The organism is Acinetobacter sp. 789_lipA, from assembly GCF_058242845.1.
The window spans coordinates 3,575,422-3,683,951 of record NZ_JBZAYS010000001.1 but is presented as its reverse complement, the minus strand read 5'-3'; the positions used below and the strand labels follow the sequence as shown (position 1 = coordinate 3,683,951).

The window sequence follows — 108,530 nt, the reverse complement described above, 5'->3', positions numbered from 1 at the left end:
CCACCGCGCTGGAACATTTTACTGCAACTATTGCCTCTCAGTTGTTGGTCAATAACCACATTCAAGAGCTGATGAGCGATGAAACCATGAAAACCATGTGGTTATGGCATGCTATTGAAGAAAATGAGCACAAAGCTGTGGCTTATGATGTATTTGAAGGAGTTTTTGGAAAGGGAATCAAATCCTATCTACTACGAACGGGATCACTGGTTGCAGCCATGGCCATTTTATTCTGCGTGCAGTCGTATTTTGTGTTTCGGTTATTAAAGCAAGATAAACAATTGAACAGGGCTGCGCTGAAAGATATTTATACCTATGCATATAGTCCATCGAAAGGAATTATTACAGGGATGGCACGTGAAATGATCATGTACTTTAAACCAGGTTTTCATCCTAATCATCACGACACCGACGCTTTACTTGAGAAGTGGAAGCTAAAATTAGGTTTTTAAGCAGTTTTGGCTCTTTGAGCGATGTAAATCACTCTTTTTTTTGTTCGGTTTTTAGCACAAATTTTTTATACTGTGACCTCCACATTTTAGAAAGATAAACGAAGATGATTCGTTTAATGCAAGCTGCGGACTTAAGCCAAGTTGCGCAGATTGAAAATTTAGTTCAAACCCATCCTTGGAGCCTAAAACAGTTCCAAGAGTCCATGCAGTCTTATCACAGTACCGTGATTGAACAGGCAGGGCAGGTCGTAGGCTTTTGTATCCTCCAACCCGTTCTTGATGAGGCCAATTTATTGTTGATGGCCATTCATCCAAGCCAGCAAGGCAAAGGGTTGGGTTACCAGCTATTAGATGCATCACTGGCACAACTCAAAAACAACCCAATACAAGTGTTCTTAGAAGTCCGTGAGAGCAATCAGGCGGCCATTGCCTTGTATGAAAAGTCCGGTTTTCATCAAATTGATTTGCGTAAAAACTATTATCCTAAACCAGATGGTGGTCGTGAGCATGCCATTATTATGGTGAAATCATGTAGTGATGACTTTTCCGAGTTGTTTAAATGAGAGAACAGTTAAGCTTCTGTATAACGCCATTATTTAATAATGGCGTTATTCCACCCCGAAGGTAGGGTGGTCATTAAGGAGTTTCCCAGTTGCTGCACTTCCTCGCTGCTCAGGCTGTGATTGAGTCTGCGCCACTGACCATCAATCAGTAACTCTAGCGGTAAATACTGCGATTTGTAGTTCATTTTTTCTGAGTGTGGTACCCAATAGCCCAAATACACAAACTGCAAAGCGCGTGCTTTTGCTAGCTCGATTTGTTTTAAAATGGCGAAAGTGCCGAGTGAGCGTTTGTTTTCATCGGGATCAAAAAAAGTATAAACCGCAGATAAGCCATCATCTAAAGGGTCGCAGGTCGAAACACAGATGAGTTGGTCTTCTTTCCACAGCTCTAAGAAAAAGCTCTCGGTACAGCTATGCACGAGGAATTTATCAAATTGATCGCGGCTAGGTGGGAACATGTCTCCATCGGCATGGCGTTTAAAGATATAACGCTCATATAAGTCATAATGTTTTTTGGTGGCATCCGCAGTGCGGGTAATTTTTAAAGTCAGATCTTGATTGCGTTTCCATGCTTTTTTTTGACTGCTGTTCATCTTAAATTCGCGTACAGGTACGCGGCTCGACAAGCACTGTCGACACAGATGACACTCTGGGCGGTAGACAAAATCACCACTCCGGCGAAAACCCACCCGAGAAAGTTCGGACAGCGTGACGACATCAATACGATGTGCTGGATCGAGAAATACCATCCGGGCTGACTTTTTTTCTAGATAGCTGCAGTCATGCGGTGGCGTGATGTAATACTGTAAATCATTCAGTAGGGACTTCGGGTGATACGAATTCATGATAAATCCCTCTATTATTCTTTATTCGGTCAGTCGCGCATTTTGCGCTATTGTTTTACTTGAAAATACACCCTCCTGATACATTTTCCAATCGATAGCGGGTTGATTTACAACATCTTGTAACGATTTTAAATAGGTTTGCCGAGAAAGTGTACAAGCACCGAGGCTTAACAGATGATCATTGACCAATTGGCAGTCGATCCAAGGCAGCTTATTTTCACGTCCAATCAACATCAGCGTATAAAAGGCCATTTTTGAGACATCCGTTTCGGTACTGAACATGGACTCCCCAAAACAGCCGTGTCCAATGCTGATGCCATATAGTCCACCAACCAAGCGTGTTTGATCCCATACTTCAACACTATAGCCATAACCTGCATCAAACATTGCGCAGTAGCCATCTATAATGTCTTCACTGATCCACGTGTCATCAGCGTAGCTGCGTGGTAGTGAGCAGGCACGGATCACCCGTTCAAAAGCTTGATTGATGGTGATGCGATAATCTTGCTTTTTCATGCTCCGAAGGAGAGTTTTACTGGGCTGATAATCCTGCGGACGGATGATGCAACGTGGCTCGGGGCACCACCAGCAAATGGGCTCACCTGTAGAGAACCATGGAAATAAACCATGGGTATAGGCTTCAAACAGGGTAGAAGGGGAGAGGTCTGCACCGATACAAATTAAGCCTTCACCCTCGGGGTCAACTTCAAGCGGATCGGGAAAGATATACTCAGAAGGCGGTAACTGCTGCATAGTGATGTGTATACATGATAAAAAATGACTTTAAGATCATACATAAAAAAACCGCCTATGGAAGGCGATCTTTTTCAAGGCTTAGATTATTCGCCTAAAGCATCCAAATACTTTTCCGCATCTAGCGCAGCCATACAGCCAGACCCCGCTGAAGTGATCGCTTGACGATAAACGCTATCAGCAATGTCGCCTGCTGCGAATACACCAGCGACGGAAGCAGCTGTGGCATTACCAGATGTACCGCTTTGAACTTGGATATAGCCATCACGTAAGTTCAATTGACCATCAAACATTGCGCTGTTTGGTTTGTGGCCAATTGCAACAAACAAACCTTGGACATCAATATCTTGTGTAGATTCGTCTTGAGTTGATTTTAAGCGAACTGCGGTTACACCCGTGTTGTCACCTAAAACTTCATCCACTTGGTGATTCCAAATGATGCTGATTTTGCCTTCTTTTTCTTTCTCAAATAAATGATCTTGAAGAATTTTTTCAGAACGTAATGAGTCACGACGGTGAACCAAAGTCACATGCGATGCAATGTTAGACAAATATAGTGCTTCTTCAACGGCAGTATTACCGCCACCGACAACCATGACTTTTTGGTTTTTATAGAAGAAACCATCACAGGTTGCACATGCGCTCACGCCTTGGCCCATAAAAGCAGCTTCAGACTCAAGACCTAAGTACTGAGCGGTCGCACCTGTGGCAATAATCAGTGCATCACAAGTGAACTCATCCATGTCACCTTTGAGTACAAATGGACGTACAGAAAGATCGACTTCATTGATATGATCGTAGATGATTTCAGTACCAAAGCGTTCAGCATGCGCTTGCATACGTTCCATCAGTGCAGGACCTGTTAAGCCTTCAGGGTCACCCGGCCAGTTATCAACTTCAGTCGTTGTCGTTAGCTGACCACCGAGTTGGATACCCGCAATCAATGTCGGCTTTAAGTTAGCACGCGCGGCATATACCGCAGCGCTGTAACCCGCAGGGCCTGAACCGAGAATAATCAAACGTGAGTGACGAGCGTTCATACGTAGAATCCTTTTTTTATTTAGAAATTTGTGGAATTATACGTGAAACTCTATAACAGTTGTGTGAGTTCAATGTCGATATTATTGATCAATCAAATCGATTTGAGCTATATAGAAGAAATATACGGTGTAGAGCGGGAAAAAGTGGAAAAATCATCTGCTCGCTATACATAAAGCATTTAAGAATAGTGCATCTTTTTATAAAGAAGAGGTGCATAATATGACGTTTATTGTGAAACTTTTGCTTTAGGTTTCGAACAAAAACATTAATGAAGAATTTGTTACAGGACAGTATATGACTGAGGTGTCGGGTGCTTATGCACAGCGCTTATTAATGACATTATTTTTAGTCTCGTTTGGCATTTATTTGTTCCTTGCTACCGTGACCTATACCCCATTTGATCCGGGCTGGATGCATATATCAAGTGATACCTTGCAAGTCTCGAATGCCAGTGGCGTTGCTGGGGCGTGGATTGCTGACTTACTGTTCGGTTTTTTAGGCTGGGCAAGTCTACTTATTCCTGTGTTTTTGTTCATTGAAGCCATTCAAGTCTGGTGGCCGCATAGTTTTTTAAACCGCCCATTTCGTTATGCTGCACAATTCTTTATTTTGCTTGCAACCGCCAGCTTACTGTTCTTGTTTTGGAAAGTTCCAGCGGACACTTTAGACAATGCCTCTGGCGGCATTATTGGTTATGAACTGGGACAAAGTTTGTCGCAGATTTTAACCATTTACGGTGCAACCTTATTTTTGGTCGTGTTTACCGTGGTCTTATTGACCTTGGCTTTCGGTATCAAATGGAACCGTACTTTCGCGACCCTCAAAGCAACTCCTGCATATTTACAAGATTTATTTTACCGCAACGTACCTGAAAGCGAGTCTGCCTTTGATCGTACGACGCCAAGCGTCAAAAAAGAAGTGATTGCAACGGCACCGAAAAAGGGTATTGAAGCAACGGAATTGGTCGAGGCGCCAGTAGCCGTGCAAGAGGCATCAGTTAAAGCACCTCAGCGCGACTATTCAGCAGAGCATTTGTTTAATGACATGGTGGCCAAAGAGCAACGTGTTCAAGAACAACAGGTGGATGTGGATGATGAGGTAGAGCTTGAGCGGACTATAGAAAAAGCGCACCAATTAGAACAAGACAGTCAGCGCGTGGTAGCGACAGGGGAAGTGTGGCGTGCATTAAACTCAGGTGAAGATCAACGTCATAAAAATGATATTGATGCTTTACTTCGTGCTGCCGAAGAAGATCGCCCATTTAGCCCAGAACAACATTTTCAAGCAGGGGTTCAAGATCATACAACCCCAATTGCTGATCCTCATTATTTCCAAGACGATGCCCCTGCACAGAAGAAAAATGTCGATTGGGATGATGATGAAATCTTTGACGAGCTGCTTGCTGCCGTACCCAATGGCAAAACAGCAACGGATGTTCACAGCCCCTTCAATACGCCTGAACTGGTATCTCATTTACATGTGGTTGAAGATCCAATTGCGGTGGCTGAGGTTGCAACCTTAAGTGCTGCGGCAAGTCCCGTTGCGTTACAAGCAGCGCCGAGTGGAATTGCAAAAGCACAGCTTGATGAGTTGGATGATTTAGACGAATTCCTTGCTGAGGATTGGTCGGAGCAGAAAGTTGCTGCTTCAGATGTACGCACCAGCAGTAGTTATGCGCAGTCATCTGCTTTTGTACAAGCACCTATTCAGCATCATAATACCGTAAGCACAAGTACTACAGCGGCTGTAGCCAAAGAAGTTTTGTCCAAAGAAGCGTTTATTGAAGCATGGCAGGACACTGCTGGAAAACCGCAAGAAGAAGACGACTTCGATTTTGATGCGCCATTGACGGATGCATCAGGCCGTCCAATGTCTTTGTCCATGCAAGTAGCAGAGCATCGTCGTGATTTATCACCGCTGCCAGGACTGGATTTACTGGATGAAGTTGACCTCAATAAAAAAGTCAATTTCACTGCTGAACAGTTGGCGCGTTTATCTGAATTGCTTGAAATTAAACTACAAGAGTTCAATGTCAAAGCCAAAGTGGTCGAAGCGCAGCCAGGGCCTGTAGTGACTCGTTTTGAGTTGGATTTAGCACCAGGCGTTAAAGCCTCTAAAGTGACCAATATCTCACGAGATCTGGCACGTTCAATGTCCATGGCATCTGTACGTGTGGTTGAAGTTATTCCGGGTAAACCGTATATCGGGATTGAAGTGCCGAATAGCACACGTGAAATGGTACGTTTAATCGAGTTGTTGACCATTCCTGCTTTTACTGATCCGAATAGCATTCTTTCGATGGCAATGGGCAAAGATATTTCAGGTAATCCTGTCATTGCTGACTTAGGTAAAGCGCCGCATATGCTGGTTGCAGGCACCACAGGTTCAGGTAAATCGGTGGCAGTGAACTCGATGATTTTGTCGATGTTGTTGAAATATACGCCGAATGAGTTGCGTTTAATTTTGATTGACCCGAAACAGTTAGAACTTGCTAACTATAACGATATTCCACATTTGCTTACCCCAGTGGTCACGGACATGAAAGATGCAGTCAGTGCTTTGAACTGGTGTGTGAATGAAATGGAACGTCGCTATAAGCTGATGTCTTTCCTAAAAATTCGTAAGCTTGCGGACTATAACCGTAAAGTGGAAGAAGCGATTGCCAATGGCGAAGAGCTGATTGATCCGACTTGGAAAGCCAGTGATTCGGTTGCTGGTGAGCGCGCACCACGTTTGACCCCATTACCATCGATTGTGATTGTGGCGGATGAGTTTGCCGATATGATTATGCAGGTCGGTAAGAAAGCTGAAGAAATGATTACGCGTTTGGCACAAAAGTCACGTGCCGCAGGCATTCACTTGCTACTTGCAACGCAGCGTCCTTCGGTCGATGTAATTACTGGTCTGATTAAAGCCAATATTCCAACACGTGTGGCTTTACGCGTGAACTCAAAAATTGACTCACGCACGATTTTGGATGCTGGTGGGGCGGAAGACTTACTGGGTCATGGTGATATGTTGTTCTTAGGGCCGGGTAAAATTGAACCTGAACGTGTACATGGTGCCTTTATTGCCGATGATGAAGTGAACCGTATCTGCGATGCGTGGCGTGAACGAGGCTCACCAAATTATGTCGATGAAATCTTAACGCCATTTGATGAAGAGCCAAGCTCTCGTGGCTTTGAAGATGGCGATGGCGATCCAAACCGTGATGCACTTTATGACCAGTGCGTATCCTTTGTATTGGAAACACGCAAGGTTTCGGTGTCCTCGCTACAACGTAAGTTTAGTTTAGGCTATAACCGTGCCGCGCGGATTGTCGACCAAATGGAAGAAAACGGGATCGTGAGTGCGCAAGGTGCGAACGGTAAGCGAGAAATTTTAGTTTAAAAAGAAAGCCTGCGGATTGCAGGCTTTTTCTTAATCATTCAGTTTAGGCATCCAGTCATGCAAATTATTGATGCATTAATTCCATTGGTGGTACTCATTGCCATGGGGTATGTATTAAAGCGGTATCGCTTTTTAACGGTAGAATTTTGGCAAGGTGCTGAAAGACTGAATTATTGGATTTTGTTTCCTGTTTTGCTGTTCAGTAGTCTAGCCACCGTTCATTTTAATGTCGGGCAAGTCCTGCCAGCCCTTGCTGTGGTCTTTACTGTGACCTTGCTGATGAGTGTGGTGCTATGGGTATTAAAAGCGGTGTATGGTACGCCTGTGTCGCAATTTGGCGTTTATTTACAGAGTCATATTCGCTTTAATACTTATATTGGTTTGACCAGTATGGCTTTGATTTTTGGCGCTGCAGGGATGCAAGTCTTTGCCATGATTATTGCCTTTGTTATTCCATTGGTGAATGTACTTTCCGTACTTGGTTTTTCTCAAGGGCAGGGACTGTCTTATAAAAATATTGCGTGGTCGGTTGCGAAAAATCCGCTGATTCTGGCTTGTCTGGTCGGGATTATTTTTAATTTTTCAGGTATGCATTTGCTCGAGAGCATGAGCCAATCTTTAAAGCTAGTAGCAGGGATGAGCCTTCCGCTTGGGCTCTTGTGTGTGGGCGCAGCACTCCAGTTTAATGCGTTAAAATATGCTGGCCGAGCGCTAATTCTAAATACCTTTGGGCGTTTAATCTTCGTGCCTATTTTAGCCTATGTAGGCTGTCTTTTATTTGGTTTAGCAACATTTGAAACCATGATTGTGGTGGTATTCTTCTCGCTCCCAACAGCCTCAGCAGCCTATGTCCTAACCAAATATTTTCAAGGGGATAGTCAACTCATGGCGGCAATCATTAGTTTGCAAACTTTGTGTTTCGGTTTGACTTTTCCACTTTGGATGTGGTTTTTACAGACATAAAAAATGCCAGTTCTACCGTACTGAGCTGGCATTTTAAAATTGCTGTTTTTGAAGAGTTAGGCAAATTTAGCCAAGACTTCTAAAAACGGTGCTGCTTGACGTGGATAAGCGGCAATTACGTCATGGATACGTTGACCTTCTGGATTGGTGGCATTAATGTCGCGACCATCCGTTTTAAATTGGGTGAGCAGACGCTCATAATCACTTGGGCGCATGTGTTTAAAGGCATGGTACAACACATGAAAGTCGCCATTCACACCTTCAGGAGGAAGCTGAGTTAAGTAGGCAAATACACGCTCATCTGACCATTCTTCATTGAACGTTGCTGGCTGAGATAATGCCATAGCAATCTCCTTGCTGGTTTAATCATTAAAAAAGGCAAAATATGGGAGACAAAGAAAATACTTTCTTGTGTCTGCGCATATTCTGCCTTGATTCAATTTACTTGACTAATCAAAAATCAGATTAACGTTCTTCAGGCAAATTGATATTCATTTCAAGCATTTCAATATTCGCTTCAGAACGGACAGCCATTTGAATGTGCTGTTCATCTACACCGCGAACATAGCGATTCACCACTTGCATGATTTCTTTCTTCATTTGGTCGATTTTGTCTTGGCTAAGACGTTTACCTAAACCGCTTTCAGACGCTACGATGACTTTCAAACGATCTTTTGCGGTTTGAGCACTAGACGGTTTTTCATCATTACTAAAAAGCTTACTCCAAAATCCTGCCATGTCTACGCTCCAAATAGTCGTGCTAACCAGCCTTTAGGCTTCACCGTAATATGACGGTAAGGACGTTCTTCACCTAAGAAACGTGCCACAAGGTCATCATAGGCTTGGCCTGCTGCTTCTTCAGTAAAGAGAATCACTGGTTTACCTTCGTTAGATGCTTGTAAAACACTCTTACACTCAGGAATCACTCCCAAAGTTGGCACACGTAAAATATCTTTAGAAATGTCGTCAATGGTTAACATTTCTTGTTTATCCGCACGTTCAGGGTTGAAGCGTGTGATACACAAGTGTTTACGAATACGACCTTCATTCATTTCAACTTTTTTGGTTTTGCTGTCGAGCATACCAATAATACGGTCAGAGTCACGTACAGATGAAATTTCAGGGTTGGTCACAATAATCGCTTCATCGGCATGGTACATTGCTAAAATTGCACCGCGTTCGATACCTGCAGGTGAGTCACAAATAATGTAGTCAAACTCTTGTGACAACTCATCCATGACACGTGCTACGCCTTCATCAGTTAAGGCATCTTTATCACGGGTTTGCGACGCAGGTAAAATATATAAATTCTCGATATCTTTATCGCGGATAAGCGCTTGTTGTAATCGAGCTTCGTTATTTAATACATTGACAAAATCATACACAACGCGGCGTTCACAACCCATGATCAAATCAAGGTTACGTAAACCTACGTCAAAATCGATCACAACAGTTTTGTGACCACGTAGGGCTAAACCTGTTGCAAAAGATGCGCTTGTCGTAGTTTTGCCTACGCCACCTTTGCCTGATGTTACGACAACAATTTTCGCCACCGAATCCACTCCTGTTATGGTTTAAATCCCCTTATTTATCATTTGGGGCTTTTGGTGTTTATTTATACATTAAAATTCAAGCGCTTCAAATACAAGCTCTTGTTGATCATTTAAGTAAATATGTGTTGGGCGTTTTAAATGCTGCGCTGGAATATCATCTGCAACACAATAGGTCCCTGCAATTGAAACCAATTCGGCTTCTAAAGCATGACAGAAGATGCGTGCAGCGCTGTTTCCGCCCGCGCCGGCAATGACTCTACCACGAGCACTACCATAAATATGTATATTTCCTGAAGCAATCACTTCCGAGCCACTGTTAATCCCTGCGGTAATAATGATATCGCCTTGATTTTGCACCAAGCACTGACCCGTACGTAAAATTTCGTCATGGTATGAAGTCGCATGGCGAATAACAGGTGCTACCGCAACTGGCTTATTGGTAGAAGCTGTCGCAGCAGGAGCAGGGGCTTCAACCACTTGCTCTTTGGTTGCTTTGACTTCTTGAAGTTGCGAGCTAATACCATGACCTTGCGCGGGAATCACAGGGAACTGAATGGCACGGGCTTGTTCAGCCAAAATTCCTTCTTGTACTGCCATTGGCTGTACATCCAGATCCAGTAATAATTGAATCAAGGAAATTAACTCTTGCTCAACGCTACTTTCCAGAACAACTAATGCTCCAGCAGTCGATGCATTTTGTAATGTTTTACTTAATTGCTGTCGGATTGCATCATGATCATTGGTGTCAAGGGTAATGCGAATCGCATTGACCATTCTGCCAGTTATCCGGATATCAGCCATAATTTTTCCTTAAGACTTCTCAGATTTATTTTTTACTAAAGAAGTGATGTTGTAAATAGAGCAAATCCTAGAACAAAATGAAGGATTGCACTAGCTGCGTTTGTAATATTTTTACCTTAATGCTTATTCTTTGGCTTGATCATCTTTTTCAAGCTCTTCTAACCACTGTTTCACCTTAACTTGCTTGCGAATGGCATCCAAACTTTCATAGACCACAGACTCAACCAACTGTTCCAAAGACTGATTATCGATTTTTAAATCACTGACTTTTTCAGCTATCAAGCGATAGGTGGCATTGGGCTGTGCAGGATTTCCCACCACCATTGGTTCCAGTAAACCTTGTGTGATGTTTTCACCGAGTCGTTGTCCGATACTTTGAATTTGTTGCTCAATTCTTCCACCCACAATTGGGATTAAACGCAGTAATTGGGTGAGTTCAGGGGTATCTTCAATCGCACGATTCACAATCAGGCCGACATTTTGAGCAATAAAATATTGACGTTGTTTCAGTTCAGTGGCGAGAGATTCTTGTAAAATTTCAGCCAATGCTTGTGCAAATAAAGTCCGATGATGATCGACCAGGTCATGGATAATTTTTTTATGGGTCGAACTGGTATTTAATTCGTGCTTCACCCCATCCAATACAGTAATCACGACGCGGTCAGAGAGCTCTTCCATCACCACGCGGTAGTAAAATTTGGCCTTGGCTTGTACCGACTCAGGAATCACGTTATAGCCCAACTCATGCAGGCGAAAAGCAATCACCCCCGCACGAAATAATCTTAAAAAACGTAAATGAGGAATAATGGCTAAAATTTCGTACCAATGAATGAAGGGAAAGAAAAACCAGCGACGATGGTGTCGATACACGATGGCAATGCCCCAACGCACCAATAATTCAGTAATCAAGAACAGAATAAACCAAGCTTCTGTGGTGATGACCCACGGATGCAAATGCTCACGATAGAAGCTTAAGACACTTTCTAGGTGAATGGCATGGAAAAACCATCCACCGATATTGCTCATGATAAAAAAATTAGCACACAAACAAAACAAGTTAAAAATGATGAGAAACACCATAAAAATGTCATAGATCAAAAACAGTTTGAAATACAAACTTTGTGGATCAACCTGATGATATTTAGACTTTTTGACTTGGTTATTCTGCATCATGCATAGACCCTTACTGGGTTAAATTGGACGTTGAGTATTTGGCTTTCATTTTTTCAATCAATTGGTCTTTTTCAGTCCAAAGTTGATCGACCCACTGTTGGAATTGTTCACGAAAGTCTGCATCGTCTTCATAGTTTCCAGCGAGTACCCATGCAGGAATATCAAGCTTACGCAAATTAACCGCAATCCGTGGGACTTCTCCGAGCCAAAATTCGCTATAGCCAGGTGCGCCGTCGGGATAGACAATGGTCATATCTACCAAGGCATCAATGTTATTACCTAAAATACTTAAGGCCAAGGCTAAGCCACCCGCTTTCGGTTTAAGTAAATTTTGATAAGGCGATTGCTGCTGTGCATGTTTTTCTGGAGTAAAACGCGTGCCTTCCAAATAGTTTAACAGGGTGAATGGTTGGCTAAGCAGTTGTTCACAAGACTTGCGTGCCTCTTCCATATCGCGTGTTTTCAACGCAGGATTTTTTGCAATTTGTTCTTTACTATGCCTCTTCATCATCGGGAAGCCTAGAATTTTAAAAGCTTGGCCGACAAATGGAATAAAAATAAGTTCCCACTTGGTAAAAAAGCGGGTGAGGGGCATACGGGTTAAACCAAAATATTGGTTAACCGTGGTGTCGACCCAACTTTGATGGTTGCAAGTCATCAGGTAACGACCCTGCATACTTAGCTCAAGATCATCATCGACAGAAATGTCCCATTTCGTGTTGGGTAGGACATGATCGATTAAATAATTGTTCACAGCCAACCAGCTGTTGGTGATTTGAATATTGGTCTCATCCACTTTTTTTGATTTTTTAAACAGTTTGGTCAGGCCGAGTGCCAGCACTGGCGGACCATGAAAAAAAGTACTGCCTGTAATGACTGAACCAACAGTTAAACCACGTGTGATTTTTTTTAATAAAGGTTGTTTTTGGTTTGGTGATGACATAAAAATAAACCCTAAAATATAATGCGTTTCGCAACTCGTTCTATTTTCTAAAGGTCAATATAGTACGGGATGATCAAATAGAAAAGCACCAAACATTAACTGTGTAGAAATTGTGACGAAGAAAGCCTTGAAAAGGAAATTTTTTATTACATATTGTAAATAAAAGCTTTATTATTAACAAAAAATCAATGGTCTAGATCATCGTTTTACGACAATATTCGTTCTATAAACAAAACACACAAAGAAGGAGGCATGCGATGCGTGCACTAGCAATTTCCGCAGTCGTTGGGGCAATGGTTCTTACAGGTTGTCAAAGCACTGGTAATAACATTGGTGGTGTAGAATACGATAAAGCTGCTTTAGGAACCTTAATTGGTGCTGCTGCGGGTTATGGTATTTCTAAAGGGAACGCAAATACTAGCCGTCAAAACAACCGTGCTGCAGCGATTGGCGCAGTTGTCGGTGGTGCAACTGGTGTTTACCTTGACAACAAAGAGAAGAAACTTCGTCAACAAATGGCGGGTACTGGTGTAGAAGTTAACCGTAATCCAGATGGTTCTGTAGGCTTAATCATGCCGGGCAACATTACTTTTGATACCAACAAATCAAACATCAAGCCGAACTTCTATTCAACTTTAAACAAAGTTGCGCAAACCTTAACTGAAGATAACAAGAGCGGTATTCTTGTAACAGGTTATACAGACAGTACAGGTAATGATTCAATCAACATTCCTCTGTCTCAAGCGCGTGCGCAATCTGTAGCAAGCTACTTGGCATCTCAAGGTGTTTCTACAACACGTATTAATGCACAAGGTCAAGGTTCAGCAAACCCAATCGCGTCTAACGCGACTGCTGAAGGCCGTGAGCAAAACCGTCGTGTAGAAATCAGCATCTACGCAATTCAATAATTTTTATTGAAGACTGAAAAACCACCTTCGGGTGGTTTTTTTATGACTGTAGGACTTACGCACTATTATTTATAGATTCTCTGTGGTAGCAGATGATTTTTATCGAGAATAAAGTCATCAATGAAGTTTTTGATAACTGGTCTAAATAATTTCTTCTGCCAACGATATACATTTTCAAAGATCCGCTCAAACTGGTTCTTTTGTATCTCGACGTAGGCCATCAAGGCTGAAAAAATATGATTCAAAATCAGTTTAGATCGTCTTACTTGAAACTTTTCAATATGACAAACCTGTTTAATCACCCGGTGATATTGCTCTATTTTCCAATGACTTGAATGTAATTCATGAAAACCCTCAAAGGACAATAAATCATCTTCATCTTGATGCACAATATAAAACCTCTGCTGTTCTTTTAACTGAGTCTTAAATAATTGTACAAAGCCAAAATCTTTGAGCCAGACCACTTGACCCTGATGGAAATTTGGCAATAAACGCAGTTGAAACCATTGTCCTTTTTCTGGGGAAACCTTACGGTTACAGTCGATACCAAACATAAATCGAATACCATATTTTCTTATGGTTTTTAGATTTCCAGTCGATGAATACCAACTATCACCTGTAATAAATTGAATCTTTGCACCCCAACTGAGTACTTCACTTAACATATCCATAAAGTAATCATTCTTGGTTTTACTTTCAGATTTGTCATAAATTCGGAAATTAATTGGAATATTTTGACCATTCTGATCTGTCGCATACAAGGTAATGAGATTAATACCCTTGACGGATCGGTGGTGTTTGCCTGACCAAAAATAGCTAACCAAGTCCATATGTTGACTATAGGGTTTATCTAAAACAGTATCATCAATACTGACTATAAGTTTATTATTATCAATATGTTGAATTGCTTCTTGATATAGGTCGTGAGGTGTGTAGTCTTCACGTTCTAGAAAGCGATTTACACTATCATGCGAGATGTTATAAGTCTCGGCAAGTTGTGTGCAGCTAATAGAGTTCGGTTCTGTCATGAGAAAGCCCATATAAATGGGTAATGTACAAGTTGCTGTAGAAGCATGTTTAATTCGTCTGATCACAGATACTTTATAAAGTATTTTAATACTTTTTTGAATCCGTCAATGCGTAAGTCCTAGACTGTTAAAATATGAATTTGCATTATGCATCTGTAGCGGAGATGACTATAATCGAGCTCGGAATGAAATAGAGGAAAGACTATGTCACTGGCAAGTCAATTAAACGACAAGCAACTTGAAGCCATGAAATACACTCAAGGACCCTTGTTAGTACTTGCAGGGGCTGGTTCAGGTAAAACTTCGGTGATTACCCGTAAGATTGCCTACTTGGTGAAACACTGCGGCATTCCTGCTTATCGTATTACCGCGATGACGTTTACCAACAAAGCAGCACGTGAAATGAAAGAACGTGTCACCAAGCTGCTGTCACGTGAAGAGGCAAAAGGGCTTTCAGTCTCGACCTTCCACACCTTTGGCCTAAACATGTTGCGTTTAGAGCTGAAACACACGCCATTAAAAAATAATTTTTCTATTTTAGATGCAGACGACTGTAAGCGTATTTTGATGGACTTGATGCACCGTGACAATTTATCGGGTGCGGAAAGTAAAGAACTGATTGCCAAAGCCATGAAGATGATTTCAGATTGGAAAAACGATCTGATTCCACCTGAGCAAGCACACACCACCTGTGAAACCGCAGAAGATGTTCAGTTTGCGCACTTGTATCAACTGTATGAGCGTAATTTACGTGCCTATAATGCGGTCGATTTTGATGATCTGATTGTGATGCCGACGCGTCTTTTACAAGAAAATGCTGAAGTACGTGAGCGCTGGCAAAACCGTATTCGCTATTTATTGGTCGATGAGTATCAAGACACCAACACCGCACAGTATATTTTAGTGAAATTGCTGGTTGGGGTGATGGGACAGTTCACTGCGGTGGGGGATGATGACCAATCGATCTACGCATGGCGTGGTGCCAAGCCTGAAAACATGGCTTTGCTCAATGAAGATTTTCACAATTTAAAAGTAATTAAGCTCGAACAGAACTATCGTTCGACCAGTCGTATTTTAAAAGCGGCCAATACTGTGATTGGTAACAACCCGCATATTTTTGATAAAAAACTGTGGTCAGATAAAGGTCATGGTGAAGTAATTCGAGTGATTACGTGTCGCAATGATGACGATGAGTCAGAGCGCGTAGTGAAAGATTTAATTACGCATAAACTGATGAATGGTAAAAATTGGAAAGATTACGCCATTTTGTATCGAGGTAATTTCCAAGCACGTGCACTGGAAACACAACTGCGTCAAATGCAGATTCCGTATAAATTATCGGGTGGTCAGTCGTTCTTCGGACGGGCTGAAATCAAAGATGTGATGAGCTATTTGCGCGTCATTATTAACCCTGAAGATGACAGTGCATTTTTACGGATCATCAATACACCTAAACGTGCTATTGGGCCTGTGACTTTAGAAAAGCTGGGGCTGTTTGCACAAGAAAATCATTTGTCTTTGCTTTCAGCAGCGGGTGATCAGCGTCTCACTATGGTAATTCCTAAAAAAGCCACCACGCAGTTGGCGGAGTTTGCAGACTTCATTACCACCTTTACCCGTGAGTTGCTTGAGGATGATGAACCTGTACCGATTATTCGCAAGATGATGGTTGAAGCGGGTTATATCGACTATGTCAAAGAGTCTGCGGCGACGCCTGCGCAAGAAAAAACCAAGCTAGATAATATTGAAGTGCTGTATAGCAGTATTCAAAGTTTGATTAACCGTGCTGAAGATGTTGATGAGAAAAACATTGAAAGTGTAATTCGTAAAATGGTGTTGCTAGATATGTTAGAGCAGCAGCAAGAAGAAGAAGACACTGACAAAGTAAACTTGTTGACGCTGCATGCATCTAAAGGTCTAGAGTTTCCATATGTCTATCTGATTGGTCTTGAGGAAGAGTTACTGCCGCACAAAAACTCGATTGCTGCAGATACGGTTGAGGAAGAGCGTCGCCTGATGTACGTGGGCATCACCCGTGCGCGTCAGGGTTTAACCATCACGCTTGCAGAACAACGTAAGGCGGGCGGTCAAATGAAGCAAATGACACCAAGTCGCTTCTTGGATGAGTTGCCGCAAGATGAGTTGGAATGGTTGGGGCGTAAAAAGAAACTGGCGGGCAATGTCGATCCGAAATTACAAGCGCAACACTATTTGGACAATTTACGTGCGTTGATTAAGCGCTAAATATTTTTTTGTTTTAGAAATTTATTGTACTAGGAAAAAGAGAATGAAAGTTCAGGTTAAAGTGTTGGATTCACGTTTAGGCAATGAATGGCCAATGCCAACCTATGCGACAACGGGTTCAGCAGGCTTAGACCTTCGTGCATGTGTTGATGCTGCGACCGTCATTGAACCGGGACAAACTGTTTTGGTCAAAACGGGTTTATCTATTTATATTGAAGATCCACACTTTGCAGGTTTAATTTTACCGCGTTCAGGCCTAGGTCATAAGCACGGCATTGTTTTAGGTAACTTGGTGGGATTAATTGATTCGGACTATCAAGGTGAATTGATGGTGTCAGTTTGGAACCGTAGCCAAACAGCTTTCAGTTTAGAACCGGGTGAACGTCTTGCACAGTATGTACTTGTACCTGTGATTCAAGCCCAGTTCGATATTGTGAATGAATTTGAAGCAACAGAACGTGGTGCAGGTGGTTTCGGACATACTGGTCAAAACTAATCTCTCAGTGATAAAGTAAAACAACAAAGCCTCTCCATAAAAGAGGCTTTGTTGTTTTAATGCTGAATGATCATTTTTAGTTCATAAAAAGTTACAACTCTTTTTTGAATCCTTAGTAAAATTAAACCCAGCGTTAAGCATAACAACAAGGACAGCTGAAAGAGCTGTTGATCTGAATAAATTAGAAGTTAGACCTATGGATTTTCAGCCAAAATTTCCTGCACATATATTTCGTGCCTATGACATCCGTGGCAAATTGGATGTTATGAGTGCTGAGCTGATTCGTGCCATTGCACAAGCGCTCGCAACTCAATATTTAAAGACTGGGCAGACACGTTTAGCCATTGGTTATGATGCTAGACAAAGCAGTCCTGCTTTTGCAGAAATTATTTACAAAGAATGTCTTAAACAGGGCTTAGATGCGCAAATCATCGGATGTTGTGCTAGTCCTGTGTTGTATTACACGGCACGTCAGTTTGATGGCAACGGCATTATGGTGACAGCCAGCCACAATCCGAAGTCGGATAATGGGATCAAATGGATTATGCAGGGTGAGCCTCCTTTACCTGAGGCAATCCAGCAGGTGGCACGCGATGCAAATGAATATTTTGACAGCCATGCAGAGATGAACTGGCAAACGTTGCCACATCAGATCGTGCCTGAATATTGTCTGGCTTATCAGGCGGCATTGCTCAATGATATACAGCTCATGCCTCAACCGCGACCCTATAAAGTTGTGGTGGATGGTTTATACGGTTCGGCGGGACGCTGCGCCGTCTTGGTCTTAAAGGAACTCGGCTGTGAGGTACATGCTTTACGCTGTGAGGCCAATGGTGAATTTCCTGAACATGCCCCCGATCCCTCTCAAGCCAAACATCTATATCTGCTACGAAACGCCGTGCAACAGCAGCATGCTGATATCGGTATTGCCTTTGATGGTGATGGTGATCGTGTTGTATTGATTGATGAAATGGGCGTAATCATTTCAGCAGACCGTTTATTGTCCTTGTTTGCGCACATGTGTTTGGCCGATCATCCAGAACATGAAGTGGTTTTTGATGTGAAATGTTCCACCATGGTTCGAAATACAGTACTGGCCCATCAGGGTATTCCAAAAATGATTCGTACAGGCAGTTCTTTTTTGCGGAAATATTTGGCGCAATCTAAAGGACATGCGGTTTTTGGCGGTGAATATGCAGGGCATTATGTGTTTAATGATGGTCGTGGTTTTGGTTATGACGATGGTTTATATGCCGCACTACGTGTGTTGGAATACTTAAGCTTGAAGCAATGCACTTTGTCGGAAGCACTGGCAGACTACCCAGAGCGTGCCAGTACAGAAGATATTTATATCAGCACCCATCAGATTTCACCCGCGCTGGTTTTAGCGAATGTGGAAAAACAAAGTCAGCACTTTCAAGCGGAAATGAGTAAAATTGATGGCGTAAGACTTGATTTTGAGGATGGATTTGGCATTATTCGAGCATCGAATACGGGCGAGTATTTTACTGTGCGTTTCGACGCGGACAGTGATCAGCGGCTCCATCAAATTCGCCATAACTTTGTGCACATGCTGACGGCAGATTATCCGCAGATTGCACAAGACCTATTAGACGCCCATTAAGGAGAGGCACATGCCACATCAACATACTGGCCTCGACAAAGCACAAGTCCTGACTGAAGCTTTGCCGTACATTCAACGTTTTGCTGGAAAAACGCTAGTAGTGAAATATGGTGGCAATGCAATGACCGATCCTGAGCTTGAGAGCTCGTTTGCACGTGACATCGTTTTGTTAAAAACCGTCGGTTTAAACCCAATCGTGGTGCATGGTGGCGGTCCACAAGTGGACTCGTTTTTAAAGCAATTGGGGCGTGAGTCTGACCGTATAGATGGCATGCGTGTGACCGATCCAGCGACCATGGAAGTGGTTGAAATGGTGTTGGGTGGTAGTGTGAATAAATCCATCGTGAACTTGATTAACCAACATGGCGGTCGTGCCATTGGTTTAACGGGGAAAGATGGTAATTTACTGCGTGCACAAAAGTTACTGATGGAAAAAACTGCGGAAGATGGCACGGTACAAAAAATTGATCTTGGCCTAGTCGGTGAAGTGACCAGTGTTAAAACTGATGTATTGGAAATGTTTACCAGTGGTGATTTTATTCCTGTAATTGCACCCTTAGGTGTGGATGAAGAGGGCAATACCTATAACATCAACGCAGATTTAGTGGCTGGAAAAGTGGCTGAAGCTCTCGGTGCTGAAAAGCTGATTTTGTTGACCAATATATCAGGTGTTTTAGATGAAAATAAAAACCTACTCACGGGTCTAACCACCCAAGAAGTTGACCGTCTCATTGAAACGGGCGTGATTTATGGCGGGATGATTCCGAAAGTAGGTTGTGCTCTAGATGCGGTGAAAGGCGGTGTGGTAAGCGCGCATATTGTGGATGGTCGTGTGCCACATGCAACGTTGTTGGAGATTTTCACCGATCATGGTGTCGGTACATTAATTACCAATCGCAGTAATAAACACTAGCATTTTAAAAAAGCCTCTTCGGAGGCTTTTTTTAGGCCGATGCATTTTATAAAAATAGTTTTATGCGTGAATGTGTTCGGGTTATGAAGCATTGTGAATTGCAAGCCAGTCAGGACTCATGCACAATAAAACCATCATAAATAAATATGTTTAAATAAGATCAAGATTATGTGCCAACTGCTCGGAATGAATTGTGCAACACCGACTGATATTACCTTTTCATTTCGAGGCTTTTCACAGCGCGCGGGGATTACTTCAGACCATTGTGACGGTTTCGGGATTGCTTTTTTTGAGGATAAAGCTTGCCGTTTATTCGTTGACAATCAATCTGCAGTTGAGTCACCGATTGCTGAATTAATTCGTAATTATCCAATCAAATCACGCAATGTGATTGCACATATCCGCAAAGCGACGCAGGGAAAAATTAACTTAGAAAACTCACACCCATTTAGTCGTGAGTTATGGGGACGACAGTGGATTTTTGCCCATAATGGCGATTTGCATGACTTTGATCCTGTACTTTCAGGACGCTTTACCCCAGTGGGTAATACCGACAGTGAACGTGCATTTTGCTATTTACTTGATCAGCTGGTGAACAAGTTTGGCTATATCGAGCCAAGTCTAGATCAAGTTTTTGATTTATTAACGGATATTTCTCCACGGATTGCGGAGCATGGCACGTTCAATTTTTGTTTATCGAATGGACAAGCCTTGTTTAGTTATGCCATTACCAAACTGCATTGGTTGGTGCGTGAGTACCCATTTAAACCTGCGCAGCTGATCGACATTGATGTTGAAGTCGATTTTAGTCAAGTGACTACCGCAGAGGATCGCGTGGCCGTGATTACTACCGAACCGTTGACTCAAAATGAAGCGTGGACAGCCTTTGCACCAGGGGAAATGATTTTATTTCAATATGGCAAAGCGATCCGCCACCAAATGACCCATGTGGAACGTTTAATCCGAGAAGCCAAAGATCCGTCTTTAAAACGCGTCACTAAAGCAGATCAATATTAATTTATTTCAAAATGATTAGAATATAAAAGCATGTTGATAATAATATAAAACATGCTTTTATTTTGATACATACTTATAAAATAATAAAATCGATTAAATAATAACTTATTCTTTTGGTCGGATTTAAATTTATTTACCTATTTAAAATATATACTTAAGAGACTTCCTTCATAAATCATTTTTCAATCAATTTAATTGTTTATCTTTCACCCAATCTAAATTGTATATGCCAGCAAGTAAATTAAACCGCAGGTTTAATCTTTTACGACGATTTCTATATACACAAGATAAAATCTTAAAACATTTCATCCTTCCAAATACATGCTCTACTTGAATTCGTCTACGACCAATCTCTCTATTTAACTTTTTTAATTCAGAATCTAATTTTTCAGTTTTCTTTGCTTTAGATGGCATGAGGCATCCAAAACCCAATTTTTTTATCCCTAAATACCCCTTATCAACGATAAAAAAGGGCTTAAATTTTAATTTCCTCATACTTTTTTTAAATATTTTAAAATCATGCATGCTTCCATGACTTCCACATACACTCAGTATTTCACCTGTTGTATAGTGCATAGATAGCTGAAATTTAAAGGTATGTCGCTTTTTTTTACCGCTATACCATTTCTTCTGTTTTTTTTGGACGTTGAACTAATATTTCAGTTGCATCAATCACAACAACTTCCCAATCCACTTCATCTCGATTAGGAAGTTGTTTTGGCAAGTTAAATTTTCCAGAACGGATTAAGGTATCTTCAATAACACGTGTGATACGAATTGCACTCGTTTCAGATACACCGTAACTCATACCAAGATGGAAAAATGTTCGATATTCTCTCCAATATTCTATACATAAGAGCAAACGATCTTCCAACGGTAATTTATGCGGTCGTCCTTTACCAATATGACGAGGTAAATGCTTATTTAGCTCGGCCAACATGAGGTTAAATGTAGCCCAACTAACACCGGTAAGCCTACGAAACTTAACGTCTGATAATTTTTGAATATCTTTGAATTTCATCCAAGGATTATCTCTTGAATTAAATAATTTTGCTGATTAATTTAAGATCAAATAAATTGTACGTTTTTTGATTTATGACGGAAGTCTAAGTTTAATTGTGTGAAAATAGTATAAAACCAACCAATTTGATTCACTTTTATTTTTAATTATAGTCGATATGATTAATTCATGTAATTAATAGAATTCTTGCGTTAGTCAAATTTTAAGCAGCCAAAAGCTATATTTTATGAGGTTTTAGCCAATTCAAAAATTAGATAAACTATACTTTCGCAAGAGGTCTAATCTATTAATTTTTATTGGGTGGTCGGAATGATAATGAAGTGGGTTCCAGAATATAATACTGGTATCGATGTGATTGACGATCAACACCGTCGTATTCTTGATTATATCAATGAAATTGATGCGATTGATGTCAATACTGACCGTGAACGCGTGAAACAGATTTTAGAAAATATTATTGATTACACACAGTCTCACTTCACTTTTGAAGAGTCTCTCCAAGAAGAAGCGGGTTATAAATATCGTGTGCCACACAAACGTGTACATGATTTATTTATAAAAAAAATTGAATCTTATCGTGACCGTTTTGAGCTGGGTCATTCAATCGAAGCTGAGCTGCATGAAGTGTTGTCGAAATGGCTAATTAATCATATCCAGCACGATGATGCAGATTATGTCGGTGCCGTAAAAGAAAATATGATGGGCATTATCAAAGAAAAAGAAAAGAAAAAAGGGAAAAATTGGTTTGCTCGTTTCTTTTCATAAGTGAGCCAAACGAGGGATAAAAACAATAAATTTTAATTATATTTAGCGCAGCAAATCATCAGTTTTGATGGTTTGCTTTTTGTTTTTGATTTTCAGAAGCGAGCAAGGCAAAATAGCGCAAGACTTATTGAAGGAACGCATCATGCAAGACAATGCTCTGTCACGATGGTTATCGCCGCTGATGGCATTTTGTTTATCATTTATTATCATTGCCACACTTGCACCCTTGGTGGGAATTCAGGTTGAACGTCAGCTCGACTTTTGGTTACTTTGGTTAGTGACCATGGTGATCTTGGCTTTACCTGTGTGTTACTTAGAAATTGCCTTAGCCAAGCGTTCAAAAACCACGGCATTGAATGCTTTGTCGAGTTTGACACGTGATGCCGATGCTTCACAGACGTGGCGTCTTGTGGGATGGCTTGCTGTCGTTTTTATTCCTTTTTTAGCGGGCGGCATGTTGTCTAATGCTGCGCAACTATTAAATCAATATGCATTGGCCGATATGACATCGTCCGTGATCTTTATTGCTTTGGCTGTGGTTGCCATCGCGTTGTCTTTTGCCCCACGTCTGTTGACCTTAGCGTTAATGGCGGTCGGTGTGCTGATCTCCTTAGTGCTTGCAAACCTTTTTGGTACAGGAACCGCTGAGTGGCAAGTGACACCGGTTGAATTTTCAGAATGGGGCAGTGCAACGGTATTGGCTTTGGTGGCAAGTGGTTTAGGACTCGGCCTGTACTGGCAAAATAGTTTGGTACAAGTTCAGCAGCAAGATGCTGCAAGCAAGACTGTTTTACCGATTTGGATTGCACAAATTTTGGCGGTAGTTGCTTTTGCATTTTTTGCAGTCCAAGCGGCATTACCTGCGTATGCGATTGCTTTAACTGCGGTTGCAGCGGCAGCCGTGCTGTTACAGATGGCACGTGAGCAGTTGGCACAGCGCCAATTAAATATTGTGATTCAGTGGCTCGTGCTGCTGGCTGCAACGTTGGTGTGGTTGATTCCAGCCACTGGCCCGATTTTTAACATCTTACTGATGCTGTGGGGCTTAGTGATTTGTTTGATTTATGCCATTTTTGCTGGTTGGATTATGAAAATTAGCCATTTACGTAAGTCGATGAACTTTAGTAATGAAGCTTTTTATAATATTTGGCGCATTGCCGTGCGTGTGGTATTAACTGTTTCTATCGTATTGGCAATTGTAGCCGTACTTGGAAAACTGATTTAATGCGCATGCTTCAACAAGTCTGGGTTGCTTATGCAACAGCAGACCAGCAGTTTCATATTAGTGTGCCGTTTTCTGAGGGAATGACGGCACAAGATGCGATTCAACTGAGTGGTATAGGCTCGCAGGTTGAATTGCCTGAGCCTTTACAATTGGGCATCTTTGGTGTCCGATTGAAAGACCTTCAACAGGTTTTACAGGTAGGGGATCGTGTTGAAATTTATCGCCCTTTGAGCATTAATCCTAAAGATATTCGAAGGATACGTGCACAAAATAACCCCGTGGGGCGCTTTGCCAAAGGCAATCGCTTAAAACAATCGAAATGATATGAAAAACCCCTCAGTCGAGGGGTTTCTTTTTTAGAATAAGGCTTTATAGTGGGGGCGCGTTTAGAATCGCTTCTTTCGATGCTGGTAAGCCCGGCTGAGATGCAGGAATGGTTTCTAAGCCTTCAATTTTTTGCACAATACCGTTTGGGTCGAAATAGACTTTCAGGTGTTGACCTTGTGCAGCAGGAATCTTGGCTTTTTTAGCATACGTTCCTGGGGTATAATTGTAGATGTAGTCCCAACGTAGCGGATTCATTGGATCTGAAACTGTCGGGCTGCCAAGCAAAAAGCGAACTTGTTGATGGCTCATGCCAACTTGTATTTTTGACGCTTGTGCTTGAGTTAATGGCGTACCTTGAGGAATATCAACTTTATAAACGCCCAAGGTCGAACAGCCTGCGAGCAGTGAAGTGACGAATAACGCCAACATGATTTTTTGCATTTTGCTACACTATCCCAAATTAATTATGATGCAATTGAGCCACGGATAGATCATACTGCATCTACACTTTGTTGCATATTCTAACTTTAAATTTGTTGAGAGACCTTTTTACATGCCAATTTCAAATCAAGATCTACGCAAAGCTGGACTTAAAGTTACACTTCCACGAATTAAAATATTAGAACTACTAGAAAATTCAAAACAACACCATTTAAGTGCGGAAGATATTTATAAGACTTTACTTGAACAAGGTGAAGATGTCGGTTTAGCAACTGTTTACCGCGTGTTAACGCAGTTTGAAGCAGCGGGCATTATTCAGCGCCATCACTTTGAAAATAACCATTCTGTTTTCGAAATCATGCAAGACGATCATCATGATCATATCGTTTGTCAAAACTGCAACAAAGTGGTTGAGTTTAGCAACGAAGTGATTGAGCATGAGCAGCACGAAGTTGCTGAAAAGCATGGCTTTACTTTAACAGGTCACTCCCTAAACCTATACGGTTACTGTGATGCTGCAGAGTGCCAAGAAGCACTTCGTAAAAAGTAATCACTTAGATCTAAAAAAAGGGCTTCATGAGAAGCCCTTTTTTATTGTTTAAAGGAATACTTAAGCTTGTCCATCAAACGTGATGTTTGCACTGGCATGCAATAGACGATCACCGCCTTCTTCGGACAACTTGATTTGTAAACGTAAGTCGTTTGGAGAGTCGGCGTGTTTCAGCGCATCTTTATAGGTAATCTGCTTGGCTTTGTACAAATCGAATAAGGCTTGGTCAAAGGTTTGCATACCGAGTTCACGAGAACGTTTCATCAGGTCTTTAATTTCGTGGATTTCACCTTTACGGATCAAATCGGAAATTAACGGTGAGTTAATCAAAATCTCAATCGCAGCGCGACGTGAATTACCGTCAGGTGTTGGAATCAACTGCTGTGCAACCATCGCTTTAAGGTTTAAAGACAAGTCCATAAACAATTGGCTATGACGGTCTGCTTCAAAGAAGTGAATAATACGGTCGATGGCTTGGTTGGCATTGTTGGCATGCAGCGTTGCAAATACCAAGTGACCTGTTTCAGCAAAGGCAATCGCATAATCCATGGTTTCACGGGAACGAATCTCACCAATCAGAATTACATCGGGTGCCTGACGTAAGGTGTTTTTCAGTGCGATTTCAAAAGAGTCCGTATCAATGCCCACTTCACGCTGGGTAATGATACAGCCTGCATGCTCATGAATAAATTCAATTGGGTCTTCAATGGTAATGATATGACCTTTTGAGTTTTGGTTACGGTAACCAATGATCGAAGCTAAAGAGGTCGATTTACCCGTACCTGTTGCACCCACAAAGATGATGATGCCACGTTTGGTCATGGCCAACTCTTTGAGTACAGGCGGGAGTTTTAACTCATCCATGGTTGGAATTTGCGTCTCAATTCGACGCAAAACCATACCTGGCATATCACGCTGTTGAAAGGCACTGACACGAAAACGTGCAGTTTTATCCCGATTCATAATCGCGAAGTTGCACTCACGTGTGTCTGCAAATTCTTTACGCTGCTTGTCACTCATAATCGAGTTGAGCAGTTGCCCCGCGACATCACCCGTCAGCTTACCCTTAGCCACAGGCACAATTTGACCATTAATTTTCATGGAGGGCTCAACATCAGCGGTGATAAATAAATCCGACGCTTTTTGTTGAATCATATAATTGAGTAAGTCGTTAAAATCCATATCTATACCCCAAATCCATTGTTTTCTTATAAGAAGGTTTCAGGTTGCTTGGCAGCTGTACGCGCAGTCTGTGGACTGATCACCCCTTTGGTGACCAAGTTTTTCAGACTTTGATCCAGTGTGGTCATACCGTAGTTTGCACCAGTCTGAATAGCAGAATACATCTGTGCCACTTTGTTTTCACGAATTAAGTTACGAATGGCAGGAATACCAATCATGATTTCATGCGCGGCAACACGGCCACCGCCATTTTTCTTAAGTAAGGTTTGAGAAATCACGGCTTGTAGCGATTCAGATAACATGGCACGAACCATGTCTTTTTCTTCAGCAGGGAATACGTCAATCACACGGTCAATGGTTTTTGCCGCAGAGGTGGTATGTAGTGTACCGAAGACCAAGTGACCCGTTTCTGCTGCTGTGAGCGCCAAACGAATAGTTTCAAGGTCACGCATCTCACCCACGAGGATAATATCGGGGTCTTCACGTAGTGCTGAACGCAGTGCTTCGTTAAAACCATGTGTATCACGGTGCACTTCACGTTGGTTGATCAAGCATTTTTTTGACTGGTGTACAAATTCGATTGGGTCTTCAACCGTTAAGATATGGTCATAGCGGTTATCGTTAATATAATCGATCATTGCCGCCAATGTGGTAGATTTACCAGAACCGGTAGGCCCCGTCACTAAAACTAAACCACGTGGCAATTCACATAACTCTTTGAAGGTTTGTCCTAAACCTAAGTCTTCCATGGTCAGGACTTTAGACGGAATGGTACGGAATACTGCACCTGCACCGCGGTTTTGGTTGAATGCGTTCACACGAAAGCGAGCAATGCTTGGAACTTCAAAGGAAAAGTCCGTTTCTAATTTTTCTTCGAAATCACGACGTTGTTTGTCATTCATGATGTCATAGACCAGTTTATGCACTTCTTTGTGTTCTAAAGCTGGTAAATTGATACGACGAACTTCACCATCGACACGAATCATCGGTGGCATACCTGCAGATAAGTGTAAATCTGATGCCCCGTTCTTAGCCGAAAAGGCTAGTAATTCTGTGATATCCATTATTTCCCCGAGTTCATTTAAATGCTAATTATTTTGATAGAATAATAAGGCTTTCAATCAACTTAACCAACAGTTTGTTGAAAGGCAAAGCAAAAAAGATGACCGAAATGAGACCCTCGTCAATGAATATCTTGCAAAATTCACGTCAATACGTGTTATCCCAAATTAAACAGGCCTGCGAAATTTCAGGGCGTGACGTGGAGTCTGTAGAACTTTTGGCGGTTTCTAAAACACATCCGAGCGAAGTGTTACGAGACATGTACGCTTGTGGTCAACGCGCCTTTGGTGAGAACTACCTACAAGAGGCTTTGCAGAAGATAGAGGCGCTACAAGATTTAGAGATCGAATGGCATTTTATTGGGCATGTACAACGCAATAAAACCAAACATTTGGCTGAAAAATTTGCATGGGTGCATGGAGTTGATCGTTTAATTATTGCAGAGCGTTTATCGGCGCAGCGTCTGATAACACAACCACCATTAAATCTTTGTCTACAGGTCAATATCGATGCTCAAGACAGCAAAGATGGCTGCCAACCTGACGAGGTTGCTGAGTTGGTAAAAAGTATCAGTCAGTTGCCTCACATCAAGCTGCGTGGTTTGATGGTGATTCCTGCACCGAACAATACCCAAGCCTTTAAGGCCGCAAAAGCGTTATTTGACCAAGTGAAAGAGCGGCATGTACATCCTGAAGACTGGGATACCTTAAGCATGGGCATGTCAGGCGATATGGTCGATGCGATTGCAGCTGGGTCGACTATGGTTCGCGTTGGAACTGCCTTGTTCGGAGCGAGAGATTATTCACAGCATTAAGTCTAAATAGGGCTTCTTGTGCTTAAAGGCAGTGAGAAGCGCTTAACTTACAATTATATAAAACTAATAGGCTGCTGAAAAAATAGGCTTAATTTAAACTCATGAATTGAACCGTCTATAGATTAGACAGATGAACAATGATTGCCTGACAACGATAAAAATTGCATTTAGGATGAGGCCAAAATGAAAAAACTCTATTTATTTATCTCCCTGCTTTTGAGCTTATTTGTGGCAGCTTGTAGTAGTACAAATACCAAAATGAGTGAGATGAGTGCGGAATCTACGGTTCAGAATGCTCAGGTCGCTAAAAGTGAAAAATTAGGCACCAAGTGGGGTGATGAGATTAGTTCAAACGTCACGGAAGTCAATTTAAAACGCTTATCCAGTAGCCCAATTGCTGAATCACAAGTTCGCTATGCCAGCAAAAAATATGTGGGTAAGGCCGTGAACAGTCTGTCATTGGCCGCTGGAAAGATCAGTTTTTCGATTGTAGATGATGCGCAGCGTCCACTGCCTTTATTCCGAGATGGTCAGCAGTATTATTTATCTGGTAAAGATGGACAAAGTTATCAACTCAAATACCAAAACCATAGCAATAGCACGTTTGAAGTGGTTGCCAGTGTCGATGGTTTAGATGTTATTGATGGACGTGCAGCATCACGTAGCAATTCAGGTTATGTGCTTCGTCCACAGGGGGAGTTGATTGTTGAAGGCTTCCGTAAGAGTGACTCTGCGGTGGCATCTTTTACCTTTAGTCGACCGGAAGATGCCTATGCTGCAAACTCAGATCATGGTTCCATCCAAAATACAGGTGTGATTGGTACTGTGATTTACCCGCTACAGTCTGTGGCGACTACAGACAAAGCAGTAGATGCATCTAAATATGCGCCTCCACCAAAAGCATTCCCAGCGGATTAAAGCATTCGTTTGGATCTCACAGGGAGCACTTACATTAAGTAAGATGCTCCCTTTATTTTTAACTGAGAGATGGTGTCTTAAAACAAATCCAACTTTGACTTTCAAAAATCTAAAATTATCCCACTACCTCAATGGTACTGGCACCTGCGCCCAAAGCTTTGACTTGGATTTGCACAGGAATACGCTCATGCATTTCTTGGATGTGTGAAATCAGCACCACTTTACGACCTTGATTCTGTAATTGGTCGAGAGCATTCATGACCATGTGCAGGGACGATGCATCTAAAGTTCCAAAGCCTTCATCAATAAATAGAGATTCGATTTTCATTGACCCTGAGGCCATATTGGCAATGGCAAGAGATAGGGCAAGGGCAGTCAGGAAAGACTCGCCCCCAGAAAGTGATGCAACGGAGCGGGTCTCTCCATCCATATCATGATCAATAATAGCTAGACTCAGCGAATGCTCTAAACGCTTTAAGGTATAACGCTGTGAGAGTTGGTTGAGCTGTTGGTTGGCATGTTCCAGTAAAATATCGAGATTATATTGCTGCGCATAATCACGGAATTTTTTGCCAGTGGCATCTCCCATGAGGCCTGAAATTTTCCCCCAACGGTGTTCTTCCTGTTGTATGGCTTGAATCTGATCTGCAAATTGCTTTTGTTTTGCGACATTTTGCTGATGCAACTCAAGTTTAAGTTTGAGCTGATCGCGTATTTCAAGTTGTGTTTGCAGTGCTGTTTGATGCTCCTGCATTTGCTGTTGTAACTGTGCTGGGTCAATTTCAGGTTGATGGCCCAGATGTTCACTCAACTGCTCTTGCATGGTTTTCAATGCAGCATGTGCTTCATTTACTAGGCGTTCTGCATGCTGTAATTTCTGACGGATGTGTTGTTCCTGAGCCGAGCTAATTTGAGCCAGTGCATCTAAATCAGGCTTATGGAAATCAGGGTGCGCATTGAGCCAGTGTTGAAGGGTATTTTCTACTTGATTGGCACTGGTCTGATTCTGCTGCAACTGTGCTTTAAGCTGTTCTAGCTGATTTTTTTCCTGTTCGAATTGATGGCGCAATTGCTCAAAATGCTGTTTCAGCTGTTGATAATGGCTTTGCGTCTGCTGGCGATGTTGATCGTGCTGGATGAGCCACTCATTGGCTTTGATTTCAGTTAAGCCTGTCATTTGTTGGATTAATTGATTGGCTATTTCTGTATTTTGCTGTCCTCTTTGTTTGATCTCACTGAGCTGCTTGTTGGTTTCAGCGATGTGCCTACTGGTATTTTCGATATTCAGTTGATTGGTCTTGAACTGTTGCGTGGTTTGTTCGCGTTGCTGACGCCCTTGTTCCAACTGTTCCAGTTGTTGTGAACGGGTATTTAGACGTATCAAGATTTGCTGAGCGGTTTGGGGGGGCTGCTGTTGCCAAGCTGTTTTCTCAGCCTCAGAGAAGCACTGCACGATATGCTGAACTTGGTTGTGCAAACCGTTCGCTGTTTGTAGTAAATGTTCAATTTTTTGAATGTCTTGGATGCATTGTTGCTGGATTTTAATATTGTGTTGGAACTGCTCAGACTGTTGTTTGAGTTGTTGCAAATCCGAGTGATATTGCTCAGCCATTTGCATGAACTGAGTCTTCAACTCCGATGCTGTTAGGGTGAAGTCGAGCGCTATATTTGTCGTTTGACTGTGCTCGATTAACACGTGTTGCAAAGTACTAATTTTTTCAGAAAGTTGCTGAATTAAAGTTTGCCGTTGTTCTATTGCAGTATTCAGTTTAGTCAGCTGCTGCTGGGCGTATTGCCAGCCATCAAAGCAATTTTGTTCTTTCAGTGTTGCCTGTTGCTCCTGCTGTTGTTGAAGCTCAAACAGGGCCTTGGAGAGCGCAGTATCTTCCACTTTATAAGGATGTGAGGTACTGCCACAGACTAAACAGGGTTCGCCGTCTTGGAGTGCCGAGCGTAAATCTTCGATATTTTTAGCATGTAAAAGTCGTTGCTGTTGCAACACCTGTTGTAGCTGGATGCGTTCACTTTTGGCAGATTGAAAGGCTTGTTCTGCTTGTCGGCTATTGTGCTGCACGGCTTGAAGCTGTGTATTGGCATTGTCGAGCAGTACTTGCTGTTCTGTAGATTCAGCTTGTAGGTCAAAAAACTGCTGAATTTTCTGCTGAATCAGCTCGAATTGACTGAGCTGATTAATTTTCAACTCACGTTGTTGTTGTGTCTGCGCAATTTTGACTTCAAGTTGTTCGATCGTCCCGAACTGTTGAATCGACTGCTGTAATTGTTGTTTTTCTGATGCTAGCCGATGTTCCGCTTGAGCACGAGGCCCGAGTTGATGTTCAATTTTTTGATATTGATGAATGAACTGTTCTAGCTGTTGAGTATGGGCGCTGAGACCTTTGTCTAAGTTTACAAACTGTTGTGAGCTTTCCAGTTGCTGCTTACACTCGGTTTGCTGTCGATCAATATGTTGAATCAGCTGTTCAAGCTTTTGTTGTTGCTGAGTTAGGGGCAGCTTAGACTGCTCTAAAGCCTGCAATTTTTCCTGAACTTTCTTAAACTCAGCCCCAATAAAATCACGTTCTTGAATACATTTACGCACCTCATTCAATGCATCATGATGGGTACTTTCAAACTGTTGTAGTTCATTCACTGCTATTTCAGCTTGAGTAAATTGGGCTTTTTCACTTTCAAATTTAAGCTGTAAATGATCGAACAGTTGTTGCTGTTGTTGAATACGGGGCGTCAGTTGCTGCACCGTTTGCTGTAATTGTTGTTGTTGGAATACTACAGCACGAATTTCTGAAAAGATCTCCAAACGAGCCAAGTGTTCACGCTCAGGAGCTAAATCTTGTTGTAACTTGCTTTGTGTATCGAAGAGTTGTTGTTTGCTAATGATTTCACTGTCGAGTTTATGTTTGCGTTCGAACCATTGTTGTTGTTTTTCCAATTGCGACTTTTGAGCTTCAAGCTGTTTATAATCCCTGTCGCACTGCTGAAACTCTGTCGATAATGCAGTGACTTGTTCATCGGTTAACAGTTCAATATGACCCAGTACATTTTCCAGTTCTTTGCGCTGCGTGGCGACAGATTTGGTTTTTTCATATGCCAATTGACCAATTTTCCCAAAAATAGCGGAATTGGTCAGATATTCCAGCAATTCGCCGCGTTCATTGTCCCGTGCTTTTAAAAAAACAGTGACCTCAGATTGGGCCAATAAAACGGCACGAGTAAATTGTTCAAAACTGAGTTGAGTGATGCGTTTAATATTTTCATCGACGGCTTTGGCTTTATCCGCAACCACAACACCATCGGTGACACATTTTAAAGAGCGCTGCACACTTTGCAGTTTTCCGTCTGCTTTTTCCCGTGAACGTTTTAATTCCCAACGCGCGATATAGCGCTTTTGGTCTTGTGCAATAAAGCATAGCTCGGCATAGCCATGTGCAGTGCCACGACGCAGTACGGTCAAGGGGGAGTTGGTAAGTAGCTCTGAGCCATCGACATCTTGAAGTTTGCCATCACTGTCTTTTAGCCGTGGAATACGGTTAAACAATGCCAAGCACATGGCATCTAAAATGGTGGATTTACCTGCACCTGTTTTCCCTACAATGGCAATCAGACCTGCACTGGCTAAGGGATCACTTTCAAAATCAATCAAATGTTCGCCAGAAAGTGAAGCAAGGTTCTTAATTCGAATCGATAAAATATTCATACTAAACCTTTAAGCCTCGTGTTCATCTGCAAGGGATTGTTCTGCTTCACGCATTAAGCTCATAAAATCGTTCAACACTTCTGCATCATTGTGATAACCCTGTTTTTCCCAAATTTGCTGAAACAGTTTTTCTGGTGTAGGCGGTTCTAAACTTACTTTAGCGGGTGCATTGGGGTCTTGCTCAGTCGCTAAATATTGACGTGAAATACGGACTAAACGATAACGGTCTTTGGGTAGAGCCTCTTCGAATTGTTGTCTTAAATTGGGCTGCGGTGGAACAGTAGTATGGTATTCAATATCGACATATTCACGTTGATCAATCTCTGGGATGGCACCTTGAGGCAGTGCTTGCAGCTTTTCCAGTACTTCATTGAGTTCACCGCGTATTTTATGCAGTTGAATACTTCGTGGTATTGCTAAAACATTCAATTGAAAACGGGATGAATCGTTTTGTGTGGGATCAAGTGTCACTTCAACAATTTGATGTTTATAGTTAATTTCACTAAAAGATAGTGGAATCGGGGAGCCACTATAGCGGATATGCTCTTCACCGACTTTTTGGGGTTTATGCAAATGCCCGAGTGCCACATAGTCAATGATTTCATCAAATAATGTCGTGGAGAGTGCTTCTTCATTCCCAATTACTATAGGACGCTCAGAGTCAGAGGTTTCGCCGCCTTGCATATGTGCATGAGACATTAAAATCAGGGCTTGATCTGCTGTTTTGCGGGCTTTGGCCTCAGCAATCAGTTGTTGATGCAAATAGGCAATCGCATTTTGGCTATTGGTGGTGTGTTCATTAAAGCCTGTAATTTCAGCAGGACGTAAAAAGGGCAGGCTCAGACACCATGCCACAGTATTTTGTTGCTCATCTAAAATTGGCACCAATAAATGCTCAAGATCGATCTGCTGTTGGCTATTTTTATGAATCACTCCCACGGCTTTGGCATTGTATTTGGCCAGTAACGGTTCAACTTGTTCAATTCGGTAGCCTGAGTCGTGGTTGCCTGCAATCATCAGGGTTTGCATATGCGGTGCACGTGCATGCGCATCTGCTAAGAACTGATAGAGTTGCTTTTGTGCGGACGATGCAGGGTTGATGACATCGAAAATGTCTCCTGCAATCAAAAGCGCATTTGGCTGTCTTGCACTGATTTGTTCCAGTAACCATGCTAAAAACTGTTCATGTTCATACTGACGGGAATGGTTATAAAAAAACTGTCCCAAATGCCAATCAGATGTATGAAAAAAACGAACAGCCATAGATACCCCAAGCTCAAAGCGCAATAGAGCTATAAGCTAACATAAATCAAAATTATGCGATGGATAATTGTCGCTACGACGACAATCTTTGACCTGATAGTTGAGTGCCTATTTTTAAGTTGAATTGCACAGAAAAACTATTGAGCGATTATGTGAAAAAGAATGTGATGGGTTTATTTGATTAACACCATAGTAAAAAGATAAATTTTGATTAAAAAATGTTCTTTTAATGGGGTATTATGTAATTCTGTGAAATTGTATATCGTGTCGAAGTCGTAAATGAAATGTGAACATCGATCACAGATTCAATTTTGAGACTTTATAAGAATGATTTATGCAGAATGTCTAAAAAATAAGTTATGCCTTGAATAGGACAAGGTATAAGGAGAACATAACTATGTCTGATTCTATTTTCAGTTCGCCCCGTATTGTTAATGATCTGGTGTATAAGACGCTGATTGAATCAACACTTGCTATTCCTTGGAGTATTGATTGGGGTACCAAAAAGTTTAGTTATATTGGCCCACAAATTGAAAAAGTGCTGGGTTGGAAGCAAGACTCGTGGAGAACAGTCGAAGATTGGGCGATGCGAATGCATGAAAATGATCGTGCATGGGTGGTTGATTTTTGTGTGGCGCAGTCGATTTCTGGGGTTGATCATGAGGCGGATTATCGCGCACTGACCATAAATGGAGAATATATTTGGATTCGCGATGTGGTGCATGTAGTGCGCAAACCCAATGGGGAAGTCGATAGTTTGGTTGGATTTATGTTCGATATTTCGGAGCGTAAAAAACAGGAACAAGAGTTAGAAATACTGAAAAAACAACTGGAAGAATATTCGTATCAAGACGGTCTGACGGAGATTGCCAACCGTCGCTTCTTTGAAGATAGCTACCAACGTGAGTGGCTCAATGCCCAGCGTGAACAGCAACCTTTGACCCTCATGTTATTGGATATCGATTATTTTAAACAATACAACGATCATAATGGTCATCTTCTCGGTGATGCTTGTCTGAAACAAATTGCACAAATACTGAAAAAAAGTGTCTCAAGACCACGTGATTTGGTCGCACGTTTTGGCGGGGAAGAGTTTATTTTGATATTGCCTGATACAACACAAGCGTCTGCAATTGAAGTGGTGGAGCGTATTTTACAGAGTATCCGTACCGCTGATATTTGCCATAGTACATCACCATTGGATCAGCGTTTATCGGTCAGTTTAGGGGTGAAGACCATTATCCCAACGCAAAAAAATGACAAAATGGCCTTTTTAAAAGAGGTCGATCAGAATCTTTATTTGGCCAAAGAGCGGGGACGTAATGGTTATGTCATTCAGGATGCAGAAGACGTCCAGCACTTAAACTCATATTAACTTTTAAGGGCTTCTTGATCTATTGAGGTGAGGGAGCACTGAAAAATCAGTCCTCAAAAAAATAAAGACCGACGATTCGAGTGATGATGAAATCGTCGGTCAAAGAAAACTGCTTCACGCTTAAATGTCGGCTGCTGACAACATTTAAATTTGGAGCCAATCTTATTGCTCTAGGAAAGGTCACCGTACGTATTGTGGATGCCGGTACAATGTTGACGGTTGCTGCGACCTTGTACCCTATTTAACGCACATCAACTTCGATTGGTTGACATGAAAATGAAAAAAAACTGAATTTTTTTTATAATGATTTTTTGGCTGGGTTTAAAGTAGCGCTATGATTTCGCTAACACGATATTTTCTCTGGTTTTTTTTCATATGTTTTGTCTTTAGTTGTGTCTGTGGTGTACTCGCTGCTCTACTTCCGACAGGGATGGGAGCGGTATTAACGGCTGTACCTTATTTGGTGGCCATGATTTGGGTTTTACTTAAATTTATTAAGCAACAACGCCGTGCGCCAACCCAAGTAGAACGGAAAAAATTCACTTTAGGTTTTAGTTTGATTTTTTGGAGCTATAACTTTGCCTTTCTCATGTTAGGTTTATTTATCTTTGCGCAGGGAGATGCTGAAGTTTGGCAAAACTTTATGCTCTACGTCCAACAACCGCAATTTATCAGTATGGTGGTGATTCTGATTTTATTGATCGCGATTCCCCTGTATCTGCTGACGTACTGGTTTTATGGCAAACAAGCAGAGCGTATGGCAGCAAAAATAATCGATTAATCGTAAAGCTTTCTTCTAAATGCTATAGTTGATCAAAAGCATCATTTGAGATCACGCTATGCAAAAAGAACGTGTATTGGTGACAGGAGCAAGTGGTTTTATTGGTTCAAACTTGCTCGATTATTTATTAGAAAAAGATTATGAAGTGATCGGCTTAAGTCGACAGAAAAATTTGCCTAAAATTCACCCACATTTAACTTGGATTCGAGCTTTAGAAGAACTCAAGCATGATCGCATTGATTATGTGGTGAATTTGGCTGGGGAAAGTATTGCTCAGGGGCGTTGGACAGATGCCCGCAAACAAAAGCTGATCGCCAGTCGCGTTGAAATGACGACGATGCTCTATCAATATCTCGCTAAAAGAAAGATCAAACCGAAATGTATTATTTCAGGTTCAGCGGTGGGCTATTATGGTATCGATCCGACTGAACAATGGACAGAGTGTTGTAATGAGCAGTCAGCGCCGCAGTCTATTTTTATGTCAGAGTTGTGTCAAAAATGGGAACAATCTGCACGGCAAGACACATCGCAAAATACCAAAATTATCCGTTTAGGTGTGGTCTTTGGACGTGGGGCTGGCATTTTGCCGCAAATGTTGTTTCCGATCAAAATGAACTTATGTGGACGTATTGGTTTGGGGCGGCAACCTGTGGTGTGGGTGCATATTCAAGATGTACTGCGAGCGATTGAGTTTCTAATGTTGCATGAAACCACTGCACAAGTCTTTAATGTCGTCAGTCCAGAAAAAGTTACCCAGTCAGCATTTGCACAAACTGCAGCGCAAATTCTAAAACGTAGACCTGTACTTTCTTTACCCGCTTTTGTGTTGAAATTACTTTTAGGCGAGCAGTCTCAACTGGTGTTGAATGGTCAATTTATTCGCCCCGAAGCATTGAAAGCACAGGGATTTGAGTTTAAGTATCAGACTTTAAAAGAAGGATTGCTTCATCTCATTCAGCCCAAAGCCTGATTGTGGCGAAGCATCATCACGCAAAATGTGCTAAACGTTCTGGAGTATAGGCAGTCGCATCAACCGTTAAGTTTTGGCCTAACATCAATTCTCGTAGCAGTCGTGCAGATGCAGGCCCCATACATAGACCATTTCTATAGTGACCGAAGTTTGCCCAGAGATTGGCTATTTCAGGAAATGCTCCGATATAAGGGACGCCCGTTGGCGAACTTGGGCGTAGACCTGCCCAATGCTTCACAATTGGGAAATCGGCCAGTTCGGGCACCATGTCCAAACAGGCTTTATAAATATTTTGCTGGGTCTGTAGTGAAGGGCGTTGGTCAAAACCGACATCCGCCATGCTTGAACCACAAACGATATGACCGTCCAAACGTGGAATTAAATACATAACTTGATTCATACACATGGTTGGTAGCCAGTTTTCCGGGGTTTTAAACAGTAACATTTGCCCTTGTACGGGGTTCACTGGAATGCTGCACTGGAGTTGTTCGGACCAATGCTGTGACCATGCGCCTGTTGCAATCACCACATGATCTGCATGGTAGCTTTGTCCATCGGCAGTTTTTATCCCTTGAACTTTCTGATTGAGCATGTCAAAGGTATGTACCCACGCTTGCTCATGAAAGGTGACTTGTGGCTGCCGTTTGAGGTATTCCACAATCGACTTGAGCAGTCGAGGATTACGGACATTGGCTAACTGTGGAAAATGGATAGCTTTTTGAAAGCGCGAGGAAATGCGCGGATTGACCTGTTCCAGTTGTTCGTGTTGCAAAAGTTCACAATGCTGCATCGGTTCTTGATGTTGGTCTTTATAATTTAGGCCAATGTCAAAATCAGTTTCGTCAAAAATCAGCATACCTGTTTCGTGGATTTCAAAATCTATCCCGGAAACCGGACTAATTTTTTCATTCCATGCTTGATACATGCTTTTGCCATATTTGGCGAGGTCATTGACACTTTGTGGATAGCGCCATGGGTACATCGGGGAGAGAATCCCTCCGCCTGCCCATGAAGCCGCTTGTCCGGCTTGCTGTTGATCAAAAATATCAACCGAACAACCGTGTTCAATCAGCTCAAGCGCTGTCAGTAAACCACTGATTCCTGCGCCAATGATGGCAATATGCATTGAAATTCAATCCTTTTAAACGTGCTGTTATTTCATGTCTTTTAGTTTCAGTGCCGCTTCTTCTGCAAAATAGGTCCAGATGCCATCTGCACCCGCGCGGCGGCAGCTCATCAGTGATTCAATAATCACGCTGTCCGATAACCAGCCGTTTTGGATGGCCGCTGCGAGCATGGCATATTCGCCACTGACTTGGTAAACGAAAGTTGGCACGCCGAAGTTGTCTTTGACTTCGCGGACAATGTCCAAATACGGCATACCCGGTTTCACAATCACCATGTCAGCCCCTTCTTGAATATCAAGGGCAATTTCATGTAATGCTTCTGCGCGGTTGCCGACATCCATTTGATAGTTGTATTTGTTGCCACCTTTAAGGTTGCTGGATGAACCGACCGCATCACGGAAAGGGCCATAGAAGCTTGACGCGTATTTTGCTGAATAGGCCATGATTGAGGTGTAGATATGACCATTGGCTTCAAAGGCTTGACGAATCGCACCGATACGACCATCCATCATGTCACTTGGCGCAAAAATATCTGCGCCAGCTTCAGCATGGCTTAAGCCTTGTTTGATCAGTGCTTCAACGGTTTCGTCATTGAGTACATAACCTGTTTCATCAATGATGCCGTCTTGACCATGCGTAGTATACGGGTCAAGTGCGCCATCGGTAATCAGCACCATTTCAGGTAATTCTTTTTTGAGCAGACGTAGCGTGTTTTGAACCACACCATCTTCACGCCATGCTGCTTCGGCACTTAAGCTTTTATCTTCTTGGGGAGTAACTGGAAATAGCGCCAGTTTCGATACGCCAAGTTCAAGTAAACGTTCTGCTTTTTTTAAGAGTAAGTCCGCAGATAGGCGTTGCACCTTCGGCATACTGGGGATGTCTTGCGTCTGGTTCTGTCCTGGCAGGACAAATACTGGATAGATAAGATGATCTGTCGTTAAATGGGTCTCGCGAACCATAGAGCGCAGATGTTCATTTTTACGAATACGGCGCATGCGAGTAGCAGGGAAGGCGGGACGATTGAACGTATAGGTCATACAAATCTCGATAATCGGTATTAAACTAGGTCAGTATTGTAGACCTATCTTATGGCTTTGGGCACATATTGACGGGTTTTTATTGTTTTAAGAGTGAAGCAGATTGTTATGAGTAGTGGTGAAAAAAGCTGGACGGGCAGCATACACTTAGGAGCAAAAGTGGATATTGATGTGGTTTTTGAGCAGTTGGTTAAGGCTTTTAATGCGTCGCCATTTTTTAAGCACAACACCATGACTATGCGAGTCGTTGACGGGCAAATTGAAGCCTATATCGATATGCAAGATTACTTAATTGGCAATGTTGCGTTCCAAATTCTACACGGAGGCGTGGCTGCAACGGTTTTGGACAGTATTGGTGGCATTGTGGCGATGGGAGAGCTGTATAAAAAAGCGGAACCTGACACGATTGCGGACACCATTAAAAAAGTATCCCGTTTAGCTACAGTCGATATGCGGGTCGATTATCTCGCGCCGGGACGTGGAAAATACTTTATTGCCCGTGCTGAAACTCTAAGATTGGGGCGTAAAGGCTGCACGATGCGCATGACCATGGTCAATGATGAAGGCAAATCGATTGCAACAGCGATTGCTTCTTATGCTTATTAGTTTTAAATTAATTAAGTAGTTAATATTCAAGTGAAATTTACAGCATCTAATAGGAAGTTGGATGCTGAAAACTAAAATAGACTGAGAAGTTACAATTTATTTTCTCAAAATGTGATTATTTGCTTTTAGAATGCATCAAATTTTATTGTGACTTTCTCATCGACACCAATGCAGACAATACTTGTCTGATGTCCCTTTCGTCGGGATGATGCCGGCTGACCAAGTCTGTTAGATTTAGGAAAAATCAATGACAGATGCCCCAAATACACTGCCAGATACTGATCCAGCCGATCAAATCAATGATCAAGCACTGAAAGCTAAACGTAAGAAAAGCTTAGGTTTCGTAGCTATGATCCTGATCATTGCTGCCATTTTATTCTTGATTTGGAAACTGTTCTTTAACCATTCGGTTTCAACTGATAATGCTTATGTGGGGGCGGAAACGGCCTCGATTACTTCTATGGTGACTGGCCAAGTTGAAAAAGTGTTGGTCAGTGACACGCAAACTGTAAAGCAAGGCGATGTGCTGGTTTTGGTCGATCATCGTGATGCTGAAATTGCTGTAGCCCAAGCTCAGGCCGAATTACTTAAAGCACAGCGCCAGTATAAACAAAGTGCGGCCAACAGCAGCTCTTTAAACTCGCAAGTCTTTGTTAGCGATGACGCCATTCATAGTGCTGAAGCGCAAGTGGCTAAAGCCAAAGCGGAGTTAGATAAAGCGCAAGATGACTTGAACCGTCGTCAGCAGTTGAGTGCGACAGGCGCGATTTCTAAAGAAGAATTAAGCACGGCACAAGCTGCTTTAAATAATGCACAAGCGGGCTATAACTTGGCGCAAGCGGGTTGGGCGCAGGCTAAATCCAGTCAGAAAGCTGCGCAAAGCAATTTGGCTGCAAATGAAGCTTTAATTCAAGGCAGCAATGAAAATTCGACTCCCGATGTTTTGGTTGCTCAAGCAAAACTGAAACAAGCTTTACTTGATTTAGAACGTACTGAAATTAAAGCACCATTTGATGGGGTGGTGACGAGCCGAAAAATTCAAGTTGGACAGCGTGTGGCACCGGGTTCGGTACTCATGGTGGTGGTTCCAATTTCACAGTTATATGTCGACGCTAACTTTAAAGAAAGTCAGCTTAAAAATGTACGCCCAGGCCAAAAAGCAGTTTTAACCTCAGACCTCTATGGTGACTCAGTTGAGTTCCATGGCACGGTCTTGGGCTTTTCCGGTGGAACAGGTTCTGCCTTCGCGCTGATTCCTGCACAAAATGCCACAGGCAACTGGATTAAAGTGGTACAGCGTTTACCTGTGCGTATTCAACTCGACCCGAAAGAGTTGGCTGAACATCCTTTACGTGTTGGCTTGTCGATGGAAGCTCAAATCGATTTGAAATCGAAGTAGTTGCACATGAATAGCTATGTTCCCTATGGTGACTTAAAGGGTGGTCGCCTGATGTTGGCGGCCTTCGTCCTTGCATTGGCCAACTTTATGGTCGTGCTGGACATGACCATTGCCAATGTTTCTGTGCCTCATATTACGGGAAGCCTTGCAGTATCGAGTTCGCAAGGGACATGGGTGATTACCTCTTATGCCGTGGCTGAAGCGATTTGTGTCCCTTTAACAGGCTGGCTCGCAGGTCGTTTTGGTGGCGTGAGGGTTTTTACCTTAAGTCTGATTGGCTTCACCATATTTTCGGTACTGTGTGGTTTATCGACCAGCTTAGAAATGCTGGTTTTCTGCCGAATTGGTCAAGGTTTATTTGGTGGCCCGATCATGCCGCTCAGTCAGATGTTACTGATGCGGATTTTCCCTCCAGAAAAGCAATCCCAAGCGATGGGCATGTGGGCAATGACGACAGTGGTTGGCCCGATTCTTGGTCCAATTTTAGGGGGAACCATCAGTGACAACATGTCTTGGCATTGGATTTTCTTTATTAATATTCCTGTTGGGATCGCATGTGCTTTTGCAGCGATGCGTCTGCTTAAACCTGCGGAAACCGCAACGGCCAAACTCAAAATTGATCGCGGTGGATTGATCCTCCTGATTTTATGGATTGGGGCATTACAGCTCATGCTCGATCTGGGGCATGAACGTGATTGGTTTAATAGCCCTGCGATCGTGGTACTGGCTTTAACGGCTGTGATTGGCTTGGTGATTTTTACCATTTGGGAGCTGACCGAACGGCATCCAGTGGTGAATATCCAAATCTTTAGATACCGTAGTTTCACGATTTCTGTCTTGGCACTGGCCTTTGGCTTTGGCGCATTTTTTGGCAGTATTGTACTGATTCCGCAGTGGTTACAGATCAATTTGGGTTATACCGCAACTTGGGCTGGTTATTTAACCGCAACCATGGGTTTTGGTAGTTTAGCCATGTCACCCATTGTGGCGAAATTGGCAACCAAATATGACCAACGTGCACTGGCCAGTTTTGGTTTGAGCATCTTGGGCGGGGTGACTTTGATGCGTTCGTTCTGGACCACAGATGCTGACTTTTTTGCATTAGCACTTCCGCAAATCTTGCAGGGCTTTGCTGTACCATTTTTCTTTATCCCATTATCAAACATGGCACTGTCATCGGTATTACCACATGAAATGGCATCTGCCGCAGGTTTAATGAACTTCTTAAGAACCATGGCAGGGGCGATAGGCGCATCTATTGCTGTCACTATTTGGGACGACCATACTAAAGTTGCACGTAGTGAAATGGTCGGCAGTTTGCATGCAGATCAAACTCAGTCGGTGTTGATGCAGCAGGGAATGAGCGCGGAAGGTGCATTAGGCTATATTTCTAGTTTGGTGGATAAAGAAGCGTTGACCTTGTCGGCAAACTATATTTTCCTGATCTTGGCTTTGGTGTTTCTATTTGCAGCATCCATTATTTGGCTCTGTCCTAAACCTAAAATAGGGGCAGGCGGTGGCGGACATGCGCATTAGGGTAATAAAAAACCGCTTTTAGAAGCGGTTTTTTATTCTGCATGTTATGCAGTTTTATGATGTTTTGAATATTTCAAAACAATAGAATTAAATAATCAAAGTTCTGACTTTGCGCGTCTTAAAGCGGATTGCCATTGTTGTAAGTGAAATTCACGTTGATCTGTGTTCATTTTGGGTTCAAAAGCACGTTCAAGCTGCCAAGACTGTGCAATTTCATCCAAACTTGAAAATACGCCACACCTTAAGCCTGCCATGGCCGCCGCACCCCATGCAGTCGACTCCTGCATCTTAGGGCGTAGTACAGGCACATTCAAAATATCGGCTTGAAACTGCATCAGCATATCATTTTGACTGGCGCCACCATCGACGCGGAGCTCTTTCAGCGGCTGCTGAATATCGGCTTGCATGGCGGTCAGTACATCAGAGACTTGAAAGGCAATGGATTCTAAGGCTGCACGAGCAATATGGGCTTTGTTGGTTCCACGTGACATTCCACATAAGAGGGCACGCGCTTCACTGTCCCAATGTGGTGCACCGAGTCCAGTAAATGCCGGAACCAGCATGACGCCATCGGTATCTTGAACTGTACAAGCTAATTTTTCAACATCGCTACTTTTTTGAATAATGCCTAAATTATCCCGTAACCACTGAACAATCGCACCTGCCATAAATACACTGCCTTCTAGGGCATAAGTGGTTTGATGTTGCGTTTTCCAACCCAGTGTCGAAAGCAGTTTGTTTTTACTGTATTGAACGGTCTCGCCTGTATTGAACAGCATAAAACAACCTGTGCCATAGGTGTTTTTTGCAGTCCCAATGTCAAAACAGGACTGTCCAAATAGTGCAGACTGCTGGTCGCCTAATATGCCTGTGATCGGAATATTGGCACCGAGCAAGCCTGCCGCGGTATCTGCGACGTAGGTATCTGAGTTGATGATTTTCGGCAGTAATGCAGACGGAATATTAAATAAATCTAATAGCTCTTCATCCCACTGCTGGGTACTTAAGTTCATGAGCATGGTGCGAGAAGCATTGCTGACTTCGATGACATGTTGAGCACCTTGGGTAAGATTCCAAATCAGCCAACTATCAATCGTGCCAAAGGCCACATGCCCCTGTTCAGCCAATCTGCGTAGACCATTGACATGCTCAAGTAACCAGACCAGTTTTCCTGCACTAAAGTAAGGGTCAATTCGGAGTCCAGTTTTGGATTGAATCTTATCTTTTAAGTTTTGCTGTAGGAGCTGATTACACCATTCAAATGCGCGACGGTCTTGCCAGATAATGGCTGGTGCAAGCGGCTGTCCTGTACGTTTATCCCATACGACAGTCGTTTCTCTTTGGTTAGTAAGACCAATTGCTTTGATGTCTTTGGCTAAAATACGAGCAGAAGCCAGAGCCTGCTGTACAACAGCAATTTGTGAGCTCCAAATCTCTTGGGCATCTTGTTCTACCCAGCCTGATTGGGGGGTATGTATACGTGTTTCGCGTTGCGCCGTTGCCTGAACTTGACCTTGTTCATTGAAAATAATGGCACGACTCGAAGTGGTTCCTTGGTCGAGTGCAAGTAAGTAGCTCATAAATTATTTTATTGTTGGACTTGAAAAGCAAAATATTAGCGCAATTATGTAATTAAGCGCATCAATATGTGTGTTTGTTTAGAAAATAGATCGTATTTTCTAGCAACTATGCTATGATTGCCGCTACTTTGGGGGTGTTTCTGGCTTCGACGCTGGTGATGAAACTCATAGATGCATGTCGAGAGCGCATTTTCTCTCGTAAATCAAATTTGCATTTTTTAGTCGCAAACGACGAATCATACGCTCTAGCTGCCTAAGGGCAGCTTGTCCGCCTCTCCGAATACTTGTGGTTAGAGAGTCCGACTGAAGCGCACGCACACAAGTCCGTATAAAACCAAGCCTCGGGGTTTTGTACTAAATTAAGAGGATCGCGATTTGTACCCTGTTCGTCGGGTCACAAAGAGTTAAAACAATAGACGATATCTAAGCATGTAGTATTCTCGAGCGTAGTGCTGGCGGACGCGGGTTCAACTCCCGCCACCTCCACCAAATGTAGTAATCAGGGTCAATCATTACACATCAGAATTGATCAGGATTCAGCAGAAAAGCCTTGAAACTTAACGGTTTCAGGGCTTTTTTGTGTCTATTCATCTGTCACGATAAATCAGATTGAATCATTGAAAATCACGGTCTATCAAACTAGGATGTTATACCAACGTTATACGGGTATAACATTTGAAATGTTGTCAGACTTAAAAGTAAAAAATTTAAAGCCACAAGAAAAACGCTATTCGATTGCAGATGGGGAAGGGCTGATTATTTCTGTATTTCCATCTGGGAAAAAGAAATGGGTACTGTCGTATCGTCACCACGGTAAACAGAATCAAAAAACGTTGGGTGAATATCCTGAAATAGGCTGTAAGGATGCACGAAACCTTGCCCGGGATTTTAAATCACAGCTGAGTGGTAAAAAAATCAATGTGCCGACTTTGGGCGAAGTTATCCAGGAGTGGCTGGCCATTATGGGGCCTCGTTGGACCAGTGATAAATATAAATATACGGTGATTTACCGGTTAAATTACATTGCTGAAGACTTCTCTGACATCAGTGTTGATGAAATTGAACGAAAAGATGTCGTAAAAAAAGTAAAAGAGATTGTGGCCAAAGGAACCATTGAAACTGCCAAGCGATCCTTGCGCCTGTTGAGTGATGTTTTTAACTTTGCGATTGCATCTGATTACACTGAAAAGAACCCATGTATTTTGGTGGGCGATGTAATTCCTAAACAGGACGTTGAAAATCTGGCTGCATTGAAGCCACATCAAATGACAGAGTTCTGGACTAAGGTTCAGCAAAGCTATGTCACTGATGATTTGATGATTGTCCTAAAACTTGCCTGTTATACCGCTGTTCGTATATCTGAGCTGCTTCATGCCAGATGGGATACTGGGGAAATTGATCTGAATAAAAAAGAATGGATCATTCCTGCATCGCGGATGAAAATGCGTCGTGATCATGTGGTACCGCTTACGGATCAGACCGTTGCGTTGTTTAAAATTATGTATGACCGCAAAACTGATAACGGTTTTATCTTTAAACATACGCGGAAACCGAATATGCCGTGCCGATCTGAAAGTATATTGGCGATTATTAAACGTAATGGCTATGCTGGTCGGATGACTACACATGGATTCCGTACCGTTTTTTCAACACATGCCAATGAATCGACCTTATTTCGTGAAGATGTCATTGAATATCAAATTGCTCATGTGCCTAAAAATAAGATCCGGGGCATTTATAACAGGGCAGAATACTGGTCGGAACGGGTGGAATTAATGACCTGGTATGCCAATGAAGTTGATCGATGGATGAAAATTTTTGAAAAAGGTTAGAAAACTGAGATTTTTTAAGTAATTGGTTGAAAAGTAGAGTAAAACAGCTTTTAAATTGAGGCTAGAAACTGGCTAGAAGTCGGTTGAGTATGGGTTAGAAATCAAAAAAGGGGCATAAATTATGCCCCTTTTTCTATGACTGTGTACCAATCGTGGTGTCATTTCGCATTGCTTCGAGTGTTGTTTCTTTCCACTCTTTGCGGTTTCCGAAAACACGCTCCGGAGGATACTTTTTGATGTAATGCTTCTTAAAGGTATTCACACAAATCCCCAATTCTTTGGCCACTTTGACCATTGGATGCCAGGACATAATTAGTTTTCCTCCCTTTAAATAACAGCAATAAAATCAAAATGTTTTAGGTTCATGTGAAATGGTGTGAACCAGGTCTTTACCCACATGGTGCGGTTAAAGGTCAGCAAACGATCCTTGCCGTCTTCCTTGAAGTAGGTCACACGATCAGCTTTGACTGCCACGATGGTTGCACCTTCAGGTTTTTCGGCCTTGAGCTTTTCAAGTTGCTGGTTAGTCATTATCTGTGTCCTGTTGCAGTGCTTCAAACTCTGCAAGCCATTGTTCACGACTTACACCATTTTCAGCTGTTGCTGGAGAAATGCCGGCAATGTAATAGCCTACTTTTGTGTCCGAAATTGGATATTCCTTGGCAATGATATTTACAAATTCACAATTCATTGCTTTGACTGTGTCGTAGGCTTCAGCTGCTTTTTCATGGTCAGGGGTAACTTTGATCATTTATTTGATTCCTTAAACCGGGTTTGCCTGTGGTGCTGAATCCAACATTTGCAATTGATCAGCATGAATTTCTGTGGTGTAACGTTCAATACCGTTCTGATCCGTCCACTGACGTGTTTTTAATTTGCCTTCGATGTAGACTTTTGAACCTTTTTTTAAGTACTGCTGAGCGATTTCACCTAAACGGTTTTTAATCACAATGCGGTGCCATTCGGTTTGTTCAATCCATTCACCGGTCTGTTTGCTTTGCCATTTTTCAGACGTTGCGATTGAAAAATTGCAAAGTGAACCGCCATTTGGAAAGCTTTTGCTTTCAGGATTGGCACCTAGTGTTCCAACTAATACGACTAAATTAACGCCACGCATTTTTATAATTCCCACAATTTATATTGAATAAAGATAGATCCATTGACGAACAGCATGATTTCAACCAGTAGCAGCAATACTTCCATGGTCCACGCCCTCAATTTTGGCAAAGTGACTGAAATGTCCTGTGAAACATTTCTGATTGTTGGTGAATGGAATGTCTGGATTTTCAATGTGGCAGACATATAGCTGGTCAGTGCCAACGATCTGTTTCACTTCAAAACGCTGATGACTGCTGACAATAAATTTGTAGCGTGCAAATTCATCAGGTATCCAAACGGTGTCACCCACTTGGAAGTCGTGAACTGTATTAATTTCAGAATCTGTGAACGGTAGGGCATCATCAAAATTGAGTTCAGCAGTTTCAAGGCCACCTGGCTGTGCTTTGCCTGTGTCGACAATATTTTTCATTTCGTTGATCAAGATGCATGCTTCGGTTGGCATGTGCTGAATGCATGGGTGCTGATTCAAAACAGCATGCAAGCGAAGTGCGCGCGCTGAAATGTCTTGATGTTCAGCGATCATTTTGAAATAGCTTTGATCTTGAGTTTGAGCGTTCATGAGTTTTGCTCCAATGACCGTTTTTGATTCTGAATTTCATTTTTAGTTGCAAGACGTACCATTTCAGGAATGCAACTACGTGAACCATGATTGAAAATTAATTTCCCATCACTTTTTCCTGTAATTACTTCAATTGTTTCAGGCATAAAGTCATCTATATAAGCAACTGACTGACCAATTGAATATTTGCTAAGTTCGAAATTGATTTCGATTTCTTCAACTTCTAGATCGACAGCATTTCTTGAATTGTTATCCATTATTTTTTTGCCCCTAAATTTGGATTTGTGAAGATCCAACACTTCACGTTACGGCTTGGTTTACCTGGTACTTCACGACTTTTATTCACTGCTGCCACGTCATCGGCAGGGAAACGGTCTGAGTACACCTGTTTATTGCTTTCAATGAATTTGTACTTGCGTGAGGTGCGAAGTAATTTCTTCATTTCATTGATTTCAGGCAGCTGCTGATAATTGCGTGCAGCCACTTTGTAAATTTCGTTTAAGTTGATTGCGACGGTTTGAGCATCTGCAGGGTGATGATTCAAGCCCCATTCTGGTGAACGGTTGCCTTGAAGGTATTCGTAAGCGTCCCAGAATTTTTCCACGTCAGGATGATCACCATTCAACTGTTCAACACGTTCACGCGCCATTTGTTCAAGCATTTCTTGTGCTTCAAGCATGTCTTCCAAGTCGATTGGCAAAACGTGTTTGGCCATTGCTTCGATCAGTGCAGCCACTTGTGCATGACATAAGGCAATACGTGTATGGGTAATGCCAATTTCATGATAGTGATCTTCAATTGACTGTAACTTTGATGCGTATGTTTCCAAGATTTTGTCTTCATTACGCAAGCAATGGGTCATGAAGGTGCAAGCATCTTCGAGTTCCATGCGATCCAGTTCATCGACAATACGTTTGGTTTCCAGTGACTGTCCTTTGCGGTCAAAGTACAAGTGCAAAGTACGTGTCAAAATTGCTTCTGAAGCCTGAATTGCCGTGTTTTGAGAAATCAGGATGGCACCACGGAACGGTGGTTCATAGGTTTCATTACCTGCAGTCTTTAAACCTTTAGAACGAATTGCACGACCGTTGAAGGCATCTTTCAATTCATCCCAACTGAATTTAGACTTTTGAACAGCATTACCATTCACGTCATTACGGTCGCCCTCGATGAGTACGACAGGCAAATTGGCAATCTGTGCAAAGTTACGGTACACCGCCACGTTTGTTGATTTGTTTGCATCAAAGCCTTCATAGTCTTTACGGCCTGAAAGTTTCCACATCATTTCAATTAAACGAGATTTACCTGCACCGGCTTCCCCGACGATTTCCATAAATGGATATGAGCTGTGCATGCCGCGAATTTGTTCAGCAAAATATGAACCCATCCACCAAGCCAAAGCCACGATACCTTTTGCACCACGAACCTTGTGAAAGTCATTCCACCATGACGGATCAAACTGTTTTTTAGGGTTCAATGTGATCGCTGGTGAACTTGCCAGTGTTTTAATTTCCTGACGTTTTACTTTGAAAAAGTCATGCTCATTGATGGCAATGATTTGGCCCTTATGCACCGCATATTTTTCAAAGATGTAAGTCTGGTATTCACGGCTATAACCAATGTAGTCAATGGTTTTAACTTCACGTAAACGTTCGGTTTCACGTTTGATGAATGTTTCCAGGTGATTATCTGTACCTGTCCACATTGCACCAGACATCACAGACATGACACGTGGTTTGAACTTTGAACGTGATGACATTTGGTCAGCCGTAAATGTGGTTTTTGCTTCTGACCATGGGCTTTGCAATTTGAAGTAGTACCAAGATTCATCGGTGATTTCATTACGCTGGAAGTACAACGGTTCAATCTGAGCATTGCAAATTTCTTTGGCTGCTGAACAGTTCTTCAATGCACTTGAACGGATTTCTTTATCAGTGAGGATCTGACCACCATTTTCAGCTGCTTCATTGTTGCGGTCTTCCAGGTGCTGAACTGCTTTGTTGTATTTGTCATAGTCGAGTTCCCACCAATACAAACGGAATTTGTGGTTGTAGTAGAAGGTATGACGACGGCCTTCATAGAAGTTGTAAATTAAAAGACCGGCTTCTTCAGCCGTTTCAGCAATCAGCAATTCACCATAGTGTTTGTACTTTGGGAATTGATCATGGTTGAGTTTGTCCCACTGGAACAAGTCATTCCAGTCGAGTTTTTTACCACCATTTGCTGGTGGCTGTGCAGCTGTAGACGACCAACCTTCAGCACGTGAACGTTCATGCCATTTAACTGTGTAGCCTTTACCTGCAGAATCATTGTCGAATGCCCAGCGTAAACGTGGCTTGTCAATTTTGAGTTCATGACAACGGTCTGCAATTTGTTTTAAGAATGCAGAAGGGTAGTTGACACATGACAGGCAAGACATGGCTTTCACACCTGACTGACTCAGTGCAATGGCATCAAAGATTCCTTCGGTGATCCAGATCGCTTGGCCTTTTTCCCCTAGACGGCAAAGTTCATCCAATTCATGCACTGACCATGCTTGGCCAGCATTTTTAAAACCATAACTGAAACGTGCTTTTTTATTGCCGAAGCGTTCTGGTCGGTCAATCAGACGTTCCCAATAGTTTTTGTCATCTAACATAAAGCGAACAGTGGCAGATGATTCTTTACTGTCTTTATCTGTATAGAACTGTTGGGTGTATTTGCCAATCAGATTAGAAATATCAAAACCACGACCTTCAGATAAAAATGCATCTGCTGCAGCATTTGGATTCGCATCAGTTTGTGGATGGTATTCAGACCAGTCTTTGAATAAGTCTTCACAGATATCTTTGACGTGTTCTTCATAACCACATTTGACCAGACGACCACATTTCACGATACGAGGATTGTGGGCATGGGTATAAAGTTCTTTTTTACCGCATTGTGGGCAGACACCTTCACGGAACCATTCGCCACGTGTCTTGAAACTGAACATATTTTCAAGACGGTCAATGATGCGGTGCTTTATCTCTGACATTAATTCACACCCTGATATTTAGTTTCAATGATATGAAGCCAGTCGCATGCATCTGTGTAAGTCATGTGGTTCTGGTCATAAAGGGCTTCTATGTAGCCTTTGAGTTTGATTGCAGCAATCATGCGTTGATTGCCTTGTTCTTTTTGCATTTCTTGTATGCGTTGCAATAAAGCTTCAGTACCATTTCGGTTTTTAAGCTGTGCTTTACGCTTATTTGATAAATCTTGAAGTGTTAACATCATGTTTACTCTTGCGTGAAATTGTAAACTCCTAAGTATTTTCAGATGCTTAGGTGTTATTTTTCGCAATGAAAAAAGGGTTATCAGGGTCTGCAATTTTTGACAATTCATTTGCAACGGCTTGACGAATCACATTAGAAATAGTCGTGCGGTTTTTAGCTGCATGGATCCGCATGTAGTCTTTTTCGGGTTGGGTAAAATGTGCGCCACTCATTTCTGTTCGGTTTTCTTTGACTGTAGACATTTGAGTTACCTTTTTTTAAAGTTTCGATATATCAACAGTGTTAAACTGTTAAAGTGATCATATTACGAAATATCGAAATATTCAATAGTATTAGAGGTAAAAATGTCGATAAATGATAATTTTTTAGAGCGTGGGGCGCGTTTGAAAGCGGAAAGAAACCGTTTGAAGCTGACTCAACCTGAAATGGCTGAAATTATAGGTAAAGCAGTCGGATCTATAGTCCGTTATGAAAAGCATGGTGATGCCTTGAACCAGGATCAGCTGATTGCTTTGAGTAATGCAGGATTTGATGTCTTTTATATTACGTTTGGTTTAAGAGCTGATACTTTAAGTGAGCCTGAGCATGAAATTGTCACGGCATACCGTAGTCTGGGTGATGATGCCAAGGCTGCTTTTGTCAAAATGGTCAAGGCTTATGTGGCACAGTAATTTCAGGGCAAGCCTAAATCATCTACCCCAACCTTAGTTGGGGTTTTTTAGTGCTTTATATTGCTTTGGCGATCTGAACGACTTGGTGGTGTAGGGTGTTGAGGAGAGCGTTTAGTTCTTCGCTTGTGATTTCATGCTGTATTGATAGTTTGGTCAGTACAGAAAGTGTTTGTTCCAAGTTTTGAATTGGAAAGCGTATTTCGTCCAGTATTTCTTCTGCAGTCATGGTGTTATGGCTGTTAATGTCCAGTATTGAGTTCATTGTTCCCCCTGTCTATTTATAGTGGGTTTATTTTGCTGAAAATTGTTTAAATAATACAGTCATGTGCGACAATTTTTGTCGCACATGATGGCTGATTTTGTAACTAATTCAAGAGTGGTGGATTTGTTTGGAACAACCAGCATTTGATATTTTTGCTGTGTAATGCGCTGTAAATCTGTCGGTTATTTTGCATAAACACGGGGTTGGGGCTTTGACTTTGCATAAGTATGGCAAAAAGCTGGGGCTTGAGTGGTAAACCTTCTATGCACTGATAAATCTGAGAAATATTAAGTGCCAAGATATTTGGGTTACGACTGTGATTGAGTCTATGTAAGCCATAGCTATTCACACTTGCCCAGAAGTCATTCAACATTTTATTGTTGATAATATTTTTTGTTTCTAAGGATAAACAAGCCACTGGAAGGATGTCACGGCACAGAGTCGCTTTATTATGCCAAATGACTTCAGCATGATGCATGAAGCCATTCTGGTCATAGTGGATCTGACTCACGGTATAGATAGGACCACCTGACTTGAGTTGCACTACTGCACCAACATGAATACTTTCATTCTGGTCATGCAGGTTGTAAAGCATAGCCGCCATTTGGTTAAAGGTGTTGATGTAGGCTTCTTTAATTTTAGCGGCTGCTGCTCCAGTAAAACCCATAACCAAAAACATAAAACCGTCTTTGGTCATTTCGTACATGGGTAATTTTCGACCCGTACTATCCAGATATTCACTAAGCGTAAAATTGCGCTCAGTGAAATCAGTTGAACAGTCTAAGCTTTCAAGTTTACGTAATACATCCTTGTGCTGTTTGTTGAAAATATCCGCCACTTTGCGACTGGTAGTTTTGACCTGCTGGTCTTGAATAAAAACTGCGTCATCAATATGTGCAATTGCGCTCATGGCTCACACTCCCCAAAACAATAATGAGAAGACGATAGAACATGCTGAAAAGAATATGGTGGTGTCTAAGATGTTTTTAAAAATTTGTTTACGTTTAAGTTTGCGCTGGCGTTGTTCATACGCTTGCAGGTCGTAAATAGGGGAGTGTTCTTTTACGTTATTTTGAGTGCACGAATGTGTAGAAGGGAATGAGTTATTCATGGCTTTTCCTATATATCAAGTTAAAAACCTGACACCAAGCAATTTCCACAAAGATTGGTGACAGACTGAACAGGGGTGGAAATTTACCGTTATATAGGAAACGGCTGCCCCGAAGGGCACCCTGTCCAGCCTGCCATAAAAGGCATAGCCGAATTTTACACAAAAAAATAGCCCATGACGGACTTTTTGCGCCTATATAACTTTTCAGGTTTCCACGCCTGACCACAGATTTTGCTGTGGTAGTCAAACTCTAACAGTGTTAAAGTGTTAAAGTCAATTGTCTTTATAAGAATTATTTTTGAGGGGGGCCTATGGATTTAGATCGACTTAATTACAATGCAAATCAAAGTAAATTAGGCAATCTATTTTTAGGATTTTTTGAAGGTTTGTTTTTAGATGGTCGAGTAAGGATACAAGAAATTGAAGCCTTGATTAAGTGGGTAGAGCAATATCCTGAGGCTGTAAATGTTCCGCATTTTGATAACCTTTACCAAGTTTTAGTAAAAGCTGCTGAAGATCCAGAATTTTTGTTGTCACGTCATCAAGAAGTTCAAGCCAGTTTAGATACATTTAAAAACTCGAAATATTTTAAAGAACATACTGGTGATGTGCAGCGATTACATGGCGTATTGGCAGGTTTATCCTGTGATCAGGATTTTACAGATGATGAATTAATTGCTTTAAATACTTGGCTAAATCAGCATGATTATTTAAAAGATGATCCAATTTATAAAGAGCTGTTAGTTGCTTTAAATCATGTTCGAGTTTTAAACCGAGTAAGTGTAGACAGTAAAGAAGTCTTAAAAATTACCATTGGCAAGTATGTTCAACTGAATAATTTTGGTCTGCCAAATTTAGTCGTGACCAGTACCAGTGATAATCAGAACCCTGATTTTTACCATGGCAATGTAGAAATTATTGGTAAAACCATTTGCTTAACTGGTGCATCGAATAGATATACCAAAGCTGAATGGAAAGATGCCATTGAAGCCAAAGGTGGAATTTTTAAAGATGATTTAACCAAGACTGTTGATTATCTTGTAATTTGTAATAAGGGAAATCCACACTGGGCACACATGAGCTATGGGCGTAAATTTGAACAGGCTTTGAAGTGGCAAAAGGACGGAGCGAATATCCGTATTTTAACTGAAGATGATTTTGTGAATGTATTAGGGGGGTAGTGATGAAACATAAAATTGAGAAGATTATTCAAGATGAATTAACGCAACTTAAATGCACACGATGTGGTACCGAAGATACATTTAAAACATTTGATGATACCGATAAATTTAAAAATCACACATTAGCAGGTGATTGGGAACAAGGCATGACAACTAGCCTGACATGTAAAACCTGTAACCGTACAACTCCTTATTATAATTGGAGTGTGACAGATTATTTTTATGAATAAAAAAGCCCCGAAAGGGGCTTAATTATTGGAGCTGAAAACGTGTCACGCCACGTACAGCATATTGATTATTTTGCTGTCATCCTGTTGTTATTATAACCGTTTTTTTAAAACCAGCCTACTGTGTGAAGAAATAATAATGCACTGCCGATCACACCCAGCATAGCACCGACTAAAAAAGGATAGAGCCACATTATTTTTATCCTTTACGTTTGGTTTGGGTTTGAATAAATGCACAGCTTGGTTTGTTATTTTGCCGAATTAAACTTTCAATGCGTTTGGTATAGCGGTCGAACAAGTACCAGATGATGATTACCACGGCAGCCGATAGGTTTACAAAAATTAAAATCAGAGCAGTTTGTTGGTCCATTTTTTATTTTCCTTTGTTTATTCATCTTGTGATGTGCATTCAGGGCAAGGGCATTCGATAGGATCTGATGGTTCAGCGATAATGACTGGCATGACGTTCTTCCTTGGTCTTGCATTCAATACATAGCGTGACACCCCCCAGCTTCTGTCGTTCTAGGGGGATGTCATTTCCGCATTCTTCACATTCAGTCAGTGATGGTGCGCTGTAATCACGTGGCTTGATGTTGACTTGGTTTAGTTGGTTTTCTTGTGCGCGGTCAATTGGATCAGACACATGCTCCCCCTTTTCCTTGTTTTGCTAATGACTTAGGAAGATGAATTTCAGGGTTTGGCATTGCAGAAGGGGATAGTTCAGCATCCCAAGTTAAAAAACCTTGAGCTGTAAAACCACAATGTAAATTGGTGCATTGCCCGTATAAGCGTTTTAAAAGTGGATCGACTTGTTCGCTTGAACGGATCCAAAGAGATTCGCCGCAATGAGGGCATTTATTACTTATCGTACGTCCTGGTTTAGACATTTTTTTTGCTGCCTCTGCTGAATAAATAATATTCAACAAATATACAACAAAATTACGTTATATCTAAAGTTTCTATTGTAAAAGTTATTAAATATCGTTATTTTGGTTTTACCCATTTCATCCTGACTTCGCCCCAAAGTCAGGATTTTTTTTGTCCTATTTTTTGGCTTTGTCTATTTTTTCTTGTTCACGTTTTATTGCAACCATGGCAGTTTTTTTATTCTTATATTCTTGGGTGAATTTTAATGGTTTTGATTGATCTCCACTTGTTAATGTTTTAGTTTTGCCATTTTCCCTGTAGTAAACAATGACACCGGTATAATCTGCATAATTTTTACCAGTGCGCTTTTTGGTTTTGGACTTTTCTTTTTCTTCTTCAGTCTTTTCTTCTTTGCCTTCAAACAGTGTCGATACATCATCGGCATCGGGCAGCTGCACTTCAAGTTCAACTGATGTGGTGAAGCCATTGTCATTGAGTGAATGGGTGACGGTTGTCCCTAACCAGATAATGTCATCAATTTCAGGTTTTAAGCCAATGAATTCGAATTCTTGTTCAGGGATTAAGGTGGGATCGCCAAATGCCAAGGTATATGTCAGTTTTTGGGCAGTACGTTTACAGCGATTGTATTCCGCATTGGCTGCCAGTTCAGCGGTGGTTTTATCCCGATGCACATAGCGGATCTCTTTCATGTTGTCTTCACTGTCACCGACCACCACATGCAATTTCTTGGCTTTGTTTTCAGTGTAGTAATAGGCTTTGACACCTGTAATATTGTCCGTACCTGTGCCATTGGTGTAGTTGTGCTGATCGCCCTTATTCCTAGTGATTTGCACACGTGGTAGGGCTAAACCTGAAACCGTTTGACTTGCACCACGTGGTAATAAAATCAAATGCCCATTTTTCACGGTGGCAATTGCGTCATTTTCATCGGCAATACGTGTAATGAGATTGGCATCAGATTCATTCTGAGCAATGTATTTAATTTTTTTTGATGCGAATTTTTCATGAACAATGACTTTGAGTTCATATTCAGCACCAACCTTTTCAAATATTTCTTGAATGGTTTTGTCGCTCCAGCTGCGTTCACGCTTTTGTTTTAAACCTTCTGATACGTCATTGGCCATGGCAGAAATACTGAGTACATCTGGTGCGCCACGATGGGATGTGGAATCCACTTTGTATTTGCCTTTGTCAAATAAACCAGTATTGGACCAACCTAACCAGACCTGAATGATGGCACCTTTGGGTGGAATACTGAGCATGCCATCTGCATCATTCAGTTCGATGTCCACTGAATCCACCACAAGCCCACGATTGTCTTTAATACTCAGTGACATTAAACGTGAAGCCATAAGGGATGAAATATCGACACCATCGACTTCAACTCGAAAAATGGGGTAAGGATATTCCGTCATTTTTTCAACAGAATTTAATGCCGTACCAACGACGTTCATGACTTTATTCAGCATTATAGAATCCTATTCAGTGCGCCAATACCCATGCCGATCAGGGTGCCTAATAAGGTCGGTTGCCAGTCGCGTACAATGGTCAGTTTTAAAGTGAATTCAGCTTTTCGCGCTGCCCCATCTTTAAAGAAATAGGTTTTGGTTTCATCTAAATCATTGATGATGACTAAGCCATAAATCTTGCCTGTGCCTTCAATTAAGGTATATGCCTTGCCTGTATCCCCCATTTGTCTGAGGGTGTCTAATGTGACGCGACTTCCTGTCAATTCGTGGTAAATCACGCCTTTAAGTGTAATGACATCTTCACCTTTACCAATAAATTGATAGGCAGGAGAGTCTCCGACACGGCTATTTGAAGGGTGTCGCCAATTGGTGACACGTTGCAGTTCTTGATATGACGCTGTTCGTAATGAGAAGACAAACAAGCCTAGAGCCATCATCATGTGTCTTTACTCCGTGTCTGTTAAAAATTTACGTTTTTTCATCTGCTGTTCTTCAGCCACTCGCTGGAGTTCCTGACGCATTGCTTCAGCCGTTCCTTTGACCACGGATCCATCTTTGACATGAATATGCACTTGAATCGTGTCTTGGCTGATATATGAACGTGGGTTATTGCGACCAACATTGATGGGTTTGACTGGCTTGGTTTGGGCAGCAGTATTGACCACACCTTGTGTGGCGGTGGATGTTGCTGCAATTGGTAACCCATTTGCATTGGCAATACCGTTGGCCATGCCTTGCATGGTATAGCCACCAATGCCCATGAAGACACGTGAGGGTGAATGAATGCCTAGAATGCCCTTGGCTTTATCAATCACGCCACTGACAGCACCTGTGATAGCATCTTTTACGGCATTTACTTTGGATAAAATACCGTTCTTGAGCCCTTCTAAAATCATGGCACCAAAGCCGGTAAACTTCGCTGGAAGATCCACACCGAACCATGACAGTACTTTTGCAAATGCTGAATAGAACAGTCCGATTGGACTCCAATTGATGATCAGTGCTGAAATTCCGGTGATACCACCATTGAATGCGGTCTTAATGGTATTCCAAATGCCAACAAAGAATGCTGAGATCGGGGCCCAGTTTTTATAGATAAGCAAGGCAGCACCAGCAATGGCAAGGACAATCCATGTAATTGGGTTGGTCAGTAACGCCATGCTCATACCTTTGGCGGCTAATGCAACGACACCAAAGCCTTTCGCAACCATCATCATTGGTCCAAAGATTGCGACTAGACCAATTGAAAGGGCAGAAAGACCACCAACGAGTAAGGCTCCACCTGCGACAATTCGTGCAATAGTACTTGCTAGTCCTGGGTTTGCCTGCGCCCACGAAGTCACTTTCTCAGTGATGCTGGTAAAACCTTCAATCATGGTTTTAAATTGGGGTGCAAGTTGTTCACCGAACAATGCAAGTAAGCTGGTAAAAGTACCACCAGCAGCATCTTTTAAATTTTTAAGTGTACTTAACTGGGCATTTACACGAGTTTGTAAGTCTGCTTGCGCCTGCATTTTAGCAACGACTTCATCATATCCAGCCTTACCTTTGTCAATTAAAAGGTTTAAGGCTTGAATTGTTTCTGCATCGTTGCCAAACATATCACCCAAAATTGGCAGCCGTTTTTCGGTACTTAATCCTTTTAACTTTTCAAGCTGTTTATACATATTATCTAGACCACCGAATTCACCTTTACCATCTGTGAAATTCATGGTCAGTCCAGTCTTGCTGTCCTTTAACGCTTTTTTAATTCCATCTGTATCCATCATGGACTTAAAGATTTTACTGAACGCATTACCAGCACTTTCGCCAGCCATCGCTGCCTGATCTGCCATAACAAGTAAAGGTGCCATAGCTTTTGCACCTTCCAATCCTTCTTGTTTTATGGTTTTCATACCAGCAGAAAGCTTTGAAAAACCTTGTAGCATATTGCTCTTATCGACACCTAAATAGTAACCTCTTTGGATTACGTCCATTAGAGAAAGCATGTCTTTTTCTGCTGTTTTGGTTGCATCTTGCATCTTCGCGGCAAATTCAGCAGCTTCTTCGAATGGCATTTTCATTTGAACACCAAGATAACCAGCTGCCACACCTACGCCACCGAGAATTGCTTTGGCAGAAATACCTTGCTGGATAAGTACAGCCATCATGTTTTGGAAGTCAGCTGTTGTACCAGGTAATTTTGTTCCAAGGCTATTCGCCAATTTATTGATTTCGCCATATTCCTTGGCTACTTGCCCATTGGCTTGCATCATAGATACACGTAGCCCCATTGCAGCATCTTCAGCATCTTCGTATTGTTTAAGTGAATATCCCATACCAGCAATAGCAACTGCACTTACAGCCAATCCCTTCTTGGCTAATTCACTGGCTTTATTCATGCGCGTTTGCATTTCTTCATATTTTTTTTGAGCCTTTTCATGACGTGATAGAGCTTCTTTTTGTTTATTTAGTTCCATGGTGGTCAAATGAATCTTATTTTTAAGATCCGATTCTTCTTGATTCAACCGATCCATCTGAATTCCAGCCTTGTTGAACTCCTGAGCCATACCGGTCAATTCTGTACGTTGGTTTTTTTGAACGGCAGTCAGGCGTTTATGTGCAGCTTCAGCACGTGCCAATGCTGTGACATTTTCCTGAACTTCAGGATTGATTTTGAGTGCTGCTTTTAATTCAGAAATGGTCTGTTTGTTTTTGGCCAATGCCTGGGCTGTTTTTTCAGATTGTGCGGTGAGCTGACGGAAACCTGAAATTTTGCGTTGTTGTGACTCTAGTCCCTTCAACTCTGAATTCGTTTTTTTCAAAACATCTGCCATAGTTTTAGAGCCACCAATGATTGTTTTGATGGGTCCAGATACTTTATCAACAGCATTAAATAGGACTTCTAATTTTAGTTTTGACATTGGTGGACTCTTTTATACAGTGGTTTGATGACGCTTGAGCGCATGGTGATGCCATTTACTTAATTCGGTGATGTCCATGTCATCGTATGCGCTGGGTGGCCAATGAAAGATGCAGGCAATGTTGGCAATCGCTTCATCTACGTCATCGACCAGTTTTATTACTGTTCCTCTTTGATCGCTTTCTGTACTGCTTGTGGGTACAAAAAAGTGACCAAGTAACCTCCTAGATTTGCAAAATCGACTGGATCTAGTTCAAGCACTTGCTGTGGTGTTAATGCAGGTGTGGTGACACGTGGTAAAACTTTGATTAATGCGTTTACGTCGTGCTGATAGATGGCTTGTAAACTGACACCGCTTAGTGCTTTGACGTTGGGTTTTCGGATGGTGATTTCAGTAATAGTATTGCCACCAAATTGAATTGGTTGTTCAAGCTGAACGGTTTCTTGGTTTGGGTTTTGAATGAGTTGCTGATTTAATTCTTGATCTTGAGTATTCATGTTGCATTCCTAAAATAGATTTGAATCAAAAAAACCTTGCACAGAACGAGTCCATGCAAGGGCAGGAAAACTTATAATCCGATTGCTTTACGTTGTGCTTCGAGACGGTCTTTGCCATCTACAACTTCTTTGAAGCCAAGCACGTCAATTTCGATTTCAACTTTGCCGTTGACTGTGAGTTTGTAATAAGCACAGTTGGTCACGACTTTATGTTCAGTGTCTTCACCTGGTTCAGAGTCACCGCCATCAATTTCTTCATGACGACCACGAACCACGACTTCCACTGCATCGACTTCGCCTGTGTCATCACGTTGATAAGCACCAGCAAAACGCATATAAACACCGTCAACTTTTTCAAGACCGAATTGACGCAATGTGAGCAGGTCTAAACCACCAAAAGTCGATTCAAGTACAAGACCATCATCGCCCATGCCCATATCAATTTTTAATGGAGCATTCATACCGCCACCGCGATAGTCTTCCATTTTGCGTGTGAGCTTCGGCAATACGACCGTTTTGATTTGCCCTAGATAACTTTCACCTTCGTTAAATAGGTTCATATTTTTGAGTTTACGAGGAAGGCTCATGCATCAACTCCTATGCAGTGATCGTTGAAGCGAAGTCAGCCAAATAGCTGTCTGTAATACGCTGACGGAAGGTGAGGTCTTCAAGCGGTGGCACTGGGGTATAGTCATAGTCGATATACAATTTGCCGGCTTTGAGCGTGTCTTTTGAGTTCAGCTCTGGGTCATACCAAGCATCGCCCCCCATCAGATAACCTAGGCGTGTCCATTCACGTTGTTTAGCTTTGATACCTTCCAACATGTCGTTGACCAATGAACCGTGCATTGGTTTATCAATGGCCCACATGTGTGCTTCTGCAATCGTGTCAGCCATGATCTGTGCTGTACGTGTGTAGTTTTCAAAAGCAAAGAGTGGATCGTCTGAACAGGTACGTGAGCCCCAGAAACGGAAGCCGTCATGCTGAATCAGTGTGGTGATTTCGTTGCTGTTGAGATAGCCAGCATCTGTTGCAGGGTCTTGAAGGTCCCAAGTCACATCGGCATCGATACCGGTTACACCGTTCACTGCCACGTTTGATAGGGTTTTATGCCAACCGATTTCGTTGTCGATCTTGGCACGTAAGCCCATCGCCACTGCAACTGCAGGTACAGTTTCGGTTTGCGCTGTGTCGACATTGAATGCCACGAAGTTTGGCCAAATCACCATGAGTTCACGCGCTGCAAACGCATCACGATAGGCAACCACTTCTTCTTTGGTTTTGCATCCCCAAGCATAGACATAGGCAAAGGCACGAAGTTTTTTTGCAATGGTTGCAAGTTCAGTGGCAACAGCTTGAGTATCTAAACCTGGTGCACCAATGATGCGTGGCTGTACGCCTAGTTTTGCTTTCGCTAATAGCAATGCTTTTGCACCGGTATATTTACCAGTAGCGTCTACGGTACCAATGACGTTTGCTGTTTGTGCTGCTTCATCTTCAGCAGCTGCAACACGTACCACGACGCAAATTGAATTGGCTTGGTTGGCCATTGCTTGCAGTGCTGTTTTTAGTGTGCCGTTGGTACCGGCTTTTGCAACTGCAGCTTGGGTGTTTGTAATGAGCACTGCCGTATTCAATGGGAAAACGGTTGCATCTGCATCTTCTGCAGTGGCAATGAGTCCTTGAACAGCAGTGGCAATGGTTCGGATCGGACGTGTACCTTCGTTGATTTCAACGACACGCAGTCCGTGGTGGTATGAATCTGCCATAAAAAAAGCCTGTTTATTGAGGTTTTATTTCAACAAACAGGCTTGCATGGGTCTTAATAAAGCCCAAGTGTATGGGCTTGTATTAAGTGGGTTTTACAAACTATAAACCTAATATTTTATTTTTCCACATTTCAGGTACAGATATTCCTTTATCGGATCTTGTTAAAATATTTTGATCTATCATTGTCTGTGATGAAATGACGTTGATGATATGTGGACTTGTATTCAAATCATTACGTTGAATTAACTGAGCTGCACTGGTTCCATTGACTACTGATTTGGACATGATCAAAGTTAATTCAGAACAACCATTATAATCTGGATAAATCAAAGCATAACCAAAATTTAGATTCAAAGTGCTTGATACAAGTTCTATTGTATTTTTTCCGTGTTTTGACCAAAATATACCATTTTCATATGCTACATCTGAATTGACATAGTTAATGTCTGGCCTAACAACATTACAATTATTAATCGTTATGTGAGAATTATACAAAACTTGATAAGAGTTAAAAGTTAAAGTAGGTTTATTTGCTGAATTCAATGGCTTAATATAAATATCACAATAGATGTTGTGACCTAAAATCGTATAATCAGAATTATCTAAAATAATAATTTCAAAAGTCTTGTGCTGATTTAATTTCGTGTTTTTGTCTGAAAACAAATATTGACTAGTAATACGATTTAAAGCTTCCTCTACACTACTTAAAGGTGCAGAATTAATCACACCGCTATTATTATTACTCCCAGATGTTGCTGACACATAATATGTATTATCTGAATTTTTATATTGAATGCCACGAATATAGGTATTTAAATTTAGCGGCACATTTAATGTAGAATTCCATTGACTTAGTTTTTTTATCACTTTGTCAGAAGTTACACCTGTTTTATTGTAAGCATCTACTGTTGTATTGCTATTTGCACCAAGTAAATAAACATAATCATCACCATGACCGACATGATTACCTATACGAATTGTTCCTGTGTAACCAACGTAAGAATATTTAGAGTTTCCTTCCGTATATAATGTTTGTAGATCCATAGTACCTGCACAAGATGAGAAACCAACATCATTATGCTCACAAATAATTGATCCACCACTCGCCCCAAAGCTGTAACGTGATACTGCCCCGAAAACTGTTTCAATATTATTTAATGTCGTATCCGTATCCGTATCTGAAGCAAAAAAGTTAATAAAATTGACATCTGGAAGTGGAGACAAAGCACCTTTCTTGTTGAAGTATCCATCTAATTTAATACCATTGCTATCGAAATCTGCTAAAAAACCACACTTGTAATGTAATGTTTTTAAATTAAATTCTGATTGCCAAGATGCATTTGTTAAAACACCATAATCAAATCCATTTGTATACAAACGAATAAATGATTGAGGTGAGTTTTGTAATCGTAGACCTATCAAACACCTTTTTCCAGTTGCTGTTACAATTGAAAAATCACGTAATTTAATTCCATGCGTAGCTGATACTAAGCCGTTGTCATACATTGCACCCGTTGTTTTCTCATTAAACGGAACACGAGTGCCATCTTTTTTCCAGTTAGCAGATGAAATTGCAGGTTTTAATGGATCAGAAAAATCTGCAACAATTCGTGATGCATCGTTTACATTAGCAATGTTAAAACCTAGTTCACCTGTGCCTTTAACAACTGAATAAGCTCCAACCCAAATTGTATCTGAGATAATATATGGACGTGCTTTGAGCTGTAAAATATATGAACCACCAATTTGATTACTCGAATTTACAGATCCTGTCCATTTTGTAGGACTAATAAAATTTAAAGCATTTTGTAAAGCAGTCGTTGCATCTTTACCTTCTCTTGCACCCCACCATTCTGCTTCAACTTTTATTTCATCCCAACTGCGATACCAGCCATCAAAAATTGTACCATCGTCATTTTCAGATATTCGATTTTGATCAAACGTGAAAACCCCACCACCTGAATAAGGTTCTGCTAAAGCAAAATTACCAGAATCACGACTGAGAACTTTGACAGTCATGCCGTGATAAGGTGTAACATCCATTAGATCTGCAATAGTTTCTACCGTTTTCTGATATGCCAATAGGGCATCATTTAATTGCTGAATTGTTGCTAGAACAATATCTGGATTAATAATAAGTTCAAAATTTGCGACGTTATCTATTTGTAAGACGATACGAATCGTCATGATCTTTGCAGTACCATCAGCTGCAGTAGGTTTATATGATGATGGATAATTTGCGTAAGCAACTAAAATATTATTTGCCCAGAGTCCTACTTCACGAATCGTAAAACCACCAATTGCTGATGCAATAACAGCTTCAGCTTGAAGCCAATTTTTATTTTTAGTATCTGGCGCTAATTTATTAAGCTGTGTCCGATAGACTTCATTAACTAAACTATTTCGATCTGCATCTGGAATTGGTTCACTACCATTACCATCTCCAAAGGACATATGTGTTACACCCAATTTTGTGCCATTCTGAATTGCTTCACGAAGTAGCTCCAAACCTTTGGTTGTAAATACTGAATAATATTTTTCATTCGCCATGATTAATTTCTCGGATAGATTGTGGTTTCGTCATGTCCGTAAAATGCAAATATAGGACATAGAATAGGGGTTGCATCTTCAAGCTTTGGATAAATCGTTATGTCTTCACCGCTATATGATGAGCTACCAACATTTGTGTCACTTTGAATAGCGATTACATTAACTTCGACACCTCTTAATTCCCTTGTTAATGGTTTTGCATCATATAAAAGCTCAGTTAGAGTTTTATAAGTACTTTCATTCAGAGAGTTGCCGTTGGTATCAATAGTGATTTGAAACGTTCCGGGCTCATTCGTTGGGATTTCTTGCCACCATTCATGTACAGTTAATGAATAGCCAAAACTTTCAACAATTTTTCTTAATGCGTAATTTGTACCTTTATGCCGATGAACTTTAATTGAGTTTTTAATTTGGGCTCGTTTTACTTCATCCGGCCAATCATCTTGCCAACGATCCACACTAAATTGCCATGCTAGGATTGATAAGTAATCAGAAGGTGCATCATCAATTCGAATTAACGATGATAGGTCGCCATTCATATCGAAGGCTGATGCTGATACTTCAGTAATTTTTTTTTCTAATTGAGTTGTATTTGGCGGTAATAGATTCATTTTTCACCTGCAATTGTTAAATTAATATTTGTGCAAGTTGCAGCCTGAAAATTATTTAAAATAATTTCCTCGCTAGGTGAAATAAGTTCAACTCGGTCAACTCCAGTAACTTTAAGCGCAGAATAAAGATCAGAAAAATAAACGCCTTTACCTAGTCGTTTGGATGTATTGACGTAAGAAGATATGCTGTCCATAGCAGCAGCAAATACGGTGTCAGTTTCTGGGACATTATTAATATGAAGTTTTGCCTGGATTTGAAATTCAATAATTTCAGCTGATTGAACTTGAACACGATCACCAGTCGGTCGCTTAGTTTCACCAGACACATAATTCAAAACAATATTATTTAACTCAGGCGTTGACGAATTATTATCAGTATCACGTTGCAAAATTGTGAGTAATGCATGTGCAGGTGCAGGGGAGCTGCATTTCACATCAGCAACACGGCTATCTGCAGAAAGTGCGTGATATTCATAGGCTGATTCAGGACCAGCAGTACTCAAAGCATCTAATTTTTTTTGAATACGGTATCGGTAATCTCCATCAGATTCGTAGATCGCAGGTGAAGGCGGTGTTGTTGTATTGTCGGCTTCAGAAATAACAAGCCGAGCAACATCATAATTTGCGCCCCAAACATCGAGATCTTCTTTCTTCGCAAATGCCAATTGAGTGGCTAGGGCTTTTTCATTAATTTGATTACGAAGAATCATTTCACGATAGGCGTTCTCCTGTAATAACTTGGTTACAGGTTCACTTTCTCGATTCAGAGTTTTTCGAATATTGTCCTGCTGGTCTTGCGGATATAACGAAATAAAATATTCTTTACGATCATTAAAGATCGACTCAAAGTCGATAACATCAACAAAGTTTGGTTTTGGAAGTGAACTAAAATCGACACTCATGACGTAGATCCAAAGTTAAGTGGAATGCTTAAAGACTGTTGCTGATTGTTGTCGACCACATTGCAGTCAATTTCCAATTCAAATGAGCCGCGACCAACCTGGTTGATCGACACTGAATTCAGGGTGATTCTGTCTTCCCACTGCAGTAATGCTGTGGCGGTGGCTGCATAGAGTTGAAGCAAGGTGATTTCATTGAAAGGGGAGTCAATGAGCTGTGGTAGCAATGAACCATATTCACGACGCATGATTCTGGTGCCGATGGGCGTGGTCAAAATGTCCTGAATGGATTGACGAATTTGATCAATTTCTGTTTCGAGTTCACGACCGCTTTCACGTGACATCATTACTGTGGTCCTCCAGTGGTTCCACCGCTATCACCCGGGTGAGTATGCCCAGTGAGACTGATACCACTTGCAGTGACATCACCATCTGAACTGAATGTTCCTGAAGAATGACTGCTGCCTTGAACTAACTGACTGCCACCAACGGTATTGTTTCCTGTCATAGCCGTACTGCCATTCACTTGTAAATTTCCATTGATGGTCGTATCACCGTTGACAGTGACACCACCATCAGCAGTCAAAACAGCTGTGCCACCTGAAGGTAAAACAGCAGATAAATGATGTGTTGCAACGTCATAGGCAATGACACAGCCATCTGCAAACATACGGATTTTTTTGTTGAGATCATCAGAGGGTGCAGGGTGGTCGTCGTTATAAAATCCATATAAAACGAAGCTTGTTGGACCAATATCGCCACATGGTGAAATGACCACACATTCTTCATTGATCGATGGCATATCCCAAGTTGCATCGTCACCGGAACGAATATTTAGGCAACGGATTTCCGGTGTCTCTATATCGCCTAAATTGACGATGACACGTGGAATAGGTTTAGACGGATTGATGGTCTTGATGGTTCCAAATCGAACAATATTTTCAAGACGACGGTTAGCATCTGCATTCATGCAAACACTTTGCGTCAAGGACTAAGCCATTTCAGCTGATGGGGCTTGTATTAAGTGAGTTTTACAATGTTCAAAACTTAAAGATTGATATGTTTTAAGAATGAATCTTCAATCAGTTTTAAATCCTGATCTGTGAAGCCTAAAAGTTCTCGTTTTGGATAGACCACACTTGGTGCGCCACGTTCAGCACGATCTTTTAAACCTTCCTGGTGTACTTGTGCAATACGTGCAACACGTCCCACAAAGCCAATCGCAATGGCATCCGCATTGCTGAGCAATTTTAAATGAGCAGTATTTTTTAATTTGGTGAACATTTTGCGCTTAATTTTGCCTTTTTGTTCACGTAGGCGTTTGCGCCTTGGGGTGTATGTTGAACCATCAGGGTTTTGTTGTGCAGAAATACGTTTGCCCTGATTTTTTCTTAGATCACGACCGATCTGTTTTGAAAGCTTGGCACGTTCACCCACTGACAACCGTTCCAAATACGGCTGTAAGTAGGTGGCAAGTTCTTCAACATTGTTCGTCATGGGTTTCGACCTGTCGGTGGCATATCTAATGACCAACCTTGTTTTTCAACCGTGGTCCATGAAGCAATGACTTCACCCGATGGATCGATGACTTCAAAATCAGTGGCAGGTTCAAATTCTGTGTACTTCGGTTCTTCAGGATGACTGAGTTCTAATTTGCCGTCTGACAACTTTTTCACGACGACACGTTCAGTCAGTGGAATTTGAAAGTTAATGTCATATTTACTGTTATCAATCAGTTCAGCTTCAAAGCTGATTGCTTGTTTGCCTTTCTCATGGTTGGCCATCAATTCAGGCTGATTTTCTGCAATCCACGTGAACAGCACGACTCCAATGACATCAACATCACCGGCATAGTCAGTGATGACCAGATCCAAGGTGTATGACATTTCAAAACTAAAGCCACTGACCATGGTGCTGCGAAGGGAACCATTGTTGGTGAAGATCAATAAACGATCCTGATCAGGACTCAGATCAGGAATCGCGTTGAGTAAATATTCTCTTAATTGATTGGGCTTTTTCATGCAGCTTTTGCACTCTTATAGTTTGGATCGAGGCGGTTCATCACACGTAAAAACTTAGTGTCATAGCCCAGTTTTTTATAGTTTTTGCCGTTATACAGTGAAAAAACTACATGCCAATTTTCTTGACGTAAAGCATCGATCAACTTCCAATCTTTATCATCGACTTCACCAGACTTGGTTTCACAGTAACGAAGGAATGCTTCAAACTGAAGGCTTTCACTTTGTTTATGCTGTGCTACAAATTCCTGAACAGATGCATAACCTAGTGCTTTCCAATTTTCACCCATGAGCTGGAAACGTCCCCACGATGCCGACTGTAATGCACATGATTCATCAAGCTGCTTGGCTTGACTTAAACGTGTGTACTCAGCAGATCCACCGTGATAACCACCTGTTTTGGTATTCACAATATTCGGATGTTTGGCCATGAGTGCATTGGCTTTGGTTTTACCGAATTTCTGATTCAAATAGAAATACATGCGATGACGTTCAAATAGAATTTTAGGCTTACCATTTGGCAAGTAACCTTCACCCAGCGTTTCAACTTCAGCAATGGCTTTGATTACGATGACAGGCACACCCAAACGTTTGGCACCTTCAACTAAATCACTTTCTTTTAAAAGTTTACTGGTGCATTCACCACGTAGGGCTTTTAGTGTGTAGTCACCGACCAATCCATCGACTTTCAGATTTTTCAGTTTCTGAAATTGAATCACGGCATATTCAGTATTTTCGCCAAAGTCACCATCAGCAATGAGTGGTTTCTTATTTTTACCAGTCATGCCATTTTTAATCAGCAGTTTTTGCAATTCAGTGACGGCTGAACCTTTTGAACCTAATTTTAAAATGCTCATGGTGTGCTCCTTAGCATTGAAACGACATTGCCTTTACTTCGAAAAATAAAGACCACTAAGAACACCGCGAGAATGGCATCCCAAATCGTGACCGGATCTTTAATGAAAATGATATGAATACTTTGCGCAAGGAATGCACCGATCAGAACAACTGCAAATAGTCGAAACGAACATTTTTGCAGGTGCAATCGATCAAAACATAAAATACGGAATGCACATGCCACATAGCACAGCACGGCAACGATGGAAAAAATTGTTTGTGCCAATGGCGACAACATGAGTTGCATCATTTTTTATTCTCCTTTCCAAAAGTGTTGGACAGGGCAGAAAAGAACTTTGAAGTGGTGTTGAAGATCTCAGTCAATGTTGACTTGTTCACCCATTTCATGACCTTCACCAAAACAGGCAAGGCAAACATGCTGGTAAAGCAAGCAATGACAGTGTGGCTGTTCACACCAGTTCGGTTTGAAATTTCAGGGGCTAAGGCATAGCCCAAAGCAACGGACAACATGAGCGAAAAAATACGTTTTCCATAGCTCAGTGACACTTGGGTATATGCTAAAAATGCTGCACCAATTACTGCACCAAACAGTGCATCACCATTCACGAAAGGAAGGAGTGATACCAAGCCGGCAGAAGCGGTAATTGCGACAGTCGTTGATGTGGTTGGTTCAGCCATATTTTTTGTTCTCAATCCCAAAGCTGAATGCTTTGCGTTTTATTTTGTTGTGTTTGAAGTTCTGGTAACTGAACCTTTGTCCCCATCGGGAGAAATGGACCAAATTCAGACAAGTGTGGATTGGCTTCAAGTACTGCTTCGACCACACCAGATGAACGTCCGTAGTTGCGCCAACAAATAGCATCAACAGTGTCATTCTGAATGGCATAAACAGTTTTCATTTAGACCAGCTCCACATTCAAACGACGAATTTTTTTTAAGTCACGAATAGCGAAGCGCAGATCTCGACGGTAATCATCAATTGTTGGTGTCAGATCATCTGCTTTTTGGCCACCATTGTTGTTGGTGTCATAAGCACGATACTTTTCAGTCAATTCAGCACCAACCGCTGCTGCAACGGCACGGAAATACAGAACTTCAGTGATTGGCTTTTCCACCCCTTTGGTGGTGATGGTTTTTAGACTGATTTCAGCAAGTGATGCTGCTTTTGATGTCAAGGATTCGAGCTGATCATTGACTTCAATGATGGCTGATTCAATTGCAGGAATTAAACGCTGATCTGTGATACTTCCATCAAAGCGCAATGCTTCACGAATGGCTTTGCTAGATATGCCAGGGAAAAATGAATCACTGGTGATGACAACTTCTTCATTGTTGCGGTTGCCGTTTGCAATTAGTCCGGTCATTGTCATTCTCAAATAGTTGAGGGGTGGAGAATTGAGTTTGTAATTACGCATAAAAATGTCATTACAGCGTCAATTCTGCCCCTCGGTTGGCGCGGGGCACTCGTTACGTCGGATGAAACATCAAGTTGCCTTGATCATCGACGACCTGTGAACCATCAGCATTTAGCATCGGTTCAGGTGAATTTTTTAATTGTTCTTTGTAAAGCTTTTCAGCCTTTTTCAGATCAGTTTTACCGCCACAGTTTTCATTTTTTGCAATCGCCATTTTGAGGAATGCAACGGCTTCAGATCCACGATCTAACTGCAGGAAAGTACGACCAATACCTAAATATAATTTGGCGCGAATCTGGTCATGCATATCGTAATCAGCAGTTAATTGAGTGGCTTTTTCAAGAACATCAAGTTTAAAGACTTGGCCATCTTGATAAGCTTTGTGTGCAGCATTACCAATTTCTTCAGCAACAATACTTGCAGTACTGCGACTAAATGAATCAGGCATTTTTAAGTTTTGTTCTAAAGCATATTCAGCAAGGCTTAAACCTTGATTGAATAGACCACAGTCAAAGCACCACAGCATGATGGTGGTAATGACTTCATCCTGTTCAACTTTTGCGCCTGACTGAACCACACCCAACACATAAGGCATATGCTTTGGAATCAGTTCTTTTTTCGCTTCAGCACGTTTTTCTTGTGACTGAATTGAACGTAAAACATGAATGTCATTTTTCAGTTCGGTCAGTTGTAATTGGTAGACGCTTGCGTCTGGACGTACACCACCAAATTCATCAGCCTTGGCAGCTTCAATCGCTGCCTTGGCTTTCAGTAGGTGTCGTCGAGCTGGACTCAACATAATTCACCTATTTATAGAATTTCGATGTTTTCCACGAAACCTACTTTTTCGTAGTTTTCGATTACGTATGCATCATTTGAAGATTGGTATTCTTCCACTTGATCCAGTGATGAGTTATCAACAATTTGACGACGCTTGCCAGTTTCTTGGAAGTAAATTGACAAGTTGTCTAGTGATGTCACCAGTAGTGCATCATCTGGGAAGAATGGAACACGAACTGCTGGTAAACCACCAATTTGTTTTTGGCTTACTAATACTTGGCCAGCCAAAGTATCAGTGTTGTCAGATGCATCATTCACCAATGGGAAGTTTTTATCATTCAGTAATTGACGACCACAGATCACCACCAGATCGGTATCATCTTGATGGATCTCACCAATCAAGTTGCTGACAACATCGACAACAAGTGCATCTAAGTTTTTATAATCACCTGCTGCACCGATTTTTACTTTTCCTGATGCTTCAACCACTTCAGGCATATAGCGTTCAGGTGCATTGGTACGGATTTTTTGCAACCAGCCAATATTCACATCTTGAAGCAGTGGATTCGCTTGGCGGTCAGTCTGTGCAGCAGCACTTTTACCATTCCAGCCGATCATGATCATGTCTAGAGCAATCGCACGGTCAACAAATTTTTTCCAGCGTGCATAGAAATCTGGGAATTTTGCCCACGCATCTAATTTTTCGTAACGAATAGCCACGTCAAAATCGGTTTTATGGCATTTGTATGGATTAGACTTTAATCCAGTTGGATCTACTGGTGTACGTTTAGTTCCACCTTTAGTGTTTGAACGACCTGCGATGGTTGAACCTTGAGTCAAGCCAATTGCTTCACCTTCCAGATCATCAACTGGCTGCATATTAATTTGTTGAAGAAAGGCTGAAGACTCTTGAAGTGCATCTACCATCTTCTGAGCAATAGAAGGATCGACATTAAATTTGTCAGACGCAACAGCAACACCGTTGGCAGTTGCGATACTTAGCATAAGTGCTGAGTACTTTAAACGAGTTGTATTTTTCATCTTTAATTTCCAGTTATTTTAAGTATTTGACTTAAAAGTTTTGAATTTTAGTAATCAACTTTTTCAGAGAAGTTGCCAGTGTTTTCAGGTGCAGGTGGTGTACCTGGGTTTTCTTCACCTTCTAATTTGGTTTTCAGTTCATTGAAGTCTTTTTCCAATTTAGAATGCTTGGTTTTAAGTTCCGAAAACTCAGTTTCGACCGTTTGCAATTTGGTCTGACTTTCACCAAAGGTTTTTGCAATCGCTTCTAGCGAGTCAGATACTTCTTTGAATTGGTCATTATTTTTATTTTCTTGTTGTTCTTGTTGTGGCTTTAACCAACCCAAAACTTTAGAAAACAGTCCTTTTGCTTCTGTCTCAGGATCAGAACTGTCTTCAAACTGGATATCCACTTCTTCAGCAGCAGTAAATAAATTGTCTTTATGCTGTTTTTTTGAAGTGAATGGATTTGCTTCAGGATTCTTAGAAGCAAATTCCATAATCTGTGTACCTAAGGACGCAGGCGTATCAGTGAATGCAATACCGACCAAATAAGCTTCATTGGTATCAGCAAAACTTGGATTTACTTCAATAGAATTGAATAATTTTTGTTTTTTACCGTGCAGTTCAATCAGATTGTCGAATGCTTCAAGCTGAGCATATAAACACCATTTTTTTTGACCGTTAATGTCATCTTCTTGTGCTTTTAGTCCAAGTACTTTTGCATAATTTCCAAATTCAGAACTTGGAGAAATTCCACGAATATGCTCGATATTCGCTAAAGCAGTATAAGTATTTGGGTCATAATTCTTGGCCATTTGTTGAATCCAAGAAGCTTCAATGATGCGACCATCAGTCGTGGCACCAGCGACAGCAACTCGGTAAAATTTGGATTTCTTCATTTCTGAATCCTGTGTCTATGTCGATAGATAAAATCTATTTAAAGTAGTTAGCAGAATCGGAAGAACGGCATAAACATTCAATGCAAAGGGCTTGTATTAAGTGGGTTTTACAAAGTAGCCACAATGAATAAATGTTATAGCGTTGGCTTAATGAGCCAATGGATAAAGCACTTGATACACCGAAAAATCTAAACTTCGATAAACGCCTTCTAGCAAAATTTTTGTATTGGATGGGGTGGCGAATCAGCTCGATTGCAGATCACATCGACGAACCTGATAAAAATGTTCATGCGTGGAAAACACGTGACGAATGGGATAAAGATGCACCTGCAGGTCGAGTCGGTGAAGCTTTAACTGCTCAATTGATCAAACTGATTATTCTTGAGAAAAAAACACCTGGTGATTACAAAGAAATTGATTTACTCATGCGCCAGCTGGAGCGTATGGCACGAATCGAAAAATATTCTGACGGTGGTAATGAAACTGATCTGAATCCAAAACTTAAAAATAGAACTGCTGGACCACGTAAGCCAAAACAGCCAAATGCACTGACTGAAGAACAAGTCGAAAAACTTCTTGAAGACTTTGATGACGGTTTATTTGAATATCAAAAGGTGTGGTACCGTGCGCGTGAACAGCGAAATCGTGCCTTATTAAAATCACGTCAGATTGGTGCAACTTTCTATTTTGCACGTGAAGCATTGATCAAAGCTGTCACCACTGGTCGAAATCAGATTTTCTTGTCTGCATCTAAAGCCCAGGCACATGGTTTTAAAACCTACATTAAAAACTTTGTCATGCAGTCCATTGAAGTGGATCTGCAAGGCGATCCGATTTCAATCACGCTTCCATGTGGTAATACTGTTCAGCTGATTTTTTTAGGTACCAATGCCAAGACAGCACAGTCATACCATGGCGACTTATATTTTGACGAATTCTTCTGGGTACATGGCTTTGCCACACTGAAAAAAGTGGCATCGGCAATGGCTGCCCAAAAGCAGTACAAAAAAACTTATTTCTCTACGCCATCCAGTAAAACGCATGAAGCATACGCATTCTGGACAGGTGATGCTTTCAATAAAGGTCGCAGCAAAGAAAATAGAATTGAGATCGACACCAGTCATGCAAATTTAAGAGACGGTGCTTTATGTGGCGACAAAATGTGGCGACATATTGTCAATATTCAGGATGCTGAGCGCCAAGGCTGTGATCTATTTGATATTGATGAACTGATTGCCGAAAACAGTCCTGAAGAATTCGCAAATTTATATATGTGTGAATTTGTTGATGATGGTCACAGTGTTTTTCCGCTGTCCATCATTCAGCCATGTATGGTCGATTCATGGGAAGTATGGTCCAAAGATTTTAAACCGTTGGCATTACGTCCGTTTGGAAATAAACCTGTTTGGATTGGATACGATCCAGCAGAAAGTGGCGACAGTGCAGGGCTTGTGGTCATTGCACCACCTGAACCTGATTATCCTAAGTTCCGATTATTAGAACATCATCAGTTCAAAGGCATGGACTTTTCCAGTCAAGCGCAATACATCAAAAAATTAACAACCAAATATAACGTCAAATATATCGGCTTAGACAAGTCCGGTATGGGTACTGGTGTTGCTCAACTGGTCCTTGAGTTCTTCCCAAATTTAACGACATTCAATTACAGCGTCGATGTCAAAACACAATTGGTCATGAAAGCAATGGATGTGATCAACAAAGGTCGTTTTGAATTTGATGCCGGATCCACTGACGTGGCTATGTCAATTATGGCTATTCGAAAAACACTGACTGCTTCACAAAGACAAATGACATTTGAAGCATCACGTGCAGAAAACATCGGTCATGCAGATTTGGCTTTTGCCATTTTTCATGCGTTCGCAAATGAACCTTTAACCCTTGATGACCAAACAAAATCTAAAAAATCCTCTATGGAGATTTACTAATGGCTGACAGCAAAGTGCAGGCATTTACGTTCGGTGATGCAGAGCCGGTGATGAATGGCCGTGACTTATCACAGTTCTATGAAACATGGCTGTGTGGCAATTACTATGAACCACATATCAGTATGAACGCTTTGGCAAAATCCTTTAAGGCAATGCCATATTTGTCGACTGCAGTGTTTTATAAAAAGAATCAACTGGTGTCGTCATTCACACCAAATAAATTGATCAGTTCATCTGAGTTTGAACGCATTGCTTTTGATTACTTGGTATTTGGTAATGGCTATTTACAGCGGATCGATAATCGATTGAATGAGCCACATCACTATGATGGACTCATGGCCAAGTACACCAGACGCATGAAAAACTCGAACGAGTTTTTGCAGCTGTTGAATGGTTTTGAAGAACACATTTTTAAACCTGGTACCGTCTGTCACATCAAAGGCATTGATGTCGATCAAGAAATTTATGGAACGCCTGAATATATCGCTGCACTTCAATCTGTTTGGCTAAATGAATCAGCGACTTTATTCCGTCGCAAGTACTACAACAATGGATCTCATGCCGGCTTCATCTTATACATGACCGATTCAGGAATTGATGATGATGACGTGGAAGGTTTAAAACAAGCCATGAAAGATTCACGTGGTCCAGGTAACTTCCGCAATTTATTCCTTCATGCACCTGGTGGGAAAAAAGATGGTTTGCAACTGATTCCGATCAGTGAATTGGCTGCAAAAGATGAATTCTTAAATATTAAAAATGTCACACGTGATGACGTTCTTGCATCCCAACGTACACCACCACAATTGCTTGGAATTATTCCATCCAATGCAGGTGGCTTCGGATCTATCAGTGAAGCACGTGAAGCCTATTGGTATTCCGAAATTGTTCCACTGCAAAATTTATTTGCCAACACAGTAAACGAATGGGCAGGTGATCAGATCATCCGCTTCAAAGAGTTTCATCAACTTCAATTCAAACAGGAAAAACAATAATGAATATTGCTTTGGCAATTAAAAATTGGAAATTCATCGTGATGGTTGCATTGGCCATCTCTTTGGCTTTTTCAATCATCAGCTGCACAGGTAAGTCACATCAAATTGATTTACTCACATCACAAAAAGCTTTAGCCGAAACCCAACGTGATCTTGCTAGATCTGAATCTGCTGTATCTTCACTTGAAACGGAAAAAGTATGGGCCCATCAATTATTGGAGTCAGAACAAAATGCAAATAAAAACTTACAAGTTGCGCTGGCTGCTGCCAGTGACAATGCTTTGGCTGTTGACCGGTTGTCAAAGCAGGTCAGTGATACCAACCAACGTCTGTCCTCAGGTACCCATGAAGCCATCGTTGAATATGGAAAGACCTGTAACTTCGTACTCAAAACAATGGCAGAACGTGGTGGAGCAATCGCAGCAGCAGCTGATGGACACGCAATTGATGCAGAACGACTAGATCAGGCATGGCCACAGCAAGTGAAGCCAGATAAACAAAGCTAATCACAGTATTTACACGAAAATAAAAGTCCTCCATGTGTGAGGGCTTTTTTTTGGCCAAAGTTTCTAAAACCACAGAATCCGGTTCAAGCCGTGCGGTTGACCCCCCACCTCACCTGCCCAGTAAATGTGTCGAATATTCAACAGATTTGTGATCCCAACCGATGACCCTCTAAGCCACAGCAGTACTGGTGCATGACACAGCCGAATGCCCAAAATTCAGTTCTACATAATTCAACAGGGATTCTATGAATGCCTACAACTTGCGATTTATCAAAAGTTTCTTCAACTCAATCAATAGTGCTTAAAAAAGGTTAGAAACAGTAAAATGAAAGGTTTTTAACATTTAAGTATCTGATATTTAATAATTAAATTTCTAACTATATAAAGGTTAGAAGTGGTTAGAAAAAAGTTATAAAAGTTAAAATATTTATATAAAACAATAATATAAAAGGTTAGAACTTCTAACCAAAATTAGAGGTTAGAACTAACCATAATCTAACCATTTTCTAACCTTTTTAAAATTGCAATTAATCTATATAAATCATATATTTGAATACTATTTTATAATTTTCTAACTTTTCTAACCTCTTTTTTTTCTCACCTGAAATTTTCAAAAACATCAAAATCGCATTAAAAAAGCCTTTTTCAAACTTTGGCCATTGCTGTCATATATATGTGTGTGATCTCTACATCTGATATATTTTCTGTACTACATACCAGGTGTGATGCTATGAATTTTAGTGTGTCTGTTATTGAAGAATTTGGTGGCTATGAGAAGGTCATGGAAAAATTAAAGAATCCTTTATTCTGTTTCCTACATAATGTTGCTGCACTGGAAAATCATTTAATTGAATACAGAAAAGAAAAAAAGATATTCATATCAGGTGACAAAGTTGTTCTTGATAATGACGACCGTAAAATTTATGAAATTGATTTTGAAGATAAAAGGCACTATGGTTTTTTTATGAAATGTGGAAAAGCAGTTTCATATTCACTCGTATTGAGACACGCACATAGAATAGAAATTGAAGAAGATTTACGAATCTGTATTTGAGTTCAAATCCTGAACCGGAAATAGAACTCATATTTGGCGTGAAACTTTTAATTTGTTATACGGATGTTATACATAAGTGATTTTTTTGAATAATTTACCTTTTAAATTATGTATTTATTTGATTAATTTGGTAGCCGCCACCTCCACCAAAATTCCCCAAATAAAACAAGCGCCTTAATAGGCGCTTGTTTTTTTTGACAGGTTTTTGACAGGTTTAGTCTGTCTTGAGCTTTCCCATCTCTATTTTGTTTTTATCCCCATGCATCCACTTTGCATAGCGCTTCATCATCATCTGTAGGCTATGGCCCATTTGATTGGATACAAAAACTGGGTTTAAGCCATCCATAAGCATCATAGTCGCATAGGTGTGCCGAGCGTTGTAAGCAGGGCGGTGACGAATACCACATGCTTTTAGTGCCGCTACCAACCTATTACGTGGTGGTTTCTCATTAAAAAAAGGTTCACCAGTTTCAGGGCAGAGCATCAAATATTTACTCTGAATATTTCTATCCTTTTTATATTTGATTAACTCTTGTGCTGCTTTCTTAGATCGTGCATTCAAACAAACTTCACGCGCCGTGTGAGTTTTCGTCACGTTTTTTTCAACACCGCGAACCCGACTTTTATTAACTTTGAACATTCCACTAAAAAAATCAAAATCTGACTCTTTTAATGCAATTAGTTCAGAGGGGCGGCATCCAGTCCAAAAAGCTAGTTCGTAATACCAATAATATAAAATTTCATCTCCCTTTAAAGTCGTTTTAAGATTTTCAAGTATTGCGTCCATTTCTGGTCTACTAAAAGGATCTGGAATATCAACTTGTACTTTTTTATTCCTTATGCCGTCTAACGGGTTTTCTGTAATAAATTTATTTTCCATTGCACAATCGAAAACCCCACGTAAAGGAATCAGGCAATTATTTAGAGTTTTCGCTGTTTTAAAATCACGATCAATAATAGCCTCTTTAATGTTCTCAATTGATATTGAGTTGATTGGCATAAGTGCGAAATAACCCATCCAATGAAATTCCAAAATATTTAAATAACCTTTTTTGGTATCGGTATTACTTTCACAGAATTTAAGATATTTCTGAGCGACCTCTTGAAATAGAATACCGCCGTTGACAATGACTGCATCATCATCAACGAGCTGGCCTCTTGCTTCGGCAATATCACTATCAGTTAAAATACCCCATTCAGCCTTTGTTACTAACTGAGCTCTAATTTTAGCGGCCGCCGAGATACCTTCTGCACTTGGGGGGTGAGGTAGCGTGATGTTGTACTCTTTCTTTCTTCTCTCGAAGTAGATTTGGATCGCCCCGTTTCTGATCCGCACGCCTGTTGGCATCGACTTTGTGCTTTTTGAGTCAGCCATTCATTGAAACCTTTAATTGAGTAGTAAATATTTCCATCTTGTTTAGTCCAAACAAGATCTTCTTGCCAATTTTTACGGCGGTGGGTCAGTTTCTCTTCATTAATGCCTGTAAGTGCTGAAAACTGGCTGGCACTAACCCAATCCAATGGGATTAGACCAAAGCGCGAAAGTAGTTCTAAGAGTTCCTCATTCATATCTCATCTCCATTTTCATAAATGTGATCCAGTGAGTATTTGCACGCTTTCCACTGATGTGTCCGAACACAGGCTTTTGATCAGTCAAAGCTAAAATTTCACTGACTTTAATTTGTGTTTCATTCCACTTGAAAATAAGCACACCGCCGTTGGCCAACACGCGAAAACATTCCTCAAATCCTTTTCGAATATCATCCCGCCAACTTGCTTGAAGTTTTCCATACTTCAAAGCAAGCCAGCTTTCTTTTCCTGCTTTAATCAAATGAGGTGGATCAAATACGACTAAATTGAATTGACCATCTTTGAATGGCATTGCTCGAAAGTCCATTTCAATATCGGGCGAGACCTCAAGAGAGCGACCATCACATAAAATGTGCTTTTCAGCACGAATATCTCCGAATACGACATTTGGATTTTGACGATCAAAATGCATCATGCGAGAGCCGCAGCAGGGGTCAAGGATTGGGGCATTCATGACTTTGCTCCTGTGCTTTTGGTGCTTGCGGCAAATGCATCCAGTGTGTGATTTCACAATCATCAAATTCATCTAATGCGACGACTTGATAAACATTGAATTTGGCAAGTTTTGTTGTCGAGATGCCTAAAAGTAAATCTCCTTCACTTGGCAACTCATCATCAACCGAAATCCATTCAGGCACCGCTTGGGCTTTGGCTTGCCATGCTTCCCAACAGGTTTGAGTGTGCTTATCAACATAAAAGTCTAGATCGAGCGCAAACTGCATAAAATGGGCGCCATAGCGTGATTCAAACCACGCCTCAAACGCTTCTTTTTCTTTCTGAATATCCATCAGTCTTCATCCTCCTGAAAATCATCAATATCAAAACGCCATTTATCAATCAGACCGTTTTCATTGATGTTCATGATGATGTAATCGCCATAGCCACGTTCAGCGGGGCATAAGGTTTTAGGCACATAGCCATCATCACTACGGAAGAACTTGAACATGTCATTCAATCGAGTAAATACAAAAGATCCCATATCACCAGTGATAACCAAATAGCCTGGGCGAGTTGTGATGTTGTAATGCATAGAAACGGTGTTTGGACGTGCAATCGTTAAATCACGGAACACACCTTGATCTAGGTTTACTGTAAGTTGGTGACTTGCAATATCCTTTAAAAATTGCTCAAGTGTTGGAGTCTTCATGAAACCTCTCCCAGACTTTGCTGCACAGAATGCGGTAAACGCTCTTTAGCCCACCAAAAAACAGCGCTGTCCAAATGCTCTGTATCAAACGAAGCCATTAAAAAATGTTCTGGTGATGGTGGAGTAGGTACGAAGCCTTTCCACTCACCATTTGCATTAGGATCGATTTCCTCAAGATCAACAGAAGTATCGATTAAAATATCAATATTGCCGTTTGCTTGAAGCTGCTCCCATTCTTCGGGAGTGTAGCCACGTTCTTCGTCACAGGCTGACATTGGATCAATGGAATGAAAATCAGGGTGAAACCACCAGCAAAGGTCTTCAGGCAAATCGACACGCGTTAATTGTTTAATCATGACCTTGCTCCTGATCTTCACTCCGTAATTTCTTTAACTGGATGATTATGTTGGCTGTTGCATGATTTAGAGCTTTCTCGGCATCTTTGGTACTTAAGTTATTTACATACAAGCCCATGGCTAACCACATAGTGCAAAATGAAAATTCTTTTACGGAATCACTGCCTTCTTGTTTAAGAATGCCCATTACTGGTGAAACTGCCTTGTAGAAAATATCTTGAGCTATTGCACTCGGAGCTACACCTACATCAATGTTCTTAATTTTTAATTCTTTACTACTCATGACTTCACCTATTGAGCAAATGTCTGCGCAAAATTCTGATTTATTCTTGAAAGTGCGCAAATAATTGCTCGAAATATTCATTATTTCTTTTCCGTTTTTGGCGTTTAACTGCACCTATTTCCCAGAGCCAAATTGCAATTGGTGTTTAACAGCCATTGCTTTCTGATGTTCAACATCGTCGGCACAGCCTTTCAAAATAACTAAACAAATACTGAAAATACTGATCATTAGTAGGGTGCTTGCTGCAAAGTTCTTTACCAACTCAATAACTGGCTTATGTTGTGGCTTTGTTTCTTCCAAGGTCGGTTCTTGGTAGAGGATTGCAGATGTTTGGCTTTTGGTTGTGCCAAACTCAGGTAATTTGCTATGAGATGCGCGTTGATTCATAATTAGCCCCGTAAGCGTGCAAGTGTTTACAAAGAGCCCTGATCCCGTCGAAAGTGTCAGGGCTTTTTAATGTCTGTGAGGTAAATATAACTATAGTTATTTTTATAGTCAATAGAAAAGCAAATGAAATATATCTAAAGTTATATAAAATTATAGTTGTAAGAATTTTTATGTTTTAATAGACAAAAGAAAACCCACCGCTGGGGTGGGTTGTTTACATCCAATCTATTTCTGCAGTTTATTTTTTTAAAATTAATTAAATAACAATAGTTTATATTTTTTTTAATGCTATTTTGATAGATTTTTTGCTATATTAGTATAAATTATCCTGCAGTAATAACCTTCAATGAACCAATTGTTTCAACACAATAATGATTTAAAAGATATTATTGAAAACGGCCATATAGAAGTGCTCAGAAGCGCTGTTGACTTAGATTCTATTGATTTAGTTCTAAGGGAATGCCTTTCATTGGAGGAAATGAGGGAGGCGGGCAGTTTTTTTACAGGTCAAAATTTAGCAACTAAATTAATTAAGTCATTTAATGAAGCAATTACTTTAGATTCAGTGGTGTTAGATCCTACATGTGGTGCAGGAAATTTGTTAATCGAGTGTTCTCGAATGTTAGGTGTACATAAAAATCTAAGTTGCACTCTGAAGTCATGGGGAAAAGTTTTACAAGGGTATGATTTACATTCTTCTTTTGTAGAAGCTACCAAACTAAGATTGGTTATTGAGGCGCTTAATCGAGGCGTGAAAAAAGACTGCAGTGTTGAGCAAGCATTATTATATTTTACCCATATCCAGGTAAAGGATACACTGCTGGTATGTGCTGAGGAGTTAAAGGGAGTTACTCACGTCGTATTAAATCCACCTTTTTCAAGCTGGATATCCCCTCAGGTACATTATTGGAAAAAAGGAAAAGTTAATGCTGCAGGTTTAATCATGGATCATTATCTAAGAAACCTACCCAAGGGCTGTTTAATCTCTGCTATTTTACCTGATGTCCTTAGATCTGGTAGTCGTTATGACAATTTTAGACAGTATTGTTCATCTCAATATGAGGCACAGTGTAGTATTTGGGGGCGATTTAATAAGAAAACAGATGTTGATGTTTTTCTGTTGATAGGCAAGTTAAAAGCTCAAGTAGATGATATTTCTATCAAGTGGCAAGAAAATAATGATAACCATAAAGGGGTGTTATCAGACTTTTTTGACGTATCAGTAGGCCCGTTAGTTGCATATAGAGACCCTTTAATTGGCAATGAGTATGCCTATTTTCACTCGAAAAATACTATTGCATGGGAAGTATTAAATACTGCAGTAGAGAAGCGAAATTTTAAGGGGCGCGTCATTCAACCACCATGTATATTGGTAAAAAGAACATCTAGTCCAGGTGATAAATATAGAGCGACAGCTACTATTATTGATTTACAGGAGCCTATTGCTGTAGAGAATCACTTGATTGTAATTAAACCTAAGAATGGATCACTACAAGATTGTAAAGCTTTATTTCAAAAGCTTAAATTGGATCAAACGAATGAGTTTCTGAACAAAAGAATTCGTATGCGGCATTTAACTGTTACAGTAGTTAAAGAAATACCATTAGATTGAAGATGGGTTTGCACTTCCTCTAATGGTACAGTTTTAGTTTACTACGTTACTACATAGATAGTCTTTAGTTGTAGTCGCATTTAAAATGAGATTTTGAAATTGAGTTATCATCCCCAGTAGCTCTTTTTCAATTTCATTATAAGTGTCTTCAATATCTGTGTTAGATAAAATTTCTCCATGTGCGATTGAATTTCTACATCTAACTAATGTGGAATCAATAAAGTGCGCTTTCAGTTCATAGCCGTTAGTATCAAAGCCTAATTGTTTTAAGATATTTAATAATATATTAGATTTTAAATTAGAATCTGTATCTATTACTAAATTTTCATCTACTTTAAAATTAATATTAGGGATATTCTCTAAATAACTCTTTAATTCAATTAAGGAGTCAAATTTATTAAAAGAAAATCCTTTTCTAAATTTGTCGGATACTGTTAGTAAATGAAAATTAGGTTTTAACCGATTAAATGGCACACCTTTATTGTTAAGGAAGTTTAAATATGCTAGAGCGCAATGTTTAATATGTCCTTCCCAATGAGAATAGAGCAGCACAATGGCTGCCCTAAGTAAAACTTTCTTCTCATGTGATCGAGGGTGATTACCTTTGATCAGTAAAGAAAGTGTTGAAAACTCTCTTTTTCTCCAAGATAAATCTTTTTGTAAGCTATCCTGTAGTTCTAGAGTTGTGCGAATTTTCATGCAAAAACTCTCGCTCCAATGCTAAACATGTATTTCATGCGGTCAATTGGCCTAGTTCTAGATCTAAGCACTTCTAAAAACTCTTCATCATTTGTGAGTATTTTGGTTTTATTAATAAATATGTTTTTAAGAGCTTCATCATCATGTTCATTATTTGCCACTAATTCTGAAATCGCAAAACTAGCAGCTTCGTAGACAGGTAACGATATAGCACCTTCATATTTGTTCTTAGTATGATTAAATTTTTTAAAAGCATCGTCTTCCAAAGCGTTATAAGCAATTGTAAATGTTTTTTCAAAAATTTGCTTTTCTCTATCATAGTCAAAATTATTATGTGGTCTAAATATCTCTAACATCTCAGCATTTAAATATGGTGCTACATCACTATGTTCACTCATAATATTATTGTGGTGGTGTCTATAGATAAAGAATCTTAAAGCTAGTTCTGCATCATAAGATTCATGCATCGCTTTTTCTGGTATGGGAAGGGAATTAATAAAGCTTTCACATTTTGACAACTCTTTAAGCCATATAAATGCATTTTTGTTGTGCATTAATAACATGCAATTTCGAACTTCTTGATCAGAAAGTCTTGTTCCACCAGTATTTAGTCTTTGGAATAATTCAAATTTAGTATCATTATCACTTTCACGTTTAATGATTTTAATATCGATTTTTTCTCGTTTAAAAATACGTTTTACCTCGATGTCAATTTCATTTTCAGGATTGTGTCTATCTTCCCAAACTTTATCTTGTAATAAAGGCAAATACTTAGTAGCTTGCAATTTTAAAGGAATTTGCACAGCATTATTTTCATCTTTTAGTTTACCTAAAAAAGATAAAATAGTTGAGATGCGTTGTAAGCCATCTACCACATCCCAAATGCCATCTTGTCGTTGCGCTACAAAAATTGATGGTAAAGGTATACCTAATAAGATAGATTCAATTAACTTGCTTTTTTGTTCATCTGTCCAACGATAAATTCTCTGAAATTCAGGGTGAATATCTAATTCTCCATCATCATACAGATTAATTAATTCTCCAATTGACATGGGGTAAGAATCTGTATGTACCTGCATTCTTGCTGTATCAATTTGATTTTGTAAATCTGACATCTTTTGCCTCTAACGGTGTTTACTTTAAATTTTATGGCTTTACTAAAGCTAGCTCTAAACGACCAACAAAATTGATTGTTTATACCCCAGAATACTTTTCTAAAAAGTCATCTATCCATCCTTGTGCCACTTCAATATTGGTTATGTCAGCCAGCTTCAGATTAGTACCTTCCTCTTCATTAAAGCCCTCAATAATCGCCTCAAAGATGTTTACTTCACCAATGACCTCGTGTGCTATTTCCTCAGGGTCGTAGCTTTGTTTAGCTTTTTTAAGCGAGGCTATCTGTTTATCAATTCCTGCGCCAATTTTTTCTAATGCCAATTTGAATTCTTGACGATTAATTGTTAGCGCAGTTTTGGATTTATTAAGTGTTCCGATCATTATGCTTTCCTCTTTTAGAATTATCATTGCCTGGGAAAGCGGTCTTACACTAGCCTAGCCCTAGCGTCTAACTCGCTTTACAACCTGTTTCCACCAGTACTGCCCTAATATAGTTATACCTTCTGATTCTATTTTGCTAGGGGAGTAGTATTCGTCAGGAAATTGATTTTTATCAGGGTTTGCTGAGACAGCCTTAAAGCCACCCTTACCCTCATCACTCCAATTAAACAAGTATTTAATTTTTGTATCATCCCCAACCTGAAAAGCATAAATTTCCCCGTCGTAAATGGTTCTAGCAGACATATCAATTGATATGGCCTGTCCATCTTTTAATTTAGGAAACATACTCTCTCCGCGGACATGGATTACCTTGGTTGCGGATGGTTGAACATTACATTCTTTAATTAGATCAACAGGGAAAAGCATCTTATTGTTGCTTGGCTTTTCTAAATTTAAGTAGCCATTGCCAGCACTCACAAATACATCATCATAATAATCAATAGCTACGTATCCATCTGGAACGGGATCGCCAGATTGATAGATACTAACCTCCATCGCAGATATATCGGCATTGCTTTTTTCTGGAGTTGATTCACTACCAGTTGTTAACCATAAAGGGTCAACATTTAAAAAATTAGCAATCAGTGGAAGGAAAGATGATTTCAGATTTCGGCCAGATTCTAAGGCCTGATATGCAGGCTGAGACATTTTCACAGCTTCCGCTACTTCTGCTTGGGTTTTCCCCGCACGCTTTCTTGACTGCTTAAGCCTGTCTTTTAATTCCATCTTTCAGAACCTCAAAATCTTAATAACAAATATATAACCTTGGTTATATGAGTTCAAATAGTTATAGTTATTGACTAAAAATAACTATAGTTATAATATTGGTTATATCTAGTGAGGATATAACTATGAGTAACAACACAAATAATATTTTCCAGTTGCTCGTAACCCATTTTGGTGGGCAGGAAAATACAGCAAAAGCCCTTGGGGTCAAACAACCAGCAGTGTCTGGCTGGGTGCGAGGCTCAAAAAGAATGTCTGAGATCGTTGCGATGAGAGCCCAGGCGGCGACAGATGGAAAATTCAAAGCGGTTGAGTTATGTCCATCTCTTAATGATTTCAAGCAATTGGCAATATAACCAATTATCACTTTGTCAAACCTTCAAAGAAACGTGAAACAAATAAAGGATTTCACAAATGCAAGAAATAACACTAAGCCGTGAAGCTCAAACGGCAATTTTTAAAATGATTAACCAGACAAAGGGAATTTCACCAAAGGAAATTGCTCAGGTCACTGGTGATTCGCATAACACGATTTGCAACTACGGCAACGTAGGGATGCCAAACCATTTACCGAGCTTAAAGAAGCTTGAAACCATAATGATGTATACGCAGAACCCTGAAATTTTAAAGGTGTGGGCGCATCAGATGGGATACGCATTAGTACCAGTGGATTGTGACTCAAGCAAACATCATGAGCTATCGATCTTTGAAGCAATGATGCAGCACAACATTAAGAGCGGAAAAGCAAACCGAGTTGTGTATGAGGCTTATGAGGATGGGGTGATTACACCAGCGGAATACGAAGAGATCCACCAAATTACCCAAGGCTTAATCGAGTTGATTACCGCCGTGGATCAGGCAGCGCTTAAGCAAATGCAGAAGTACACAGCAAATGCTCAAAAAGAAAAAGCCTGATCGCAGAAATCAGGCTTTTCGATTCATTACCCTAGAGGTGGAAATAATGAACAATTCAAATTTAACACAAGTATTAATCAAAAAAAAGCCTGAGGCTCGACTCTCAGACTTTCTAGTTCAAAAACATTCTAGTGGAATTGAACATGTACTCGAATCTAGCACACCGAACGGGCAAAAAAAAGCCCGAGAGTTGAGATCGGGCTTTAGCATTCAATTCAGAGGGTAAATCTTAATGAATATGCCGATGATAACACAGTTTCAAGAAAATCAAAAAACCATGTCGAGTCGTGAAATTGCGGAGCTATGTGAAAAAGAACACTTTCATGTGAAGCGTGATTGTGAGGTTGTATTTCGTGGCCTCAATTTAGATGCATCCAAATTTGGATGTACCTATTTGGACTCTGTGAATCGTGAGCAAACCGAGTATCTGCTAGACGAAGAGCTAACAATGACTCTGATCACAGGTTATAGCATTTTATTGCGGAACCGAGTCATTAAGCGCTGGAAAGAACTTGAAGACAAAGCATCAAAGCCTGTTGAACTCAGCCGAATGGAACTAATCCAATTGGCCTTAGCTGCTGAACAAGAAAACCAAGCGCTTAAGGACCATGTCGCCGTGTTAGAGCCTAAGGCGCAGGTGATGGATGTGATTGCAGACACGGTAAACACTTATTCAATCCGTGATTCAGCAAAAACCATCGGCATTCAAGAATCAAAGCTCATTGACTTCATGTTGAAGAAGCACTGGGTATACCGAGAAAACAGCCGTCACCGACGGTTATGTGCATACGCGCAACGAGTAGAGCAAAAGGTAATGGTAAACAAGGTTTCACAGGTGATTGCATGTGTAGAGGGTGACAAGGTTTACACCCAAGCACGCATTACAGCCTTTGGATTAACAAGATTAACGGCACTCGTTGCTGCTGCGGGGTTATTAAACAAATGAGTCAATTCACTCCTAACAGCTTTCAGGTGCCTAACGCCTTTGTAGACGACGTTCTTTGTCAAATTGGGGATGTTGCAGCAAAGCTGTATTTGATCATCTGTCGTAAGACACGTGGCTGGTACAAAGAGCATGATTCGATTTCTCTAAGCCAGTTCCAAAAAATGACAGGAAAGAGCCGTCCTACAGTCACAAAAGCAATTGCTGAACTCATTCAAGTGGGTTTGGTAATTGAGTGTGGATCTACCATCCATGGCAATAGTTTTAAGCTGAATGACGAATGCGTTGTTGGTTGGAAAATGTCTTTCCCTAGTAAAAATTCTTTACTACCTGAAAGCACTAGTAAAAAATCTTTACTAGTAAAGAAATTTAACTACGCTAGTAAAGAATCTTTACCACCACTAGTAAAAATTCTTTACACACAAAAGACACTATCAAAAGACACTCTACAAAATAAAAAAATAAATAAAAAAAGTAAGAGTGTTCCTGAACAACCTAAGGCTGAAAAACCAAAAGCTGAAAAGCAAAATCAATTCGATCCAAAATCGGTTGAGTTACCAGCGAATGTAAATCGTGATTTGTGGGTTCAGTTTGTTGACATGCGCAACAGCATCAAAAAACCACTGACTGAAAACGCCGTGAAGTTGCTGATCAACAAATTAATTGGTTTTGGTGCAGGGGCAAATCAATCCTTGGAGTCTTCGATCATCGGTAGCTACCAAAGCGTATACCCACCGAAGAATACACAAGCACCAGTTCAGCAACCTTTGGAGCGCCGTCGTTTTGGCAGCCAAGCAAATCAACCAGCGCCAATGCGTGATGTTCAAGGAGAGTGCGCATGAGCAATATCCAATTATTTGAGCAAGCATTTGCGATTGATTTCCCAGTTGAAGTAGCGGACATGGTTCTTCAGCGCATGAGTGATCTTTACGGATCAGCATTCACGAAAAACTTTGAGGTTTACGCGGATGAAGAACTTCGCCAATTGGCCTGCACAGTCCTAAATGGCCTAACCCCAGCAGATATCGCACGTGGCTTAGCACGCATGAACTCTGAAGAGTGGTGCCCGAAGAATTTACCGACATTCCGCAGCTGGTGTGAACAGGGCGGTGATTGGTGGACTGCTGACATGGCATGGGCAAAAGCAATGCAGTTTGAATCAGATCCACAAACAAAGATCACAACACTGACCAAGCGCGTACTTGATGAAGTTCGCCATGTGTTGACCGCAGAGGGGCAGAAATCAGCTCACTTCGCTTTCAAAGATATTTATGTGGATTACCTACGCCGCGCTAAGGCAAAGGGCATGTCGCAAGAAATGTGGGTGAAGCCTAAAGCTCCAAAACAGCTTGATAACCATGATCGAAATCGTAGTTGTGTTCCTTGCCCACCTGAATTATTGGCGACATTGGGGAAGACTTATAATCGTGTTGGGGGTGAAGTGTGAGCTATAAAGAAGACCATACGATAAATATTGATACTGTGGAAAATGTCATTAAGTTTTCACGCAAGTCTGAACGTGGCACATGCGAACATAAAAACATCCAGATATCAGCAGAAGAAAATGAAGTTTTATGCACTGACTGCAATGTTCGCTTAAACCCGGTCTGGTGGATTAAAAAGCACCTTAAGCACCTCAATCGGGCTACAGAAAGAAATAACAGTGTTTTATCCGAGGCACGGGAAATTTATAAAAAACTGGAAAAGAAAAATTCATTCATGTGCAAACACTGCCATGAAGTGAATCTGATTGACTTCAAGAAATTACCGAGCAAGGCAGCAATCACGCGCGGAATATCTGTGGTTGAGCAGGATCATGCAGGTATGACTGTGGAGATCGATAGATGAAAGACCAAAACGACAATAAAACCACGGATTGTTTCAGCACTCGCCATGCGGTCAAACAAGGTGAGCGACTTGTGATTGTTTTAAGGGGGATTATCGAAAAGAGAGGCAGAACAAGTGTGCTTGAGGTCAAGCAGTGGATTGGGGTCTCAGAGCGAGCAACCTTGACTTTTATTAGGCAGCTCATGGCTGAGGGATATTTAGAATCAAACAGCTCAAAACCATTAAGCCTAAAAGCAACTGACAAAGCTAAACAATTATTTGGGGTGACGGCATGAATGCAAAGCAGTTTATTCAGGACCATGGGTTGGAGCAGGCACGCAATCTACAGACTATGCTTAAAAATCTTGGTTGCTCCGATGACATGAAGTTCGCGGTTATCAATGGAATGTGGCATAGATCAAGTGACGGATTTACCTACGATGACCTTCACGCAGCCATAGCAGACCACGACCGAACCGACCATGTAACCGATATCCGCAATCACATCAGCCCAAATACGAGAGTTTCAGAGGCGCATGTGAATGAAGCATTTAAATTAAATAGATTGGGGTGAAGCCATGAAAGCGAATGAGTTTGTTAAAAAATTTGGTTGGGATGGAGCAAAAGCAAAAGTTGTTGAGTTGGGTATTTTGCAAGAACTTGGAGACTTGATGATTGGTCAAGAGGTTGAATTAAAGCGACTAGTCGATTCGCATGAGTTAATTGAAAAGGATTTTGAGTCTGTAGAAATTGCTGAATATGAACACATGATTTCAGGTTGTTATTCAGATCCATATTGGATTCGAATTAAACAAGCAATTGCTGACGTGGAGTCATGCCAATGAAAAAAGGGGACCGCGTCAAAGTAGATTTTATTGGTGAATCCGCAACAATTTATTCAGGCAAGCGATTCACAGGTTATGGCGTATTGGATCGTGTTGAAGATGGGCGTGTATTTGGACGTTTAGATGATGGAACGCCGTTTAGTTGCTTTACTGGTGATGTGGAGGTTATCCAATTAGTAGATCGTACTGAAGAATTCGAAACATTTTTTACAGCACAACCATTCTTTAAAAACTTGAGATTTATACACGGCGATAAGCTCTTTGATTTTGACAAGGGCATCGGGTACCGCAATTTAACTGTTCAAGTTGGCTATGTGTGTTTTTGCAAAGTTGATGGGGAGTTTGTATTGAATGACTAAGTATCTCATTGGCATCGATACAGGTGTGAACACAGGCTACGCCGTGGCAGAAGACAAAGGCAATGGTGGTGAACTATTTGAAGTTAGATCCTTAACAATTACTCAGGCCATGAGTCGCACGCTTGAGTTTGTTGTGCACTATGGAAAAGAAAACATCTGTTTATTCATTGAAGATGCTCGGCAGCGCACCTGGTTCACTGGTGGTCGTGAGAAAGCACAAGGTGTTGGATCGGTAAAGCGTGATGCACAGATTTGGGAAGATTGGTGTAAGGAGCAAGGGTTGAATTACCTAATGATTCATCCAGCAGCAAATGCAACCAAAACGAAGGCTGATGTTTTTAAAAAGCGCACTGGTTGGATTGAACGTACGAATGAGCATGCGCGTGATGCAGCTATGTTGGTTTTTAAAAGATTTGCGAAGTTTTGAGGGAAATAGGATGAATGCAGTAGTGAAAACGAAACTAATGGATTGGTCGAAGCGTTCAGCCTATCAGTGGCTTGAACAATATGGACTTTGGGTGAGATCCACTAAATCAGATGTTTCAGCGAATCCGTTGGCCATACTCATTGATAAGAACGACAAGCAGCGGATTAGATCAAGCAAAACCTCGATGCCATGTGAAATTAACGATATGGAGGCAGTAGAGGTCAGTCAGCTATTAGCAAAGATGCATAACGACTCTCGTGAATATTTAGCTGAACGCGCATGGTTCTTAATCCTAAAATTTGAGAATGATTGGTCCGATCAAACAATTGCAAATGCGCATAGATGTAGTCGCGCCAAGGTCAGAGCGGAAGTGGAAAAGGGTTTAGCGTATTTGGATGGAAAAATCGAAGTGCTAAGCGATTGACTTGGCAGCCATGTTTGTGTAGATTTGGTGTATGGTGGCAAGTTGTTATGTACTCACCAATAATTTAAAAGCTCATTCAAACATGGGCTTTTTTAATGCCTTGAGAAATGTTCCGTGAAAGCAATATCAAGGCACCCAATGGCGGCTTAACTTTATTCGTAGTGGTTTAAATTTTAATGCCGCCACCCAGATTTTACATACATTAAAGCTCGGTCTAATGACTGGGCTTTTTATTGTCTGAAATTTATAAAGGTGCTTGTGACATGCACAAGTTATTTAGTTGGAGAGTAGCCATGCCAGCATATGCATAAGGGTAGTGCGCCACCCTAAGGGCGATTTTGATTTGTGACGCTGTGCATTGTTCAGCTATAAGCACAAACGGTGAGATGCGGAAACCAGCCGTATAAATTGGTTTGAATCCAATGTGATTTCGTCACATATTGAGTTAGCCTTAGAGCCATAAATTGTGGGTGACACCCCGACTAATCAAGATGAAAGACGCAAAGCGGATCAATAGCTAACTTTGAGAAGTTTATTGTGTCGAGTAGCGCTAGATCAGTTGCCGAGCTGGTCAATATCGTAATCTAAGGCAAGGGTGTGGTAATTTGCCACATCCTTTTTTAAGCGCCATTAGCTCAGTTGGATAGAGCATCCGCCTTCTAAGCGGATGGTCGCAGGTTCGAGCCCTGCATGGCGCGCCAAAATTCAGGAGAATAAAGTGCTCCGATTGTTAATGTGTTTATTCGGCCTACATGGTGCGACAGAGATCGATTACACGGTTGATAATGAAGAAATCAAAGTGTGTCGTGACTGTTTGAAAGAAGTTAAGTAAATTAGATTCAAAAACATAAGCCTGATCATTAATTTGATCGGGCTTTTTTATTACCAAAATAAAGCAGGTGTGGAAAATGAATAAGTTTCAGAAAGGTAGTGCAGACAATATCTTGATTGGATTGATTGCAGTCTTCGTTATAGCAATCATACTGATCTTCTTGTTTGCGTGGCCACAATACAAAGTTTGGCAGCAAGGTATGGCAGGACAGGCTCAATTATCAAAAGCACAGCAATCCAAACAAATTGCAATTGAGACAGCCAAGGCTGAGCTTGAGAGTGCGAAATTGCGTGCAGAAGCAATCAAGGTAATGGGTAAAGCAGCACAAGAGTTCCCTGAGTACAGGCAGCAAGAGTTTATTGGTGCATTTGGTGAAGCTTTACGCGAGGGCAATATTAGTCAAATTGTATATGTGCCAACTGAAGCCAATATTCCTGTCTTGGAAGCAGGCAAGCGACCATCTTCTAATTAATCTTTTCCACTTAGCCGAACGTATTACGGCACATAAAACCCCGCTCAATATGCATATTGAGCGGGGTTTTTCTTTTCTTATTGGATGGTCTTATGACAGATAAGGTACAAGCGAAAAAAGACTTAGAATTTTGCACTGCTGAGCTGTCTAAGTACCAAAATTTAAGTCGTTCTGGTTTGACTCGGGATGAGATGCTGGCGATAGATGGCATAATGATTAAGTTGAAAGAGCGGGTTAAGAATCTAAGAACAAGCCTGTACGATTAATTAACAAATAAACCGCTCTTGTATAATTTCTTACATATCTATCCCTATTAATTGTGAGAAATGTATTCTTTTGGTATTGATAATATTTTTAATTATGAGAGTATAAAAAAAGAACAATAAAGAGGGATAAGTATGACTTCACAAGATGTGCTTGTAATCTCGGTTTCGGCTTTAGTCCTTACATTAATCATTTATGAGTTCGGGCAAATGTCGATGTTGTTTTAAGCGAACCACCTTCGGGTGGTTTTTTTATGTCAGGAGAAAAGAGATGTCGTGTAAATCATGTGAAGAACGTCGACAGAAGCTAAAGGCAATGTATGAACAGTCAAAACAGTCAATTTCAAATGCAATTGCTTTCCTTGGTGGGCGAGCTGGTAAAGCAGAACAGCCAAGTGTTGATACAGAACAATCAACTGATTCAGCACCTGACACAGCAGAGCAACCAGATCAACGAATTATTGTTAATACTCGAGGATCAGGAAGAGGAAAACGCTCCTAGATATATGGATGAATAACTATGTTCCACAGTATGAATGATGGGAAAGGCATTCGATATGTATATGTGAATGGCAATCGCATTAAGTGTGTGAAGTGGGCGAATGTAGATCAGGGATTAGTTTGTTTTATACCTCATCGTCGCTTTACCAAGAAAGATAGACGCAAGGGTGAAATATACACACGATTATTGCGTGGCACTGTGACAGTGGAGTTCATTAAGCATGAAGCTAAAACGATTGCAGAGCAGGCTTGATACCATCACACCCAAGCAACCTAGACCGCCAAAGAACTGGGGATCAGGCCGCGGTGGTAGACCTTGGCGCAGACTCAAAGAAAAGATTCATCTACGTGATAACTGGACATGCCAGCATTGCCGCCGTGTTACTACGCAATTAGAACTGGACCATATAGTTAATGTAGCCCAAGGTGGTACCGATGATGAATCTAACCTGCAATCGTTGTGTCCGCCGTGTCACAAAGATAAAACCTTAAAGGAGAGTCGGCAGTGAGCGAAAAATTAGTACAAGTATATGACCGAAGCAAAGACCGCAACATCTTCTTTAATCCCTCTAAAGTCGAAGCATGCGTCATTGAATGGACTGGCAAGAAGGATTACACCCAAGACATTCACACCTTCCATGTTTACTTAGAGTCTGGTCACACGCTGAACGGTGAAGTGAATGATGATGGGAAGAACAAAATTCTAAACGCAATAAACAGTGTGTAAGGGAGGGGGGAGGTCAAAAGTTCAAAACCTTTTGCCCTCGGACACCACCCACCATCTCACTTATAAAAAAATTTCCCATTTCAGCAAAAGTTAAAGCGAAAAGTTAAAGGTTAACCAATGGCACTAAGCGAAAAAATGAAAAAGTTTGCTCAGGCCGTTGTTGACGGCTTAAGCAACAAAGAGGCTGCAATTTCAGCAGGTTATGCAGAAAAGACAGCATCACAGGCAGGGTCAAAACTAAGAAAAGACCCTGAAATTATTGTTCATATCGAAAAGTTGAAGGCTGACAAAGAAGGCCGAAGTTTAACTTCTGAAAAACCGAAAGTTAAACCGATAGAAGCTTCAAGTTATGAAGATGAAGACCCAATCGAAGACCAGTACAGCACTGACGATCCTCTCGACTTCCTGATTAACGTCATGAAGAATGGCGGCAATGAGATGATGCTTCGAGTGAATGCTGCCAGAGCTGCTTTACCTTATGTACATGGCAAAGTTGCTGAAAAAGGCAAGAAAGAAACTAAAGAAGATGCGGCCAAGGCTGCAACAAAGTCAGGCAAGTTTGGCACTTTGAATAACCAATTGCTTAGTTGAGGTGGTTATGATTACAAAACCAAAAGGTGCAACGCATCTTGCAAAAACAATGTTTGGTTGGGCGTATGCTAAGAGTAAAAGTAGGAAGTGGTACGTTCACGTAAATGGCGTATGGAAAGAAGCTTATAGCCAAAATATCAAAGTAAAGCCAATTTAAGCCGCCCGCTTCGGGAGGTTTTTTAATGAGTTAAATTTATGTCAGCAATGCTCCCAGAATGGACAACATCCTGCCCAGACTGGGAGGAACGTATTGTCGCTAAAAAGTCACTCATGCCATGTGAACCGCTTTTCCCAGAAGTGGCTGATGTAGCAGAGCGGATTTTTAAAGAATTAATCTTGGTCGATGTGATGGGTAGCCCGAAAATGGGTGAAGTCACACTGCCATGGGTGATTGAGTTTGTCCGGGCGATCTTTGGTGCTTACGATCCGGTGCAGAAAAAGCGTTTAATTCGCGAATTCTTCTTGCTGATCTCTAAGAAAAATACTAAGTCCACGATCGCAGCCGGCATCATGATGGTGGCCTTGATCTTAAATGATCGTATGTCGGCTGAGCTTATTCTGTTGGCGCCCACAAAAGAGGTCGCGGACAATAGTTTTAATCCAATTCGAGACTTTATTCGAGCAGATCCTGAGCTTCAGGAAATGTTCAATGTGTCCGAGCACACCAAAACAGTCACTCACTTGGGCACTAATGCGACCTTGAAAGTGATTGCTGCTGAAAGTAATGCTGCTGCAGGTAAAAAGGCCTCAATCATTCTGATTGATGAGGTCTGGCTCTTTGGTAAAAGATCAAACGCTGAATCGATGTTTCGTGAAGCAAAAGGTGGTTTGGCATCACGGCCTGAAGGTTGTGTTATCTACCTGTCTACCATGTCAGATGAAACACCATGCGGTGTATTTAAGCAGCTGCTGGACTATGCCCGGGATATTCGGGATGGTGTAAAGGTCAATCCACAATTCTTACCGCTGATTTACGAGTTTCCTGAGTGGATGCTTGAGGCAGGTGAGCACTTAAAACCTGAAAACTTCTATGTCACCAATCCAAACTTGGGTGCATCGGTTGACCTAGATTACCTGATTAATGAATTTGAGAAAGTTAAGGATGCTGGCGAAGAATCGCTGCGTGACTTCCTTGCAAAACATTTAAACGTACCAATTGGCTTAAATCTTCGCGCCAACCGCTGGGCTGGTGCTGAATATTGGTTACAGCAATCTAAAAAATTCACCTTAGATAAGTTGATTGAGCAATCAGACGTTATTACCTGCGGGATTGATGGTGGTGGCCTGGATGATTTGCTTGGGTTCGCTGTACTGGGTCGGCATAACAAAAGCCGTAAATGGTGGCTCTGGAATCATGCTTGGTGCAATAAAACGGCAGTCGAGAGACGCAAAGAGAATGCGCCAAAATATGCGGACTATGAAAAAGAAGGCAGCCTGACCATTGTTGAGCGTATTGGTGATGACATTGACCAGTTAGCAGCGATTGCAAAGAAATGCTTTGACTCGGGCAAGCTCGACAAGATTGGACTCGATCCGCTTGGTCTAGGCGGGCTTTTGGATGGTTTGCTCGATGCTGGTATTCCTGAAGATAAGCTTATTGCAGTAGCTCAGGGTTTTAAATTAATGGGATATATCCTCACCACAGAGCGAAAATTAGCTGAAGGTAATCTTTACCACGCAGGGCAAGGCTTAATGACTTGGTGTGTTGGTAATGCGCGTGCAGTTATCAAGGGTAACGGCATGATGATCAGTAAACAGGAGTCTGGTGTTGGGAAGATCGACCCCGTCATCGCCATGTTTAACGCCGTGGCATTAATGAGTTTGAACCCTGAGCCCACAAATAAAGATTACGAAATACATTTCATATAACCGCCTTAATTGGCGGTTTTTACATTTTGGAGGGGCTATGTCTGCTCTACATAAGTCATTTGGCTCTTTTGAGATTAAAAGCGTCGATGAGGAAAAGCGAACATTTACCGGCACGGCAAGCACGCCGAATCAAGATCGATCGAAAGACATCATGGTTCCAAAGGGCGCGAAGTTCAAATTACCAATGCCATTACTATTTCATCACGACATGCGAAGTCCGATTGGTCATGTGACCAGCGCGAAAGTAACGGATAAAGGAATTGAAGTAGAAATTCATATTCCTGAGATCAAGGAAGAAGGAAAGCTGAAGGATCGCGTAGATGAGGCCTACCAATCTTTGAAGTACGACCTTGTGAAAGGATTATCTGTTGGCTTCCTGCCGAACTGGGATACCGCCGAGATGATTAAAGGCGGCGGTATTAAGTTTGAAGATTGGGAATGGTATGAGCTTTCACTTGTCACGATTCCAGATAACCGTGATAGCGGAACAGATTTTAAAAAAGCTTTTGAGGAACACAAAGCCGCGTTGGGCAAAAAACCTCAGACCGTTACAGATGGCGTTTCATCTGAACAAAAACACGTTGTTGTCAAATTAAATAGCCCAACAAAGGGTGGAGTGAAATTGGTATGAACAAATATTTAAAACAGTTGCTTGATGCTTTAGCTGCAAAAAATTTAGAGCTACAAGGGCATATTACAAAGTCATTAGATGGTGGCTCTACACCAGACGATGAAACTGAAGCGGCTATTCAAACTGTTGAAGCAGAAATTGCCGCGATCGAAAAGAATATTGAACGCGTCAAAAAACAAATCGCAGCTGCTAAACATGCCGCTGAAACGGGGACACCAGTTGCTGGTGAAAATGGTGAAGAAGCTATAGCCTCTGCCGAAGGTGATCCAGATCCAACTAAAAAGAAAACAGTAGTTACAACTGAATCCAATTTGCCAAAGGGTATTGGTTTTACTCAATTTGTTCGTGCAAAAATGTTGGCATGCCATGTTCAAAAGCAAGGTAACTTATTGACGGTAGTGGATGCAGCAAAGCAACTTGGGTTTGGTCAGGATACGGTTCAGTATATTGAAAAAGCTGTGCTTGGAACTACGACTGATGCTGGCTTTGCAGCACCATTGGTTCAGCAAGATACATATAAAGGTGATTTTTTAGAGCTGCTTCGTAACGCAACCATTTTTGATAAGTTGCAAGGTTATCGTACGGTGCCTTTTAATATCAAAATCAATGGTCAGGCTACTGGTGGGAAGGCTTCATGGGTTGGTGAAGGAGCTAAAAAACCTTTAACAAATCCAACGTTTGACAGCGTAGAAATTAAAGAACATAAGCTTGCAGCTATTACAGTGTATACCCAAGAGTTGCTGCGTCGTTCTGATCCGGCAGTTGATCAGTTAGTGTTAAACGATTTGATTGCTGCATCTAAAACGCTTATTGATGAAACATTCCTTGGTACACAAGAACAAACCGATGCAACACCAGCGGGCATTCTCAATGGTGTTGTTGCAGTTGCAGCAAGCGGTGAAACTGCAGAAGCAATTGAAGCTGATTTGTTGAAATTGATTGAGACGTTTGTTGAGGCGAATTTAAGTACAGATGGTGCGTACTTCTTAATGAGCGAAACACGTGCAATGCGTATCGCGTTGCTTCGTGATGCGTTAGGTAATACTTACTTTAATGGGATGAATTTCGCAGGCGCTGCCCGCTCATTATTGGCTATTCCTGTCATTACCTCTCAATCTGTTGGGGACCGAATTGAACTTGTGAAAATGAGTGAAATTCTTGTTGCTCAAGATGGTGGTGTGGATGTTGCCTACAGTGACCAAGCGACATTGACTGATGGTGAAACGACACATAACTTATGGCAAGAAAATAAGTTTGCAATTCGTGTTGAGAAATTCATCACATGGGCAAAACGCCGCCCGATTGCTGCAGCTTATATTCAGTACACCTAATCTTTATTCATTAGGTCAAAAACAGCTCCTTTATTGGGGCTGTTTTTATATCTAAGCATCAAAGTTGTTTAGCTATGAGAACAGTCTATGAAAATTAAATATTTAAGAAGGGCACCGCAAGGAATGCCTGGTGATGTTGCTGAAGTTCCAGATCTTCAAGCCAAAATCTTAATTAAGTTGAAATTTGCAGAACCTTTAGATGGTGAACCTTCAATTGAGTTCTTGAAGAACTTAAATGGAACCCTAGTTGTTGATGATTTTGGCAGTTTGGTTGAATTGCCTTTGATGGTTGAGCATCAATTAGAGAATATTCAACAAGCGGTGCAAGAAGATAAGCCAGTCAAACCCAAACAAAAACGTGTAAGTAAAGCAAAATAAGGCGGTAAATAATGGGCATTTTTGGCAATTTATTTAAGAAAAAATCGCTTCAAGGTGTTCATTCAGGCGGTGGATGGCACTCGATGTTTATCCATGAGCCTTATTCGGGTGCATGGCAAAAAAATGATGAATTAACCCGTGAAGATGTTACTGCACATCATGCTGTTTTTTCTTGTGTCTCATTAATTTCACAAGATATTGGTAAGATGCCGATTCAATTGAAGCGCCATGAAAAAGGTGTTTTGGTTAATGCAGATATACCAAGCAAATTCCGTGTTTTAAAAAAGCCAAACCGTTTTCAAATTTGGCAGCAATTTAGTGAACACTGGACAACGTCATTGTTGTTACGTGGCAATACTTATGTGCTGAAGCGCAGAGATATCTTTGGTGAAGTGACGGAGCTTGTTGTGCTCAATCCTGATCTTTGTAAACCACTGATTGATGACAACGGAAATGTCTTTTACCAATTGGGCAATGACAGACTTACACAGACTGATTCGGTAGTAATACCAGCATCCGAAATCATTCATGACCGTATTAACTGTTTTTATCATCCACTTGTGGGGCTAACCCCAATTATGGCGTGCTCATTGGCTGCGGGACAGGGTATTGAGATTCAGAAAAACTCTCGTAACCTTTTTCGTAATAACAGTCGTCCTTCAGGTGTTTTGACTACACCAGGATCTATCACTAATGAGAAGGCTGCGGAACTTCGTAAGCAGTGGAATGCAAATTATTCAGGTGCAAATCTTGGGGGTACTGCAGTACTTGGTGATGGGGTGACTTTCCAAACCATTACAGTAAGTGCGGCAGATTCTCAACTTATTGAGCAGTTAAAAATGACAGCTGAGATTATTTGCTCTGTCTTTCATGTTCCATTGTTTAAGGTCGGCTTAGGACCCACACCTACGGTTAAAATTTCAGATCTGAATGAAATTTACTATTCAGACTGTTTACAAAGCCCGATAGAAGCACGTGAAAACTTACTTGATGACGGACTAGGGCTTAAAGATAGTGGTTTGGAAGCATTTTTAGATATTAATGTGCTTATCCGTATGGACTCAACATCACAAATGGCACGCTTAAAAGAAGGTGTAGGTGCTGCAATCCTGACACCTAATGAGGCGCGTGTGGAGGTTGGGCTATTGCCGATTGTTGGTGGTGACACGGTTTACATGCAACAGCAAAACTTTTCACTGGAAGCACTTTCTAAGCGTGATCAGCGGGAGGATCCTTTTAATACAAGTTCAACCACTAAGACTGATCAGAAACCACCTGATTTACCTGAAAATAGTAGCGAGAAATCCCTATATAAAGGGATTTTTAGGACTGAAAATAAGTATGAGAATGGGTGTTATGTGACTTACAAGGGCTCATTATGGCACTGTGAAAAAGATCATTCGGGTGAATTTAGCCATGAAAACTTCAAATTAGCGCAGAAAAAATGGGGTGAAGAATGAGTATTGTAAGTATTGAGACCCTAAAGGAACATTTGCGCTATGACGATGATTCAAATGATTTAATGCTTCAGGGTTATTTGGATGCAGCAGATTCAGTGGTGCTGAATTACATCACTGATGAGTTTGAATCCAATTACCCCAAAGCAATTCATCAGGCAATTTTATTGCTGTGTGGATATTGGGATCAGTACCGCAATGCTGAGCAGGAAATGCCGGTAAATGGCAACTTCCTGCCAATGCCGGTACAAAGCCTGCTTTATCCATATCGTAAGCCTACAGCGATTTGAGGTGATCTATGGCCCAACGTGCCGGCGAGCTATGCCACCGTGTAACGATTCAGCATAAAACCACAACCTATGATGAATACAACTATGAAATCGAAGCTTGGGCTGAGTTTAAAAAGCTCTGGGGGAAGATTGACTTCCTTTCAGTGAAAGACTCTCTAACAGCCAAAGCCGCAGGATCAGAAACCACCGCTCGGTTAAAACTGCGCAAGCGTGATGATATTGACTCAAGTATGCGTGTCTTATTTGATGGTCAGACATTCCAGATCGTTTCACCACCCAAACTCGACAATGAAAATGGTCGAATTTATATGACGTTGGAGTTGTCATTAGTGGAGTAAGCCATGTCAGTAGAATTCAATATTGAAGGCTTGGATGAAGTTCAGGAAAAGCTGAAAAGACTTAGCAATCCTCGTTTGATGAAGAATGCTGCAAGGCGTTCCATGCGTAAAGCGATGGTGATTGTACGCGATGCAGCTCGGGCCAATGCAAAAGGTCTGGATGACCCGCAAACAAGCGAAAAGATTTGGAAAAATATTGCAATTGCCGCAGGGAAAACACGAAACCAGAATGAAGTGGTGATGCGTGTTGGTGTGCGTGGTGGTGCGTCATTCTCTAATCCAAACCCGCCTAATACGAGCGGTGGGGATACGCGGCACTGGCGCTGGTTGGAATTTGGCTCTGTGCACAATCCACCAACTCCATTTTTACGCCCAGCACTGCAAAACAATATCCAAGCCGTGACCAATAGCTTTGCTGAAAACTTTAATAAAGAAATCGACAAGGAACTCGCGAAATTATGAACATTTTACCCGTAGTTCCGACACTGAAAGCCAGTCCTGAAGTCACAGCATTGCTTGGTACCAGCCCTTTAAAAGTCTGGGAAGATAGTTCACCCAATAAAGCATATCCGTATGCAGTCTGGTCGGTGGTCACAGCAAACCCTGAAAATCATTTAGATTGTCCGGCCAACACTGATCATGTGTCATTCCAAATTGTGGTTTATGACACTTGTGCGCGTAGGGCTTCAAATATCCGTGCAGCAATACGAAAGGCTTTAGAGCTGCATTGCTATATCACAAGCATTCACCCAAATCACTTTGAACGCGATGGAGACACCAATATCTTCGGTCGTGGCTTTGATGCGAATTGGTTTTTGGATAGATAAAACTATTCTAGGATTGCTATATTGATAATATTAATCGCTACTTCGGCTCTTATTTGCTTCATCATATATGCGATCTGGCAAGAATCTACAAGTCCAAAAATAGAGATAAATAAATCTGAATGGGAATGTGTGAAGACTGAAACACGCATGATCCCAATGCTCGTTGGCAAGGTGGTAGTCCCACAGCCAAGACGAGAATGCGTCGAATATAAACGCAACTAAATTTTAACTCTTAATTAAACCGTCCTTATTGGGCGGTTTTTTTATGCCTGTTTTCAGGCAAACCACTGGCTAGAACGACGGTTCGAAAAGCACGTTTCCATGTTCAACGTGCCTGCCAGTTTCTTTTTTTGAGCATGATCAGGAGAATGCTATGAAGATGGTAGCGCAACCGCAGACTGTATTTTTTCACAATACTCAATTATCAATTGTTGAATACAACAACCAGCCTTACGTGCCAATGAAATTGGTTGTCGAAGGTATGGGTTTGGATTGGAAGAGCCAGCACAGAAAGCTTGCTTCAAATCCGAGATGGGGTATGGTCAAAATGACCATCCCTTCAAGCGGTGGTATTCAGGAGATGCTTTGTATTCCACTGCGAAAACTATTTGGATGGTTTAATTCAATCAGTGCAAACAAAGTGAAGCCTGAATGCAAAGAGGCTGTCATCAAATACCAAGAAGAATGTGATGATGTGCTCTGTAACCACTGGACAGGTAAATTGAATGCCAGACACAAAGCTTTTGATGAGCTGAATGCAATTGATATGGATGACAAGATATCAAAAGCAAAAGGAACTCTTTTTAGTCTTGGTATGCACCAGCGTAAACGCGAAAAGAAAACCAATAAGCAGAAGCGTCAAGACTGGATTAATAAGAATACCTTATTGCTTAATTTTGGTGCTGACCTATGAGTGATGATTTAGATGAATACATCGAAATGCGCCAAGAGCTTGAGGTAATGACGCATGCAGAACTTGTTGAAGAAGTCATCAATCGAATGAAATTTCAACAGCAAATTGTTATTGATAACTGGAATGAAAATAAAGAGCTTCGGAAAGAAGTTCAGGATAGTCGTAGATTTCTCGAATCCACTTCTGAAAATCTCAAAAAATGAAATGAAGACCTAGATGAGATTGTGGCAAAAGGCTTGTACTGGAAAAGATCCTTTTATGTCCTTTTGGTGCTCATGATCATTGTTCTTATTCATTCATTTATACAGACATAAACCCTGCCAAGTGCGGGGTTAATTATTTCCAAACCAATGCCACCACTCGGTGGCTTTTTTTATGCCTAAAATTGAGGAGTAGCTACTCATGGCGAAGAAAGGTGTTTTATCTCAGGGTACGCAAGTATGGATTTTACATGGCGATACTCCAACACTCACAAAGATGGACTGCGTTAAAGCCTTTGTAATGGGCGATGATAGCACCACAGAAATCAATACAACCTGTCTGGAAGAGCCAAAAACAGCAACATCAGACTGGGGCTTAACCACACCTGGTGAAGGTTCGATTCAAATCGATACAGACCCTAAAAACCTTTCACACATGAAATTGCTTGAGCTTGCAGCAGATCGTGCGGAAGTTGGTGTGTATGTGGGCTGGTCTGATGGTGATGCACCACCAACCGTTAGTAGTAGCGATGTCACATTGCCGACTACTCGCACATGGTCATCTTTCCGTGCAATTCTGCGTAAAGGCTCACCGGTATTTGATGCTGATGCTTTGGTAAACCATACAGTGCCGATGAAGCGCCAGACTGAAGTAACTGATGAATTTAAGGTGGTGACAGGTGGCTAAAACAAAGGCTAAAAAATTTGATATTAAATCTATTGGATCAGGCGCTCTTGTTGGTGAAGTCCGTAATGCAGTCGTAAAGTTTTATCATAATGGGCAGATAGAATCTGTAGAGGTTCGTATTAAGCAACTTCCCTTTGCTAAAACAGAAGACTTGCATCGTCGATTGAATAGCCGCGATAAGGGAGTTATTGCTGATTGGATATCTCTTGCACTGGTTGATGAAAAGGATGAATTGATTTTTACGCCAGAACAGATTGAGGAAAACTTTACGCAGTCTCTTGCGAATGAAATCTTTGCCGAGGTTTCTGGGCTTAAAGCATTGCAAGAGTATGCAGAAAAACTGGGAAAGGAATCAGCCATGAAGAAGAGCTCTGGGCAGAACTCGTCCTTAATGGGGTCGGCGGAAGAACAATAGCTGAAGCTAAAAGAAATATGACTTACAAGGAGTTTATGTTTTGGAGTCACTATCGCAATAAATACGGCTCATTTAATTTGGGTCGTCGCATAGAGCAGGGTGTGGGTAATCTATATGCGCTTTATTTCAATGGCAAGGTTGAAGAAGACAAGCGTGTTGATGCTCGCATCTTTATGCCGCATGAAACAATTCCAGGGCTGACTTTTGAAGAGCAGCGCATGCAAGCCATTAAGAAGAAATCAGGTTAGCTTGGTTTCTTTTTTAATTAGAAAGTATTGTTTCAGGGATTTAATAACTGATTATAATTTGTTATCTTTCGTTATGAAAAATGATCTATTGGAAATTATAATTGAAAACAGTTTTATTTGATGAGAGTACTCTGAGGGATACTTCTAGATACTGGGTTGAGGGTGGAATTAAACTTGGTCTTGATGATGAGCTAATTGAGTTAAATGAGCAATTTTTTGAGCATATACAAGCCAGTAGGAACTATGGGGATTTCTTAAAAAGGGAAAGTCTTACAACTTACATTGGGGTTTGTGAGGATGATTGCGAGCATCCAAATGTGGTTGCTTCGGTAGGATTTCATCGTCGTGGGCGCGAAGTAACGCTTAAAATTTTCGATATATACCTTAGTCCACAGCTTGATAGTTTGGTCGGTTCGAATTATGATGCCAAACATGCAGAATATTTGATCTTCATTGTTCAAACATTCTTGCAACATGCAGAAAGCTCTGGTAGTGCTACTAAAATTTATGCTCGCACTGATCATAGTCAGGCTTTTTTGCAAGTTTTACATGAAGCGTCAAAAATTATCCAACAGGAGTTGGATGAGGCAGGACTAAAAGTCGAATTCGAGGGTAAGCGCTGGCTTGCCTTTCGGCGTAAATAATCAAGCAGACAGGTGATCAAATTATGAACGTTATTTCATTGCACAATCATGTTCAAATTTCTCAAAAACAAAAAAAAGAAGTGAATGATCTTGTTGCAAAATGCTTTGAAATCGCAGCTCAACGTATGGGTTCTATGCGCGGTGTATTGCAGGGTGATATGAGTACTGTTTCGGTATCTAAATCAAGCAAAGCCGCGTAAATATCTGCCCTTCGCAAAACAAGACCACTCTTCGGAGTGGTTTTTTTGTGCTGGAATTAGTATCTTGTCCTAAACAGAAAGGGATTGGATATGAAAAAAATTATTTTATTGGCTTTGATTGTAATGGGAACTTTTGCCCATGGGCAGGATGCAAGCTTTCAGCACGAAATAATTCTTGCGGATGGTTCTTTTACAAGCATTCAAAAGCAAGCAAAGCTAAAAAAACAAATAGACCCTTCTGTTGAACAAGAGTTTTGCGAAGCTGCATCTCGATTTGCAAAAAGCACATTTAATGCTCGACAGCGTGGGGCTCCTGCCGCACAAATGTACAAAACAATCGATGCTAAAGACGAGAATGTTAGAAAAGCAATGCAGCATATTATAAATGATGCATTTCAATACCCTATGGGATTGAATGGCAAAGATTTAGATAAGGCATCCGTGGAATATGCTAATAAGTACTTTTTAGCATGCATGGCCTCTTAAGAGTATAGTTACAAACATAACCGCCTTCTGGCGGTTTTTTATTGCCTGAGGAAAAGTTATGGCAGCAGCATCCCTTGGTCGATTGACCCTTGATTTATTGGTAAAGCTTGGCTCCTTTGAGCAAGGTATGACCAAAGCTGAGCGCAAAACCAAACAAACCACCGACAATATGAATAAGGCCTTTGCAGGGTTTAAGCAACAGGTTGTGGATGCACTGGGCGGCACCCAAATTGGTTCAGTAATAGATAATTTTACCGGGAAGCTAGGGTCGGTGAGGGGCGGAGTCTTATTGGCAGGAGCTGCGCTTGCAGGGATGGCTGTTGGTGGTACTGTTATCGCTATGGGTGCTCTTTCTAAAATGGCAATAGAAATAGCCAAGACAGACGCTCAACTTCAAATATTGGCTAATCGTGCAAATACAAGTGTTAGGAGCTTTCAAACCCTTGAACATGCAGCATTACAGTTTGGTGTGTCTCAAGATCAGTTAGCCTCTATACTTGCGGATACACAAGAAAAACTAGGAGAATTCTCTGCAACGGAAGGCGGGGGTGCTGCTGATTTTTTTGATGCATTAAAAAACAACACCAAAATGACTGAAGACCAAATACGGTCTTTTGCTAAAACGCTACAGGGCAAAGATGGTATTGAGGCGATTCAAGCCATTAGTGACAAACTAGATACTTTGGATGTATCAAAACAAGAGCGAAGATTTGTCTTTGAAAGCCTGGCTAGTGATTTGGGTAATCTTGCTCCAGTTTTTGCTGAAAGTGGTCAGTTGCTCAAAGAGTATGATGAAGCCTTGGAGCAGGCCGGCGTATTGAGATCTAAAGAGGCTATGGAGCAATCTAGGGTGCTTGCTGCGCAAACCCAATCACTACAAACACGTTTTGAAGGATTTAAATCCCAGCTAGCAACCCAAGTGATGCCAGTGCTAAGCATTTTGCTTTCCCACTTTCTAGAAGGTAGTAAAAATGGCGCTCAATTCAATACCACACTAGCTGCGGTAGGCACAATTGCAAAAGGTGTTGGTGCTGTGGTTATTGGGGTGGCTGGTGCAATTGAAATCATCATTAATCAAATTAAAACCTTTTTGGCTCAATCAAAAAATATTGGTAGAACCGCCATGGCTGTCTGGAATGCAGACGGTTTTATTGGGAAGAGTATGGCGCTTGTGGGTGGTATTACGGGTTCTGTAGGTATTGCTCAGCAGAGCATCACAAGTTCTTTTGCTGTCCTAGATAAAACAGTTCGCGGTGCAGCGAGTATGTTTGATTCAGCAGCCCCTAAGATGGATAATCTGGCCGAGGTTTATTATAAGGCCGGAGCGGCGGCTAATGAAGCTTCTAGTGGTTTAAAAACTAACACCAAGCAGGCTGAAGAAAATGCCAAGGCATCTGAAAAGGCGGCAAGTGCAGCGGAAGAGCATGCAAAAGAGTTGGAGCGAGTTAGGCAGCAGCAAGCGCGCGAACGAGATCAAATTACCACAACCTACTCGACTGAATTTGAAAATATAAACTCGACAGAGAATGATGAGTTACTGCGTATTCTAAATGCCGGTTTTACGTCTGCGGATCAATCTAAGTTTACCAATTTAGCAAAAATGCGATTTGATGCTGAACGTGCAGAATACTTTAAATCCCTTAGTCTTGAATTAAACGAATATAAGTGGAGCGAACTGAAAAAGCTCGAATATGCGTACCAGCAAGACCGTGAGATTGCAGAAAACAGTACAAAATTTAGCGGTGTGGTTAAGGAGGCAAAGCTTAAATTTCTCGATGAACAGTATGCTTATCAGAAAAAACAGCTTGAAATTAATCAGGCCAAAGAGTTGCTTCAAACAAAACAACTTTGGATGTCTGCATCTGAATACGCTGAACAGTATTACGCATTAGTGCGGGAGGAAATTCTCAATACTGCAAGCTATTCCCCTGAAACTAAAGACGCAATGATCAAGCAGGCAAACATGCAGCAAGGCATGGAGCAAAATGCGGAGCGTGAAAATGTTTGGGCGGATTATCAATATCGTTTTGAGCCCGAGTCTCAGTACCAGCGAGATATTGATCTTTTAAAAGAGGCTCGTGATCAAATGTTGATAACTGAGGAAGAATATCAGCGTGATCGTATTGCCCTACAAGCTGGCTATGGTGGTGAATATCTTAATTCTTTAAGTGGTTTTTTTGGCTCAATGCTGGGTAAATCGTCTAGTGCGTATCAGGCATTATTCTTTGCTCAGAAGTCTTTTTATCTTGCTCAAGCGGGCATGAATGTCTGGAAGTCTGCCTCTGATGCATATGCCAATGAGCCAGGTACTGTATGGCAAAAGATGGGAGCTGCTGCACTCGCAACTCTTGAGTCGGGATCTTTCTTATCACTAATCGAAGCTGCAACACCTATGGGTATGGCCCACGACGGTATCGACAACATCCCGAA

136 protein-coding genes, 1 tRNA gene, 1 other RNA gene and 2 pseudogenes (2 of these 140 only partly in view) are annotated in these 108,530 nt (G+C 41.2%); 71 read left to right on the top strand and 69 right to left on the bottom strand.

Annotation, left to right across the window (positions count from 1 at the left end; translation table 11 throughout):
- Together AC4CUZ_RS18330 and rimI are read left to right on the top strand one after the other, a co-directional pair.
- Positions 1–452, top strand: partial view of a metal-dependent hydrolase gene (locus AC4CUZ_RS18330; RefSeq protein ID WP_087014336.1) — the 3' portion only. It extends 430 nt beyond the left edge of the window; 452 of the gene's 882 nt are visible here — the last part of the coding sequence; the start codon falls outside the window, past its left edge; the stop codon is at positions 450–452.
- 104 nt (positions 453–556) lie between these two features.
- Entirely contained in the window at positions 557–1,015 is a 459-nt protein-coding gene (gene rimI / locus AC4CUZ_RS18325; protein ID WP_279042840.1) for a ribosomal protein S18-alanine N-acetyltransferase, read from the top strand.
- A gap of 29 nt (positions 1,016–1,044) precedes the next feature.
- Here the strand turns inward: rimI and AC4CUZ_RS18320 are convergent, their stop codons facing one another.
- The 3 genes from AC4CUZ_RS18320 to trxB all read right to left on the bottom strand — a co-directional run bounded on the left by AC4CUZ_RS18320 (position 1,045) and on the right by trxB (position 3,653).
- Positions 1,045–1,860 carry an arginyltransferase gene (locus tag AC4CUZ_RS18320; RefSeq protein ID WP_004694916.1) on the bottom strand — a complete coding sequence of 272 codons (816 nt, stop codon included), beginning with the start codon at positions 1,858–1,860 and terminating at the stop codon, positions 1,045–1,047.
- 21 nt (positions 1,861–1,881) lie between these two features.
- On the bottom strand, positions 1,882–2,613 hold the full coding sequence (gene aat, locus AC4CUZ_RS18315; RefSeq protein WP_062034249.1) for a leucyl/phenylalanyl-tRNA--protein transferase: 732 nt from the start codon (positions 2,611–2,613) through the stop codon (positions 1,882–1,884).
- 86 nt (positions 2,614–2,699) lie between these two features.
- Positions 2,700–3,653, bottom strand: a complete 954-nt coding sequence (gene trxB, locus AC4CUZ_RS18310; RefSeq protein ID WP_279042837.1) for a thioredoxin-disulfide reductase — start codon at positions 3,651–3,653, stop codon at positions 2,700–2,702.
- Between the two features lie 295 nt (positions 3,654–3,948).
- Here trxB and AC4CUZ_RS18305 point away from each other — a divergent pair, with 295 nt between their 5' ends.
- Both AC4CUZ_RS18305 and AC4CUZ_RS18300 read left to right on the top strand, forming a co-directional pair.
- Complete coding sequence (locus AC4CUZ_RS18305) at positions 3,949–7,044, top strand: DNA translocase FtsK (protein WP_279042835.1); 3,096 nt, start codon at positions 3,949–3,951, stop codon at positions 7,042–7,044.
- A 57-nt stretch (positions 7,045–7,101) separates the two neighbouring features.
- Positions 7,102–8,007 carry an AEC family transporter gene (locus AC4CUZ_RS18300; RefSeq protein ID WP_114837468.1) on the top strand — a complete coding sequence of 302 codons (906 nt, stop codon included), beginning with the start codon at positions 7,102–7,104 and terminating at the stop codon, positions 8,005–8,007.
- A 56-nt stretch (positions 8,008–8,063) separates the two neighbouring features.
- Here AC4CUZ_RS18300 and AC4CUZ_RS18295 read toward each other — a convergent pair whose 3' ends face one another.
- The 6 genes from AC4CUZ_RS18295 to yihG form a co-directional block, all read right to left on the bottom strand.
- Positions 8,064–8,351: a PA4642 family protein gene (locus AC4CUZ_RS18295; protein WP_004694907.1), complete on the bottom strand. Its 288-nt coding sequence runs from the start codon at positions 8,349–8,351 to the stop codon at positions 8,064–8,066.
- A 121-nt stretch (positions 8,352–8,472) separates the two neighbouring features.
- Positions 8,473–8,745, bottom strand: coding sequence for a cell division topological specificity factor MinE (gene minE / locus AC4CUZ_RS18290; RefSeq protein ID WP_004694905.1), 273 nt, complete (start codon positions 8,743–8,745; stop codon positions 8,473–8,475).
- 2 nt (positions 8,746–8,747) lie between these two features.
- Positions 8,748–9,560, bottom strand: coding sequence for a septum site-determining protein MinD (gene minD / locus AC4CUZ_RS18285; RefSeq protein WP_010326008.1), 813 nt, complete (start codon positions 9,558–9,560; stop codon positions 8,748–8,750).
- A gap of 69 nt (positions 9,561–9,629) precedes the next feature.
- Positions 9,630–10,361: a septum site-determining protein MinC gene (gene minC / locus AC4CUZ_RS18280; protein ID WP_490748032.1), complete on the bottom strand. Its 732-nt coding sequence runs from the start codon at positions 10,359–10,361 to the stop codon at positions 9,630–9,632.
- A gap of 123 nt (positions 10,362–10,484) precedes the next feature.
- Positions 10,485–11,534: a hypothetical protein gene (locus AC4CUZ_RS18275; RefSeq protein ID WP_039889842.1), complete on the bottom strand. Its 1,050-nt coding sequence runs from the start codon at positions 11,532–11,534 to the stop codon at positions 10,485–10,487.
- A gap of 10 nt (positions 11,535–11,544) precedes the next feature.
- Positions 11,545–12,477 carry a 1-acylglycerol-3-phosphate O-acyltransferase, YihG family gene (yihG, locus tag AC4CUZ_RS18270; protein ID WP_005400165.1) on the bottom strand — a complete coding sequence of 311 codons (933 nt, stop codon included), beginning with the start codon at positions 12,475–12,477 and terminating at the stop codon, positions 11,545–11,547.
- 257 nt (positions 12,478–12,734) lie between these two features.
- Here yihG and AC4CUZ_RS18265 point away from each other — a divergent pair, with 257 nt between their 5' ends.
- Positions 12,735–13,385, top strand: coding sequence for a YiaD family glycine zipper/OmpA-like lipoprotein (locus AC4CUZ_RS18265; protein ID WP_005400164.1), 651 nt, complete (start codon positions 12,735–12,737; stop codon positions 13,383–13,385).
- A gap of 65 nt (positions 13,386–13,450) precedes the next feature.
- On the opposite strand, the gene AC4CUZ_RS18260 is transcribed toward AC4CUZ_RS18265, so the two are convergent.
- The gene (locus AC4CUZ_RS18260; protein ID WP_007116247.1) at positions 13,451–14,479 is read right to left on the bottom strand and encodes an IS701 family transposase; all 1,029 of its coding nucleotides are present in this window, start codon (positions 14,477–14,479) and stop codon (positions 13,451–13,453) included.
- 138 nt (positions 14,480–14,617) lie between these two features.
- Between AC4CUZ_RS18260 and AC4CUZ_RS18255 the strand changes: the two genes are divergently transcribed.
- From AC4CUZ_RS18255 to AC4CUZ_RS18235, 5 genes are all read left to right on the top strand, one after another.
- Positions 14,618–16,657: a UvrD-helicase domain-containing protein gene (locus AC4CUZ_RS18255; protein ID WP_004694892.1), complete on the top strand. Its 2,040-nt coding sequence runs from the start codon at positions 14,618–14,620 to the stop codon at positions 16,655–16,657.
- A gap of 43 nt (positions 16,658–16,700) precedes the next feature.
- Complete coding sequence (gene dut / locus AC4CUZ_RS18250; RefSeq protein WP_004694889.1) at positions 16,701–17,153, top strand: dUTP diphosphatase; 453 nt, start codon at positions 16,701–16,703, stop codon at positions 17,151–17,153.
- 196 nt (positions 17,154–17,349) lie between these two features.
- Positions 17,350–18,777, top strand: coding sequence for a phosphomannomutase/phosphoglucomutase (locus AC4CUZ_RS18245; RefSeq protein ID WP_279042824.1), 1,428 nt, complete (start codon positions 17,350–17,352; stop codon positions 18,775–18,777).
- Positions 18,778–18,787: 10 nt separating this feature from the next.
- Positions 18,788–19,690 (top strand): acetylglutamate kinase, encoded by a 903-nt coding sequence (gene argB / locus AC4CUZ_RS18240; protein WP_004984290.1) that lies wholly within the window; start codon positions 18,788–18,790, stop codon positions 19,688–19,690.
- Between the two features lie 168 nt (positions 19,691–19,858).
- Positions 19,859–20,707, top strand: a complete 849-nt coding sequence (locus AC4CUZ_RS18235; protein WP_010326014.1) for a class II glutamine amidotransferase — start codon at positions 19,859–19,861, stop codon at positions 20,705–20,707.
- 186 nt (positions 20,708–20,893) lie between these two features.
- On the opposite strand, the pseudogene AC4CUZ_RS18230 reads toward AC4CUZ_RS18235, so the two are convergent.
- Positions 20,894–21,286 (bottom strand): annotated as a pseudogene (locus AC4CUZ_RS18230) (transposase family protein); the annotation flags it as partial.
- A gap of 37 nt (positions 21,287–21,323) precedes the next feature.
- Positions 21,324–21,728 carry a transposase family protein gene (locus tag AC4CUZ_RS18225; RefSeq protein ID WP_008942454.1) on the bottom strand — a complete coding sequence of 135 codons (405 nt, stop codon included), beginning with the start codon at positions 21,726–21,728 and terminating at the stop codon, positions 21,324–21,326.
- A gap of 309 nt (positions 21,729–22,037) precedes the next feature.
- Here AC4CUZ_RS18225 and AC4CUZ_RS18220 point away from each other — a divergent pair, with 309 nt between their 5' ends.
- From AC4CUZ_RS18220 to AC4CUZ_RS18210, 3 genes are all read left to right on the top strand, one after another.
- Positions 22,038–22,493 carry a bacteriohemerythrin gene (locus tag AC4CUZ_RS18220; RefSeq protein WP_005400160.1) on the top strand — a complete coding sequence of 152 codons (456 nt, stop codon included), beginning with the start codon at positions 22,038–22,040 and terminating at the stop codon, positions 22,491–22,493.
- A 142-nt stretch (positions 22,494–22,635) separates the two neighbouring features.
- Complete coding sequence (locus AC4CUZ_RS18215; protein WP_279691571.1) at positions 22,636–23,718, top strand: hypothetical protein; 1,083 nt, start codon at positions 22,636–22,638, stop codon at positions 23,716–23,718.
- The gene (locus tag AC4CUZ_RS18210; RefSeq protein WP_104222298.1) at positions 23,718–24,041 is read left to right on the top strand and encodes an RnfH family protein; all 324 of its coding nucleotides are present in this window, start codon (positions 23,718–23,720) and stop codon (positions 24,039–24,041) included. The genes AC4CUZ_RS18215 and AC4CUZ_RS18210 overlap by 1 nt, the downstream gene beginning before the upstream one ends.
- A 46-nt stretch (positions 24,042–24,087) precedes the next feature.
- Here the strand turns inward: AC4CUZ_RS18210 and AC4CUZ_RS18205 are convergent, their stop codons facing one another.
- On the bottom strand, positions 24,088–24,486 hold the full coding sequence (locus AC4CUZ_RS18205) for an outer membrane protein assembly factor BamE (RefSeq protein ID WP_004694868.1): 399 nt from the start codon (positions 24,484–24,486) through the stop codon (positions 24,088–24,090).
- 112 nt (positions 24,487–24,598) lie between these two features.
- On the opposite strand from AC4CUZ_RS18205, the gene fur reads away from it, so the two are divergent.
- Positions 24,599–25,036 (top strand): ferric iron uptake transcriptional regulator, encoded by a 438-nt coding sequence (fur, locus tag AC4CUZ_RS18200; RefSeq protein ID WP_004694866.1) that lies wholly within the window; start codon positions 24,599–24,601, stop codon positions 25,034–25,036.
- A gap of 60 nt (positions 25,037–25,096) precedes the next feature.
- Here the strand turns inward: fur and AC4CUZ_RS18195 are convergent, their stop codons facing one another.
- Both AC4CUZ_RS18195 and AC4CUZ_RS18190 read right to left on the bottom strand, forming a co-directional pair.
- Positions 25,097–26,218, bottom strand: coding sequence for a PilT/PilU family type 4a pilus ATPase (locus tag AC4CUZ_RS18195; protein ID WP_004984301.1), 1,122 nt, complete (start codon positions 26,216–26,218; stop codon positions 25,097–25,099).
- A gap of 26 nt (positions 26,219–26,244) precedes the next feature.
- Complete coding sequence (locus AC4CUZ_RS18190; RefSeq protein ID WP_004694862.1) at positions 26,245–27,282, bottom strand: type IV pilus twitching motility protein PilT; 1,038 nt, start codon at positions 27,280–27,282, stop codon at positions 26,245–26,247.
- A gap of 122 nt (positions 27,283–27,404) precedes the next feature.
- Here AC4CUZ_RS18190 and AC4CUZ_RS18185 point away from each other — a divergent pair, with 122 nt between their 5' ends.
- The gene (locus tag AC4CUZ_RS18185) at positions 27,405–28,094 is read left to right on the top strand and encodes a YggS family pyridoxal phosphate-dependent enzyme (protein WP_279691568.1); all 690 of its coding nucleotides are present in this window, start codon (positions 27,405–27,407) and stop codon (positions 28,092–28,094) included.
- A gap of 183 nt (positions 28,095–28,277) precedes the next feature.
- A complete protein-coding gene (locus tag AC4CUZ_RS18180; RefSeq protein WP_279691566.1) occupies positions 28,278–29,012 on the top strand; it encodes a hypothetical protein in 735 nt (244 codons plus the stop codon).
- A gap of 115 nt (positions 29,013–29,127) precedes the next feature.
- Here the strand turns inward: AC4CUZ_RS18180 and AC4CUZ_RS18175 are convergent, their stop codons facing one another.
- The gene (locus tag AC4CUZ_RS18175; RefSeq protein WP_279691564.1) at positions 29,128–32,724 is read right to left on the bottom strand and encodes an AAA family ATPase; all 3,597 of its coding nucleotides are present in this window, start codon (positions 32,722–32,724) and stop codon (positions 29,128–29,130) included.
- A gap of 9 nt (positions 32,725–32,733) precedes the next feature.
- Positions 32,734–33,987, bottom strand: coding sequence for an exonuclease SbcCD subunit D (locus AC4CUZ_RS18170; protein WP_279691562.1), 1,254 nt, complete (start codon positions 33,985–33,987; stop codon positions 32,734–32,736).
- A gap of 397 nt (positions 33,988–34,384) precedes the next feature.
- Here AC4CUZ_RS18170 and AC4CUZ_RS18165 point away from each other — a divergent pair, with 397 nt between their 5' ends.
- The 3 genes from AC4CUZ_RS18165 (at position 34,385) to AC4CUZ_RS18155 (ending at position 37,113) form a co-directional block, all read left to right on the top strand.
- The gene (locus tag AC4CUZ_RS18165; RefSeq protein ID WP_279670588.1) at positions 34,385–35,362 is read left to right on the top strand and encodes a GGDEF domain-containing protein; all 978 of its coding nucleotides are present in this window, start codon (positions 34,385–34,387) and stop codon (positions 35,360–35,362) included.
- 334 nt (positions 35,363–35,696) lie between these two features.
- Positions 35,697–36,143, top strand: coding sequence for an ABZJ_00895 family protein (locus tag AC4CUZ_RS18160; protein ID WP_279691560.1), 447 nt, complete (start codon positions 35,697–35,699; stop codon positions 36,141–36,143).
- Positions 36,144–36,201: 58 nt separating this feature from the next.
- Positions 36,202–37,113: a TIGR01777 family oxidoreductase gene (locus AC4CUZ_RS18155; RefSeq protein WP_279691558.1), complete on the top strand. Its 912-nt coding sequence runs from the start codon at positions 36,202–36,204 to the stop codon at positions 37,111–37,113.
- A 16-nt stretch (positions 37,114–37,129) separates the two neighbouring features.
- On the opposite strand, the gene thiO is transcribed toward AC4CUZ_RS18155, so the two are convergent.
- Both thiO and hemB read right to left on the bottom strand, forming a co-directional pair.
- Positions 37,130–38,239, bottom strand: coding sequence for a glycine oxidase ThiO (gene thiO, locus AC4CUZ_RS18150; protein WP_279691556.1), 1,110 nt, complete (start codon positions 38,237–38,239; stop codon positions 37,130–37,132).
- 27 nt (positions 38,240–38,266) lie between these two features.
- Complete coding sequence (gene hemB, locus AC4CUZ_RS18145) at positions 38,267–39,280, bottom strand: porphobilinogen synthase (protein WP_005400146.1); 1,014 nt, start codon at positions 39,278–39,280, stop codon at positions 38,267–38,269.
- 108 nt (positions 39,281–39,388) lie between these two features.
- On the opposite strand from hemB, the gene AC4CUZ_RS18140 reads away from it, so the two are divergent.
- The 3 genes from AC4CUZ_RS18140 (at position 39,389) to AC4CUZ_RS18130 (ending at position 42,821) form a co-directional block, all read left to right on the top strand.
- Positions 39,389–39,886, top strand: a complete 498-nt coding sequence (locus AC4CUZ_RS18140; protein WP_004694841.1) for a thioesterase family protein — start codon at positions 39,389–39,391, stop codon at positions 39,884–39,886.
- Between the two features lie 247 nt (positions 39,887–40,133).
- Complete coding sequence (locus AC4CUZ_RS18135) at positions 40,134–41,285, top strand: HlyD family secretion protein (protein ID WP_279691553.1); 1,152 nt, start codon at positions 40,134–40,136, stop codon at positions 41,283–41,285.
- A 6-nt stretch (positions 41,286–41,291) separates the two neighbouring features.
- Entirely contained in the window at positions 41,292–42,821 is a 1,530-nt protein-coding gene (locus AC4CUZ_RS18130; RefSeq protein ID WP_279691551.1) for a DHA2 family efflux MFS transporter permease subunit, read from the top strand.
- A 95-nt stretch (positions 42,822–42,916) separates the two neighbouring features.
- On the opposite strand, the gene glpK is transcribed toward AC4CUZ_RS18130, so the two are convergent.
- A complete protein-coding gene (gene glpK / locus AC4CUZ_RS18125) occupies positions 42,917–44,401 on the bottom strand; it encodes a glycerol kinase GlpK (protein ID WP_078426398.1) in 1,485 nt (494 codons plus the stop codon).
- A gap of 130 nt (positions 44,402–44,531) precedes the next feature.
- Here glpK and ssrA point away from each other — a divergent pair.
- Positions 44,532–44,890, top strand: a transfer-messenger RNA (tmRNA) gene (ssrA, locus tag AC4CUZ_RS18120).
- A gap of 191 nt (positions 44,891–45,081) precedes the next feature.
- A complete protein-coding gene (locus AC4CUZ_RS18115) occupies positions 45,082–46,233 on the top strand; it encodes a tyrosine-type recombinase/integrase (protein WP_284885352.1) in 1,152 nt (383 codons plus the stop codon).
- A gap of 133 nt (positions 46,234–46,366) precedes the next feature.
- Here the strand turns inward: AC4CUZ_RS18115 and AC4CUZ_RS18110 are convergent, their stop codons facing one another.
- The 9 genes and pseudogenes from AC4CUZ_RS18110 to AC4CUZ_RS18070 all read right to left on the bottom strand — a co-directional run bounded on the left by AC4CUZ_RS18110 (position 46,367) and on the right by AC4CUZ_RS18070 (position 51,410).
- On the bottom strand, positions 46,367–46,543 hold the full coding sequence (locus AC4CUZ_RS18110; RefSeq protein ID WP_004670187.1) for a hypothetical protein: 177 nt from the start codon (positions 46,541–46,543) through the stop codon (positions 46,367–46,369).
- Positions 46,544–46,560: 17 nt separating this feature from the next.
- Positions 46,561–46,764, bottom strand: coding sequence for a hypothetical protein (locus tag AC4CUZ_RS18105; RefSeq protein ID WP_004670190.1), 204 nt, complete (start codon positions 46,762–46,764; stop codon positions 46,561–46,563).
- A complete protein-coding gene (locus tag AC4CUZ_RS18100) occupies positions 46,757–46,984 on the bottom strand; it encodes a hypothetical protein (protein ID WP_284885322.1) in 228 nt (75 codons plus the stop codon). Before AC4CUZ_RS18100 ends, AC4CUZ_RS18105 begins: the two co-directional genes overlap by 8 nt.
- Before the next feature lie 27 nt (positions 46,985–47,011).
- Positions 47,012–47,350, bottom strand: a pseudogene (gene ssb / locus AC4CUZ_RS18095) (single-stranded DNA-binding protein); the annotation flags it as partial.
- 60 nt (positions 47,351–47,410) lie between these two features.
- Positions 47,411–47,911 (bottom strand): hypothetical protein, encoded by a 501-nt coding sequence (locus AC4CUZ_RS18090; protein WP_490748031.1) that lies wholly within the window; start codon positions 47,909–47,911, stop codon positions 47,411–47,413.
- Complete coding sequence (locus AC4CUZ_RS18085) at positions 47,908–48,168, bottom strand: hypothetical protein (RefSeq protein ID WP_490748030.1); 261 nt, start codon at positions 48,166–48,168, stop codon at positions 47,908–47,910. Before AC4CUZ_RS18085 ends, AC4CUZ_RS18090 begins: the two co-directional genes overlap by 4 nt.
- Positions 48,168–50,927, bottom strand: a complete 2,760-nt coding sequence (locus AC4CUZ_RS18080) for a toprim domain-containing protein (RefSeq protein WP_490748029.1) — start codon at positions 50,925–50,927, stop codon at positions 48,168–48,170. The genes AC4CUZ_RS18085 and AC4CUZ_RS18080 overlap by 1 nt, the downstream gene beginning before the upstream one ends.
- Positions 50,927–51,169, bottom strand: a complete 243-nt coding sequence (locus AC4CUZ_RS18075) for a hypothetical protein (protein ID WP_490748028.1) — start codon at positions 51,167–51,169, stop codon at positions 50,927–50,929. Before AC4CUZ_RS18075 ends, AC4CUZ_RS18080 begins: the two co-directional genes overlap by 1 nt.
- 46 nt (positions 51,170–51,215) lie before the next feature.
- Complete coding sequence (locus tag AC4CUZ_RS18070; protein ID WP_171529612.1) at positions 51,216–51,410, bottom strand: hypothetical protein; 195 nt, start codon at positions 51,408–51,410, stop codon at positions 51,216–51,218.
- Positions 51,411–51,512: 102 nt separating this feature from the next.
- Here AC4CUZ_RS18070 and AC4CUZ_RS18065 point away from each other — a divergent pair, with 102 nt between their 5' ends.
- Entirely contained in the window at positions 51,513–51,839 is a 327-nt protein-coding gene (locus AC4CUZ_RS18065) for a helix-turn-helix domain-containing protein (protein ID WP_171529613.1), read from the top strand.
- A 55-nt stretch (positions 51,840–51,894) separates the two neighbouring features.
- On the opposite strand, the gene AC4CUZ_RS18060 is transcribed toward AC4CUZ_RS18065, so the two are convergent.
- From AC4CUZ_RS18060 to AC4CUZ_RS18050, 3 genes are all read right to left on the bottom strand, one after another.
- Complete coding sequence (locus tag AC4CUZ_RS18060; RefSeq protein ID WP_171529614.1) at positions 51,895–52,101, bottom strand: hypothetical protein; 207 nt, start codon at positions 52,099–52,101, stop codon at positions 51,895–51,897.
- 103 nt (positions 52,102–52,204) lie between these two features.
- Positions 52,205–53,011, bottom strand: coding sequence for a Rha family transcriptional regulator (locus tag AC4CUZ_RS18055; RefSeq protein WP_490748027.1), 807 nt, complete (start codon positions 53,009–53,011; stop codon positions 52,205–52,207).
- A 3-nt stretch (positions 53,012–53,014) separates the two neighbouring features.
- A complete protein-coding gene (locus AC4CUZ_RS18050; RefSeq protein WP_490748026.1) occupies positions 53,015–53,212 on the bottom strand; it encodes a hypothetical protein in 198 nt (65 codons plus the stop codon).
- Positions 53,213–53,523: 311 nt separating this feature from the next.
- Here AC4CUZ_RS18050 and AC4CUZ_RS18045 point away from each other — a divergent pair, with 311 nt between their 5' ends.
- A complete protein-coding gene (locus AC4CUZ_RS18045; RefSeq protein ID WP_490748025.1) occupies positions 53,524–54,393 on the top strand; it encodes a BRCT domain-containing protein in 870 nt (289 codons plus the stop codon).
- Between the two features lie 2 nt (positions 54,394–54,395).
- A complete protein-coding gene (locus AC4CUZ_RS18040) occupies positions 54,396–54,623 on the top strand; it encodes a hypothetical protein (RefSeq protein WP_439036068.1) in 228 nt (75 codons plus the stop codon).
- Positions 54,624–54,819: 196 nt separating this feature from the next.
- Here the strand turns inward: AC4CUZ_RS18040 and AC4CUZ_RS18035 are convergent, their stop codons facing one another.
- From AC4CUZ_RS18035 to AC4CUZ_RS17915, 25 genes are all read right to left on the bottom strand, one after another.
- Complete coding sequence (locus tag AC4CUZ_RS18035) at positions 54,820–54,990, bottom strand: hypothetical protein (protein WP_490748023.1); 171 nt, start codon at positions 54,988–54,990, stop codon at positions 54,820–54,822.
- A gap of 72 nt (positions 54,991–55,062) precedes the next feature.
- The gene (locus AC4CUZ_RS18030) at positions 55,063–55,263 is read right to left on the bottom strand and encodes a TraR/DksA C4-type zinc finger protein (protein ID WP_490748022.1); all 201 of its coding nucleotides are present in this window, start codon (positions 55,261–55,263) and stop codon (positions 55,063–55,065) included.
- Complete coding sequence (locus AC4CUZ_RS18025) at positions 55,256–55,507, bottom strand: Ogr/Delta-like zinc finger protein (protein WP_004670219.1); 252 nt, start codon at positions 55,505–55,507, stop codon at positions 55,256–55,258. The genes AC4CUZ_RS18030 and AC4CUZ_RS18025 overlap by 8 nt, the downstream gene beginning before the upstream one ends.
- 156 nt (positions 55,508–55,663) lie before the next feature.
- Positions 55,664–56,977, bottom strand: coding sequence for a contractile injection system protein, VgrG/Pvc8 family (locus AC4CUZ_RS18020; RefSeq protein WP_490748021.1), 1,314 nt, complete (start codon positions 56,975–56,977; stop codon positions 55,664–55,666).
- Positions 56,977–57,417: a phage tail protein gene (locus AC4CUZ_RS18015; RefSeq protein WP_490748020.1), complete on the bottom strand. Its 441-nt coding sequence runs from the start codon at positions 57,415–57,417 to the stop codon at positions 56,977–56,979. The genes AC4CUZ_RS18020 and AC4CUZ_RS18015 overlap by 1 nt, the downstream gene beginning before the upstream one ends.
- Positions 57,418–57,423: 6 nt before the next feature.
- The gene (locus tag AC4CUZ_RS18010) at positions 57,424–59,880 is read right to left on the bottom strand and encodes a phage tail tape measure protein (RefSeq protein WP_490748019.1); all 2,457 of its coding nucleotides are present in this window, start codon (positions 59,878–59,880) and stop codon (positions 57,424–57,426) included.
- 12 nt (positions 59,881–59,892) lie between these two features.
- Positions 59,893–60,000 carry a GpE family phage tail protein gene (locus tag AC4CUZ_RS18005; protein WP_228198849.1) on the bottom strand — a complete coding sequence of 36 codons (108 nt, stop codon included), beginning with the start codon at positions 59,998–60,000 and terminating at the stop codon, positions 59,893–59,895.
- Between the two features lie 38 nt (positions 60,001–60,038).
- Positions 60,039–60,377 (bottom strand): phage tail assembly protein, encoded by a 339-nt coding sequence (locus AC4CUZ_RS18000; protein WP_490748018.1) that lies wholly within the window; start codon positions 60,375–60,377, stop codon positions 60,039–60,041.
- A 71-nt stretch (positions 60,378–60,448) separates the two neighbouring features.
- Entirely contained in the window at positions 60,449–60,964 is a 516-nt protein-coding gene (locus AC4CUZ_RS17995; RefSeq protein ID WP_099336587.1) for a phage major tail tube protein, read from the bottom strand.
- A 10-nt stretch (positions 60,965–60,974) separates the two neighbouring features.
- Positions 60,975–62,147 carry a phage tail sheath protein gene (locus tag AC4CUZ_RS17990; protein WP_004670224.1) on the bottom strand — a complete coding sequence of 391 codons (1,173 nt, stop codon included), beginning with the start codon at positions 62,145–62,147 and terminating at the stop codon, positions 60,975–60,977.
- Between the two features lie 100 nt (positions 62,148–62,247).
- On the bottom strand, positions 62,248–64,698 hold the full coding sequence (locus AC4CUZ_RS17985; RefSeq protein WP_490748017.1) for a phage tail protein: 2,451 nt from the start codon (positions 64,696–64,698) through the stop codon (positions 62,248–62,250).
- Positions 64,699–64,700: 2 nt separating this feature from the next.
- Positions 64,701–65,309, bottom strand: coding sequence for a phage tail protein I (locus AC4CUZ_RS17980; RefSeq protein WP_490748016.1), 609 nt, complete (start codon positions 65,307–65,309; stop codon positions 64,701–64,703).
- A complete protein-coding gene (locus tag AC4CUZ_RS17975) occupies positions 65,306–66,211 on the bottom strand; it encodes a baseplate assembly protein (RefSeq protein WP_490748015.1) in 906 nt (301 codons plus the stop codon). Before AC4CUZ_RS17975 ends, AC4CUZ_RS17980 begins: the two co-directional genes overlap by 4 nt.
- Positions 66,208–66,555, bottom strand: a complete 348-nt coding sequence (locus AC4CUZ_RS17970; RefSeq protein WP_253173490.1) for a GPW/gp25 family protein — start codon at positions 66,553–66,555, stop codon at positions 66,208–66,210. Before AC4CUZ_RS17970 ends, AC4CUZ_RS17975 begins: the two co-directional genes overlap by 4 nt.
- Positions 66,555–67,178 carry a phage baseplate assembly protein V gene (locus AC4CUZ_RS17965; protein WP_490748014.1) on the bottom strand — a complete coding sequence of 208 codons (624 nt, stop codon included), beginning with the start codon at positions 67,176–67,178 and terminating at the stop codon, positions 66,555–66,557. Before AC4CUZ_RS17965 ends, AC4CUZ_RS17970 begins: the two co-directional genes overlap by 1 nt.
- 77 nt (positions 67,179–67,255) lie before the next feature.
- Positions 67,256–67,705, bottom strand: coding sequence for a phage virion morphogenesis protein (locus AC4CUZ_RS17960; protein WP_002060551.1), 450 nt, complete (start codon positions 67,703–67,705; stop codon positions 67,256–67,258).
- Positions 67,702–68,229, bottom strand: coding sequence for a phage tail protein (locus AC4CUZ_RS17955; RefSeq protein WP_490748012.1), 528 nt, complete (start codon positions 68,227–68,229; stop codon positions 67,702–67,704). The genes AC4CUZ_RS17960 and AC4CUZ_RS17955 overlap by 4 nt, the downstream gene beginning before the upstream one ends.
- Positions 68,226–69,083 (bottom strand): N-acetylmuramidase domain-containing protein, encoded by an 858-nt coding sequence (locus tag AC4CUZ_RS17950; protein WP_490748011.1) that lies wholly within the window; start codon positions 69,081–69,083, stop codon positions 68,226–68,228. The genes AC4CUZ_RS17955 and AC4CUZ_RS17950 overlap by 4 nt, the downstream gene beginning before the upstream one ends.
- On the bottom strand, positions 69,080–69,373 hold the full coding sequence (locus tag AC4CUZ_RS17945; protein ID WP_002060568.1) for a phage holin family protein: 294 nt from the start codon (positions 69,371–69,373) through the stop codon (positions 69,080–69,082). Before AC4CUZ_RS17945 ends, AC4CUZ_RS17950 begins: the two co-directional genes overlap by 4 nt.
- Entirely contained in the window at positions 69,370–69,762 is a 393-nt protein-coding gene (locus AC4CUZ_RS17940; RefSeq protein WP_002060577.1) for a putative holin, read from the bottom strand. Before AC4CUZ_RS17940 ends, AC4CUZ_RS17945 begins: the two co-directional genes overlap by 4 nt.
- 11 nt (positions 69,763–69,773) lie before the next feature.
- The gene (locus AC4CUZ_RS17935; RefSeq protein WP_004670236.1) at positions 69,774–69,983 is read right to left on the bottom strand and encodes a tail protein X; all 210 of its coding nucleotides are present in this window, start codon (positions 69,981–69,983) and stop codon (positions 69,774–69,776) included.
- On the bottom strand, positions 69,984–70,448 hold the full coding sequence (locus AC4CUZ_RS17930; RefSeq protein ID WP_490748010.1) for a head completion/stabilization protein: 465 nt from the start codon (positions 70,446–70,448) through the stop codon (positions 69,984–69,986).
- A gap of 103 nt (positions 70,449–70,551) precedes the next feature.
- Entirely contained in the window at positions 70,552–71,298 is a 747-nt protein-coding gene (gene gpM, locus AC4CUZ_RS17925) for a phage terminase small subunit (protein WP_490748009.1), read from the bottom strand.
- 11 nt (positions 71,299–71,309) lie between these two features.
- The gene (locus tag AC4CUZ_RS17920; RefSeq protein ID WP_490748008.1) at positions 71,310–72,320 is read right to left on the bottom strand and encodes a phage major capsid protein, P2 family; all 1,011 of its coding nucleotides are present in this window, start codon (positions 72,318–72,320) and stop codon (positions 71,310–71,312) included.
- Between the two features lie 47 nt (positions 72,321–72,367).
- Positions 72,368–73,201: a GPO family capsid scaffolding protein gene (locus AC4CUZ_RS17915; RefSeq protein WP_490748007.1), complete on the bottom strand. Its 834-nt coding sequence runs from the start codon at positions 73,199–73,201 to the stop codon at positions 72,368–72,370.
- A gap of 158 nt (positions 73,202–73,359) precedes the next feature.
- Here AC4CUZ_RS17915 and AC4CUZ_RS17910 point away from each other — a divergent pair, with 158 nt between their 5' ends.
- From AC4CUZ_RS17910 to AC4CUZ_RS17895, 4 genes are all read left to right on the top strand, one after another.
- Entirely contained in the window at positions 73,360–75,147 is a 1,788-nt protein-coding gene (locus AC4CUZ_RS17910; RefSeq protein WP_490748006.1) for a terminase large subunit domain-containing protein, read from the top strand.
- The gene (locus tag AC4CUZ_RS17905; protein ID WP_490748005.1) at positions 75,147–76,142 is read left to right on the top strand and encodes a phage portal protein; all 996 of its coding nucleotides are present in this window, start codon (positions 75,147–75,149) and stop codon (positions 76,140–76,142) included. The genes AC4CUZ_RS17910 and AC4CUZ_RS17905 overlap by 1 nt, the downstream gene beginning before the upstream one ends.
- Positions 76,142–76,648 (top strand): hypothetical protein, encoded by a 507-nt coding sequence (locus AC4CUZ_RS17900; protein WP_490748004.1) that lies wholly within the window; start codon positions 76,142–76,144, stop codon positions 76,646–76,648. Before AC4CUZ_RS17905 ends, AC4CUZ_RS17900 begins: the two co-directional genes overlap by 1 nt.
- A 730-nt stretch (positions 76,649–77,378) precedes the next feature.
- On the top strand, positions 77,379–77,702 hold the full coding sequence (locus AC4CUZ_RS17895; RefSeq protein WP_490748003.1) for a hypothetical protein: 324 nt from the start codon (positions 77,379–77,381) through the stop codon (positions 77,700–77,702).
- Between the two features lie 214 nt (positions 77,703–77,916).
- Here AC4CUZ_RS17895 and AC4CUZ_RS17890 read toward each other — a convergent pair whose 3' ends face one another.
- The 8 genes from AC4CUZ_RS17890 to AC4CUZ_RS17855 form a co-directional block, all read right to left on the bottom strand.
- Positions 77,917–78,831, bottom strand: a complete 915-nt coding sequence (locus AC4CUZ_RS17890; RefSeq protein ID WP_490748083.1) for a tyrosine-type recombinase/integrase — start codon at positions 78,829–78,831, stop codon at positions 77,917–77,919.
- Positions 78,832–78,911: 80 nt separating this feature from the next.
- Positions 78,912–79,271: an excisionase family protein gene (xisR, locus tag AC4CUZ_RS17885; protein ID WP_490738037.1), complete on the bottom strand. Its 360-nt coding sequence runs from the start codon at positions 79,269–79,271 to the stop codon at positions 78,912–78,914.
- Positions 79,264–79,746 (bottom strand): TRM11 family methyltransferase, encoded by a 483-nt coding sequence (locus tag AC4CUZ_RS17880; protein WP_490748002.1) that lies wholly within the window; start codon positions 79,744–79,746, stop codon positions 79,264–79,266. The genes xisR and AC4CUZ_RS17880 overlap by 8 nt, the downstream gene beginning before the upstream one ends.
- Positions 79,727–80,080: a DUF551 domain-containing protein gene (locus AC4CUZ_RS17875; RefSeq protein ID WP_078388978.1), complete on the bottom strand. Its 354-nt coding sequence runs from the start codon at positions 80,078–80,080 to the stop codon at positions 79,727–79,729. The genes AC4CUZ_RS17880 and AC4CUZ_RS17875 overlap by 20 nt, the downstream gene beginning before the upstream one ends.
- Complete coding sequence (locus tag AC4CUZ_RS17870) at positions 80,080–80,439, bottom strand: hypothetical protein (RefSeq protein ID WP_490748001.1); 360 nt, start codon at positions 80,437–80,439, stop codon at positions 80,080–80,082. The genes AC4CUZ_RS17875 and AC4CUZ_RS17870 overlap by 1 nt, the downstream gene beginning before the upstream one ends.
- A complete protein-coding gene (locus AC4CUZ_RS17865) occupies positions 80,436–80,795 on the bottom strand; it encodes a hypothetical protein (RefSeq protein ID WP_131229970.1) in 360 nt (119 codons plus the stop codon). The genes AC4CUZ_RS17870 and AC4CUZ_RS17865 overlap by 4 nt, the downstream gene beginning before the upstream one ends.
- Positions 80,788–81,078, bottom strand: coding sequence for a hypothetical protein (locus AC4CUZ_RS17860; protein ID WP_131229973.1), 291 nt, complete (start codon positions 81,076–81,078; stop codon positions 80,788–80,790). Before AC4CUZ_RS17860 ends, AC4CUZ_RS17865 begins: the two co-directional genes overlap by 8 nt.
- A gap of 114 nt (positions 81,079–81,192) precedes the next feature.
- Complete coding sequence (locus AC4CUZ_RS17855; protein WP_490748000.1) at positions 81,193–81,465, bottom strand: hypothetical protein; 273 nt, start codon at positions 81,463–81,465, stop codon at positions 81,193–81,195.
- A gap of 346 nt (positions 81,466–81,811) precedes the next feature.
- Between AC4CUZ_RS17855 and AC4CUZ_RS17850 the strand changes: the two genes are divergently transcribed.
- Entirely contained in the window at positions 81,812–83,077 is a 1,266-nt protein-coding gene (locus AC4CUZ_RS17850; RefSeq protein ID WP_180039349.1) for an N-6 DNA methylase, read from the top strand.
- Positions 83,078–83,110: 33 nt separating this feature from the next.
- On the opposite strand, the gene AC4CUZ_RS17845 is transcribed toward AC4CUZ_RS17850, so the two are convergent.
- The 4 genes from AC4CUZ_RS17845 to AC4CUZ_RS17830 form a co-directional block, all read right to left on the bottom strand.
- Positions 83,111–83,776 carry an MAE_28990/MAE_18760 family HEPN-like nuclease gene (locus AC4CUZ_RS17845; RefSeq protein ID WP_180039348.1) on the bottom strand — a complete coding sequence of 222 codons (666 nt, stop codon included), beginning with the start codon at positions 83,774–83,776 and terminating at the stop codon, positions 83,111–83,113.
- Complete coding sequence (locus AC4CUZ_RS17840) at positions 83,773–84,891, bottom strand: DUF262 domain-containing protein (protein WP_180039347.1); 1,119 nt, start codon at positions 84,889–84,891, stop codon at positions 83,773–83,775. The genes AC4CUZ_RS17845 and AC4CUZ_RS17840 overlap by 4 nt, the downstream gene beginning before the upstream one ends.
- A 79-nt stretch (positions 84,892–84,970) precedes the next feature.
- The gene (locus AC4CUZ_RS17835; protein WP_490747999.1) at positions 84,971–85,273 is read right to left on the bottom strand and encodes a hypothetical protein; all 303 of its coding nucleotides are present in this window, start codon (positions 85,271–85,273) and stop codon (positions 84,971–84,973) included.
- A gap of 60 nt (positions 85,274–85,333) precedes the next feature.
- On the bottom strand, positions 85,334–86,059 hold the full coding sequence (locus AC4CUZ_RS17830; RefSeq protein ID WP_004980515.1) for an XRE family transcriptional regulator: 726 nt from the start codon (positions 86,057–86,059) through the stop codon (positions 85,334–85,336).
- Positions 86,060–86,184: 125 nt separating this feature from the next.
- On the opposite strand from AC4CUZ_RS17830, the gene AC4CUZ_RS17825 reads away from it, so the two are divergent.
- From AC4CUZ_RS17825 to AC4CUZ_RS17635, 39 genes are all read left to right on the top strand, one after another.
- Complete coding sequence (locus tag AC4CUZ_RS17825) at positions 86,185–86,415, top strand: Cro/CI family transcriptional regulator (RefSeq protein WP_004980513.1); 231 nt, start codon at positions 86,185–86,187, stop codon at positions 86,413–86,415.
- Positions 86,416–86,473: 58 nt separating this feature from the next.
- On the top strand, positions 86,474–86,974 hold the full coding sequence (locus AC4CUZ_RS17820) for a phage regulatory CII family protein (protein ID WP_159151754.1): 501 nt from the start codon (positions 86,474–86,476) through the stop codon (positions 86,972–86,974).
- Between the two features lie 232 nt (positions 86,975–87,206).
- Positions 87,207–87,920: a Rha family transcriptional regulator gene (locus tag AC4CUZ_RS17815; protein ID WP_490747998.1), complete on the top strand. Its 714-nt coding sequence runs from the start codon at positions 87,207–87,209 to the stop codon at positions 87,918–87,920.
- Positions 87,917–88,759 carry a phage replication initiator YdaU family protein gene (locus AC4CUZ_RS17810; protein WP_490747997.1) on the top strand — a complete coding sequence of 281 codons (843 nt, stop codon included), beginning with the start codon at positions 87,917–87,919 and terminating at the stop codon, positions 88,757–88,759. The genes AC4CUZ_RS17815 and AC4CUZ_RS17810 overlap by 4 nt, the downstream gene beginning before the upstream one ends.
- Entirely contained in the window at positions 88,756–89,364 is a 609-nt protein-coding gene (locus tag AC4CUZ_RS17805) for a restriction endonuclease (protein ID WP_490747996.1), read from the top strand. Before AC4CUZ_RS17810 ends, AC4CUZ_RS17805 begins: the two co-directional genes overlap by 4 nt.
- On the top strand, positions 89,361–89,765 hold the full coding sequence (locus tag AC4CUZ_RS17800) for a hypothetical protein (RefSeq protein ID WP_490747995.1): 405 nt from the start codon (positions 89,361–89,363) through the stop codon (positions 89,763–89,765). The genes AC4CUZ_RS17805 and AC4CUZ_RS17800 overlap by 4 nt, the downstream gene beginning before the upstream one ends.
- Entirely contained in the window at positions 89,762–90,040 is a 279-nt protein-coding gene (locus AC4CUZ_RS17795) for a hypothetical protein (RefSeq protein WP_490747994.1), read from the top strand. The genes AC4CUZ_RS17800 and AC4CUZ_RS17795 overlap by 4 nt, the downstream gene beginning before the upstream one ends.
- A complete protein-coding gene (locus AC4CUZ_RS17790) occupies positions 90,037–90,318 on the top strand; it encodes a hypothetical protein (protein ID WP_279691994.1) in 282 nt (93 codons plus the stop codon). Before AC4CUZ_RS17795 ends, AC4CUZ_RS17790 begins: the two co-directional genes overlap by 4 nt.
- A gap of 4 nt (positions 90,319–90,322) precedes the next feature.
- Positions 90,323–90,589 (top strand): hypothetical protein, encoded by a 267-nt coding sequence (locus tag AC4CUZ_RS17785; RefSeq protein WP_490747993.1) that lies wholly within the window; start codon positions 90,323–90,325, stop codon positions 90,587–90,589.
- Positions 90,586–90,948, top strand: coding sequence for a hypothetical protein (locus AC4CUZ_RS17780; RefSeq protein WP_490747992.1), 363 nt, complete (start codon positions 90,586–90,588; stop codon positions 90,946–90,948). Before AC4CUZ_RS17785 ends, AC4CUZ_RS17780 begins: the two co-directional genes overlap by 4 nt.
- Positions 90,941–91,375 (top strand): hypothetical protein, encoded by a 435-nt coding sequence (locus AC4CUZ_RS17775; RefSeq protein ID WP_490747991.1) that lies wholly within the window; start codon positions 90,941–90,943, stop codon positions 91,373–91,375. Before AC4CUZ_RS17780 ends, AC4CUZ_RS17775 begins: the two co-directional genes overlap by 8 nt.
- A gap of 10 nt (positions 91,376–91,385) precedes the next feature.
- Entirely contained in the window at positions 91,386–91,799 is a 414-nt protein-coding gene (locus tag AC4CUZ_RS17770) for an antiterminator Q family protein (RefSeq protein ID WP_279681308.1), read from the top strand.
- 624 nt (positions 91,800–92,423) lie between these two features.
- Positions 92,424–92,500 (top strand) — tRNA-Arg (locus tag AC4CUZ_RS17765).
- Between the two features lie 207 nt (positions 92,501–92,707).
- Positions 92,708–93,103 (top strand): SPFH domain-containing protein, encoded by a 396-nt coding sequence (locus tag AC4CUZ_RS17760; protein WP_004694142.1) that lies wholly within the window; start codon positions 92,708–92,710, stop codon positions 93,101–93,103.
- 92 nt (positions 93,104–93,195) lie between these two features.
- The gene (locus AC4CUZ_RS17755) at positions 93,196–93,369 is read left to right on the top strand and encodes a hypothetical protein (protein WP_010326048.1); all 174 of its coding nucleotides are present in this window, start codon (positions 93,196–93,198) and stop codon (positions 93,367–93,369) included.
- 268 nt (positions 93,370–93,637) lie between these two features.
- Entirely contained in the window at positions 93,638–93,868 is a 231-nt protein-coding gene (locus AC4CUZ_RS17750) for a hypothetical protein (RefSeq protein WP_004694132.1), read from the top strand.
- 18 nt (positions 93,869–93,886) lie between these two features.
- Positions 93,887–94,120, top strand: a complete 234-nt coding sequence (locus AC4CUZ_RS17745; protein ID WP_490747990.1) for a hypothetical protein — start codon at positions 93,887–93,889, stop codon at positions 94,118–94,120.
- The gene (locus AC4CUZ_RS17740) at positions 94,089–94,376 is read left to right on the top strand and encodes an HNH endonuclease (protein WP_490747989.1); all 288 of its coding nucleotides are present in this window, start codon (positions 94,089–94,091) and stop codon (positions 94,374–94,376) included. Before AC4CUZ_RS17745 ends, AC4CUZ_RS17740 begins: the two co-directional genes overlap by 32 nt.
- On the top strand, positions 94,373–94,594 hold the full coding sequence (locus AC4CUZ_RS17735) for a hypothetical protein (protein WP_490747988.1): 222 nt from the start codon (positions 94,373–94,375) through the stop codon (positions 94,592–94,594). Before AC4CUZ_RS17740 ends, AC4CUZ_RS17735 begins: the two co-directional genes overlap by 4 nt.
- Before the next feature lie 117 nt (positions 94,595–94,711).
- Entirely contained in the window at positions 94,712–95,185 is a 474-nt protein-coding gene (locus tag AC4CUZ_RS17730) for a terminase small subunit (RefSeq protein WP_490747987.1), read from the top strand.
- A gap of 7 nt (positions 95,186–95,192) precedes the next feature.
- The gene (locus AC4CUZ_RS17725; RefSeq protein WP_244782470.1) at positions 95,193–95,342 is read left to right on the top strand and encodes a hypothetical protein; all 150 of its coding nucleotides are present in this window, start codon (positions 95,193–95,195) and stop codon (positions 95,340–95,342) included.
- A 38-nt stretch (positions 95,343–95,380) separates the two neighbouring features.
- Positions 95,381–97,054, top strand: coding sequence for a terminase large subunit (locus tag AC4CUZ_RS17720; protein ID WP_490747986.1), 1,674 nt, complete (start codon positions 95,381–95,383; stop codon positions 97,052–97,054).
- A 37-nt stretch (positions 97,055–97,091) separates the two neighbouring features.
- A complete protein-coding gene (locus AC4CUZ_RS17715; RefSeq protein WP_004694118.1) occupies positions 97,092–97,685 on the top strand; it encodes an HK97 family phage prohead protease in 594 nt (197 codons plus the stop codon).
- Complete coding sequence (locus AC4CUZ_RS17710) at positions 97,682–99,016, top strand: phage major capsid protein (RefSeq protein ID WP_490747985.1); 1,335 nt, start codon at positions 97,682–97,684, stop codon at positions 99,014–99,016. The genes AC4CUZ_RS17715 and AC4CUZ_RS17710 overlap by 4 nt, the downstream gene beginning before the upstream one ends.
- Before the next feature lie 87 nt (positions 99,017–99,103).
- Positions 99,104–99,394: a hypothetical protein gene (locus AC4CUZ_RS17705; protein ID WP_279733205.1), complete on the top strand. Its 291-nt coding sequence runs from the start codon at positions 99,104–99,106 to the stop codon at positions 99,392–99,394.
- 11 nt (positions 99,395–99,405) lie between these two features.
- The gene (locus AC4CUZ_RS17700; protein ID WP_490747984.1) at positions 99,406–100,854 is read left to right on the top strand and encodes a phage portal protein; all 1,449 of its coding nucleotides are present in this window, start codon (positions 99,406–99,408) and stop codon (positions 100,852–100,854) included.
- Positions 100,851–101,141, top strand: coding sequence for a head-tail connector protein (locus AC4CUZ_RS17695; protein WP_490747983.1), 291 nt, complete (start codon positions 100,851–100,853; stop codon positions 101,139–101,141). Before AC4CUZ_RS17700 ends, AC4CUZ_RS17695 begins: the two co-directional genes overlap by 4 nt.
- Positions 101,142–101,149: 8 nt before the next feature.
- Positions 101,150–101,479, top strand: a complete 330-nt coding sequence (locus AC4CUZ_RS17690; RefSeq protein WP_490747982.1) for a phage head closure protein — start codon at positions 101,150–101,152, stop codon at positions 101,477–101,479.
- Positions 101,480–101,482: 3 nt separating this feature from the next.
- Entirely contained in the window at positions 101,483–101,941 is a 459-nt protein-coding gene (locus AC4CUZ_RS17685) for an HK97-gp10 family putative phage morphogenesis protein (RefSeq protein ID WP_490747981.1), read from the top strand.
- The gene (locus AC4CUZ_RS17680) at positions 101,938–102,306 is read left to right on the top strand and encodes a DUF3168 domain-containing protein (RefSeq protein ID WP_490747980.1); all 369 of its coding nucleotides are present in this window, start codon (positions 101,938–101,940) and stop codon (positions 102,304–102,306) included. The genes AC4CUZ_RS17685 and AC4CUZ_RS17680 overlap by 4 nt, the downstream gene beginning before the upstream one ends.
- Before the next feature lie 373 nt (positions 102,307–102,679).
- A complete protein-coding gene (locus tag AC4CUZ_RS17675) occupies positions 102,680–103,219 on the top strand; it encodes a phage antirepressor N-terminal domain-containing protein (protein WP_490747979.1) in 540 nt (179 codons plus the stop codon).
- Positions 103,216–103,422, top strand: coding sequence for a hypothetical protein (locus AC4CUZ_RS17670; protein WP_490747978.1), 207 nt, complete (start codon positions 103,216–103,218; stop codon positions 103,420–103,422). Before AC4CUZ_RS17675 ends, AC4CUZ_RS17670 begins: the two co-directional genes overlap by 4 nt.
- Before the next feature lie 199 nt (positions 103,423–103,621).
- A complete protein-coding gene (locus AC4CUZ_RS17665) occupies positions 103,622–104,107 on the top strand; it encodes a phage tail tube protein (protein WP_490747977.1) in 486 nt (161 codons plus the stop codon).
- Complete coding sequence (locus AC4CUZ_RS17660) at positions 104,100–104,522, top strand: phage tail assembly chaperone family protein, TAC (RefSeq protein WP_436660676.1); 423 nt, start codon at positions 104,100–104,102, stop codon at positions 104,520–104,522. The genes AC4CUZ_RS17665 and AC4CUZ_RS17660 overlap by 8 nt, the downstream gene beginning before the upstream one ends.
- Positions 104,523–104,557: 35 nt before the next feature.
- On the top strand, positions 104,558–104,770 hold the full coding sequence (locus tag AC4CUZ_RS17655; protein ID WP_490747976.1) for a hypothetical protein: 213 nt from the start codon (positions 104,558–104,560) through the stop codon (positions 104,768–104,770).
- Positions 104,771–104,871: 101 nt separating this feature from the next.
- Positions 104,872–105,414: a hypothetical protein gene (locus AC4CUZ_RS17650; RefSeq protein ID WP_490747975.1), complete on the top strand. Its 543-nt coding sequence runs from the start codon at positions 104,872–104,874 to the stop codon at positions 105,412–105,414.
- A 23-nt stretch (positions 105,415–105,437) separates the two neighbouring features.
- Complete coding sequence (locus tag AC4CUZ_RS17645) at positions 105,438–105,614, top strand: hypothetical protein (protein WP_490747974.1); 177 nt, start codon at positions 105,438–105,440, stop codon at positions 105,612–105,614.
- A gap of 90 nt (positions 105,615–105,704) precedes the next feature.
- Complete coding sequence (locus tag AC4CUZ_RS17640) at positions 105,705–106,100, top strand: hypothetical protein (RefSeq protein ID WP_490747973.1); 396 nt, start codon at positions 105,705–105,707, stop codon at positions 106,098–106,100.
- 58 nt (positions 106,101–106,158) lie between these two features.
- Positions 106,159–108,530, top strand: partial view of a hypothetical protein gene (locus AC4CUZ_RS17635; protein WP_490747972.1) — the 5' portion only. The gene runs 250 nt beyond the window's last position; only the first 2,372 of its 2,622 coding nucleotides appear in the window; its start codon is at positions 106,159–106,161; the stop codon falls past the right edge of the window.

What these genes read in the sequence shown, in the direction of transcription:
- AC4CUZ_RS17750 (WP_004694132.1), top strand. Translation starts at nt 93,638, where the DNA reads ATGTCGTGTAAATCATGTGAAGAACGTCGACAGAAGCTAAAGGCAATG.
- gpM (WP_490748009.1), bottom strand. Translation starts at nt 71,298, where the DNA reads ATGTTGAGTCCAGCTCGACGACACCTACTGAAAGCCAAGGCAGCGATT.
- AC4CUZ_RS17820 (WP_159151754.1), top strand. Translation starts at nt 86,474, where the DNA reads ATGCAAGAAATAACACTAAGCCGTGAAGCTCAAACGGCAATTTTTAAA.
- AC4CUZ_RS18130 (WP_279691551.1), top strand. Translation starts at nt 41,292, where the DNA reads ATGAATAGCTATGTTCCCTATGGTGACTTAAAGGGTGGTCGCCTGATG.
- AC4CUZ_RS17920 (WP_490748008.1), bottom strand. Translation starts at nt 72,320, where the DNA reads ATGAAAAATACAACTCGTTTAAAGTACTCAGCACTTATGCTAAGTATC.
- minC (WP_490748032.1), bottom strand. Translation starts at nt 10,361, where the DNA reads ATGGCTGATATCCGGATAACTGGCAGAATGGTCAATGCGATTCGCATT.
- AC4CUZ_RS17940 (WP_002060577.1), bottom strand. Translation starts at nt 69,762, where the DNA reads ATGGCTGAACCAACCACATCAACGACTGTCGCAATTACCGCTTCTGCC.
- AC4CUZ_RS17830 (WP_004980515.1), bottom strand. Translation starts at nt 86,059, where the DNA reads ATGGAATTAAAAGACAGGCTTAAGCAGTCAAGAAAGCGTGCGGGGAAA.
- AC4CUZ_RS18090 (WP_490748031.1), bottom strand. Translation starts at nt 47,911, where the DNA reads ATGAACGCTCAAACTCAAGATCAAAGCTATTTCAAAATGATCGCTGAA.
- AC4CUZ_RS17965 (WP_490748014.1), bottom strand. Translation starts at nt 67,178, where the DNA reads ATGAATGCAGATGCTAACCGTCGTCTTGAAAATATTGTTCGATTTGGA.
- AC4CUZ_RS17900 (WP_490748004.1), top strand. Translation starts at nt 76,142, where the DNA reads ATGAATATTGCTTTGGCAATTAAAAATTGGAAATTCATCGTGATGGTT.
- AC4CUZ_RS18275 (WP_039889842.1), bottom strand. Translation starts at nt 11,534, where the DNA reads ATGATGCAGAATAACCAAGTCAAAAAGTCTAAATATCATCAGGTTGAT.
- AC4CUZ_RS18080 (WP_490748029.1), bottom strand. Translation starts at nt 50,927, where the DNA reads ATGTCAGAGATAAAGCACCGCATCATTGACCGTCTTGAAAATATGTTC.
- fur (WP_004694866.1), top strand. Translation starts at nt 24,599, where the DNA reads ATGCCAATTTCAAATCAAGATCTACGCAAAGCTGGACTTAAAGTTACA.
- AC4CUZ_RS17855 (WP_490748000.1), bottom strand. Translation starts at nt 81,465, where the DNA reads ATGAATCAACGCGCATCTCATAGCAAATTACCTGAGTTTGGCACAACC.
- AC4CUZ_RS17805 (WP_490747996.1), top strand. Translation starts at nt 88,756, where the DNA reads ATGAGCAATATCCAATTATTTGAGCAAGCATTTGCGATTGATTTCCCA.
- AC4CUZ_RS17665 (WP_490747977.1), top strand. Translation starts at nt 103,622, where the DNA reads ATGGCGAAGAAAGGTGTTTTATCTCAGGGTACGCAAGTATGGATTTTA.
- AC4CUZ_RS18175 (WP_279691564.1), bottom strand. Translation starts at nt 32,724, where the DNA reads ATGAATATTTTATCGATTCGAATTAAGAACCTTGCTTCACTTTCTGGC.
- AC4CUZ_RS17935 (WP_004670236.1), bottom strand. Translation starts at nt 69,983, where the DNA reads ATGAAAACTGTTTATGCCATTCAGAATGACACTGTTGATGCTATTTGT.
- AC4CUZ_RS17845 (WP_180039348.1), bottom strand. Translation starts at nt 83,776, where the DNA reads ATGAAAATTCGCACAACTCTAGAACTACAGGATAGCTTACAAAAAGAT.
- yihG (WP_005400165.1), bottom strand. Translation starts at nt 12,477, where the DNA reads ATGTCATCACCAAACCAAAAACAACCTTTATTAAAAAAAATCACACGT.
- AC4CUZ_RS18225 (WP_008942454.1), bottom strand. Translation starts at nt 21,728, where the DNA reads ATGAAATTCAAAGATATTCAAAAATTATCAGACGTTAAGTTTCGTAGG.
- AC4CUZ_RS18070 (WP_171529612.1), bottom strand. Translation starts at nt 51,410, where the DNA reads ATGTCTACAGTCAAAGAAAACCGAACAGAAATGAGTGGCGCACATTTT.
- AC4CUZ_RS17880 (WP_490748002.1), bottom strand. Translation starts at nt 79,746, where the DNA reads ATGAATGCCCCAATCCTTGACCCCTGCTGCGGCTCTCGCATGATGCAT.
- AC4CUZ_RS18305 (WP_279042835.1), top strand. Translation starts at nt 3,949, where the DNA reads ATGACTGAGGTGTCGGGTGCTTATGCACAGCGCTTATTAATGACATTA.
- AC4CUZ_RS17655 (WP_490747976.1), top strand. Translation starts at nt 104,558, where the DNA reads ATGTTTTGGAGTCACTATCGCAATAAATACGGCTCATTTAATTTGGGT.
- AC4CUZ_RS17770 (WP_279681308.1), top strand. Translation starts at nt 91,386, where the DNA reads ATGAATGCAGTAGTGAAAACGAAACTAATGGATTGGTCGAAGCGTTCA.
- AC4CUZ_RS18170 (WP_279691562.1), bottom strand. Translation starts at nt 33,987, where the DNA reads ATGGCTGTTCGTTTTTTTCATACATCTGATTGGCATTTGGGACAGTTT.
- AC4CUZ_RS17835 (WP_490747999.1), bottom strand. Translation starts at nt 85,273, where the DNA reads ATGATCGGAACACTTAATAAATCCAAAACTGCGCTAACAATTAATCGT.
- AC4CUZ_RS17755 (WP_010326048.1), top strand. Translation starts at nt 93,196, where the DNA reads ATGACAGATAAGGTACAAGCGAAAAAAGACTTAGAATTTTGCACTGCT.
- AC4CUZ_RS17730 (WP_490747987.1), top strand. Translation starts at nt 94,712, where the DNA reads ATGGCACTAAGCGAAAAAATGAAAAAGTTTGCTCAGGCCGTTGTTGAC.
- AC4CUZ_RS18300 (WP_114837468.1), top strand. Translation starts at nt 7,102, where the DNA reads ATGCAAATTATTGATGCATTAATTCCATTGGTGGTACTCATTGCCATG.
- AC4CUZ_RS18220 (WP_005400160.1), top strand. Translation starts at nt 22,038, where the DNA reads ATGATAATGAAGTGGGTTCCAGAATATAATACTGGTATCGATGTGATT.
- AC4CUZ_RS17710 (WP_490747985.1), top strand. Translation starts at nt 97,682, where the DNA reads ATGAACAAATATTTAAAACAGTTGCTTGATGCTTTAGCTGCAAAAAAT.
- AC4CUZ_RS18195 (WP_004984301.1), bottom strand. Translation starts at nt 26,218, where the DNA reads ATGGATTTTAACGACTTACTCAATTATATGATTCAACAAAAAGCGTCG.
- AC4CUZ_RS18265 (WP_005400164.1), top strand. Translation starts at nt 12,735, where the DNA reads ATGCGTGCACTAGCAATTTCCGCAGTCGTTGGGGCAATGGTTCTTACA.
- AC4CUZ_RS17715 (WP_004694118.1), top strand. Translation starts at nt 97,092, where the DNA reads ATGTCTGCTCTACATAAGTCATTTGGCTCTTTTGAGATTAAAAGCGTC.
- AC4CUZ_RS17670 (WP_490747978.1), top strand. Translation starts at nt 103,216, where the DNA reads ATGAGTGATGATTTAGATGAATACATCGAAATGCGCCAAGAGCTTGAG.
- AC4CUZ_RS17910 (WP_490748006.1), top strand. Translation starts at nt 73,360, where the DNA reads ATGGATAAAGCACTTGATACACCGAAAAATCTAAACTTCGATAAACGC.
- AC4CUZ_RS17915 (WP_490748007.1), bottom strand. Translation starts at nt 73,201, where the DNA reads ATGAAGAAATCCAAATTTTACCGAGTTGCTGTCGCTGGTGCCACGACT.
- AC4CUZ_RS18165 (WP_279670588.1), top strand. Translation starts at nt 34,385, where the DNA reads ATGTCTGATTCTATTTTCAGTTCGCCCCGTATTGTTAATGATCTGGTG.
- AC4CUZ_RS17680 (WP_490747980.1), top strand. Translation starts at nt 101,938, where the DNA reads ATGAACATTTTACCCGTAGTTCCGACACTGAAAGCCAGTCCTGAAGTC.
- AC4CUZ_RS18185 (WP_279691568.1), top strand. Translation starts at nt 27,405, where the DNA reads ATGAATATCTTGCAAAATTCACGTCAATACGTGTTATCCCAAATTAAA.
- trxB (WP_279042837.1), bottom strand. Translation starts at nt 3,653, where the DNA reads ATGAACGCTCGTCACTCACGTTTGATTATTCTCGGTTCAGGCCCTGCG.
- AC4CUZ_RS17950 (WP_490748011.1), bottom strand. Translation starts at nt 69,083, where the DNA reads ATGAGCATTTTAAAATTAGGTTCAAAAGGTTCAGCCGTCACTGAATTG.
- AC4CUZ_RS18320 (WP_004694916.1), bottom strand. Translation starts at nt 1,860, where the DNA reads ATGAATTCGTATCACCCGAAGTCCCTACTGAATGATTTACAGTATTAC.
- hemB (WP_005400146.1), bottom strand. Translation starts at nt 39,280, where the DNA reads ATGACCTATACGTTCAATCGTCCCGCCTTCCCTGCTACTCGCATGCGC.
- argB (WP_004984290.1), top strand. Translation starts at nt 18,788, where the DNA reads ATGCCACATCAACATACTGGCCTCGACAAAGCACAAGTCCTGACTGAA.
- AC4CUZ_RS17705 (WP_279733205.1), top strand. Translation starts at nt 99,104, where the DNA reads ATGAAAATTAAATATTTAAGAAGGGCACCGCAAGGAATGCCTGGTGAT.
- AC4CUZ_RS17865 (WP_131229970.1), bottom strand. Translation starts at nt 80,795, where the DNA reads ATGATTAAACAATTAACGCGTGTCGATTTGCCTGAAGACCTTTGCTGG.
- AC4CUZ_RS18160 (WP_279691560.1), top strand. Translation starts at nt 35,697, where the DNA reads ATGATTTCGCTAACACGATATTTTCTCTGGTTTTTTTTCATATGTTTT.
- AC4CUZ_RS18050 (WP_490748026.1), bottom strand. Translation starts at nt 53,212, where the DNA reads ATGAATAACTCATTCCCTTCTACACATTCGTGCACTCAAAATAACGTA.
- AC4CUZ_RS18025 (WP_004670219.1), bottom strand. Translation starts at nt 55,507, where the DNA reads ATGTCTAAACCAGGACGTACGATAAGTAATAAATGCCCTCATTGCGGC.
- AC4CUZ_RS18015 (WP_490748020.1), bottom strand. Translation starts at nt 57,417, where the DNA reads ATGATGATGGCTCTAGGCTTGTTTGTCTTCTCATTACGAACAGCGTCA.
- AC4CUZ_RS18115 (WP_284885352.1), top strand. Translation starts at nt 45,082, where the DNA reads ATGTTGTCAGACTTAAAAGTAAAAAATTTAAAGCCACAAGAAAAACGC.
- AC4CUZ_RS17720 (WP_490747986.1), top strand. Translation starts at nt 95,381, where the DNA reads ATGTCAGCAATGCTCCCAGAATGGACAACATCCTGCCCAGACTGGGAG.
- AC4CUZ_RS17785 (WP_490747993.1), top strand. Translation starts at nt 90,323, where the DNA reads ATGAAAGCGAATGAGTTTGTTAAAAAATTTGGTTGGGATGGAGCAAAA.
- rimI (WP_279042840.1), top strand. Translation starts at nt 557, where the DNA reads ATGATTCGTTTAATGCAAGCTGCGGACTTAAGCCAAGTTGCGCAGATT.
- AC4CUZ_RS17860 (WP_131229973.1), bottom strand. Translation starts at nt 81,078, where the DNA reads ATGAGTAGTAAAGAATTAAAAATTAAGAACATTGATGTAGGTGTAGCT.
- AC4CUZ_RS17645 (WP_490747974.1), top strand. Translation starts at nt 105,438, where the DNA reads ATGAACGTTATTTCATTGCACAATCATGTTCAAATTTCTCAAAAACAA.
- AC4CUZ_RS17905 (WP_490748005.1), top strand. Translation starts at nt 75,147, where the DNA reads ATGGCTGACAGCAAAGTGCAGGCATTTACGTTCGGTGATGCAGAGCCG.
- AC4CUZ_RS17825 (WP_004980513.1), top strand. Translation starts at nt 86,185, where the DNA reads ATGAGTAACAACACAAATAATATTTTCCAGTTGCTCGTAACCCATTTT.
- AC4CUZ_RS18210 (WP_104222298.1), top strand. Translation starts at nt 23,718, where the DNA reads ATGCGCATGCTTCAACAAGTCTGGGTTGCTTATGCAACAGCAGACCAG.
- AC4CUZ_RS17775 (WP_490747991.1), top strand. Translation starts at nt 90,941, where the DNA reads ATGACTAAGTATCTCATTGGCATCGATACAGGTGTGAACACAGGCTAC.
- thiO (WP_279691556.1), bottom strand. Translation starts at nt 38,239, where the DNA reads ATGCATATTGCCATCATTGGCGCAGGAATCAGTGGTTTACTGACAGCG.
- AC4CUZ_RS18205 (WP_004694868.1), bottom strand. Translation starts at nt 24,486, where the DNA reads ATGCAAAAAATCATGTTGGCGTTATTCGTCACTTCACTGCTCGCAGGC.
- AC4CUZ_RS17870 (WP_490748001.1), bottom strand. Translation starts at nt 80,439, where the DNA reads ATGAAGACTCCAACACTTGAGCAATTTTTAAAGGATATTGCAAGTCAC.
- AC4CUZ_RS17810 (WP_490747997.1), top strand. Translation starts at nt 87,917, where the DNA reads ATGAGTCAATTCACTCCTAACAGCTTTCAGGTGCCTAACGCCTTTGTA.
- AC4CUZ_RS17700 (WP_490747984.1), top strand. Translation starts at nt 99,406, where the DNA reads ATGGGCATTTTTGGCAATTTATTTAAGAAAAAATCGCTTCAAGGTGTT.
- AC4CUZ_RS17685 (WP_490747981.1), top strand. Translation starts at nt 101,483, where the DNA reads ATGTCAGTAGAATTCAATATTGAAGGCTTGGATGAAGTTCAGGAAAAG.
- AC4CUZ_RS18020 (WP_490748021.1), bottom strand. Translation starts at nt 56,977, where the DNA reads ATGCTGAATAAAGTCATGAACGTCGTTGGTACGGCATTAAATTCTGTT.
- AC4CUZ_RS17795 (WP_490747994.1), top strand. Translation starts at nt 89,762, where the DNA reads ATGAAAGACCAAAACGACAATAAAACCACGGATTGTTTCAGCACTCGC.
- AC4CUZ_RS18215 (WP_279691571.1), top strand. Translation starts at nt 22,636, where the DNA reads ATGCAAGACAATGCTCTGTCACGATGGTTATCGCCGCTGATGGCATTT.
- AC4CUZ_RS17960 (WP_002060551.1), bottom strand. Translation starts at nt 67,705, where the DNA reads ATGACGAACAATGTTGAAGAACTTGCCACCTACTTACAGCCGTATTTG.
- AC4CUZ_RS17780 (WP_490747992.1), top strand. Translation starts at nt 90,586, where the DNA reads ATGAAAAAAGGGGACCGCGTCAAAGTAGATTTTATTGGTGAATCCGCA.
- AC4CUZ_RS18085 (WP_490748030.1), bottom strand. Translation starts at nt 48,168, where the DNA reads ATGGATAACAATTCAAGAAATGCTGTCGATCTAGAAGTTGAAGAAATC.
- AC4CUZ_RS17930 (WP_490748010.1), bottom strand. Translation starts at nt 70,448, where the DNA reads ATGACCGGACTAATTGCAAACGGCAACCGCAACAATGAAGAAGTTGTC.
- AC4CUZ_RS18180 (WP_279691566.1), top strand. Translation starts at nt 28,278, where the DNA reads ATGAAAAAACTCTATTTATTTATCTCCCTGCTTTTGAGCTTATTTGTG.
- AC4CUZ_RS18190 (WP_004694862.1), bottom strand. Translation starts at nt 27,282, where the DNA reads ATGGATATCACAGAATTACTAGCCTTTTCGGCTAAGAACGGGGCATCA.
- AC4CUZ_RS18035 (WP_490748023.1), bottom strand. Translation starts at nt 54,990, where the DNA reads ATGGACCAACAAACTGCTCTGATTTTAATTTTTGTAAACCTATCGGCT.
- AC4CUZ_RS17815 (WP_490747998.1), top strand. Translation starts at nt 87,207, where the DNA reads ATGAATATGCCGATGATAACACAGTTTCAAGAAAATCAAAAAACCATG.
- glpK (WP_078426398.1), bottom strand. Translation starts at nt 44,401, where the DNA reads ATGAGCTACTTACTTGCACTCGACCAAGGAACCACTTCGAGTCGTGCC.
- AC4CUZ_RS18060 (WP_171529614.1), bottom strand. Translation starts at nt 52,101, where the DNA reads ATGAACTCAATACTGGACATTAACAGCCATAACACCATGACTGCAGAA.
- AC4CUZ_RS17675 (WP_490747979.1), top strand. Translation starts at nt 102,680, where the DNA reads ATGAAGATGGTAGCGCAACCGCAGACTGTATTTTTTCACAATACTCAA.
- AC4CUZ_RS18010 (WP_490748019.1), bottom strand. Translation starts at nt 59,880, where the DNA reads ATGTCAAAACTAAAATTAGAAGTCCTATTTAATGCTGTTGATAAAGTA.
- AC4CUZ_RS18295 (WP_004694907.1), bottom strand. Translation starts at nt 8,351, where the DNA reads ATGGCATTATCTCAGCCAGCAACGTTCAATGAAGAATGGTCAGATGAG.
- AC4CUZ_RS17990 (WP_004670224.1), bottom strand. Translation starts at nt 62,147, where the DNA reads ATGGCAGATTCATACCACCACGGACTGCGTGTCGTTGAAATCAACGAA.
- AC4CUZ_RS17985 (WP_490748017.1), bottom strand. Translation starts at nt 64,698, where the DNA reads ATGGCGAATGAAAAATATTATTCAGTATTTACAACCAAAGGTTTGGAG.
- dut (WP_004694889.1), top strand. Translation starts at nt 16,701, where the DNA reads ATGAAAGTTCAGGTTAAAGTGTTGGATTCACGTTTAGGCAATGAATGG.
- aat (WP_062034249.1), bottom strand. Translation starts at nt 2,613, where the DNA reads ATGCAGCAGTTACCGCCTTCTGAGTATATCTTTCCCGATCCGCTTGAA.
- AC4CUZ_RS17695 (WP_490747983.1), top strand. Translation starts at nt 100,851, where the DNA reads ATGAGTATTGTAAGTATTGAGACCCTAAAGGAACATTTGCGCTATGAC.
- AC4CUZ_RS17760 (WP_004694142.1), top strand. Translation starts at nt 92,708, where the DNA reads ATGAATAAGTTTCAGAAAGGTAGTGCAGACAATATCTTGATTGGATTG.
- AC4CUZ_RS17980 (WP_490748016.1), bottom strand. Translation starts at nt 65,309, where the DNA reads ATGAATCTATTACCGCCAAATACAACTCAATTAGAAAAAAAAATTACT.
- AC4CUZ_RS18065 (WP_171529613.1), top strand. Translation starts at nt 51,513, where the DNA reads ATGTCGATAAATGATAATTTTTTAGAGCGTGGGGCGCGTTTGAAAGCG.
- AC4CUZ_RS18155 (WP_279691558.1), top strand. Translation starts at nt 36,202, where the DNA reads ATGCAAAAAGAACGTGTATTGGTGACAGGAGCAAGTGGTTTTATTGGT.
- AC4CUZ_RS18245 (WP_279042824.1), top strand. Translation starts at nt 17,350, where the DNA reads ATGGATTTTCAGCCAAAATTTCCTGCACATATATTTCGTGCCTATGAC.
- AC4CUZ_RS17850 (WP_180039349.1), top strand. Translation starts at nt 81,812, where the DNA reads ATGAACCAATTGTTTCAACACAATAATGATTTAAAAGATATTATTGAA.
- AC4CUZ_RS17745 (WP_490747990.1), top strand. Translation starts at nt 93,887, where the DNA reads ATGTTCCACAGTATGAATGATGGGAAAGGCATTCGATATGTATATGTG.
- AC4CUZ_RS17945 (WP_002060568.1), bottom strand. Translation starts at nt 69,373, where the DNA reads ATGATGCAACTCATGTTGTCGCCATTGGCACAAACAATTTTTTCCATC.
- AC4CUZ_RS17875 (WP_078388978.1), bottom strand. Translation starts at nt 80,080, where the DNA reads ATGGATATTCAGAAAGAAAAAGAAGCGTTTGAGGCGTGGTTTGAATCA.
- AC4CUZ_RS18140 (WP_004694841.1), top strand. Translation starts at nt 39,389, where the DNA reads ATGAGTAGTGGTGAAAAAAGCTGGACGGGCAGCATACACTTAGGAGCA.
- AC4CUZ_RS17740 (WP_490747989.1), top strand. Translation starts at nt 94,089, where the DNA reads ATGAAGCTAAAACGATTGCAGAGCAGGCTTGATACCATCACACCCAAG.
- AC4CUZ_RS17690 (WP_490747982.1), top strand. Translation starts at nt 101,150, where the DNA reads ATGGCCCAACGTGCCGGCGAGCTATGCCACCGTGTAACGATTCAGCAT.
- AC4CUZ_RS18135 (WP_279691553.1), top strand. Translation starts at nt 40,134, where the DNA reads ATGACAGATGCCCCAAATACACTGCCAGATACTGATCCAGCCGATCAA.
- AC4CUZ_RS18110 (WP_004670187.1), bottom strand. Translation starts at nt 46,543, where the DNA reads ATGTCCTGGCATCCAATGGTCAAAGTGGCCAAAGAATTGGGGATTTGT.
- minE (WP_004694905.1), bottom strand. Translation starts at nt 8,745, where the DNA reads ATGGCAGGATTTTGGAGTAAGCTTTTTAGTAATGATGAAAAACCGTCT.
- AC4CUZ_RS17725 (WP_244782470.1), top strand. Translation starts at nt 95,193, where the DNA reads ATGATTACAAAACCAAAAGGTGCAACGCATCTTGCAAAAACAATGTTT.
- AC4CUZ_RS18075 (WP_490748028.1), bottom strand. Translation starts at nt 51,169, where the DNA reads ATGATGTTAACACTTCAAGATTTATCAAATAAGCGTAAAGCACAGCTT.
- AC4CUZ_RS17955 (WP_490748012.1), bottom strand. Translation starts at nt 68,229, where the DNA reads ATGAAAAAGCCCAATCAATTAAGAGAATATTTACTCAACGCGATTCCT.
- AC4CUZ_RS18055 (WP_490748027.1), bottom strand. Translation starts at nt 53,011, where the DNA reads ATGAGCGCAATTGCACATATTGATGACGCAGTTTTTATTCAAGACCAG.
- AC4CUZ_RS18045 (WP_490748025.1), top strand. Translation starts at nt 53,524, where the DNA reads ATGGATTTAGATCGACTTAATTACAATGCAAATCAAAGTAAATTAGGC.
- AC4CUZ_RS17975 (WP_490748015.1), bottom strand. Translation starts at nt 66,211, where the DNA reads ATGAGTGTCGATTTTAGTTCACTTCCAAAACCAAACTTTGTTGATGTT.
- AC4CUZ_RS18000 (WP_490748018.1), bottom strand. Translation starts at nt 60,377, where the DNA reads ATGAATACTCAAGATCAAGAATTAAATCAGCAACTCATTCAAAACCCA.
- AC4CUZ_RS17640 (WP_490747973.1), top strand. Translation starts at nt 105,705, where the DNA reads ATGAAAAAAATTATTTTATTGGCTTTGATTGTAATGGGAACTTTTGCC.
- AC4CUZ_RS17895 (WP_490748003.1), top strand. Translation starts at nt 77,379, where the DNA reads ATGAATTTTAGTGTGTCTGTTATTGAAGAATTTGGTGGCTATGAGAAG.
- AC4CUZ_RS18040 (WP_439036068.1), top strand. Translation starts at nt 54,396, where the DNA reads ATGAAACATAAAATTGAGAAGATTATTCAAGATGAATTAACGCAACTT.
- xisR (WP_490738037.1), bottom strand. Translation starts at nt 79,271, where the DNA reads ATGAATGAGGAACTCTTAGAACTACTTTCGCGCTTTGGTCTAATCCCA.
- AC4CUZ_RS17790 (WP_279691994.1), top strand. Translation starts at nt 90,037, where the DNA reads ATGAATGCAAAGCAGTTTATTCAGGACCATGGGTTGGAGCAGGCACGC.
- AC4CUZ_RS17995 (WP_099336587.1), bottom strand. Translation starts at nt 60,964, where the DNA reads ATGAGCCTTCCTCGTAAACTCAAAAATATGAACCTATTTAACGAAGGT.
- AC4CUZ_RS18235 (WP_010326014.1), top strand. Translation starts at nt 19,859, where the DNA reads ATGTGCCAACTGCTCGGAATGAATTGTGCAACACCGACTGATATTACC.
- AC4CUZ_RS17970 (WP_253173490.1), bottom strand. Translation starts at nt 66,555, where the DNA reads ATGATGTCACGTGAAAGCGGTCGTGAACTCGAAACAGAAATTGATCAA.
- AC4CUZ_RS17840 (WP_180039347.1), bottom strand. Translation starts at nt 84,891, where the DNA reads ATGTCAGATTTACAAAATCAAATTGATACAGCAAGAATGCAGGTACAT.
- AC4CUZ_RS18105 (WP_004670190.1), bottom strand. Translation starts at nt 46,764, where the DNA reads ATGACTAACCAGCAACTTGAAAAGCTCAAGGCCGAAAAACCTGAAGGT.
- AC4CUZ_RS18100 (WP_284885322.1), bottom strand. Translation starts at nt 46,984, where the DNA reads ATGATCAAAGTTACCCCTGACCATGAAAAAGCAGCTGAAGCCTACGAC.
- AC4CUZ_RS18255 (WP_004694892.1), top strand. Translation starts at nt 14,618, where the DNA reads ATGTCACTGGCAAGTCAATTAAACGACAAGCAACTTGAAGCCATGAAA.